Raw genomic sequence first — 113,054 nt, 5'->3', positions numbered from 1 at the left:
GTGCCCCTCGCCACAGCGTCACCATCAGATACCCCAACGGGTAGACCAGCCACAGCAGTGCCTTCTTCAGCGAGGCTTGGAATACCGGCACGAAAAAAATCCAGTACACGATCGCCAGCAGCGGCACCACCGTATGCAGGCTCTCATTGACCAGCGCGCGAAAGCCCGTGGGCGTCCACAAATGGCGCAGCAGCAGGTTGTAGGCGATGCCGACGAAGGCCAGGTACGTGACCACGGCCGAGATCACGGTGGGCTGCCGGAAGAAGCGGCTCATGGGCGATCTCAGCGAGAGCGCCAGCGAGGTAAAGCACAGCGCGCTCATGAGGATGGTGAGGTTGGTCAGGTACATGGTCAGCCGGTCCAGGCCATCCAGGATGCCGCCGCCGCGTGCCAGCAGGCGGTTGATGGTGATGTCGGTCTGTGCCACGAAGGCGAACCAGCTGATCACGGCGATCAGGCCGGCGACCGTGCGGGCGGCGGCCGAGTGGCGGCGCGCCGGGAAGAGATGTGCGCCAAAGGAATCCAGCGATTCCGGCGAGGGGATCCTGTCGTTGCTCATGGTGTGGTCTGTGGGAGGAGAGAGGACTGCTGCCGCCGGACGGGTGGAGCTCCGGCGGCAACCGGCAATGGCTCCATCATAAATCGGGCGGGCATGGTTGTGCTTGCCGCATGACATTCATTTTCAACGCTTACATCAAGACACATCGCCGATGCCCTTTGCGAGGGGCCTGTCGCATTCATGGTTGCGAGAACGCATTGCGGATGCGGCAGGCTCCTTCTTCGGGATGAAGCTGGCTCATCCATGCGGTGAATTGTGCTCATCAATGCGTTCAGTGGGGGACGAATGTGGCCTTGAAAAGTGGGGAAATTGACCGGTTGAATTTCTAAGTTTTTTCGCTGTTGAGGACGATCGAAGTGGTCGCCATAAAAATGGACAGGTTCTCTGCAAGCCATATCCGGAGCGGACTTTGTGGAGGAGAGTGTCGCCTTGTGGCGACGCCTGCTCTCTAACAACTGTTACATTTTTTTTAGTTACAAGGCGCTTCAAAATATAAATAATTTGCCCTGTATTCGCTGTGTATTCACTGCAGAAAAACGGTGCTTCCGGCGATGCATTCACTGTTACAAATTTGCGGTGAACTTTGCAAAAGGCATCCTGCCGAATCGCACAGGTTTCCTCCCGGACAACGCCTGGATGCTTCGCGTTCGGGCAGTCCATTCCCCTCTCATGGACCTCGGGAGGAGCCGCTTCCGTCGACCTTGTCGACGTTCCGACGCGCCGCTCGTGTTGCCGGTCTTTCCGATGATCGTGCAGGGCGGCCTGGCACCGCGCAGGCGGTGCGCGTCATGACGCTGTCGTGCGCACCTTGGCGCAGGCTTATTTTTCGCGCGTAGATTTTTACGCATCAGGCACTACCATTTCAGGAGATCACATGCTTCGCTCGGAATCCCTCTTCGGCAAACGCGAAACCAGTTCGACCAATTCCCCGTTCAGCAGTGCGGGCAACGTCTCTTCTACTACAGGCGGCAATGTGACCAGCGTGAACAAACCTACCCAATATCCTTCTTCCGTCTCCAACACTGCGCCTGCGGCGACCGAGGAGAGCGGCAGCAAGCTGACCGTCGGCCCCAACATCAAGGTCAAGGGCGAGATCGAGGACTGCGACACGCTCGTCGTCGAAGGCAAGGTGCAAGCCACGATCAACTGCCGTGTGGTGCAGATTGCCGAGCGTGGTGCGTTCAAGGGTTCGGCGGAGATCGATCTGGCCGAGATCCGTGGCGAGTTCGATGGTGATCTCACCGTGCGCCAGAAGCTGGTGATCTATTCCAGCGGCAAGGTGACCGGCAAGATTCGTTACGGCAAGCTGGTGATTGAAGAGGGTGGCCAGTTGGCCGGTGATCTGCAGGTGGGCGGCGGTCACGAGCAGAAGGATCTGTTGCAGAAGACCGCATGAGCTCCCCTGCGGGTGGTGCCGAAGTCGCAGTCTCGCGCGCCATCCGGTGAGGAGGCCTCTTGAGGCCGGGCCAGTGGTGTGTCTTGCTGGTCTCGTTTCTTTTTGGAAATAATTTCCGGGGCGAGGCGCGATTTGTTGTCAAATCGTGCCGATCTGCCGTGATTTCTGTCGGAATGACCTCGCTTTGACGCGTCCGGCGCGCGTTTGCGCGTGCCGGATTTGTCCGCATGGCCCGGCCGTGCGACAATAGCGCCTTTCGTCCTTTTGCCCGAAAGCCGGGCCGGTAGCGTCCCTGCGTGGGGCTGCCGACGGGACGCTGGCGCTTCTCGGTTTCATTCCTCAGTTCACTCATGGCTCACCCGGAATACATTCTTACCTTGTCCTGCCTGGACCAGCGCGGCATCGTGCATCGCGTCTCGGGCTTCCTGGCCGATCACGGCTGCAACATCATCGATTCGGCGCAGTTTGGCGATGCGCAGTCCAAGCTGTTCTTCATGCGCGTGCATTTTTCTTCGGAAGATGCGGGTGTGTCGGATGCGGTCTTGCGTGCGGATTTCGGCGTGCTGGGCGATTCGCTGCAGATGAACTGGCAGTTGCATGATGCGGGCAAGAAGCCGCGTGTGATGCTGATGGTGTCCAAGATCGGTCACTGTCTCAACGATCTGCTGTTCCGCTACAAGAGCGGTTTGCTGCCGGTGGAGATTCCGGCGATTGTCTCCAACCATACTGATTTCTATCAGCTGGCTGCGAGCTACAACATTCCTTTCCATCATCTGCCGCTGGCTACCGGCTCTTCCATCGAGACCAAGCGGGCCCAGGAGCAGCGGATCATGGAAATCGTCGATGCCAACCAGATCGATCTGGTGGTGTTGGCGCGTTACATGCAGATCCTCTCGCCTGAGATGTGCGAGGCCTTGCGCGGGCGGGCGATCAATATTCACCACTCTTTCCTGCCTAGCTTCAAGGGCGCCAAGCCTTACTATCAGGCGCATGATCGTGGCGTTAAGTTGATTGGAGCTACTGCGCACTTCGTTACCGGAGATCTGGATGAAGGTCCGATCATCGAGCAAGGCGTCGAACGCGTGGATCACTCCATGGGGCCCGATACCCTCACCGCCATCGGGCGCGATATCGAATGCGTCGTGCTGGCGCGCGCTGTCAAATGGTTTACCGAGCATCGTATCTTGCTCAATGGACATAAGACCGTGATCTTCAACTGATCCGCTGCTTGTCTTTGCCTTGGACGCCGTCCGGCCTTTGGTCGGGCGGCGTTTTTGTTTTTGTTTTTGGTTTTGGTTTTGTTGTCTTGGCTGAGTGCTTTTCTGGTTGTTCGGTTTGGGGCAGTCTGCACGGGATTTCTTCCTGCGCTCTAGCTTAATTCTTATCATTCTCCGGTCGGGAGGACGCGCCGGGAGCGGCCCGGCAGCCGCTCACTTTTCTTGTCTCGCCAAGAAAAGTAAGCAAAAGAAGGCGACCCCAAAGAGCCAGCCCTCCTGCGGAGGGTCCCCGCCGCAGCAGAGCGAAAAGTGGGAAGGATAGAGTCGCTTCGCTCCCACTATCCTTCTGATCCACTTTTCGCTCCGCTGCGGCGGCTGGCTCTATGGGGACGACCCCCCCCACGGGCTCGCCTGCGGCCTCGCCACATCTCCGACTCGCCTTCGGCTTTGGGGTGGCTCGCCTGCGGCATCGATCTTTTGTTCGTTCCCATTCTCGCTCTGGGTTTTGGGTTTTTCCTTTTTTGTTCTTTTGTTTTTCTGGTTTTGGTTTTTGTTTAAATAATTTCCGTCCGTTCGTCCTGAGTAGTCGCGCAGCGACGTATCGAAGGCTAAAGAACGCCAAGGCAAAGCCGAAGGCGAGTCGGCGGAGTTGCGGTCGCCTTCTTTTGCTTACTTTTCTTGGCGAGACAAGAAAAGTGAGCGGCTGCCGGGCCGCCCCCGGCGCGTTCTTCCGACCGGAGAGGGAAAATAATTAAGCTAGAGCGCAGGAAAGATTTCCGTGCAGACTACCCCATACCAAAAAACCAGAAAAGCACTCAGCCAAGACAAAACAAACCAAAAACCAAGAAGGTTCACCCCCCAACCGGATACTGCTCCCGCATCACCCGCTTGTTGAGCTTCCCGACGCTAGTGCGAGCCAATTCAGGAACAAACCGCACCCGATCCGGCACGCCATAACGAGAGATGGTCCCAGCCTCGGCAGCAGCCATTACATGCTGCCGGATATCCTCTTCAGAAACCGCAGCCACATCCTTCTTCAGGACGACCAGCGCAACCGGCCGCTCCCCCCATTTACCGTCCTGCACCCCGATGACGGCCGTCTCAGCCACGGCAGGGTGTCGCGCGATGATGTCTTCGATCTGCAGCGAAGAGACCCACTCGCCCCCGGTCTTGATGACATCCTTGATCCGATCCGTGACCTGCAGATAGCCTTCGGCATCGAGATGCCCGATATCCTGGGTATGCAACCACCCCCCACGCCACAATTCTTCAGAGGCTTCCGCCTGATGCAGATACCCCTGCGTCAGCCAGGGCGCACGCACCACCACTTCGCCTGTGCTCTTGCCATCCCGCGGACAATCATTCATATCGCCATCCACCGTGCGCAAGGCCACCAGCGGCACCGGCCGCCCGGTCTTCACGCGCAGGACGGCTTCACGCTCGCTGCCCAGGTCCTCGGTCGGCACCTGCGCCAGCGTCAATATCGGACAAGTCTCCGACATCCCGTAACCGGTAAAGACATCTATCCCCCGATCCCGCGCCATGCGCGCCAGACTGCCCGTCATCGCCGAACCACCAATGATCATCTTCCACCCTGACAGATCCACTTCCCGCGCCTGCTCGGAGGTCAACACCATCTGCAAAATGGTCGGCACGCAATGCGAGAAGGTCACCTTCTCCTCACGGATCAGCTTGCAGATCGTGTCCGGCACATAGCGCCCCGGATAGACCTGCTTGACCCCCGCCATCGTCGCCACATAAGGCAGCCCCCAGGCATGCACATGGAACATCGGCGTCAACGGCATGTAGACATCATCCCGATGCAAACGCCCCTGATGCGGCGCCAGCGCCAGCCCGGCCGTGGTGCCCAGCGTATGCAGGACCAGTTGCCGATGGCTGAAATACACGCCCTTGGGCAAGCCCGTGGTGCCGGTGGTGTAGAAGGTCGTCGCGCGCGCGTTCTCATCGAAGTCGGGGAAGTCATACCGCGCCGAGGCCTGCGCCAGCAAAGCTTCGTATTCCCCCGCGAAGCCCGGCCCCTGCGGGCAGGGACTGCCATCGTCGGTCAACAGCACGCAGCGCGTGAGGGTGTTCAACTCACCACGGATCTGCTTCAACACCGGCATGAAATCCGAATTCACCAGCAAGACATCAGCCTGCGCATGATTGAGCGTGTAGGCAATCTGCTCCGGCGACAACCGTACATTCACCGTCTGCAACACGCAGCCCATCATCGGCACCGCAAAGAAACACTCCAGATAACGATTGCTGTCCCAGTCCATCACCGCCACCGTATTGCCGGCCTGTACGCCCATTTCCTTGAGCACATTGGCCAGCCGCTGCACGCGCTCGTAAAAACCGGCATAGGTCAGCCGGCGCGCACCGTAAATGATTTCCTGCTCGGGGGCGGTGGCCAGGGCGCTGTGCAGCAACTGCTTGATCAGCAGCGGATAGCCATAGGCCGACGGGGTTTGCTCGATCGTTTGGGGCATGCCGGAGTCTCCTCTGTTGTGCGGCAGCAGGGCCGCCTCTTATGGATGGGATGGATGAAACGAACTCCGATGATACCGCCAAGTCTCCCGCAGGATGGTCGCCGGGACGACGAAATTGTGGATCGTCCCGGCACTCCTTGAGTGGTCAGCGCTTTTCTTCCAGCGAGGTCACGGTCAGCGCACCATCGACCCGGTCAGCGGTGAAGCTGATCTTCTCGCCTTCGCGTGCCCGCGCCAGGATCTCGGGATCGGCCTTGAACACCATCGTCATGCCGCCCATCTGCAGATTGGGAATCTCCGCATGGCGGATGGTGAGCTTGCCCGTGCTGGTGTCGACCCTGCGGATTTCGCCATCCACTTTGGGTGCATCACCCTGTGCGTGTGCCGCCAGCGCGGTAAAACAAAGGGCCGTGGTGAGGAGGAGGGAGCGCAACATGGTCTTTCCTTTCGTGAAGTCGTCAGCGACGCAAGGTCGCTGATCCAAAAACAATGATGTAAAAATATGATGATAGAGGTGCTCAATAAGTTATTTTTTTCAATGATGTCCTTGATGCCCTCCCGGCTTGATGACCTCCAGCGTGGCTGGCGCAGCCGGGCCGGAAGGAGCGGCTCGCCGGGTCTCGGGCATCTCGCCCTGCCATTCCCGCGCCACCGTGCCGGCCGGTGCGCGATACCAGCCCGGATCCCGGTAATCATCCCGGGCCAGGCTGCGCCGGACCTTCACGGTGCTGAACATGCCACCCATCTCGATGGGGCCATACGGTCCGCGTCCGGTCATCATCGGCAGGGTGTTGTCGGGCAGGGGCATCTCCATCTCGCCCATCGATCCCCCCTTGTCACCCATGGCCATGTAGTCGGGAATGAGACGGCTGATCTTGCTGACGACCTTGGACTGGTCCACCCCGATCATGGTCGGCAGGTCATGGCCCATGGCGTTCATGGTGTGATGCGCCTTGTGGCAGTGCAGGGCCCAGTCGCCTTCTTCAGTGGCATCGAACTCGATGGCCCGCATCTGGCCCACCGCAATGTCGGTGGTGACCTCGGGCCAGCGCGCCGTCGGCGGCACCCAGCCGCCATCGGTGCCGGTCACGCTGAACTCGTGGCCGTGCAGGTGCAGCGGGTGATTGGTCATGGTGAGATTGCCCACGCGGATGCGCACGCGGTCGTTCTGCCGCACCACCAGCGGGTCGATGCCGGGGAAGGCCCGGCTGTTCCAGGTCCACAGGTTGAAGTCCAGCATGGTGCTGACCTTGGGCACCGAGGCGCCCGGCGCGATGTCGTAGGCATTCATCAGGAACACGAAATCCCGATCCACCCGCATGACGCCAGGATCCTTGGGATGCGTCACCCAGAACCCCATCATGCCCATGGCCATCTGTACCATCTCGTCGGCATGCGGGTGATACATGAAGGTGCCGGCGCGTTTGGCGGTGAACTCATACACATAGGTCTTGCCAGGCGGGATGGCCGCTTGCGTCAGGCCCGATACGCCATCCATGCCATTGGGCAGGCGCTGTCCGTGCCAGTGCACCGAGGTCGCTTCGGGTAGCTTGTTGGTCACGAAGATGCGCACCTTGTCGCCTTCCACCACCTCGATGGTCGGGCCCGGGCTCTGGCCGTTGTAGCCCCACAGCCTGGCCTTCATGCCGGGCGCGATCTCGCGCTCCACGGCTTCAGCGATCAGGTGAAATTCCTTGATGCCGTTCTTCATGCGCCAGGGCAGGGTCCAGCCATTGAGCGTGACCACCGGCTGGTAAGGGTGGCCAGTGGCGGGTTGCAGCGGGGGCTGCGTGGCGGCGCTGGTTTGCAGCGGGGCTTCAGGCAGACCGGCGGCACCGGCGCGGCTGACGGCACCGGCAGTTACGGCGAGCGCCGCGCCTTGCAGGAAGTGGCGGCGCGCTTTGTCGTTCGGGTTCATGGTTGCTCTCCTGGTTGGGGACGGCCGCCCAGCGCCTGTTGCAGGCTGGCGTCGGCGATCCAGAAATCACGCTGGGCATCGATGGCGGCATTGACCGTGGCCGCCTGTTCGCGCGCATCGGCAAGCAAGGCGAAGACGCTGATGAGCATGCCGTTGTAGCGCAGCAGGTTTTCTTCGGCGATGCGCTGGCGCAGCGGCACCAGTTCATCCTGGTAGCGCCGTGCCAGCACATAGGCATCCTGCCGCTCACGCCAGGCCAGGCGTGCCTGGGCGCGTGCATCGAGAAGAGCCGCAGCCAGCTTGTGCGCACCCTGCAGGTAGATGGCCTCGGCCTTGGCCGTGCGCGCCTCGCCCCAGTCGAAGAGCGGAATCTCCAACGAGATCTCGTAGCCGTTCTCATTGGGCTTGCCGCTCTCGGTGGTGCGCACCGCGCCCAGGTCCAGCACGTTGATGAAGCGGGTGGCGCGGGTCAGTCCCAGCGAAGCTTGCAGGCCCTCCAGTTCGGTGCGGGCGGCCTGGACGTCGAGGCGCTGCTGCAGGGCTTGCTGCTCGATGTCATCGACCGCCTCCAGCTGCTTGGGCAGGGGCGGCAATTGCGCCGGCAGCGCGAAATCCGGTGGCAGCCCCAGCAGGCGGGCCAGCGTTTCCTTGTGCTGCGCCGCTTGCCGGCGCGCCTGCTGCAGGCTGGCCTGCGCCTGGCCATAGAAGAACTGCTCGCGCGCACCATCGAGCTGGCTGATATTGCCCAGCCGCGCCATCTGCGCCGCCAGTTCATGCGCCGCCTCGGCCGCATCGGCCACCTGCTCCTGATACTGCAAGCCCTGCTGCGCGGCCACCGCCTGGTAGTAGGCCTGGCGCGTCTGCGCTGCGAGCGCCAGTACGCGCGCGGCCAGCGACAAGCGCACCTGCTCGAAGCGCCGCTGTTCGATGCGCGCCGCCGCCGGCAGGGTGATGAGGCGCATCAGGCCCAGTGACAGGCTGCGCTCGATCTTGAGATCGTCGCCCGCATGGGTGCGCTTGAAGGAGAAACCGGGATTGGGCAGGCGGCCGGCTTGCACCAGGTCGGCCTCAGCCACGCCCAGTCCGGCGAAATCGGCCTGCAGATCCGGATTGTGGAGGAGGGCGATCTGCACCGCATCGTCGGCACTGGCCAGTCGTGCTGTGCCGCTTGCAGGATCGTGCAGCAAGGCGCGTACGCGCTCGCTGCTGGCCTGGGTCTGTTGCGGGCTGCGGTTCCAGGCCGGGGTGTGGCCCAGGCGCTGCTGGCTGGTCTGCTCGACCTGGCCGAAACCGCCATCCGGCGACAGCTGCGCACAGCCGGCCAGCAAGGCACAGGCGGCCACGGCAGCGGCCCGCCAGGGACGTGAAACTTGGGGAATCATGGAATCCTCGTCTGATGATGATCGTCACGCCACGCGCGCACTGACGTCAGCGCGCACGAGGCTCAGGCGCACGCCAAGGTGCGCAGGGCGTGATCAGGCGAGGGCAGGGGGACGGTCGGGGTTTTCCGGCAGATAGCCGACGAAGCCGGAAGCCGGCAGCGCAATGAATTCGCGCGAGGGAAGATCAGGCGCAGGCGGTGCGCTCAAGGCCAGCGGCAACAGGCCACCGACGGTGCAGGCGGCGCAGAAGCTGCAGGAGGAATGCGTGTGATGTTGCTGATGGGGCGTGTCGGTGGCGTCAGCAGAGGTGAGCTGTGTTGCCGCGCCATGATCGGCGTGATGGCCTTGATGGGCCTGCTGGTCATGATGCTGATGCTGCTCATGCTGCATCTGAGACGCTTGCACTGCGGGCGCATGATGCTGTACCGCCTGCTGCTGCGCAGGCGCGCAGGCCTGCAGCACGGCGGCGAACCCCTGGACGGGAATCGCCAGCGCCAGCAGCCAGAGCAGGAGGAGTTTTGCGCGCAGCATCATGGGCGGCAGTATAGACCGGGGCCGTCCCTGCGATCAACCTGTACGGCCGGCTTCAGGCCGCGGCCTTGCGATCGCGCAAGCCGCGCACCAGGCGCAGGCCGTTGAAGACCACGATCAGGCTGGCCCCCATGTCGGCAAACACCGCCATCCACAGCGAACTCATGCCCACCAGCGCCAGCGCCAGGAACACCGCCTTGATACCCAGCGCAATGCTGATGTTCTGCACCAGGACCGTGTGGGCCTTGCGGCTCAGGCGAATGAAGTCGGGGATCTTGCGCAGGTCGTCATCCATCAGGGCCACATCGGCCGTCTCCAGCGCCGTGTCGGTGCCGGCCGCGCCCATGGCGAAACCGATGTCGGCCCGCGCCAGCGCCGGGGCATCGTTGATGCCGTCGCCGACCATGCCCACACCGTGCACGCCATGGCGCGCACTGAGTGCTTCGATGGCCTTGAGCTTGTCTTCCGGCAACTGGTCCCCGCGCGCATCGGCAATGCCGGTCTGACTGGCAATGGCCTGTGCGGTATGGCTGTTGTCGCCGGTCAGCATGATGACTTCCACGCCCAGCGCGCGCAGCTCGGCCACCGCTTCCTTGCTGCTGGGGCGCACCGTGTCTGCCACCGCCACCAGCAACTGCGGCTGGCCGTCACGGCACAGCACGGTGGTGGTCTTGCCCTGCTTCTCGAAGGCTTGCAGGCGCGCCTCCAGCTCCGGGCTGCACTGGCCCAGCTCGTGCACCAGGCGGTGGTTGCCCAAGTGAAGCAGTTGTCCGCCGATGCGCCCCTGCACGCCGCGTCCGGCCAGGGCGGCAAAGTCGCTCACCTCCAAGGTGACGATGTCTTCCTGAAGCGCAATGGCGCGCGAGACCGGGTGGTCCGAGCGCGATGCCAGCGAGACCGCCAGTTGCAGCAGCACCTGTTGATCCGCCCCGGCCTGCAGCGAGACCACATCGGTCACGGCGGGCTTGCCAAAGGTAATCGTGCCGGTCTTGTCCAGCGCCAGCGCGCGCAATTGGCGGCCTTGCTCCAGATAGACGCCGCCCTTGACCAGGATGCCATGCCGCGCCGCCGAGGCCAGTCCGCTGACGATGGTCACCGGCGTGGAGATCACCAGCGCGCAAGGGCAGGCGATCACCAGCAGGACCAGCGCCTTGTACAGCCACGGCTGGAAGGGCGCACCCATCAGCAGCGGCGGCAGCACGGCCACCAGTACCGCCATCAGCACCACCGCCGGGATGTAGTAGCGCGCGAAGTTGTCCACGAAGCGCTGGGTCGGGGCGCGCTGGCCCTGCGCCTGCTGCACGCTCTTGACGATGCGCGCCAGGGTCGAGTCGCCTTGCACGGCCGTCACGCGCATCTCGAAAGCGCCCTGTTCATTGATGGTGCCGGCAAAGACCGGGTCACCGGGCTGCTTCTGTACCGGTATGCTTTCCCCGGTGATGGGGGCCTGGTTGATGCTGGTGCTGCCTGACAGTACCAGGCCATCCAGCGGTACACGTTCCCCGGGGGCGACCCGTACAGTTTCATCCACTGTCACGGTACGGGCCGGTACAGTTGACCAGACACCGTCCGCGCCACGCCGGGTCGCCATGTCGGGCGTCATGGCCATCAGTCCGGCGATGGCGTTGCGGGCGCGGTCCAGCGACAGGGCTTCGATCATCTCGGCCAGGGTAAACAGCACGATCACCACCGCCGCCTCCGGCCACTGGCCGATGACCGCCGCGCCGATCACGGCCAGCGACATCAGGAAGTTCATGTTCAGCGAGAAGTTGCGCAGCGCAATCCAGCCCTTCTTGAGCGTGCCCAGGCCGCCCAGCAGGATGGCGGCAAGCGCCAGCGCAATCACCGGCAGGGAGCGCTCATCACCGCTGGTCCAGGCCAGCACCTCGGCCCCCAGCGCGGCTACGCCCGCCAGCCCCAGCAGCGCCCAGCGGCGCGCCGGGATGCGGTAGGCGGCGGCCTGGTCGGGGGCATCGCGGCCGGCCTCGGCATCCAGTGAATCGGACTTCACGGCCGGCAGCATGTCCAGCGCCTTCAAGGTCTCCACCAGCGGCGCGATGGAGGGCAGTTGGTGCTGCACCGTCAGCTCGCGCTGGATCAGGTTGAATTCCAGCGTGCCCACGCCCGTCATCTGCGAGAGCCGTTCGCGGATCAGCTTTTCTTCGGTCGGGCAATCCATCTTCTGGATGAAGAAGACGGCTTCCTCGGTCTTGCCCTCCAGGTGCGCTGCGGGGACCGGGGCAGGGGCCGCTTCATTGCTGGCGCAGGCATGGCCGGAACAGCAGCCGTGTGCTTGCTGCGCGTGGGTATGGGCATGACCATGGTCGTGCTCATGCTCATGCGCGTGGTCATGCGAATGGTCGTGATCGTGCTTGTGGGAATGTCCAGCCATCGAGGCCTCCTTGTGCAGCCAACAGGTTTCAGGGGTATATTAAAAACCCTGAAGTAACTACAAGGTCAAGCGAGGATCCCATGGATACGTTGAAGATCGGCGAACTGGCTGCCCAGGCAGATTGCCCGGTAGAAACCATTCGTTATTACGAGAAGGAAGAGTTGCTGCCCGAGCCCACACGATCGCAGTCGAATTACCGGCTCTATGGCGCGCGCCACGTGGAGCGGTTGCAATTCATCCGCCATTGCCGTTCGCTGGACATGACGCTCGATGAGGTGCGCGAACTGCTGCGCCTGCGCGACGCGCCCGAGCAGAATTGCGGCGAAGTCAATGCGCTGCTGGACAAGCACATCGGCCACGTGGCCCAGCGCATCCTGCAGTTGCAGGCCCTGCAGGAGCAATTGCACCAGCTGCGCGCCCAGTGCGAGGTGGAACAGCCGGCACGCGACTGCGGCATCCTGCAAGGACTGGCCAGCCTGCCCGACGACATGAAGCCGGCCAATCTCGGCAGCCATGGGGGTGGCTGCCACTGAAGTCCACGTTCAGGCCGGGCGCGCCAGCCAGGCCAGCACTTCCTCGACGACTTCTTCCGGCTTTTCGCGCTGGGGGAAATGCCCGGCCCCCGGGATGAGCACGCGGCGGTAGGCGGCCCCGAAGTAGGGCTCGCGGTCTTCCGAGGTCGAGGGGTGGTTGGCGCCATCCTCAGTGCCATGCAGCACCAGCGTGGGCACCATGATGCGCGGTGTGTCCTGCAATTTGGCTTCCAGCGCCGCATAGGCGGGATCGCCCTCGGCAAAGCCCCAGCGATGCCGGTAGGAATGCACGCAGATCTCGGCCCAGTCGGGATTGTCGAAGGAGGCGGCGGTATTGGCGAATTCGCTCTCGGCAAATTTCCAGGAAGGTGACCAGGTATTCCACATGAAGCGCGCGAAACCACGGCGGTCCTCGCGCAACTCGGTTTCGCCGCGCGGGGTGGCGAAGAACCAGTGGTACCAGTAATTGCGCGATTGCTGCAGCGACAGCCGCTGCCCCGGCGTATTGGTGCCCCAGCCCACCGAGAGGGCGATGCAATGGGCGATGCGTTCGGGGGTCTGCGAAGCGGCGATGTAAGCGGCCCGTGCACCCCAGTCGTGGCCGATGACGGAGTAGCGCGCCAGGCCCAGGGCATCGGCAAAGGCCATCAGGTCGCTGCCCAGCGCGGCCAGCTGGCCGCTGCGGGGTGTCGATTCCGAGAGGAAACGGGTCGGGCCGTAGCCGCGCAGGTAGGGGCGGATCACGCGGTAGCCGGCCGCCCGCAGCGGACCGAGGAAGGCGTCCCAGGTGCGCACGTCGTCCGGCCAGCCATGCAGCAGGATCACGGCGGGGGCCTCTGGCGGGCCACTGGTTTCAAAGCCGATGCGCAGTGTGTCGGTCTCGATGAACGTCAGGTGATTGCTCTGTGGCATGTCGGACGGCCCCCCCCGTGATTTTGATGTTGTTGGTACTAGCTGGATAACGTAATTTTTAGTGATATATGAAGGGTAATTATCATCTCAAGTCGGGATGCGTGCCGCGAGCCATGCATTTTTCGTGCAGGTGAAGGATTTCACCGATTTTCCAGGATCGCTTCCATCATCCACGCCGTCTGCGCAGCGCTGTCGCCACAGGATGGGTGAGGCGCACCTCCGCTCAAGTGCCGTTGCAGGTTGGCCACGTGGTATTGCTGGATGTGTTCCGGATTGGGGATGGCCAGCTCGATGCGTTCGGTCGGCGTAGTCAGCACCAGCGGCCGTTCCTCGAAGATGGAAAATTCCAGCTTGCCCGCACTGCCCGTAATCTCCACCCGGTCCGCCCGTTCAAAGCTGCCGAAGTGCCAGCTGCCGCTGCCGGTGATGCCACTGTGATAGCGCCAGCTGGCCGCCACCGCATCCCGGGCGCTGTAGATCCCTTGCTGGTTGGCGCTGGCCCCGGCTACCTGCGCCACGTCGCCGAAGAAGTGCGAGAACAGGTTCAAGCCATGGCTGGCAAGATCATCGAAGTAGCCGCCCGGTGCGATGCGGGCATCGGTACGCCAGCGGTAGCGCCCCTGCAGGTCATCCGGATGCGGGGTGCGCGCCAGCTGCCAGTGCACGTGGCGCGGCGTGCCGATGCGGCCCTCCTGCAGCCATTGGCGCAGCTGCTCGAAACGCGGCAGCGAGCGCCGGTAATAGGCCACGAAAAACGGTTGTTGCGCTGTTGCGAAGGCATCGAGCATCTGCAGGCATTCGGCATGGCTGGGGGCCATCGGCTTCTCGACGCAGCAGGGTTTGCCGGCGGCGGCCACCTTCAAGGCATAGTGCAGGTGCGTATCGGGCGGGGTGGCGATGTAGACGGCATCGATGCCGGGATCGCCGATGAGCGCATCGGCATCGTCGAACCAGCGCGGCACGCCGTGGCGCTGCGCGTAGTCGGCGGCCAGGGCGGCGTCGCGGCGCATGACGGCGGCCAGTTCGAAACCGGGCGTGCTGCGATAGGCCGGGCCGCTTTTCTTTTCGGTGACGGCACCGCAGCCGATGATGCCCCAGCGCAGCGCGCTCATGCCTGCGGCTCCCCATGGGCGCAGCAGTCCGGCTGCGCGCCGAGGGCATCGAGGATGGGGCAGTCGGGGCGATGGTCGCCATGGCAGTCCTGCACCAGGCGTTCCAGCGTGCCCTTCATGGTCTGCAGTTCGCGGATGCGCTGCTCCAGTTCGCCGATGTGGGTCTGGGCCAGCTGCTTGACCTTGCGACTGGAGCGCGACTGGTCCAGCCACAGCCCGATCAGGTCGCTCACCTGGGGCATGGAAAACCCCAGTTGCCGCGCCTGGCGGATGAAGCGCAGCAGGTGCACGTCGCGCTCGGCATAGACGCGGTAGCCGGCATCGGTGCGGCCGGCCTTGGGGATCAGGCCCGTTTCTTCATAATGGCGAATCATCTTGGCCGAGACACCCGAGGCAGTAGCGGCTTCTCCGATATTCATGTTCACTTCTCCATTTTTGCGGGGCCATGCGGACGCCAGCGGCGCAGCAGCAGGGCATTGCTGACCACGCTCACGCTGGAAAACGCCATCGCCGCCCCGGCCAGCATGGGGTTGAGCAGGCCCAGCGCGGCCAGCGGAATCCCGACCAGGTTGTAGATGAACGCCCAGAACAGGTTCTGGCGAATCTTGCCGTAAGTGCGGCGCGAGATATCGATGGCGTCTGCCGCCAGGCCGGGATCGCCATGCATCAGCGTGATGCCGGCAGCTTGCATGGCCACGTCGGTGCCGGTGGACATGGCGATGCCCACATCGGCGGCAGCCAGCGCAGGGGCATCGTTGACGCCATCGCCGACCATGGCCACGACATGCGCGCCGTTTTCGCGCAGGGCAGCGACGGCTTCGGCCTTGTCGCCGGGCAGCACTTCGGCGCGCACATCCTGGATGCCCAGTGTGGCGGCCACCTGTTGTGCGGCCCCCCGGTTGTCGCCACTGAGCATGGCGGTGCGGATACCCAGCGCATGCAGGGTGGCGATGGCTTGCTGCGCGCCGGGCTTGATCTCGTCGCCGAAGGCCAGCAGGCCCAGGATGCGCACATGGCCTGCCTCACGCTCGGCCAGCCAGGACAGGGTACGGCCCTGCGCCTGCAACTGGTCGGCACGCGCTTGCAGGGCCGGGGCGCTGGCCTGCAATTGCTGCATCCAGCGGCTGCTGCCCAGGCAGAGTGCGCGGCCATCGACATGGCCTTCGATGCCGAGTCCGGCCACGCTGCGGACCTGGTCGGCTTGCGGGATCGAGATGTCGGTGTGTGCCGCGGCCGCCTCCAGCACGGCCCGCGCCAGCGGGTGTTCGCTGCGGGCTTGCAGGGCGGCGGCCAGGGCCAGCAAGGCATTGTCCTGTTCCTCTTCGGTGGCGTCAGCGGCCTGCAGTTCAGTCAGGCGCGGACGGCCCACGGTGAGCGTGCCGGTCTTGTCGAAAGCGATCACGTCGACCCGATGCGCGATCTCCAGCGCCTGCGCATCCTTGATGAGGATGCCGTGGCGTGCGGCCACCCCGGTGCCGGCCATGATGGCCGTGGGGGTGGCCAGGCCCAGTGCGCAAGGGCAGGCGATCACCATCACCGCCACCGCATTGAGCAGGGCCTGTTGCCAGTCGCCTGCCGCCAGGCCCCAGCCGAGGAAGGTGAGGGCCGACAGCAGCAGCACCGCAGGCACGAAGACCGCGCTGACCTTGTCCACCAGCCGCTGGATCGGCGCCTTGGCCGCCTGCGCCTGTTCCACCATGCGCACGATGCGCGCCAGCATGGTTTCGGCACCGATGGCGGTGGCTTCGAAGACCAGCACGCCTTCCGCATTGATGGCACCGGCGGCCAGATGGTCGCCGGCTTGCCTGGCTTGCGGGCGGCTCTCGCCGGTCAGCAGGGCTTCATCCAGATGGCTGCGGCCCTCCTTGACGATGCCATCGACCGGGACCCGCTCGCCGGGACGCAGCACCACCAGGTCACCCACGCGCACCTGGGCCAGCGGCACGTCGATGTCTTGTCCGTCGCGGCGCACGCGGGCACGGTCGGGACGCAGCGCGTTGAGGGCGGCGATGGCGTCGGCCGTCTGGCGCTTGGCGCGGCCTTCCAGCCATTTGCCCAGCAGCACCAGGGTGATGACCACGGCCGAGCTTTCAAAGTAGAGATGCGGCATGGCCATGGCGTGTTCGCCCATGTCCGGCATGCTCAGCCATTGCCAGACCGATAGGCCGTAAGCCGCGCTGGTGCCCAGCGCGACCAGCAGATCCATGTTGCCGGAACGCGCGCGCAGCGCGCCCCATCCAGCGTGATAGAAACGCCAGCCCAGCCAGAACTGCACGGGCGTGGCCAGCAGCCATTGCCACAGCGGGGGCAGGCTCCAGCTGATGCCCAGCGGGGCCAGCAGCATGGGCAGCAAGAGCGGCAGCGACAGCGCGGCCGAGACGGCCACCGGCCACCAGCTGGGCAGCTGTTTCTTGGTGCTGGCCGGCGCGGCGGTTTCTTCAGGGATGTGCTGGTGCGCCTGATAGCCGGCCTTTTCAATGGCGGCAATCAGGGCAGCCGGGGCCACGGGTAGGGCCGTGGCGATGCTGGCGCGTTCGGTGGCAAGGTTGACGCTGACTTCGGTCACGCCAGGGATTTTCTTGAGCGCCTTTTCCACGCGCATCACGCAGGAGGCACAGCTCATGCCTTCGATATCGAGGCTGATCTCGGCGGCAGCAGGGGAGGAAGAGGGCATGGCAACGACTCCGGAAGGATGGATCAAGGCCTGCATCATCATCCTTCCCATGATGGCAAGGTCAAGCCTGATTGTCGCATGGATGCACAAAGCTGCGCTTGACCTTGCCGTGGTGGGAAGGTTTAAGCTTCCATCATTGACTTCATTTCATGAAAGGAAACGCCATGAGCACCACCTTCACCGTCAACGACATGACCTGCAACCACTGTGCAGGCGTCATCACCAAGGCTGTCAAAGAGGTGGATGCCAATGCCAAGGTCGACATTGCAGTGGCCGACAAGCGCGTGGTCATCGACAGCAGCCTGCCGGCGCAGCAGTTTGCCGAGGCCATCGAGGAAGCGGGCTATACCCCGGTCGCAGCCTGAGCCGCTACTTGCTGAGCAATCGCATCGCGCCCTCCAGCCCATCCATGGTCAGCGGGAACATGCGGTTTTTCATGAGCTGGCGGATCAGTGCGATTGATTGCCGGTATTGCCACAGGCCTTCCGGCTCGGGATTGAGCCAGACGAAATGCGGAAAGGTACTGGTGAAGCGCTGCAGCCACTCTGCACCCGCCTCCGCATTGTTGTATTCCACCGAGCCGCCCGGCTGCACGATTTCGTAAGGACTCATGGTGGCATCGCCCACGAAGATGAGCTTGGTGTCCGGCGTGTACTTGCGCAGGACATCCCAGGTCGGGAAACGCTCGGCGTGGCGGCGGCGGTTGTTCTTCCACAGGTAGTCATACACGCAGTTGTGGAAGTAGAAGAATTCCATGTTCTTGAACTCGGTCCGTGCCGCCGAGAACAATTCTTCGGTGCGGGCGATGTGGTCATCCATCGATCCGCCCACATCGAAGAGCATCAGCACCTTGATCTTGTTCTTGCGCTCGGGCTGCATGCGGATGTCGAGGTAGCCGGCATTGCTGGCGGTGGCGCGGATGGTGTCGTCCAGCGCCAGCTCTTCGTCCAGTCCTTCACGCGCAAAGCGGCGCAGGCGGCGCAGCGCCACCTTGATGTTGCGCGTGCCCAGTTCGCGTTCGCCGTCGTAGTCCTTGTATTCGCGTTCTTCCCACACCTTCACCGCGCTGCGCTGGCCACCCTTGCCGCCGATGCGGATGCCCTCGGGGTTGAAGCCGCCGTGGCCGAAGGGAGAAACCCCGCCGGTACCGATCCACTTGCTGCCGCCTTCGTGGCGTTCCTTTTGTTCTTCCAGCAGTTGCTTGAGGCGATCCATCAGCTTGTCGTAACCGAACTTCTCGATGGCGGCCTTCTGCTCGGGCGTGAGGTCGCGCTGCAATTGCTTGACCAGCCATTCCAGCGGAATCTCCGGCCGCTTCTCGAAGATCGTTTCTATGCCCTTGAAATAGGCCCCGAAGGCGCGGTCGAACTTGTCGAAGTGCGCCTCGTCCTTCACCAGCGTGAGGCGCGAGAGAAAGTAGAACTCATCCAGCGAGGGCGAAATGACCTGCTTGTCCATCGCCTCCAGCAGGGTCAGGAATTCCTTGATCGAGGCCGGCACGCCGGCCTGTTTCACGGTGTAGAAGAAATCGATGAGCATGAATGCAATCCCGCAGCCGCCTCAGCGGCCCAGCTTGAACTGGAGATGGCGGCGCACCGTTGGCCATTCCGATTCGATGATGGAAAACACCACCGTGTCGCGATAGGAGCCATCCGGCATGCGCTGGTGATTGCGCAGGATGCCATCCTGCTTGGCACCCAGCCGCGCGATGGCGGCACGCGACTGCTGGTTCATCCAGTGGGTGCGGAACTCCACGGCGATGCAGTGCATGTCCTCGAAGGCGTGGGTGAGCAGCATCAGCTTGCACTCGGTATTGATGCCGGTGCGCTGGGCACTGGCGGCATACCAGGTGGAGCCGATCTCCACGCGCCGGTTGGCCACATCGGCATTCATGTAGGTGGTCATGCCGCACAGCGCACCGGTGTCATTGCGGCGGATCACGAAGGGCAGCATGCTGCCCTGCTGCTGCAAGTGCAGGCGGCGTTCGATCTCGGCACGCATGTTTTCCGGCTTGGGGATGGCGGTGTACCAGAGCTTCCACAGCTTGCCATCCGACACGGCGGCAATGAGCGCATCGTGGTGCTCGGGATGCAGCGGCTCGATCGTGGCGAACTGGCCCTTCAGGGTGATCGGCGAGAGGAATTGCATGGCGGCTCCGGTGGATGGCGGCAGGTTCAGCGGTTGTTGCGCGACATGAAGACCAGCCGCTCGAACAGGTGCACATCCTGCTCGTTCTTGAGCAGCGCGCCATGCAGGGGCGGGACCACGGCCTTGTTGTCCTGGCTGTGCAGGGCTTCTGGCGGGATGTCCTCGGCCATGAGCAGCTTGAGCCAGTCGATCAGTTCCGAGGTCGAGGGCTTCTTCTTGATGCCCGGTACCTCGCGCACCTGGTAGAAAGCGTCCAGCGCGCGCGCCAGCAGGTCGCGCTTGATGTGCGGGAAGTGCACGTCAACGATCTGCTGCATGGTCTCCTTGTCGGGGAACTTGATGTAGTGGAAGAAGCAGCGGCGCAGGAAGGCGTCCGGCAATTCCTTCTCGTTGTTGGAGGTGATGACCACCAGCGGCCGGTGTTTGGCGCGCACCAGTTCGCGCGTCTCATAGACGTAGAACTCCATGCGGTCGATTTCGCGCAGCAGGTCGTTGGGGAATTCGATGTCGGCCTTGTCGATCTCGTCGATCAGCAGTACCACCGGCTCCTCGGCCGTGAAGGCCTGCCACAGCACGCCCTTGACGATGTAGTTGTGGATGTCCTTGACACGCTCGTCGCCCAGCTGTGAATCGCGCAGGCGCGAAACCGCATCGTATTCGTAGAGGCCCTGCTGGGCCTTGGTGGTGGACTTGATGTGCCACTGCAGCAGCGGGCGGCCCAGGGCCGCGGCCACTTCCTCGGCCAGCATGGTCTTGCCGGTGCCGGGCTCGCCCTTGATCAGCAGCGGACGCTGCAGGGTGAGGGCGGCATTGACCGCCAGCTTGAGGTCGTCGGTGGCAACGTAGTTGTCGCTGCCGGTGAATTTGCCTGGACGGGATGAAGCGGCGGAATGATCTGGCATGGATGCTGTCCTTGTCAGGTTGCTGTGGTTGGATTGCCGGGAAGATGCGGCATTGCAGCAGCCGCGTCGGACATTTCTTCGAGTATAAGGGAAAAGCCGGCCAAATCCGGCGCACCTGCGACGGCTTGAATTCTGCTCAATCGTTCCTATATCAAGGGCTACGCATGCAACAAACTGACAGCGCCCCAGGCGCTCACTGCCCATGAAATTTCTTTTCTTCAAGATGCTGGTGGTGTGGAGACGAATGCGTCACGGCATGCAGGCGCGTTACATGGACCGGCATGATGTCGGCCGGCAGCTGGAAGTCCTGATGCGCCGCATCGACCCGGCGGCCAGCTGGCACGAGCGGGCCAACTGGATGATCGACGTGGCTGAATGGCTGCGCCATCGCCCGGCGGTGTCGCTGCTGGACCGCCAGGCCTGGCACCAGGTGCGTCGCCAGCGGCTGGCCATCATGCTGGACTGGCTGGACCAGCACCGCGACGTGCGGCGCGCGGTCCAGAACGCGCTGCAGAAGACCCTGCGCGAAGCCACCGGCCCCGAACTTTTCTCCACCACCGGCCTGCCGCACGAACCCGGCTTCTTCGGCGAACTGAGCGAACGCCTGGCCCGGCTGATCCTGCCGCGCCACCTTTCGCCCACTGACCTCTCTTCGCTGTTCACGGCCATGTTCCCCGATCCGGACGACGCCGCCTGGCTGCTGGAGCTGGACAATGAACTGCTGCAGCGGCTGTGGAAACTGATGGCCGATGACGGCATCTCCCACATGTACTGGCAGCAGATCGAGGAAGCCATCACCTATCTGACCACCACGGTGGTGGCCGATGGCATCAGCCCGGCCTTCCGCCAGCGGCTGGAACCCAAGATGCCCATGCGCGCCACGCCCTTCCTGGCGCTGCGGCGCGAGATGGAAGCCTGGCTGCGCGCCCAGCCGGGCGACCTCGGCGCCTTGCGCAGCGTGCGCATGCTGGTCGCGGTGTGCCATGCGCAGACCGACCGCATCTACGCGCACCTGGATGAATACGGCGTCTCGGTGAGCCTGGTGTATCGCGTCGAACGCATGCGCGCGCACTTGCAGCGCATCGGGCGGCTCATCGATGTGCGTTCCGGCGTGCCTGGCCCGGTCATCAGCCCGGCCGTGCCCGGCATGGTGGCGCGGCCGGCGGCGCTGGCCGGAGCCGGGCGCATGCAGCTGCTGCTGTGCGACCTGATCTCCGCCCACCATCACCGCGATTCGGTACGCGGCCTGATGCGGCGCAGTTTTGCCCTGCTGGCGCGCAAGATGGTCGAGCGCAATGCCGATCACCGGGAGCAGGCCATCGCCCGCGACGGTGCCGGTTATCGCCGGGTGATGCGGGCCGGTCTGGTCGGCGGTGCGGTCATCGCCGCCACGGCCCTGGTCAAGCAAAGCCTGTCGACGCTGGGCGTGGTGCACTTCGTCGATGGCGCGCTGGCTTCATTGAATTACGCCGCCAGTTTCCTGCTCATTGCCGCGCTGGGCGGTGTGCTGGCCACGCGCCAGCCGGCCGTGACCGCACCGGCCCTGGCCTCGCGCATGGGGGACCTGGATGCGGAGGGCATGCGTGACCTGATCGCCGAATCCGGCCAGCTGCTGCGTTCGCAGTCGGCGGGTATCTTTGGCAATCTGCTGGCGGTGATTCCGGTCACCGCCGCGCTGTGTGCCCTGGGCTGGTTCGCGCTGGGCAGCCAGCCGATGCCGGCCAGCGAGGCGCGCCAGGCCATCGCTGCGCTCTCGCTGGTAGGCCCCACACCCCTGTATGCCGCGCTGACCGGCGTATTGTTGTGGCTGGCCAGTCTCGCGGCCGGGTTTGCCGACAACTGGTTCGCTCTGCGCCGGGTACGGGACGTGGTGTCCAACCATCGCCGCCTGGTGCACGGTCTCGGCGCCATGCGCGCCCAGCGCTGCGCCGCCTGGCTGGAGCGCAACGTGGCCACCATTGCCGGTAGCCTCTCGCTGGCCGTGCTGCTGGGGCTGGCACCGGTGGTGGCGGCCTTCTTCAGCCTGCCGCTGGATATCCGCCATGTGACCTTGGCTGCTGGTACGCTCACCGCCGCAGTCTTCAGCCTCGGCTGGGAAATCCTGATGACGCCCGCCTTCTGGCTGGCTGCCGGCGGTGTGGCTGCGACGGCCCTGTTGTCGGTGGCGGTGGCCTTCGCCTGCGCACTGGCGCTGGCGCTGCGCTCGCGCGACTTGCCGCGCCGCGCCCGCAATATCGCCATGCGGGCGGTGTTGCGCCGTTTCGTCGTCCGGCCCTTGTTCTTCATTCTTCCGCAAAAAACGGATGCGGCAGTGCAGGATGACGCCGGAGAAGACGAGGACGACGACGATGACGGCCAGGGCGGCGCGCGCCAGGACAACCGGCAACCGCGCCTGGCTTCACTTGAGTCTGGGCAAGATATGCACGTCCAGGCTACGCGGCATGTCGCCTAGCGTTGGCATCAGCCAGATGCCATAGCGTTAATATTGCAGCGCATATAATGCGTCGATCGCCCGCCCGGCCTTGCCTGGCGGGCGATTGCGTCTGTGAGGGAGGGTTTGCGGGCAGGGATGACGCTGCCGGTTTTATTGGTTAGAATCGAAAGCGTTTTTTGCGCAAGGCAGGGGGAGTGGAGAGACAAGCTTGAGCCGAAACACCGGTTGAGCCATAGCAGAAGAGCCAAACCTGCAATACCAGGGCAATCGAACAAGCACGATAAAGTTTGCCGCTGGCAGCAAAAGATGCGTTTCGTCGGGTGTCCGCCGCGCCGAGGTTGAGGCCGGACGGATGGGAAGTCCAATCACTTACCCTGCTCACATGAAAAAACACCTCGTGTTTCTTGCCCTGGCTGGCGTGCTCGGCAGCGCGTCCGCGGCCGACATCGTCGGCAATGCCAAGGCCGCTGAAAACAAAGTCTCCATGTGCATTGGTTGCCATGGCATCCCCGGCTACAAAGCCAGCTATCCCGAGGTCTACCAGGTGCCGATGCTGGGCGGGCAGTCCGCCAAGTACATCGAGAACGCGCTGCGCGCCTACCAGAAGGGGGAGCGCAAGCATCCTTCGATGATGGGCGTGGCCGCCAGCCTGTCGGACCAGGACATCGCCGACCTGGCCGCCTACTATTCGCAGCAGAAGTGAGGGGAGCCACGAGATGAAGAAGAACCTGATTGCCCTGTCGCTGCTGGGCGCCGCCGCGCTGCTGGCGCAAGCGGCCAGCGCTGCTGATGTAGCCAATGGCCGTGCGCTGGTGGAGAAGTACAACTGCGCCTCCTGCCACGGCAAGGACTACAACTCGCCCATCGATCCGGGCTACCCGAAGCTGGCCGGCCAGCATGCGGACTACCTCAAGCATGCCCTGACGGCCTACCGCCGGGGCGACACCGCCATGAATGGCCGCAACAACGCCATCATGTCGGGTCAGGCCAAGCCGCTTACGGATCGCGACATCAACGATATCGCGGCTTATCTGCACAGCCTGCCGGGGAGCCTGGTGGTGCGCAAGTAAGCTGCGTCTGTTGGTTGCGTATGAAAGAAAGCCACGCCGCAAGAGAGTTGCGGTGTGGCTTTTTGTTGTGCGCGTGAAGGCTTATCCCTGCGCCCGCCGCTTGATATTCTCGATATAAGCCGCCCCATCCGGCGGCAAGCCATTGCGCTGGGCGTTCCAGATCATCTCGCCCAGGGCTTCCATGATTTCATGATGGGCATCGTGTTCCGAGCCGCGGCGCTGGGCCAGCAGCTGGAAGGCGCCACGGATGCCGGGGGGCTGGTCGATGGAGATCTGTTCCGTGATCGACAGGTGCATCGACAGATGCAGGAAGGGATTGCTCTGGCCGCGTTCGATCGAATAGTCGGCCGCGAGTGCTTCGTCCACGTCGCGCAGGGCATCGTGGTATTCCGGATGCTGCAGGATCCAGTCGCGGGCGATGGCTTCCAGGGGCGTCAGGACCTGGTTGCCCTGGTGCTTGCGGTAGGCTTCGCAGAAAAAGCGGCGGACATCGTGCTGGGACGGCGTGAACATGGCGGTGCATCAATCGGGGATAAAGCGCTATTCTACGCTGGTCTGCCGCCCGCTTCAGGAGGCCGGCCAAGGCCTGCGGCACGAGAGGTCCAGATGAAGTAATATTCTTTCCCTACGACAAGCATCTGAATAATCCATCCAATGCAGTACCCGGCCGCATTGCCTTGGCGCGATGGGGGGAAACGCAAGGCCGGGCAGCGAGAAGGAAGCATGCATGCTTTTTGGCGGAAGCCTGATCCGGCCTGTGCGCCGTCCACGGACATGGACGCGGCCCTTGCTTTGTATCGCGCTGGCCCTGCTGGGCTGCTGCGCGCAGGCCGCGCTGGCGGCTCCTTCGGCGTCGGCCAAGGCGAGCATGGCCAGCGACGAGCAGCCGGCCGACGAATCCATCCTGGCCATCGGCTTTGCCGGCCCCTTGAGCGGCCCCTCCATGGGGGTGGGCCGCAGCATGCGCAACGGCGTGCAACTGGCGCTGGATGAGGCCAACCGGCGCGGTGTGGTCATCGCCGGCAAGCATTACCGGCTCAAGCTGGTATCCCAGGATGACAGGGCGGACCCCGGTACGGCGGAGTATGTAGCGCGCTACCTGGTCGGCCAGCGCGTCATCGGTGTGGTTGGCCACTGGACCAGCGGCACCAGTCTGGCAGCGGCCCCGGTCTACCATGCCGCTGGCGTGATCCAGGTGACGCCCTCGGCGATGAGCCGCAAGCTGACGGCCTTGTCTTATCCGCGCATCTTCCGCACCATTCCCAACAACGAGAGCATCGGCCGCTGGTCTGCGCGTTATGCCGTCGACAAGCTGGGCGTGCGCTCCGTGGTCACCATTGACGACCGCACGCCCTTCGGGCAGGGGCTGGCCGAGCAGTTCGCCCGCGAGGTGGAGGCGCAGGGTGGCAAGGTGCTGGCGCGCTACAACGTCAGCGACAAGACCTCCGACTTCAACGCTCCGCTGATGCAGGCGCGCAGCCTCAAGCCGGACCTGATCTTCTTCGGTGGACTGGACTGGCAGGCCGGCGTGCTGGCCAAGTCCATCCGCCGGTTGAAGCTGGAAGCGCGCCTGATGGCTTCGCCCGGGACCTTGGGTTTGCCCTTCCTGATGCGCGCCGGACCCGATGCCAATGGCACGCTGGTCCTCGAACCCGGGCCGCCGCAGGACAAGATGCCCGGCTGGCGGCAGTTCCGCCAGCGCTACAGCGAAGCTTTCGATTCCGACATCGACCTCTATGCGGTCTTCGCCTATGAAGCGGCGCAGTCCATCCTGCTGGGCCTGCGCCAGGCCGGCAGCACCGATCCGGATGCGGTTGCCCGGGCCATGCACCGGCTGCGCTTCGAGGGCGTGAGCGGACCGGTGGCCTTCAACGAGGAAGGGGATCTGCTCAACCCGACTTTTACCCTGTATGAAGTTCAGGACCAGCGCTGGGTGCCGGTCACCCGTCTGCACGGGCTTCCGCGCTAGGTCCTTCTCAGACGCCCTTGGCCGGAAGTGGCGTTTTCTGCTTGAATTCGCAGAGGTCGGCGATCAGGCAGTTCCAGCATTGCGGCTTGCGCGCGATGCAGGTGTAGCGCCCATGCAGGATCAGCCAGTGATGCGCATCCTGGCGGAATTCCGGGGCCACGAACTTGATGAGCTTGCGCTCGACTTCGTCCACATCCTTGCCCGGTGCAATGCCGGTGCGGTTGGAGACCCGGAAGATGTGCGTATCCACCGCGATGGTGGGATGGCCGAAGGCCGTGTTGAGGACCACGTTGGCGGTCTTGCGGCCGACTCCCGGCAAGGCTTCCAGCGCTTCGCGCGACTCCGGTACCTCGCCGCCGTGTTCCTCGATCAGGATGCGGCAGGTCTCGATGACGTTCTTGGCCTTGGTGCGATACAGCCCGATGGTCTGGATATAGGGCATGAGCTGGTCCACGCCCATGCGGTAGATGGCCTCGGGCGTGTTGGCCACCGGATAGAGCTTGCGCGTGGCCTTGTTCACCGACACATCGGTCGCCTGGGCTGACAGCAGCACGGCGATCAGCAGCTCGAACGGCGTGGTGTATTCCAGTTCGGTAGTGGGCGTGGGGTTGGCCTGGCGCAGGCGCTCGAAGATCTCGCGGCGTTTGGTCGGATTCATGGTTGTGGGCTGTCGGGCTGGGGGCTGGCTTGTTCGGCTTGCAGTTTCTTCAGGCGCGCGCGCTCCATGGCGGCCTGGATGATGGCTTTCTTGCGGGCCAGTTCGGCTTGTTCCTCGGGTGTGCCGGCTGCCGCTGCTTCCACTTCCTTGAGCTTGGCCGCAGCCTTGGCGGCCAGGCGGGCATCGTTTTCTTCTTTCTCGCGCTGCAGGCGCAGGGTGCGCCAGTCATGGCGCGCGCGGGCGGCATCGGCTTGTTCCTGGCGCCAGGCCTGCCAGCCGGTGCGGCCGGGCGTAGCCTCGACCATGCTGATGCAATCGACCGGGCAGGGCGCCACGCACAGGTCGCAGCCGGTGCAGAGCGATTCGATCACCGTATGCATCTGCTTGGCCGCACCGGCAATCGCATCGACCGGGCAGGCCTGGATGCAGAGCGTGCAGCCGATGCAGACGGCTTCATCGATCAGCGCCAGGCGGCGCGGCTGTTCGCTGCCGTTGGCGGGATTGAGCGGGATCACCGGTTTGCCCAGTAGTTGTGCCAGCCGCGCCACGCCTTCCTGGCCACCGGGCGGGCACTGGTTATAGGAAGCAAGCCCCTCGGCCATGGCCTCGGCATAGGGACGGCAGGCCGGGTAGCCACATTTGGTGCATTGGGTTTGCGGCAGCAGGTCTTCGAGGCGGTCGGCCAGGGTGGCAGAGGCGGTGGTGGCGGATGGCGGCACGGCGGTCAGGCAATTCAACGGGACAAGGGCGCTATTATCCGGCCAAACCGCCGTCAAGTCATGCCGCAGCCACAAAGCAAAACGGCACCACCGTGGAGACGGGGTGCCGTTTTGCCTCAACGCGCTGCGTTACGCGTTGGCGCGGATGAATTCGCCGATCTTCGGGCAGACGATTTCGCGCCAGCGGCGGCCCGAGAAGATGCCGTAGTGGCCTGCCTTGGGCACCGTGAAATGCTGCTTGCGTGTCTTCGGGATGCTGCTGCACAGTTCCTGCGCCGCCTGGGTCTGGCCGGAACCGGAGATGTCATCGAGCTCGCCTTCGATGCTGAACAGGGCGACCGACTTGATGTCCTGCGGACGCACCAGCTTGCCTTCGATTTCCCAGGTGCCACGCGCCAGGTTGAAGTCCTGGAACACCACCTTGATGGTCTCCAGGTAGAACTCGGCCGGCATGTCCAGCACGGCGTTGTACTCGTCGTAGAACTTGCGGTGTTCTTCGGCGGAGGCATCGTCGCCGTCGCGCAGGTGCATGTAGAAATCCCAGTGGCTCTGGGCATGGCGGCGCGGGTTCATGGCCACGAAGCCGGCATGCTGCAGGAAACCGGGATAGACCTTGCGGCCGAAGCCGGGGTAATTGGCCGGCACGCTGTAGATCACCGTGTTTTCGAACCAGGAGAAGGGCTTCTCGGTGGCCAGGTCGTTGACGGCGGTGGGCGACTTGCGGGCATCGATGGGGCCGCCCATCATGGTCATGCTCTTGGGCAGCTTGGGGTCGTTGGCGCTGGCCATGAGCGAAATGGCCGCCAGCACCGGCACGGTGGGCTGGCACACGGAAATGACGTGCACGTCCGGGCCCAGGGTGCGGATGAAGTCCTGCACGTAATAAACATAATCGTGCAGGTGGAATTCGCCGGCCTCGACCGGCACCATGCGGGCGTCGGTCCAGTCGGTGATGAAGACGTCATGTTCCTGCAGCAGCGCGCGCACGGTCTCGCGCAGCAGGGTGGAGTGGTGGCCGGACAGGGGCGCCACCACCAGCACCGTCGGCTGCTTCAGGGCGGCGCTCTGGCGGGCCGACAGGTCCTTCTTGAAATGGATCAGGCGACAGAATGGCTTTTCTTCGACCACTTCCTCGGTGATGCCGACCGGCTTGCCGTCCACCGGCACTTCGCCGATGTTGAAGAGGGGCTTTTCGTATTCCTTGGAAAGGCGATACAGCAACTCATAGCCGGCGGCGATGCGTTGCGAGAAAGGGGTGTGGGCGAGCGGGGAAACCGGGTCCGAGAACAGTTTGGCCGAGGTTTCGGCCCATTGCATCATGGGGTTCAGGAACGCGCGATTGAGTTCATGCAGTTGATAAAGCATAGCTGACCTTTATACAAGCACCGGCTGGCTTTCCCGTCCGGATGGATAACCCGGACCAGGTGCGCAGCAAGCATGTGCCACAAACGTTTGGCGACGATCATCGGCTGACAGACTTCATATTATGTCTACTCTGTCAACTTTTTCCTTGTTGCGACGCGGTAGCATAGCACGCTTTGCCTTACGCCCCGCTTGCTGGTCAGACCAGTGGTGCGGGCCCCACAGGTTTCTGCAAAAACCTTCATAAACAAAAAGCCCCCGTACCGGACGGGGGCTCTGCAGGCCGCTTGCAGCGGCACGGGTGGTCAGGCGACGGAAAATCAGTCGAAGACCGGGCTTTCCACGCCCAGGATCTTGTGCAGCTTGGGCGAGGTGGTGGTGTACTGCATGTGGATCTTCTTTTCCGGGAAGATGTAGGGCGCAGCGCCGAAGGCGGCCAGCGCGGCTTCGTGGAAGCCCGACAGGATCAGCTTCTTCTTGCCCGGATAGGTGTTGATGTCGCCCACGGCGAAGATGCCCGGGACGTTGGTCTCGAACTTCTCGGTATCCATCACCTTCAGTTGTTTGCGCTCGATCTCCAGGCCCCACTCGGCGATCGGGCCCAGCTTGGGCGACAGGCCGAAGAACACCAGCAGCATGTCCAGCGGCAGGCGGCGGGTGACGCCGTCGGCACCCGTGACCTTGACTTCGGACAGCTTGCCATCCTTGATCTCGGTGCCGGTGACCTGGCCGATGACCAGCTGCATCTCGTACTGTTCGCACAGTTCCTTCATCTTGGCCACGGACGCGGGCGCGGCGCGGAATTCTTCACGGCGGTGCAGCAGGATCACCGATTCAGCCTTGCCAACGAAGTTCAGGGCCCAGTCCAGGGCGGAGTCGCCGCCGCCGCAGATGACGATGTTCTTGCCTTCGAACAGGGCCGGGTCCTTGACGCGGTAGAACACCTGCGAACCTTCGAACCGCTCGATGCCTTCGACCTTCAGGGTGCGCGGCTGGAAAGAGCCCACGCCGGCCGCGATGAAGATGGTCTTGGTGATGAACTTGGTGCCGGTGGAGGTTTCGACGTCGAAACGGCCATCTTCGCGCTTGTTCACCAGGGTCACTTCCTGGCCCAGGTGGAAGGTCGGCGAGAAGGGCTCGATCTGCTTCAACAGGTTGTCGGTCAGTTCCTGGCCGGTGCACACGGGCACGGCCGGTATGTCATAGATGGGCTTGTCCGGATACAGTTCCACGCACTGGCCGCCGACCACCGGCAGCGAATCGATCACGTGCGCCTTGATTTCCAGCAGGCCGAGTTCGAACACCTGGAACAGGCCGACCGGGCCGGCGCCGATGATGACGGCGTCGGCATCGATGACACCGTTGACTGCCGCAGTCTGGACATTGTTTTCCATGATTTTCTTGATATTCCTGTTTCAGTAGATCAGATCAGTAGAGCGGCTTTTCCCTCTTGCGCTGGGCGCTGGCTGGCGGCGGGGCCGCTGGCGGGGGAGAGGCCAGGTAAATGCGATGCGAAATGCTTGCCGAGAGCGCCACAGGACGGTAAGGCAGCGGGCAGTTCAGCCCGGCCATGAGGCTCTCAGGGGTATTGCTGGCGGCCAAATGCAAACGGCTGCGCATCTGGCGTGGCGATGAAACTGCCGGGCTGGATGCGCAACCGCCATGGCTGGCCGGGACAGGCCCGGCCAGCTTGATTCTTCGCAGGAATCAGCGCTGCAGGTATTGCAGCTTGTCGGTCTTGTCCTTCCATTCCTCGGCTTCCGGCAGCGGTGCCTTGGTCTTGGTGATGGAGGGCCAACTGCGGGACAGATCGGCGTTCAGGGCGATGTATTGCTGCTGGTCGGCCGGCACGTCTTCTTCCGCGTAGATCGCATTGACCGGGCACTCGGCCACGCAGACGGCGCAGTCGATGCACTCGTCCGGGTCAATCGCGAGGAAATTGGGGCCTTCGCGGAAACAATCCACCGGGCAAACATCCACGCAATCCGTATAGCGGCAACGGACGCAGGAATCGGTGACAACGTGGGTCATAACTGTCCTATCTGTAAAATTTCTTCAAACCGATGGCTAACTGCGCCGCAATTGATGGCAATATGGCACGGTTAAAATCATGTTGCGGCTGGTCAACCTGTGGTTGAGGTGCTTGGGCCGGCATCCGGCGTCTTGTGGACGCTGTCGTGAAGGACTCTGGAAGCCTCTCATGATGCTGCTGCGCAACCCGCCGCAAAGCCTTGTATTTTAAGGTAATTCGATTTTTCCCACAAATGAGGCTTATACAGATTACGTATAAGTAAATAAACAAGCTCGCGATAAGCCCAGCCGCCGCCAGGGTCTTGTGGCCTGCGGTTCCAGCCCATGGAGCCAGGTCCGCCGGCATGGCGCCGCTTGTCGCACATCACCAGAAGGAAGTCCCGGCGTGAACGCTGCAGGCCCCCAGTCCTCCCCCCGATTCCGTCTTTCGCTGCTGCCGGCCTTGCTCGGTGCGCTGGCAGTGGCCATGTCCCTTGCGCTGCCCGTGGGCGCTGTCGCCGCCGAGCCGATCCGCATCGGCGAGATCAACAGCCAGGGGCGAGCCTCCACCGCCGGCCAGGCCTATCGCAATGGTTTGTCGCTGGCGCTGGAGCAGATCAACGAGTCCGGCGGCATCCATGGCCGCCCCTTGCAGCTCATCAGCCGCGACGACCAGGGCGATGCCGACCAGGCCGCCCGCAATGCCCGCGAACTGGTCAGCAAGGAGCATGTGGAGGTGCTGACCGGCACCATGCTCTCCGATGTGGCCCTGGCCGTGGCGCGCGAAGCCGCGCGCAGCAAGACCGTGCTGGTGGTGGGCGATGCCCTGTCCGATGCGGTCACGCTGGACAAGGGCAATCGCTACACCTTCCGCGTGCGTCCCTCGACCTACATGCTGGCCGCGATGCTGGCCGAGCAGGCCGCACGCATGCCGGGGCGGCGCTGGGCCATGGTGGCGCCCAACTATGAATATGGCCAGAGCGCCGTAGCCAGTTTCAAGATGCTGTTGAAGCAGGCGCGTCCGGATGTGGAGTTCGTCAGCGACCAGTGGCCGGCCATGGGCAAGATCAAGGCCGACGATGTGGCGCGGGCGATCCGCCAGTCGCGTCCGGACGCCATCTTCAATGCCACCTTTGGCGAGGACCTGCAGAAGTTCGTGCAGGCCGGCAATCGCCAGCAGTTGTTTGCCGGCGTGCGAGTGGTGTCGATGAGCTCGGCCGGTGCGCAGAGCCTCGATCCCAGCCAGAGTGAAGCCATTCGCGACTGGGTGGCCGTAGGTTACCCGTGGGACCAGATCAATACGCCGGAGCACCAGCGCTTCCTGGAAGCCTATCTGAAGAAATTCAGCGAACGTCCGCAACTGTCGGCGGTGCTGGGTTACAGCACCATGATGGCCATTGCCGGCGGCCTGAAGAAGAGCGAAGGCGGGAATGGCGAAGTGCTGCTGGAATCCCTGCGTGGCCTGCACTGGTCCTCGCCGCTGGGTGAGTTGAGCTTCCGCGCGCTGGACCAGCAATCCACGATGGGTGCCTTCATCGGCCTGGTCTCCCAGAAGGACGGGCGCAGCACCATGCGCGAATGGCGCTACCTCGATGGTACGGCCTACCTGCCGCCGCCGACCTATGTGCGTGGACGCCGTCCGGCTTCAGCGGGCAAGTGATCCGGTCTTTCGCCGCCCTCGGCCCTGTCAAAGCCCCCTCATGGCAGGGGGCTTTGCTTTGTGCGATCTCGGTTAAGATAGCGGTCGCGACGCTTCAGGGCGTGGCCAACGCATGACGCGGCGCGCTCCGGGGCAGCCCTCATGCACGTGGACCATCAACATGGCAGCATGCGGCATGTCCGCATCCGGACTTCATGATCATCACATCCTTACTCGACACCGACCTGTACAAATTCACGATGATGCAGGTGGTCCTGCATCACTTCCCCGGCGCGCAGGTCGAATACAAGTTCAAATGCCGCAACGAGCACATCGACCTGACACCCTATGTCGACGAGATCCGTGCCGAGATTGCCGCACTGTGCCGCCTGCGTTTCAAGGAAGATGAACTGAATTACCTGCGCGGCCTGCGTTTCATCAAGAGCGACTTCGTCGACTTCCTCGACCTGTTCCACCTGAACGAAAAATACATCACGGTCCAGCCTGATCCGGCCGGCAATGGCGAGATCGAGATCCAGGTGAAGGGGCCGTGGCTGCACACCATCATGTTCGAAGTGCCGGTGCTGGCCATCGTCAATGAAGTGTATTTCCGCGCGACCCAGCGCTCGCCCGATCTGGAAGAGGGCAGGGCGCGCCTGCGCAAGAAGATGTCGGTCATCACCGATGATGCCGAACTGGCCGGCTGCAAGATCGCCGATTACGGCACCCGCCGCCGCTTCTCGCGCAGCTGGCATGCCGAGGTCATCGACGAGATGAAGCAGCACATGGGGGACCACTTTGCCGGTACCTCCAACGTGATGTACGCCATGCAGCATGACCTGACCCCGCTGGGCACCATGGCGCATGAATACCTGCAGGCCTGCCAGGCACTGGGTCCGCGCCTGCGTGATTCGCAGACGTTCGCCTTCGAGATGTGGGCGCGCGAGTATCGCGGCGACCTGGGCATCACGCTCTCGGACGTTTATGGCATGGATGCCTTCCTGCGCGACTACGACATGTATTTCTGCAAGCTCTTCGACGGTGCGCGCCATGATTCGGGCGATCCGTTTGAATGGGGCGAGCGCCTGATCCAGCATTACCGTGACAACCGTGTCGATCCGTCCAGCAAGGTGCTGGTGTTCTCCGACAGCCTGGACTTCGACAAGGTGCGTGCGCTCTACCTGCGCTTCAAGGATCGCGCCAAGGTGGCCTTCGGCGTGGGTACCAATCTCACCAATGACCTGGGCTACACGCCCCTGCAGGTGGTCATGAAGATGGTCCGCTGCAATGGCCAGCCGGTGGCCAAGCTGTCCGATACGCCTTCCAAGAACATGTGCGATGACCCGGCCTATGTGAATTATCTGCGCCAGGTGTTCCAGATCAAGGCCTGACCGGATTTGCACGATACCTGAAAGTTTTTCCACTCGGGCTTTTTGGGCATGCGGGCCGCATGTCGGCTGCTATAGTGTGACTCCTCGTGACGACCTGCGCCGCAGGTGGTCCCGGGGAGTTTCTCCTTCTGCCTTCCATCAGGACGACATTTGCTGACCCGACATACTTCTTCCGCCATTTTCGCCTTGCTGGTTGTGCTCTTCCCCCTGCCGGGGTGGAGTGCCGAACTCGACGGTGCCGGGCTGTCCCTGGCCTGGGCCTTGCCGTTCGCGGGCGTTCTGCTGTCCATTGCCGTGCTGCCGCTGCTGGCCCCGGCCATGTGGCATCACCATTTCGGCAAGATCGCCGGCGCCTGGGCGCTGGCCTTCCTGCTGCCGTTTGCGGCCCTGCATGGTGCGCATGCGGCCCTGGCCATCAGCGTGCATGCGCTGGTGGCGGAATATCTTCCCTTCATCATCCTGCTGACCGCGCTCTTCACCGTGGCCGGTGGCATCTGCGTACGCGGCAACCTGCATGGCACGCCCGCACTCAATACCGGACTGCTGGCACTGGGCACCTTGCTGGCCAGCGTCATGGGCACGACCGGTGCGGCCATGCTGTTGATCCGCCCGCTCATCCGCGCCAACGATGACCGCAAGCACACGGTCCACGTCGTGGTGTTCTTCATCTTCCTCGTTGCCAATGCGGGCGGCTCACTGACGCCGCTGGGCGATCCGCCGTTGTTCCTGGGCTTCCTCAAGGGCGTGGATTTCTTCTGGACCGCGCGCCATCTGCTGGGTCCGATGGCCTTCCTGTGCGGTGCGTTGCTGCTGATCTTCTATCTGCTGGATCGCCATTTCTATCTCAACCACGAAGAGCGCCGCCCGCTCGATCCCACGCCGGACTCGGCGCTGCGGCTGGAAGGCAAGTTCAATTTCCTGCTGCTGGGCGCAGTGGTCGGTCTGGTACTGATGAGCGGCTTGTGGAAACCGGGCGTGGCGACCGAGGTGCTGGGCACGCCGCTGGAATGGCAGAACCTGCTGCGCGATGGCGCGCTGCTGGGCGTGATCCTGCTGTCGCTGTGGCTCACGCCAACATCTGCCCGCGCTGGCAATGACTTCGGCTGGGGGCCCATGCTGGAAGTGGGCAAGCTTTTTGCCGCCATCTTCCTGACCATCGCCCCGGTGATCGCCATGCTGCGGGCGGGCGAGCAGGGCGCGTTTGCCGCCGTGGTGCACGCCGTGACCGGGCCGGACGGCAAACCGGACGACGTGATGTATTTCTGGATGACAGGCGTGCTGTCTTCCTTCCTCGACAATGCGCCGACCTATCTGGTGTTCTTCAACACTGCCTCCGGCGATGCGCGGGAACTGATGGGGCTGCTGGCCTCGACGCTGGCGGCCATCTCCGCCGGCGCCGTCTTCATGGGGGCCAACAGCTATATAGGCAATGCGCCCAACATGATGGTCAAGGCCATCGCCGAGGAGCGCGGCATCCGCATGCCGAGCTTCTTCGGCTACATGGCGTGGTCGGTGGGCATCCTGGTGCCGCTGTTCATCGTCATGAGCTTCCTGTTCTTCTGAGTGCTAACCCCGCTTTCTTCCGATAACGAAACCGAGACCACGAGACCCGCATGAAACCCAAGATCTTCGTCGCCCGCGCCGTCTTCCCTGAAGTCCTGGCGCGCCTGGAGCAGCATTTCGAGGTCGAATCCAACCAGGATGACCGCATCTACAGCGCCGATGAGCTGCTGGCCAAGGCCAATGGCAAGGATGGCCTCTTCACCACCCCGAGCGAGCCGGTGACGGCCGCGCTCTTCGCCGCCAATCCGCAACTGAAGGCGGTCTGCAACATGGCCGTGGGCTACAACAACATCGATGTTGCTGCCGCTACAAAAGCCGGCGTCATGGCCACCAACACGCCCGACGTGCTCAATGAAACCACCGCCGACTTCGGCTGGGCCCTGATGATGGCGGCTGCGCGCCGCATCACAGAATCCGAGCACTTCCTGCGCGCCGGCAAGTGGAAGAAGTGGAGCTATGACAGCTTCGTCGGCCCCGACATCCATGGAGCCACCCTGGGCATCATCGGCATGGGCCGTATTGGCCAGGCCATCGCCCGCCGTTCGCTGGGCTTCGACATGCAGGTGCTGTACCACAACCGTTCGCGCCTGGCCCCCGAGCTGGAAGCGCGCGCCAACAACGCCCGCTACGTCAGCAAGGAAGATCTGCTGCAACAGGCCGACCACGTCGTGCTGGTATTGCCTTACTCAAAGGACACGCACCACACCATCGCCGCCCCCGAGCTGGCGCTGATGAAGCCGACCGCCACGCTCACCAACATCGCGCGCGGCGGCATCGTCGATGATGCAGCGCTGATCGCCGCCCTGCGTGAAGGCCGTATTGCTGCCGCCGGGGTGGATGTGTTCGAGAATGAACCTTCGTTCAAGCCGGAATTCCTCGGTTTGAGCAACGTCGTGCTGACCCCGCACATCGCCAGCGCCTCCACGCCCACGCGCCTGGCCATGGCCAACTGTGCAGCTGACAACCTGATCGCGGCGCTGTCGGGCGAGCGTCCGCCCAACCTGCTCAATCCGGACGTGGCGGCGCGCTGATTCGCCGCGCCTGCTGAAGCATCAAACAAAACGGGCGCACCTGAGACCAGGTGCGCCCGTTTCTTCATCGGCAGGCGGCAGGCATCCGGGGATGCCGCCGTCATGCCTGCATCAACCCTTCAATTCATTGAAGATGTCGATGTATTCCTGCTGCGCTTCAGCTTGCGGCTTGCCCTTCAGGGCGGCCCAGGCGTCGAACTTGGCGCGGGCCACGAAGTCGGTCATGCCGGGGCGCTCGCCCTGCACGTCGCCGTTGCTGCCCTGCTTGTAGAGGCCATACATCTTCAGCAGGGTCATGTTGTCGGGACGCTCGGGCAGGCTCTTGGATTCTGCCACGGCGGCTTCGAACTGTTCTTGCAGGGTGCTCATGTCTCTCCTCCCTCTGGCTCAGACGGCCAGCAGTTCGACTTCGAAGATCAGGGTGGCATTCGGGGGGATCACGCCGCCCGCGCCACGGGCACCATAGCCCAGGCCTGCCGGGATGATCAGCTTGCGGGTGCCGCCGACCTTCATGCCTTGCACGCCTTCATCCCAGCCCTTGATGACGTGGCCGGCGCCCAGCGGGAAGGCGAACGGGTCATTGCGGTCCTTGCTGGAATCGAACTTGCTGCCGGCGGTGCCGTCCGTGTTCTGCAGCCAGCCGGTGTAGTGCACGGTGACGTGGCTGCCGGCCTTGGCTTCATCGCCAGCGCCAACGTTGATTTCTTCATATTGCAGCCCGGAAGCTGTGGTGATGATGGACATCGGTTTCCTTTCGGTGAGGGGATGGGTTGGCGGCCATGTGGCCAGATTCCTGACCACTGCTGACCCAGTGAAATGCTTCGTGGAAACATTGCGTGTGCCAGGCCGTGCATCAGGCGTCGCAGGTGCGCTGCGACTGGTGTTCAGGCCGCCCCGGTGGCGTCATGCGACCGGATCGGCAGGCAGTGTAAACCAAAAATCTAGAAATTTTTCATATTGCTTCAGTGGGCTGTCAGCGGGATCGTTGCAGCGAGCGTTAAGAGCCGAGGACGTGCTCCAGGGGCTGCTCTGGCACGATAGATCAGGCATTTTTGAGTAAAGTTCTTCATGTTGCGTCGATTCAGCCAACTTTTATCCCTTTCCCTGCGCGCCGCCTTTGTCTCGGCCGTGTTGGCCTGTATGGCCGCCCCGGCCCATGCCAACGTCGTCGTGGTACTCAACTCCGGTGACGCTTCGGTATCGCTGCTGGACGAAACCGGCGAGAAGGAGTTGTCGACCTTCTCGGTGGGCAAGGAGCCGCACCACCTGATGGCCACGCCGGACAACAAGTCCTTGATCGTGGCCAGCGCCACCGGCAACCAGTTGCTCTTCCTCGATCCCAAGACCGGTGCTGTGCAGCGCAAGCTGCGCGACATCATCGATCCCTACCAGATCGGCTTCACGCCCGACCAGAAGTGGTTCGTTGCCACCGGCCTGCGTTTGGACCGGGTCGATGTCTACAGTTACGACGGCCAGGACCTGAAGCTGTCCAAGCGCATCCCGCTGGCCAAGACCCCCAGCCACATCGCCTTCGACAACGCCAGCACCACCGCCTTCATCACCCAGCAGGGCAGCGACCAGATCAGCGCCATCGACCTCGCCACCCAGCAGGTCAAGTGGACCATGCCGGTAGGCAAGCTGCCGGCCGGCATCATCATGACCCCCGACAACAAGTACCTGATGGTCGGCATCATGGGCAGCGACTACGTCGAAGTGATCGACTGGCGCACCCAGAAGATGGTCAAGAAGATCAAGACCGGCATCGGTGCCCACAACTTCCGTGGTCAGGGCGACAAACGCTACGTCTACGTCTCCAACCGCGTGGCCAACACCATCAGCGTGGTCGATATGACCACTTTGGAGAATGTCGGCACCATCAAGGTCCCCGGCGGCCCGGACTGCATGGAAGTGACCGCCGATGGCAAGACCATGTGGGCCACCCTGCGCTGGAGCAAGAAGGTCGCCGTGATCGACCTGGAAACCCGCTCGGTGACCAAGGTGATTCCGGTAGGCCGCTCGCCGCACGGCATCTACCTGTACAACCGCGCGCCGGATCTGTAATGGCGGACGCATCGTGGAGGACCTGCCGATGACGTTGCGTCCTTTGAAACCCTCCCTGCGCGGCCTGTGCCTGTTCGCCATCCTGGCGGCTGGCCAGGCCGTTGCGCAATCGGCGGCGCCGGAAGCACCCGCCTGCAAGGGCAGGATCTACCTCACCTTCGATACCGGCAGCCAGTCCCAGGCCGAACTCATCGAGCAGACCCTGCAGCGCCACCACATCAAGGCTACTTTCTTCCTCGCCAACGAGAAGACCATCCACGGCGACTATTCCCTGGATCCTGCCTGGGCACCGCTGTGGAAGCGGCTGGTGGCCGAGGGGCACGCCTTCGGCACCCATACCTTCGACCACGTCTACGTGGTGCGCGACCTGCCCGAGGGCAAGATCGAGGTACGTCCGCAGTTCGGGGCGCAAGCCGGCAAGAAGCTGCAATGGACGCCGGCCCAGTATTGCGAGGAAATGAAGCGTGTCGATCAACGCTTCCAGCAACTGACCGGCCACAAGCTTGATCCGCTCTGGCGTGCGCCCGGTGGCCGACTGACCCACAACCTGCTCAAGGCCGGCGAAGCCTGCGGCTATGCCCATGTGGCCTGGGCCCCCGCTGGTTTCTCGGGCGATGAACTGCCCAGCGACAAATTCCCCAACGAGATGCTGTTGAAGAAAGCCCTGGACGGGCTCAAGGATGGTGATATCTTCCTGGCCCATATGGGTATCTGGTCGCGCCAGGATCCGTGGGCGCCAGCCGTGCTGGAGCCGCTCATCAGCGGGCTGGAGCAGAAGGGGTTCTGCTTTGCCACGCTGCGCGAGCATCCGTCCTACCGCCACCTGTTTGCCGCCGGGAAGGAACGCTGATCCCGGACACCAGTCCAAACCGGCGCCGGCCCAGGGGAGGGGAGCTGCCGCCGCCACCGTCACACCGAATCAACGCTATCCATGATCCAGACCATTTCCGACCTCTTTGCCACCGTCCAGGGCTGGCTCTTCGAAACACTGGTGCAACCACTGGTGTTCTTCATCGGCATGGGGGAATTCGTCGAAGAAGCTTTCACCGGCACTGAATTCGTCCTGGTAGGCATCTGTGAGCTGGTGATCCTGTTCCTGATCCTGCGCCCGCTGGAGTCTGCCATCCCGGTGCATCCCATCACCGACCCGCGCGCCCGCTGGAACGATTTCATCTACACCGTGCTGCAGCGCCTGGGCATCATCCCCATCATCGCCTTCCTGCTGCTCGATCCGGCGCTTTCGTATCTTTCCGAAGCCCTGCACCTGGAAGGCTGGGGCACCTTCAATCTCGACCAGGTCTGGCCCGGCGTGACCGACCGCGCGCTGGTGAGCTTCCTGCTCTACATGGTGGTGCTGGACCTGTGTGAATACATCTACCACTGGGCCCAGCACAACGTGCGCTGGATGTGGGCGCTGCACAGCCTGCACCACAGCCAGCAGAACATGAACCTGTGGAGCGACGACCGCAACCACATGCTGGACAACCTGGTGCACGACATCATCTTCGGCCTGATTGCCGTCCTGATCGGCGTGGAACCCTCGCAATACATTCTGCTGGTGTCGCTCTCGCGCATGCTGCAAAGCCTGCAGCATGCCAACGTGCGCATCCACTTCGGCCGCCTGGGCGAATACCTGCTGGTGTCGCCGCGCTTTCACCGCACCCATCACGCCATCGGGCTGGGCCATGAAAGCCGGGGCCGCAATTCGCTGGGCGGATACAACTTCGCGGTGCTGTTCCCGATCTGGGATGTGCTCTTCCGCACCGCCCACTTCAGCCAGGGCTTCGCCATGACCGGCGTGCGCGACCAGCTGCCGCCGCCGGCCGGCAAGGGACGCGACTACGGACGCGGCTTCTGGGCGCAGCAATGGCTGGGTTTGAAACGCCTGGTCGAATTCACCCGCAGGAAGCCCCGCTGATGCGCCTGTTCATCGCTTCCTTCGGGCGTGCCCTGCTGGCGCAATTGCATATCCGCATGTTGTGGCTGACAGTGCTGCCCTTCGTCGTGTCGCTGGGCTTGTGGGCGGTTTGCCTGTGGCTGGGGCTGCAACCCATCATCGACTGGCTGCAGGGCTACTTCGTCTCGCACGGCATGTTCGGCGAGATCGGTGGCATGCTGGCCTGGTTCGGCATGGGGGCGCTCAAAACGGTATTGGTACCCTTGCTGGCCATGTGGACCCTGCTGCCGCTGATGATCCTGACGGCGCTGGTGTTCGTCGGCTTGTTCACCATCCCTGCCATCGCCCGTCACATCGGCATGCGCCACTATCCCATGCTGGACAAGCGCCACGGCGGCAGCGTGGCCGGCAGCCTGTGGACCTCGCTGTGGTGCTTCGCCGTCTTCACGGTGCTGTGGCTGGCCACGATCTGGGTATTCCTGATCCCGCCGCTGGCCTTCGTCATTCACTCGCTGCTGTGGGGCTGGCTGACTTATCGCGTGATGGCCTATGACACCCTGGCCGACTACGCCAGCACCGAAGAACGGCGTGCCGTCCTGCACCTGCATCGCTGGCCGCTGCTGGCCGTGGGCACCATCGCCGGTGCGCTCGGTGCGGCACCGACGCTGCTGTGGCTGGGCGGGGTGCTGTCGGTGATCCTGCTGCCGGCGCTGGCGGCGGTGGCGATCTGGCTGTACGTCGTGGTGTTCGTCTTCACCGGCTTGTGGTTCCAGTTCTATTGCCTGGAAGCGCTGCTGCGTTATCGCAGCGGCCAGGCACCCGATGGTCCTGCCGACACCAACGTCATCGACGTGACGCCACGTTGACGCCGGTTTGATGGTCCCTGCCCGAGACGAACCCGGGGCAGGGCAATCCGTCCCCGGCCCGAATCGGGCATAATCGCCGCAGTGTTTCATCAACCTATCGGGCAGACAGACTCATGGCATTCGGACTCATCATCATCGGCGACGAGATCCTCTCGGGCCGCCGCATCGACAAGCATTTCCCCAAGGTCCTGGAGCTGCTCAGCCAGCGTGGACTGCAACTGTCCTGGGCCGAGTACCTCGGCGACGACCCCGAGCGCATCACCGCCACCCTCAAGCGCACTCTTGCCACTGGCGACGTGGTGTTCTGCACCGGCGGCATCGGCGCCACCCCTGACGACCACACCCGCCAGTGCGCGGCCGCTGCACTGGGCGTGCCGCTGGTGCTGCATCCCGAAGCCAAGGATAAGATCCAGGAGCGCATCGCCGACATGGCCCGCGAAGCCGGGACCACGCCCGACTTCAACGCAGCGGACAACCTGCACCGCCTCAAGATGGGCGAATTCCCGCAGGGCGCCTCCATCATCCCCAACCCCTACAACAAGATCCCCGGTTTCTGGCTCAACAACACCAGCGGCACCGGTGCGCATTACTTTGCGCCGGGCTTCCCGGTGATGGCCTGGCCGATGTTCGAATGGGTGCTGGAGACCCATTACGCCGACCAGTTCCACCGCCAGGCCTGGGCCGAGCGCTCCATGCTGGTGTTCGAAGCGATGGAATCGACCCTGACCCCGCTGATGGAAGCCATCGAAGCGCAATTCCCGCTGGTGAAGGTGTTCAGCCTGCCGCACGTGGGCGACGACAAGACCCGCCGCCACATCGACCTGGGCGTCAAGGGTGACCCGGCCCAGGTGGAGCCGGCTTTCGAGAAGATGCAGGACGGTCTGCGCGCGCTGCACGCCGAGTATCAGATCAGCAACTGAGGCCGCTGCCGGCGTTGGCGCAGGTCAAAAAAAATGCCCCGGCCAGACCGGGGCATTCATTTCTGCGGGAGAACCCGGAGATTACTTCTTGGTTGCGCGGGTCACCTTGGCGCCGGCCTGGGAGATCTGGTCCACGGCGTTGGTCACGTTGGCTTCCAGCACTTCAGCGGCTTGCTTGGCGTTCTTGGTGAACTGCTCGTAGCCTGCGCTCAGGTTGCCGATGGTGGACTTCAGGATCGAGATGGCTTGCTCGGAACCGGCCGGTGCATTCTTGGCGGCTTCGTCGATCAGTGCCACGACCTTGCGGTTGACTTCGGCGATCTGGGCTTCGGCAGCCTTCGTCAGTTCAGCCTGGGTGCTGGAGAAGATGCCGCTCAGGTGACGGCCGTAGGCCACCGACTTTTCCAGCGTCGGCTGGGCGTGCGAGCTGGTCAGGGTGAAGAATTCCTGCGGATCCTTGGCCGAGAACAGCTTTTGCGCAGCAGCCTGGGTTTCTTCGAGCGAGGACTTGGCAGCCTTCAGGTTCAGGTCCACCAGTTTTTCCACGCCTTCAAAGGTCTTGCTGGCCAGCTGGTTGAACAGGGCGATTTGCGCTTCAGCGTTGGCTTTGGCAGCGGCGGAAAATTGCTCGGTGTAGGTCGTCATGTTGAAACATCCTTCTCGTTGATGGGTTGATGAACAAAGCAGCGACAGTGATTGCTTACGGACCGATCAGTGTTGACAGGTGGATCCCCGATGTAATTTCTTCTTTGAATATGATGCGATGCACAAGGCGGATTCTAGTTCAATCGTGCATAAAGTCAAACGTTTCAATGCACGGGAATCATAAAAAGCGCTTCAAAATTGATCCAAGTCTAATCAAGGACTTAGCGTTGTTTTAGGAATTTTCTGAAAAGAGATGCCATTCCGGATGAGCTTTTGCGTCGCAGCATCAAAAGCGGTTATCGTTGCGGGTCGCGCAATCGTTTGCGCTGCGCAGCAAAGCGTTTTGTTGCAATGCGGCAATCACATCAACGTAACGGAAAATCAATGTGAAAGCGTACTACAGTGATCACTTCGTTTTACCCCTGCCACCGGGCCACCGCTTCCCGATGGTGAAGTACCGGATGATCCGGGAGGGGGCTGCGGCTGCCGTGCCGGATCTGGACTTTCACGAGGCTCAGCCCGCCAGCGACGGCGAACTGGCGCTGGCCCACCATCCGGACTATATCGCCCGCGCCAGTGCCGGCGAGCTGACTGCCGCCGAACAGCGCGAGATCGGCTTCCCTTGGTCACCGCAGATGGTCGAACGCTCGCGCCGCTCTTCAGGAGCCACCATTGCCGCCTGCCGCGCCGCCTTCAGCGAGGGAATCGCGGTCAACCTGGCCGGCGGTACGCATCACGCCTACGCCGATCATGGTGCAGGTTTTTGCGTCTTCAACGACGCCGCCATCGCGGCCCGGCTGATGCAGGCGGAACGCCGTGCGGCGCGGGTGGCCATCGTCGATCTGGATGTGCATCAGGGCAACGGCACCGCTTCCATCCTGGCGCGTGATGATTCAGTGTTCACCTTGTCGCTGCACGGAGAGAACAATTATCCTTTCGAGAAAGAGCAGAGCGACCTCGACGTGGCCTTGCCAGATGGCGTGGGGGATGCCGATTACCTGCAAGCTCTGCGCGACGCCCTGCACACCCTGCAGCAGCGTTTCGCCCCGCAGTTGCTGATCTATCTGGCCGGGGCCGACCCGCATGAGGGCGACCGCCTGGGCAAGATGAAGCTGACCCTGGGCGGACTGGCGGCCCGCGGCGAGACGGTCTTCGGCCATGCCCGCGAGCATAAAATCCCGGTTGCGGTTACGATGGCGGGCGGTTACGGACGAGATATCGAACAGACCGTCGCCGTACACATACAAACGATAAGACTCGCCAGCCTCCACGCTGCCCGCTGGAGCGCACGATGAGATGACCCGGGCAGCACCCCCGTGCGCCCGCTGATGGAAAAGAAATGATGCAATCCGCCGCCGGTGCCCGCCGGCCTCGCCAGCTCCTGATGAGCCTGGTGCCTTTGTTGTTCGTGCTGATCTGGAGTACCGGCTTCATCGTGGCCAAGTTCGGCCTGCCGTATGCGCCGCCGTTGACGTTCCTGCTGCTGCGCTTCACCGGCGTGCTGGTGGTCCTGCTGCCGCTGGTGCTGTTGTTCCGCGCCCCCTGGCCGCACGGCCGCATCCGCCATGTGGCGGTGGCCGGTGTGCTGCTGCAGGCGGGTTACCTGGCCGGGGTCTGGTGCGCCATCAAGATCGGCATGCCGGCCGGCTTGTCGGCCCTGATCGTCGGGCTGCAACCCATCCTCACTGCCTTCGCCGCCCCCTTGCTGGGCGAGTCGGTGAAGGGCCGGCAGTGGATTGGCCTGGCGCTGGGCCTGTGCGGGGTAGGGCTGGTGGTGGCCAACAAGATTTCACTGATTGGCCTGTCCACTGCCAGCATCGCGCTGTGCGTCTTTGCCTTGCTGTGCATCACGGCCGGTACGCTGTACCAGAAGCGTTATTGCGCCCACTTCGATCTGCGCACCGGCACGGCGATCCAGTTCATGGCTTCCATCGTCGTCGTCTTGCCCTTTGCCGTGGTCGTCGAAGGACTGGACTGGCAGTTGAGCAACGTTCATTGGACACCGCAATTCATCGGCGCACTGCTGTGGTCGGTGCTGGCGCTGTCGATTGGCGCGATCTTCCTGCTGTTTGCGCTGATCCGGCGCAGTGCTGCCACCAGCGTCACCAGTCTGCTGTACCTGACGCCGCCGACCACGGCCGTCATGGCCTGGCTGATGTTTGGTGAAGCGTTCAGCCTCATCGGTGCGCTGGGCATGCTGGTGGGTGTGATCGGCGTGGCCTTCGTGGTGCGCAAGTAATCCATTGCGGTGTGGTGACGTTCTTCAGCCGGGCGTCATCGCGCCCGGCATCAGCGTCACCAGCTTCAGGTCGGGGCGGTTGGCCACGCGGAAATTGACCTGACGGTACAGCAGTTCCCCCAGCTGCGGATGCTGGAAGCGGCGCTCGCCACCTTCACGTTCGATCACATCCTGCAGGTGCCAGGCCCGCTGGAAGAGCGGGCTGGCGGCCGACAATTCCTCCACCAGCCCCAGCAGTTCCGGATCATCCAGCAGGCTGGCGCTATCGGCGCGGAATTCGGCCACCAGCCGCCGCGCCCGTTGTTCCCATTCCACCGTCAATGATTGCGCGGCCGCGCTGCTGAACATGAAGCGCAGCAGGTTGGGCGGTTTTTCCTTGCCATCCAGCCACCCTGCAAAAAGCTTCCTCGCCGCCGGATTCCAGGCCACGGCATTCCAATAGCGGTCCAGCAAATAAGCCGGGGCACGGAACTGGCTGACCACTTCCAGGATTTCCGGCGCCACCACGGTGGCGGCCTGCTGCTCCGGCAACACCGGATCTTTCTTTCCCGCCAATTCAAACAGGTAGGCCCGTTTGGCACGTGGCAGGTGCAGCGCATCGGCGATGCGCGCCAGCGCTTGGGGCGAGACCGAATCCGTGCGCCCCTGTTCGATCCAGGTGTACCAGGTCACGCTGATGCCACACAGTTGCGCCACTTCCTCACGCCGCAGGCCGGGGGTGCGGCGCCGTCCATGGGCCAGATGCGGCAGGCCGGCCTGGGCTGGTGCGGTCTGTTCGCGCTGGGATTTGAGGAAGTCGCCAAGGGCGCGGCGGGCGAGGTCGGGTTCCATGAAGACGGGCAGGGTGGTGGTCGGGGTAATAGTATAAATGCTTCACTTGTAACAGGATAAGAATTCGCTAGACTGGCGTTTCCTTCACAGCACTGCTGTCTTTTCCTTCATATCACCCCGGAGCCCCGCCATGCGCAGCCATCAGCAAGTCGTCACCGAACAGTTCGGCAGTACCGCCGCCGCCTACCTCACCAGCAGCGTCCATGCCCAAGGGTCCGACCTGCAGGAGCTGGCGCAGATCGCTGCCTCCATCCCTGGCGCACGCGTGCTGGACCTGGGCTGCGGCGGCGGCCACGCCAGTTTTGCCGTGGCACCGGTGGTGGAGAAGGTGATTGCCTATGACTTGTCCGAAGAGATGTTGAAGGTGGTGGCCAGCGCCGCAATCGAGCGCGGCCTTGAGAATCTGGCCGTGCGCCAGGGCAGTGCCGACCGGCTGGATTTTCCTGATGCCAGCTTCGACCTGGTCTGCACGCGCTTTTCGGCCCACCATTGGCGTCAGTTGCCGCAGGCCCTGAATGAAGCGTTTCGCGTGCTCAAGCCGGGTGGACGCTTCATCGTCATCGACACTGCCGCGCCGGCGGATGTCTTGGCGGATACCTATGTGCAGGCCATCGAATTGTTGCGCGATACTTCACATGTACGCAATGTCAGCCTGAACTCCTGGCGCAAGCTGCTGCGCGGCGCCGGCTTTGCCATCGCCAGCGACAAGACCTGGAAGCTGCGCCTGGAATTCGATACATGGGTGGCCCGCATGCGCACGCCGCAAGACAACATCACCGCCATTCGCGCCCTGTGGCAGGCTGCGCCCGGCGAGGTGAAGGAGTATTTCGCCCTCGACGCGGCCTGTTCCTTCTCCATCGACGTAGCCATGCTGGATGCGCGCAAGCCTTGACCGGACCAGGCCGGCGCGTTCAATCCCGGCCAATGAAAACGCCCCGTCCCCGCCCTTGAAGGCAGGAGACGGGGCGTCAACGATATGTGACACTGCCTCGTTATCAATTCACTTTGGATTATCGTAAAGCGAACATCTGGGGTCAGTATTGCCGTCTGTTATCGTGATTGTGACCGAAAGCTGACAGCTAGACTGGTAATATGCCGTCTCGTTGGCCTGGGTTTTGCTTGAGAAAATTCGAAAAACATCGAGCAGCCACCCGGCAAATTTGCAGTAAATCCCGAAAAAGTGTGGGGCACCGGATCGGGCGCGGAGATAGAAACGCGTTTAAAAAAATGCGCTAACGTCTTAATTCTCTTGCGAAAAATCTGCATTTTGCTACACTGCCAACGTTTCTCTTGTGTACTTTCAGGGTAAATTGGGGGGAGTTCCACCTATGATCAAATCAGCGCTGGCCATTTTCACATCACTACTGTTCATCCACGCTGGTTTGGCTCCTGCCGCTGCCCAGACGGTCAACAATGCCGCCAAGAAAGCGCCGGCCAAGAAAGTCGTGGCCAAACGCCCGGCCCAGGCCGTCAGCAAGACGGTGGCCAAAGGCTCCCTGAACAACCGCGAAAAACTGGTCCGCAAGGTCAGCGTGGTCAAGGGCAAGCGTCACATCAGCTACCAGCGCGTTTCGGCCGCGCCGTCCATTCCGGTGGTGCCGCCGGTGATGACCGCCGGTGATCTGGCCGGCCTCAATCTCACTCCTGATCCGGTCGGCCTGCGTTCCAACGTGGCGCTGGTGATCGACCAGGCCAGCTCGCAAGTCCTGTTCGAGAAGAATTCTTCAGTTGCGCTCCCCATTGCCTCGGTCACCAAGCTGATGACCGCGCTGGTGGTGGTCGAAGCGCGCCTGAACATGGAAGAAACCCTGACCGTCACCGATGACGACGTCGACCGCGAAAAGCACAGCAGCTCGCGCCTGCGCGTGGGCGCGACCCTGAGCCGCGATGACATGCTGCACATCGCCCTGATGAGCTCCGAAAACCGTGCTGCCTCCGCGCTGGGCCGCAACTACCCGGGCGGCCTGCCGGCCTTCGTGGCGGCCATGAACGCCAAGGCCCGTTCGCTGGGCATGACCGATACCCGCTATGTCGATTCGACCGGCCTGTCCAGCCAGAACGTGGCCAGCGCCCGTGACCTGGCCAAGCTGGTGGTGGCGGCCTACAACTATCCGATCATTCGCCAGTACTCCACTGATCCCAAGTACATGGTCGAGCCCAGCGGCCATGCCATGCAGTACAACAGCTCCAATCGCCTGACCTCCAACAAGGAGTGGGATATCGGCCTGCAGAAGACCGGTTTCATCAACGAAGCCGGCCACTGCCTGGTCATGTATACCCGTATCGAAGGCCGTCCCATCGTGATGGTGTTTCTTGACTCCAAGGGCCGCCTGTCGCATGTGGGCGATGCCGCGCGCATGCGCAAGTGGCTGGTGGAAGACCAGCCCAACCTGACCCGCGTGAAGATGGTGCGGGCGGACGAGGGTTGATTCTTGCTTCACCTGCCGCAAATAAAAAGCGAACCTGAGGGTTCGCTTTTTTTATGCCTTGCGTTGGTTTCCAATGCAGCGGGGTGAGGTTTCAGCCGCGATCCTTGCGATATCCCAGCGCCGATGAAATCTGGCTGGCCGTGCTGACCAGGTCATCCACCCATTCATCCTGCAGGCGGTCGGCCGGGGCCGAGATCGACAGGCCCGCCACCAGCTTGCCGCTGTCGTCGCAGATGCCGGCGGCCATGCAGCGCACGCCCAGTTCCAGTTCCTCGTTGTCGCGCGCATAACCCAGCGCGCGCACCATGGACAGTTCGCGCTCCAGCTTGGTCAGGTCGGTAATGGAGTTCTTGTTGTGTCCGGCCAGCCCGGTGCGGGTGGCATAGGCGCGCACGTTCTTGGGATCGTCCACCGACAGGAACAGTTTGCCGGTCGAGGTCAGGTGCAGCGGCGCGCGGCCGCCGATGGCGCGCACCACCTGCATGCCGGAACGTTCAGAAAAGGAGCGGTCGATATAAACGATTTCATCAGCCTGCCGTACCGACAGGTTGATCGTCTGGTGCGTCTTGCGATGCAGCGCCCGCATGAAGTCCAGCGCCGCTTCCCGCACCGACAGCCGGCTCTTGACGATATTGCCCAGTTCCAGCAGGCGCATGCCCAGACGATAGGTGCCCGGTTCCACGCGGTCAACGAAGCGCTTCACGACCAGGTCGTTGAGGATGCGGTGCGCCGTCGACGGATGCAGGTCGGTCGCCGCCGACAATTCCTTCAGGCTCACCGGGTCGGGATACTCCGCCAGCGCGTCGAGCAGCGACACCATGCGCTCGATGACCTGGATTGAAATCTGTTCTGTCTCGCCTGCAGCTTCTTTTTTCATGGCGCGGCCTGGTGCGTTGCAATATGAAGGTTATACCACAATGTGAAAAGAACAAAAAGTCCGGTCGTGCTTTTCTTGCGTGACGAGAGCTTCACATAGCCCGATGTGAGGGCCGGAAAGCCGCGTCGGGCGGGGAGGGCAGCCTGGTACGATTTCAGCACGCTCGTCTCCTCAACCAAGACTTTGGTTATATAGACAGGGATCCTTATTCCGGCGCCGTGTTCTTTCATATCTGTTTTTCGCATATCGAGAGAAGAAAGTATTCGTTCTTTTTGGTCTGCAGGCTCATTAACCTGTGTGCTCCAAAACAACAGAACATGCGGGAACGGATATGCTGAAGAAGATCATCAAATCGGTCGCCGCCGCCCTGGTGCTGGCGCAAGCCGCCTCGCTGGCGCACGCGGCCGATATTTCGCTGCTCAATGTCTCTTATGACCCGACGCGCGAACTCTACGCCGACTACAACAAGGCCTTCGCCAAGTACTGGAAGGAAAAGTCCGGCGACAACGTCACCATCAAGGCTTCTCACGGCGGCTCCGGCAAGCAGGGCCGTTCGGTGATCGACGGCATCGACGCTGACGTGGTGACCCTGGCCCTGGCCTACGACATCGACGAAATCTCGGAAAAGGCCAAGCTGCTGCCGGCCGACTGGCAAAAGCGCCTGCCGCACAACAGCTCGCCCTATACCTCCACCATCGTGTTCCTGGTGCGCAAGGGCAATCCCAAGGGCATCAAGGACTGGGGTGACCTGATCAAGCCGGGCGTCTCCGTCATCACCCCCAACCCCAAGACCTCGGGCGGCGCCCGCTGGAACTACCTGGCGGCCTGGGCCTATGCCAAGCAGAAGGGCGGTAGCGACGACGCCGCCCGCGACTACATCGCCAAGCTCTTCAAGAACGTGCCGGTGCTCGATTCCGGTGCCCGTGGCGCCACCATCACCTTCGTCGAGCGCGGCATCGGTGACGTGCTGCTGGCCTGGGAAAACGAAGCCCTGATTTCGCTCAAGGAATGGGGCCCGGACAAGTTCGACATCGTCGCGCCCTCGATTTCCATCCTGACCGAGCCGCCGGTGGCCGTGGTGGACAAGGTGGCTGACCGTCGCGGTACCCGCAAGGTGGCCGAGGAATACCTGAAGTACCTGTACTCGGAACAGGGCCAGGAAATCATCGCCAAGAACTACTACCGTCCCATCGATCCCAAGATCGCTGCCAAGTACGCTTCGCAATTCCCCAAGCTGAACCTGGTGACCATCGACAAGGATTTCGGCGGCTGGCAGAAGGCGCAGAAGACGCACTTTGCTGACGGCGGTACTTTCGACCAGCTCTACGCACCCAACAAGAAGTGACCTGAACCTGCAAGAGGGACCGGCCCGGCCGGTTCCATCCACCCCTCAGCACAAGCACACGACATGACTATCCTGTTACTGGCCGGCAGCCCCTCGGCACCCTCCCGTTCCACCCGTCTGCTGCACCACGTCGGCGACAAGCTGGCCCACCTGGACCACCGCTACGCGCGCCTGGATGTGCGCGACCTGCCGGGGCAGGCCATCCTGCGCGCCGACTGGAACGATCCGGACATCAAGGCGGCCCTGGCTACCGTCGAAGAAGCCTCGGCCGTGGTGGTCGCCACCCCGGTCTACAAGGCGGCCTACAGCGGCATCCTGAAGGCTTTCCTGGACCTGCTGCCGCAGTTCGGCCTGACCAACAAGCTGGTGCTGCCCCTGGCCACCGGTGGCAGCCAGTCGCACATGCTGGCCCTGGACTATGCGCTGCGCCCGGTGCTGTCGTCGCTGAACCCCAAGCACGTGCTGCCCAGCATCTACGCCACCGAGGCGCAGGTGACCTGGAGTGAAGAAAACGGCCTGGTGCTGGATGCGCCCATCGAAGCCCGCGTCAATGAAGGCGTGGAGCAGCTCTCGGCCAGCCTGCAAGCGCTGCACAAGATCGCACCTGAAGAATTCCGCGAGATTCCGTTCTCGCAGCTGCAGTACAGCGTGTCGTACTGAGCTGAAGCTGGCCGGCCCTGATCCGGCAGCGCAATCCGACTTGCAAAAAGAACCGGCTGGTAGAGCGGATGGCCCTCTGCACGCCCGCATTCTGGAATCTGGAGAAAACATCGTGTCCGCCAACAAGAACAAGACCATTCATTTCCCGCGTCGCCGCACCCTGCAGCGCCTCTCGGCCATCGCCCTGGGCGCACTGGCTTTCTCTCTGGGCACAGCCCCGGTGCAGGCGCAGGAAACCAAACTGCTGCGCATCGGCTATCAGAAAGCCGCCAATACCCTGGTGCTGCTCAAAGCCCACGGCGCGCTGGAAAAGCGCCTGCAGCCGCTGGGCGTGGAAGTGAAGTGGGCCGAGTTCGCGGCGGGTCCGCAACTGCTGGAAGCGCTCAACGTGGGCTCGGTCGATTTCGGCTACGTCGGTGAAGCGCCGCCGGTCTTTGCGCAAGCGGCCGGTGCCGACTTCGTCTACACCGCCTATGAAATCCCGACCCCGGAGGCCGAAGGCCTGCTGGTGCAAAAGGATTCACCCATCAAGAGCGTGGCCGAACTGAAGGGCAAGAAGATCGCCTTCAACAAGGGTTCGGACGTGCATTGGCTGGTAGTGGCCTTGCTGAAAAAGGCCGGCCTGCAGTACAGCGACATCCAGCCGGTCTACCTGGCCCCGGCTGACGCCCGTGCCGCCTTCGAACGCGGTGCGGTCGATGCCTGGGCGATCTGGGATCCGTTCCAGGCCGCTGCTGAAAAGCAGGTCAGCGCACGTCGCCTGGCCTCGGGCGTGGGCGCGGTCAGTCACCACCAGTTTTTCCTGAGTGCGCGTCCCTTCGCGGCCAAGAATCCGCAGGTCCAGAAGATCCTGCTGGAAGAGATCACCCGTGAAGGCGAATGGGTCCGTACCCACACTGCTGAAGCCGCCGCCCAGCTGGCGCCCATCCAGGGCCTGGATGCCGACATCATCCAGACCGGCCTGAAGCGCTATGCCCACGTCTACAAGCCGGTCGATGCCCAGGTGCTGGCCGAGCAGCAGAAGATCGCCGACGCCTTCTTTGAACTCAAGCTGATCCCCAAGCAGCTCAAGGTCAGCGACGCCGTCCTCAAATAAACAACACTGACATCGACCACCTCTAGTCCAGCAGCTCAGGAGTCAAGCATGAACGTTTTCTGGTTTATCCCTACTCACGGCGACAGCCGCTATCTCGGCACCTCCGAAGGTGCGCGCCCGGTGACCCATGACTACATGAAACAGATTGCCGTGGCGGCCGATACCCTGGGCTACGATGGCGTGCTGCTGCCCACGGGACGTTCCTGCGAAGACGCCTGGGTAGCTGCAGCCAGCCTGATCGATGCGACACAGCGCCTGAAATTCCTGGTGGCAGTGCGCCCCGGCCTGACCGCGCCGACCCTGTCGGCGCGCATGGCCGCGACCTTCGACCGCCTCTCCAATGGCCGTCTGCTCATCAACGTGGTCACCGGTGGCGATCCGGTGGAGCAGGAGAGCGATGGCATCTTCGGCAGCCATGCCGAGCGCTATGAAGTGTCCGACGAATTCCTCAAGATCTGGCGCGACGTGCTGGCCAAGACCCACACCGGCGAAGAAACCAACTTCGAGGGCAAGCACCTCAGCGTCAAAGGCGCCAAGGCGCTCTATCCTCCGGTGCAGGCACCGTATCCGCCGCTGTACTTCGGTGGCTCCTCGGACGAAGCCATCGACCTGGCCGCCGAGCAGGTCGACGTCTACCTGACCTGGGGCGAACCCCCGGCGGCCGTGGCCGAAAAAATCGCCCGCGTACGCGAACGCGCCGCCAAGGCCGGCCGCACGCTGCGCTTCGGCATCCGCCTGCACGTGATCGTGCGCGATACCAATGAAGCCGCCTGGCGCGCCGCCGACGAACTCATCAGCCGCCTGGACGACGAGACCATCGCCAAGGCCCAGGCCAACTTCGCCCGCATGGACTCGGAAGGGCAGCGCCGCATGGCTGCCCTGCACGGCGGCCGCCGCGACAAGCTGGAAGTGAGCCCCAACCTGTGGGCCGGCGTCGGCCTGGTGCGCGGCGGAGCCGGTACCGCGCTGGTGGGCGATGGCCCGACCGTGGCTGCCCGTATCAAGGAGTATGCTGACCTGGGCATCGATACCTTCATCCTCTCCGGCTATCCGCACCTGGAAGAATCCTACCGGTTTGCCGAACTGGTGTTCCCGCTGCTGCCGCGCACCCAGCGCGAAGGCCTGGCCGGTCCTTTCGGCGAGATCGTCGGCAATACCGAACTGCCCAAGCCCGCGCCTGTGCGCGTGTCGGCAAGCTGAGGCCGGCATGACCAGTGCATCCAATCCCGTGCTCGCCAACACTGCACCGCAGGAGCAGGCGCGCCCCAAAGCCGCTGCCAAGGCCGCACGCAAGCCGCGTGGTGCCTGGGTCGGCTGGCTGCTGCCGGTCCTGCTGCTGGTGTGGTGGGAGATCGCCGCGCAGGCCGGCTGGCTGTCCAGCCGCATCCTGCCGGAACCGTTCGCGGTGTTGAAGGCCGCGTGGAACCTGTCCGCCTCCGGCGAGCTGTGGCGCCACCTGGCTGTCTCCAGCGGTCGTGCGGCTTCCGGCTTTGCCGTCGGCGCAGGACTGGGACTGATCCTGGGCCTGCTCTCCGGCAGCCTGCGTTCAGCCGAACTGCTGCTTGATACCACCCTGCAGATGGTGCGCAACATTCCGGCACTGGCCCTGATTCCACTGGTGATCCTGTGGTTCGGCATCGACGAGACGGCCAAGCTGTTCCTGGTCTCGGTGGGCGTGTTCTTCCCGGTCTACCTGAATACCTTCCACGGCATCCGCTCGGTGGACCAGGGCTTGATCGAGATGGCGCGCAGCTATGGCCTCTCCGGCTGGCCGCTGTATCGCGACGTGATCCTGCCGGGCGCCTTGCCCTCCATCCTGGTCGGCCTGCGCTTTGCGCTGGGCCTGGTGTGGGTGCTGCTGATCGTGGCCGAGACCATCTCGGCGCAGGCCGGTATCGGCTACATGACCATGAATGCCCGCGAATTCCTGCAGACCGATGTGGTGCTGGTGGGCATCCTGCTCTACGCCTTGCTGGGCAAGCTGGCCGATACCGCGGCGCGGGCACTGGAACGCTACTTCCTGCGTTGGCACCCCGGCTACCAATGACGAGCCCCATGAATGCATCAGGAAACCATCATGCGCAATGACACCCAGGAACACCAGCAAGTCAGCCGTGCCGCCGGCCGGGGCGTAGGCCTCAGGCTGCGCGCCTTGTCGAAGTCCTTCAGCGGACGCACGGTGCTGCACGACATCGACCTCGACATCGAACCCGGCGAATTCGTCGCCATCGTCGGCCGCAGCGGCTGCGGCAAGAGCACCTTGCTGCGTCTGGTGGCCCAGCTCGATGGCGCCAGCGGCGGCGAGGTCGTCTATGAACACGAAGGCAGCGGCGAGCCCGAGATCCGCATCATGTTCCAGGATGCGCGCCTGCTGCCCTGGAAACGGGTGCAGGCCAACGTCGCGCTGGGCTTGCCCAAGCAGGCCGCGCCGCAGGCACTCAATGCCCTGCACCAGGTCGGCCTGGACCAGCGTGCCGGCGAATGGCCGGCAGTGCTCTCCGGTGGCCAGCGCCAGCGTGTGGCCCTGGCGCGCGCACTGGTCCACGACCCGCAATTGCTGCTGCTGGACGAACCGCTGGGTGCGCTCGATGCGCTCACCCGCATCGAGATGCAAGCCCTGATCGAATCGCTCTGGCGCGAACGCGGTTTCACCGCCTTGCTGGTGACCCACGACGTGCAGGAAGCCATCGCCCTGGCCGACCGCGTGCTGCTGATTGAGGACGGCCACGTGGCACTGGACCAGCGCATCGACCTGGCGCGCCCGCGTTCACGCGGCCAGGCCCAGTTTGCCGCGCTGGAGGAAGCCATCCTGGCGCGCGTGCTGCGGCACCCCGGCAGCGAGGCGGCTACGGAGCCATCTGAAGATTTCTTCACGCCGCGCCGCGTACATCAGGTGCAGTGGGCGGTGTGAGTATGACCGCATGAAGGTTTGGCCCGATTTTCAGTTTTTTCAGTCGTATCCCATTTCAACCCATGCGGCGCGGCAGGTGCCGACGCCGTTTCATCAAGGAGCAGAGCATGACCATTCAAGCAATCAACGTCCGTAACCAGTTCAAGGGCAAGGTCAAGGCCATCATCGAAGGTTCGGTGGTGTCCGAAGTAGATGTGGAAACCCCGGCCGGTATCGTGACCTCGGTCATCACCACCCGCTCCGTGAAGGACCTGGGCCTGACCATCGGCAGCGAAGTGGTGGCACTGGTCAAGGCCACCGAAGTCTCGATCGCCAAGCTGTGATCGTCTGGCCGTCCTGGCCGGTGATGCCGGCCGGGCGGTGTCTTTTTTTCAGGAGCAGGCCCGATGGCATATCAGGCACTGAAGGCTTATCTGGCCCGCCTCGATGCGCAGCATACTGGCGGCACCGCGTCCGCCAAGGTCTGGCTGGATGAGCAGGGGCGCGCCGCCGGGCGTTTTTTCAATACTTCGCTGACCTCGGCCTTCCAGCCGGTGCGCAGCTTCGACGATGGCCACATCGTCGCCTGCGAGGCCTTCGCCCGCAGCCACTCGGCCGTCGACGACGGCCTGCATCTGTGGAAACTGCTGGACCAGGCCGCCAGCGACGACGAGTCGGTGGAACTGGACCGGCTGTGCCGCATGCTGCACGCCATCAACTACTACCGCCAGGTCGGCGAAGACGCGCCCGAACTGCACCTCTCGGTGCATGCGCGCCTGCTGGCCGCCGTCAACAACAATCACGGCGTGGCCTATCGGCGCATCCTGGCCGCGCTGGAACTGCCGCACGAACGCATCGTGCTGCAACTGCCGGTGGTCACGCCCAACCAGCGCTGGCTGCTCAACTACGTGCTGGACAATTACCGCCGCAACGGTTTTCGCCTGGGCGTCTCGGCCAACAGCCCGCTGGAAGCACTGGGACTGCTGGACAAGGTCAAGCCGGATCTCATCAAGGTCGATGCGCGCGAACTGGCCGATCCCGACAGCGTGGCTTTGCTGCTGCTGCAGGCGGCCGAGCAGGGGGTGCGCATCTTCTTCAAGCGGGTCGAAAACAAGGAAGTGTTCGATAAACTGTACTGGTACTGTCAGGCACTGGCCCAGTCCACTTTGGCCCAGGGTTATTTGTGGGATGTGCCGGCCGCACGCCTGCCGGACACCTTGCTTGGCCTGAAGGATGCCGCGTAAGGCATACTGCATGACTTCATCACTCGCTGCGGGGCCTGCATGAGTCTGACATCTCCTTCTTCTTCCACCACACCGGCCCGGCTGGCGGATTTCCGGGTGCTGGTGGCGCCGGGCCTCTCCGACAGCGGCCCGGAACACTGGCAATCGCGCTGGCAGCGGCTCTATCCCGCCTTCGAACGGGTCAAGCAGGATGATTGGGAAACCCCGGACCTGCCGCGCTGGTCGGCCCGCCTGGGCGAAGTGCTGGCGCGTGATGGCCGCCCTACGGTGATCGTGGCGCACAGCTTCGGCTGCCTCACCACCGTGCATCGCACGGCGGCCCTGCAGGCGGCTTCCGAGGGGTCTGCGCATCCCATCGTGGCGGCCTTGCTGGTGGCACCGGCCGATCCGGTCAAGTTCAGCCTGAGCGCAGCGGTGCGCCACAAGCTGCCGTATCCGGCATTGGTCGTGGGCAGCGACAATGATCCCTGGATGAGCGCCGAGCGCGCCCGCCACTGGGCCGAGGCCTGGGGCGCGCAATTCCGCTCGGTGGGCGCGCGCGGGCATATCAACTCCGAATCGGGCCTGGGCGATTGGACCGAAGGGCAGCAGTGGCTGCTGGAGCTGCTCGAACGCATCGCCTGAAGCTTTTTTCTTCACCTCTCCATGAGCGCATAAAGACGGATTCCAGCCTGGCTTTATGCGCTTTTCTTCTAAGGACATGCAAAAAGTTTCGTTCTCTTTATAACTGGTGAGTGCGAATATCGCTCACCTATAGTCGCATTTGTAATAATAAGAGATCGACATGTCCGCATCCCCCGTTTCCCTTGCCGCTCCAGCGGCCGCGCCAGCCCGCTCGGCGGGCAGCGCCAACCGGCGCGTATTGCCCGGTTTCCGGCTGTCGCTGGGCTTCACCATCTTCTACCTGGCGCTGATCGTGCTGATCCCGCTGTCGGCGCTGTTTTTGAAGACCTTCACCCTGACCTGGGGCGGCTTCATCGACGCGGTGACTTCGCCCCGGGTGATGGCGTCCTATCGCCTGAGTTTTGGTGCCTCGCTGATCGGTGCCTTCCTCAACGTGATCTTCGGCGGCATCGTGGCCTGGGTGCTGGTGCGATATCGTTTCCCCGGCAAGCGCATCATTGATGCCCTGGTGGACTTGCCCTTCGCCCTGCCCACGGCGGTGGCCGGCATCGCCCTGACCACGCTGTATTCGCAGAATGGCTGGCTGGGCAAGCTGCTGGCGCCCTTGGGCATCAAGGTTGCCTTTACCCCGCTGGGCGTGCTGGTGGCGCTGACCTTCATCGGCCTGCCTTTTGTCGTGCGTACCGTGCAACCGGTGCTGGAAGAAGCCGAGCGCGAGCTCGAAGAAGCCGCCGCCAGCCTTGGTGCCAGCCGCTGGCAGACCTTTACCAAGGTGATCTTCCCGACCGTATTGCCTGCTTTGCTGACCGGCTTTGCGCTGGCCTTTGCGCGCGCCTCGGGGGAATACGGCTCGGTGGTCTTCATCGCCGGCAACATGCCCATGGTTTCTGAAATCACCCCTTTGTTCATCGTCACCAAGCTGGAGCAGTACGACTATGCCGGTGCGACCGCCATTGCGATGGTCATGCTGCTGGTTTCCTTCATCCTGCTGTTGACCATCAACCTGCTGCAAGCCTGGACCCGCAAGCGCGGCCAGTCGGAAAGGACCTGAGATGAGCGCTGCCCCCATTTCCGCTGCCCCGCAAGCCAACGCGATTGCCCGTGGCGAGCCGCCGCTGACCCCCGGCGCCATCACCGAACCCTGGTGGGTGCGTGTGCTGCTGATCGGCATCGCACTGGCCTTCCTGACCCTGTTCCTGTTCGTGCCGCTGGTGGCGGTGTTCTACGAAGCGCTGCGCAAGGGCTGGGATGTCTACGTGGCGTCCATCACCGAGCCTGACGCCTGGTCTGCCATCAAGCTGACCCTGCTCGCTGCCGCCATCGCCGTGCCGCTGAACCTGGTCTTTGGCGTGGCGGCCGCGTGGGCGATTGCCAAGTTCGAGTTCCGTGGCAAGAACGTGCTGCTGACCCTGATCGACCTGCCGTTCTCGGTCTCGCCGGTGATCTCGGGTTTGATCTACGTGCTGCTGTTCGGCCTGCAAGGTTACTTCGGCCCCTGGCTGCGCGAGCATGACATCAAGATCCTCTTCGCCGTGCCGGGCATCGTGCTGGCCACCATCTTCGTGACCTTCCCGTTCGTGGCGCGCGAACTGATCCCGCTGATGCAGTCGCAGGGCAGCGAGGAAGAAGAGGCCGCGCTGGTGCTGGGTGCTTCCGGCTGGCGTACCTTCTGGCACGTCACGCTGCCCAACATCAAGTGGGGCCTGCTGTATGGCGTGATCCTCTGCAATGCGCGCGCCATGGGCGAGTTCGGTGCCGTCTCGGTGGTCTCCGGCCACATTCGCGGCGAGACCAACACCATCCCGCTGCAGGTCGAGATCCTCTACAACGAATTCAACATCACCGGCGCCTTCGCCGTGGCGTCGCTGCTGGCCTTCCTGGCCGTGGTCACGCTGGCCATCAAGAGCGTCATCGAGTGGCGGCTGCACCAGCAGCAAGCCGCCAGCGAACAAGCTTAAGGAGTCATCATGAGCATCGAAGTCCATCACATCCAGAAGCGTTTCGGCAGCTTCACCGCGCTCAACGACGTGTCCCTCAATTTCCCGGCGGGCGAACTGACGGCCTTGCTGGGTCCCTCCGGCTGCGGCAAGACCACGCTGTTGCGCATCATCGCCGGGCTCGAATCGCCCGATTCGGGCCAGGTGCTGCTCGATGGCGAAGACGCCTCGGCGCGCCACGTGCGCGAACGCCAGGTCGGTTTCGTGTTCCAGCACTATGCGCTGTTCAAGCACATGACCGTCTTCGAGAACATCGCCTTCGGCCTGCGCGTGAAACCGCGCGCCCAGCGTCCTTCGGAAGCGGTCATCCGCGAGAAGGTCAAGCGCCTGCTGGAACTGGTGCAGCTGGACTGGCTGGCCGACCGCTATCCGCCGCAACTCTCCGGCGGCCAGCGCCAGCGTATCGCGCTGGCCCGCGCACTGGCCGTGGAGCCGCGCGTGCTGCTGCTGGACGAACCCTTCGGCGCCCTCGATGCCAAGGTGCGCAAGGAACTGCGCCGCTGGCTGCGCCGCCTGCACGATGAACTGCACGTCACCAGCATCTTCGTTACCCACGACCAGGAAGAAGCCCTGGAAGTGGCCGACCAGGTGGTGCTGATGAACAAGGGACAAGTGGAGCAGATCGGCGCGCCCGAGACGGTGTACAACCATCCGGCTTCGCCCTTCGTCTACGGCTTCCTGGGCAATGTGAACCTGTTCCATGGCCGCTTGCACGAAGGCGTGCTGGACGCCGGCGGTGCGCGTTTCGAGGCCCCCGGCCACGGCGATATCCGCGATGCGGCCGGCGTCGGTTTCGTGCGTCCGCATGACCTGGACGTGGAGCGCTACTCGCCCGGCGCCGAAGGCATCGTGGTGCAACTGCGCCGCTCGCATGCCATCGGTCCGCTGGCGCAACTGGAACTGGAACGCGATGACAATGCCGAGCTGATCGAGGCCGTCATCCCCAATGAACGTTTTGCGCAGCTGGGCTTGAAGAATGGCGAGACCCTGGTCGTGCGTCCGCGCCGGCTGCAGGTCTTTGCGCAGCAGGAAGGAGGGCAGGCACGATGAATTTCCAGCAGCTGCGTTCCATCCGCGAAGCCGCGCGTTGCGGCTTCAACCTGACCGAAGTGGCCAACGTGCTCTTCACCTCGCAACCGGGCGTGAGCCGCCAGATCCGCGAGCTTGAAGAAGAGCTGGGCGTGGAAATCTTCGAGCGCAACGGCAAGCGCCTGACCGGCCTGACCGAGCCCGGCAAGGGCATCCTCGGCATCGTCGAGCGGCTCCTCCTGGAAGCCGAGAACCTGCGCCGCGCCAGCAAGGAATACGCCGGCGAGCAGAGCGGCACGCTCTCCATCGCCACCACCCACACCCAGGCGCGCTACGTGCTGCCGCGCGTGGTGCAGGCCTTCCGCGATGCCTTCCCGCAGGTGCGCATCGCCCTGCAGCAGAGCGCGCCGGAACACATTGCAGAATGGGTCATCTCGGGCAAGGCCGACATCGGCATCGCCACCGAAGGCCTGTCGCAGTTCAAGGAACTGGTGTCCTTCCCCTGTTATACCTGGAGCCACGTGATCGTGGTTCCCAAGGGCCATCCGCTGCTGGGGCTGGAACAGGTGTCGCTGGAAGACCTGGGTACCTGGCCGCTGATCACCTATGACGTCGGCTTTACCGGCCGTGGCCACATCGATGAAGCCTTCCGCCAGGCCGGCATTGAGCCTGATATCGTGCTCACCGCCATGGATTCGGACGTGATCCAGCAATACGTCTCGCTGGGCATGGGCGTGGGCCTGGTGGCCTCGATGGCGGTGGACCAGGGCAAGCACACGGAGATGGTGGCCATCAATGCCTCCCACCTGTTCAAGGCCAACATCGCCCGGCTGGCGGTGCGGCGCGGTGCCTACCTGCGCGGCTATGCCTTCGATTTCATCCAGCAGTTTGCACCGGATCTCAAGCGCGCTGACATCGTCAATGCACTCAATGAGGCCAACGCCCAGGCGTGAAGCAGGCGGGCATCAGCAGCTATCTGAGGTTCTTGCGATAGACGATGAAGCCTGAATCCACGGCCAGGTGGTCATAAAGTTTGCGGGCCGTGGCATTGGTGTGATGGGTGTGCCAGTACACTCGCTCGGCACCGTCCGCTGCGGCGTACCGGTACAGTTCTTCGATCAGTGCACGTCCCACGCCACGGCCGCGTGCGGCTTCGGTGGTGAACAGGTCCTGCAGGTAGCAGGTGGGGCCGATCAGAATGGTATTGCGGTGATAGAGGTAATGCGCCAATCCCAGCAGCCGTCCGCCGGATTCGGCCACCAGCGCATGCACCGGCTCATCGGCTGCATGGATGCGTGACCAGGTGGAACGGGTGATGTCCAGGGGGAGGGCAGTGGCGCCACTGCGGCCGTAGAAGGCATTGTAGTCATCCCACAGGATCTTCCATTGCGGGTAGTCATCCTGGCGGGCAAGTCGGATGTGCAGGGCTTCGGGGTGCAGCGGGTCTGGCATGGCGGCTCCTGGCGTCTGAGGTCGCAGTATAGCCGTACCGGGCCAGTTTCCAGGAGTGTCAGGACAAAGGCCGGACAGTGTTTGCGCACTGTCCGGCCTTTGTCATTGCGGGCAGGATAATTCTGCTTACACCGTGCGGGTCGGTGTCGTGGTGAAGGTGCTGGTATCTGTACTGCTGGGCTGTGCGGAAGTGGACTGGGCCACTTGGGTGGACTGTCCGGCGGCTTTCAGGACGTCATTGAAATTGACGGCCGGCTTCTTCGCAGCCTGCTGGCCGCCTGCCGGTGCGTTGCCGTGATAGACGGCGGAAATGGAATTGGTCGACATGCGTGCACTCCTCAAGTAAGGCTGTCCCCCGGGCCAGCGCCCAGACCGGTATTGCCGAGGCAGTATAGGGGCGCAAGATGGGGCCGCTGCGCCGGTTTACCGAAACTTGCGCATCTTTACCTGTTCGGCGTGGACGTGGCACTGCTTACTTGCGTAACCGCGCGGCGCACTGGTCGCGCAGGCGGGTGTCCTCGGGCGCATCGTCGTCGGCGGACGGTGCGGCAGTGACTGTGGCGGGATGCGCACACTGGCGATAGCGCATCACATAGCGTTCAAATTCGGCGCGCGCCTGGGCCTTGGGCAGACTGGCCAGTTTCAGGATGAAGCTGCGGCTGCCGATCTCGAAGTGCTGGTAATCGATGGGTTGTTTCCACTGGCCGCCCCAGACCAGGAATCCATGTTCATAAAACACGCTGACCACCTCCTCGGCCATGCCCGGCTGCAGGGGCGCGCGCTGCAGGTAGGCCGCGCCCTGCGGCGGCAGGACTTCCTGCTCGGGGCTGCCGGCCTTGCTCACATAAGGATTCTGCAGCGGATTGATGTCGATGGCCGCGCCATAGGCATGCTTGGACCAGCCTCCGCCGCCGGTCATGGGCCGCCCATTGAAGGCCGAACTGTTGTTGGCGGCCATGGAGCGCTGGTCGTCGCCGTCATAGGCTTCCAGCCCTTGCGCCCCGGCCAGCGGGAAGGAGCGCAAGAGCAGCTCACCGAACAGCGCTTCGACCTGCGGAGCCAGCGCGTCGAGCACCACCACGCTGCCCTGGCGGGTGGCCCCGCCGAAATCGGTGTAGTCGAAGCTGACCGTGGCCAGGCGCGTGCAGGGGACCGGATTGCCGGAGGTGATGACCTTGCTGGCCCGCATCTGGGCGCATTGCGCGGGGGAAACCGGCGTGATGTCGGCCTGGGCGGCCAGCGGCAGTGCCATCGCCAGCACGGTCGCGGGAAGGGCCAGCGCGCGGCGCAGGAGGGTCAGGCGGGCGAGGGCGGGGAAGCGGGCGGTGAAGGTCATCATGGGAGGCGATGATACGGGTTTTCAGGGGGAAATGGTTTGTCAGGATTGTCAGATTGCCTGTGATGGCTGACATCAAGATGCGCCGTTTTCTGACAGCGTGGGAACGGCGGAACGGGAATAATCGGTGTCCAGAAGCTGTCGAATTCCCGGCAAGCACGTGCTCTGTGCCTGTCTGTCCGCATTTCGGCAAATCCCCCTCAACAACTTTAGGAGGCAACATATGAAGATTCGCCACACCCTCTTGGCTGCCGCCGTGTTCACTGCTGTGCTGGCTGGTTGCAACAAGCGCGACGAAGCGCCTGCAACGCCTGCCGCCACCCCGCCGGCCGCTTCGGAACCGGCACCGGCAAGCAGCACCCCGACCACGCCGGCACCGGCTGATTCCGGTACGGCTGCGGGCTCGACCGCTACGCCGGCGACCCCGACCCCGACTACGCCTTCGGATTCCTCGGCCACTACGCCGAGCACCCCGGCCGCCTCTGGCGACAGTGGTACGCAAAAGTAAACGCCTCACAACAAGAGCCAACAAGACGGCAAGCGCCGCACCCTCTCCCGCAGTGGGAACAGCACTGCATGCGCCGCGACGGGCAACTGTCGCGGCGTTTTCTTTTGGGGCGCTGGAAAGGTGGATTTTGCGGTAAATGTGAAGAATCTTGCCAAGCACCTGGCCCTTGGGGGCAATTCGCGCGTTGGCTGGAAAAATCTTTCCGAACTTTTTTTTGCGGCTTGCAGTCGTACAGGTGGTTGAACTGTTCCTTCAACCTCCCTCTTGATAGGGAACTTGCCCGCAGTTCATTGGCTGCGGGCTTTTTTTCGTCCCTTCAACGGGCGGACAAGACTGGCTGTCTTCGCCATCTTTTCGCATGTGCCAGCTACTTCCCCCCATGCCCCTTCACCACCGCAATCATTGCCCCGAACGCCGGACCCATATTGGCTTCCAGCGTGGGATACATGCGCGAAATGCTGCCATCCAGGTACAAGGCGTCACTGCATTTGAGCTCATCACGAAGGAAACTGGCGAAATCGTAAAAGCTGATCGGATTGCGCGCGATGGCCAGCGTGACGATGCCCGCCGCATCCAGGCACACCGCATTGCGCACCACCGTATTGGCTGACTCGGGATCGAAGCGCGGATTGATCTTGCCGTCCACGATCATCAGCGGACCCGATTGCGTGGCGTAGCGCGTCACGCCATTCCACAGACCCAGTTCGGCTTCATAGTCGGAGGTCTCGACGATGTAAGCCTGGCGCTCGCTCAACACGAATACCCCATTGGGCTGCAGATAGAAATTGCCATACGCGTTCTTGCGCGTATTGAGGCGGCGCAGCTGGTTGCCGCCTTCCACGTACAGCCCCAGCGGCTGCAATTGCTTGTCGTAGATACCGGCATTGGTGGCGCAGACCATCTCCTGTCCCTGGCTGCGCAGATGCGCATCGAGCCGGCTGAAGTTGCCCAGCGGCGTGCCAGCGGCATCCTTCCAGTACATGCGGATGGTGTCGCTGCGCGGATCAGCGCGGCAGGTGCTGATGAAGACCTGGTGATACTGGTACTGGCGCACCTCGGCCGCCTGTGCCGGCGGGCTGCCCGATCCCAGCAGCAGCGCCGGTACCAGGCCGGTCAATGCGAGCAGGCGCAGCAGTGTGCGGCGGAAACCAGGGGCAGGGAGGGAAGGGGAGCGAAGCATCGAAACCAGGTCTTGTTCTGCGGGAACGCGGAGGGCGAGGCGGTATTGTCGCGGAGGGCGAGGCGGTATTGTAAATGGCGCAAGCCGGGCTTGCCACGGGAAAACGGATTTTGGCCGAAAATCCAGTCCCATCAAGGCTTTGCGGGCGATGCACCGAATTCGCTCATGCTGCAGTGCGGTTCTGCACCGAATGTGGGAAAATGAAGAAAAACGGCATGAAATGTGCGAAAAATCGAAGACCACAGCGCATTAATGATGGGGTTTGACGAAATTTCAAAAAAAATTTGCCCCATATGACGGCAGTGTTACACTCTGCCCCCATGTTGCGGCCAGCCTCCCGTAAAACGGGGTCAGGTATCCACAACCCTACGCGCGCCGGCCTGTTCTCCAGGTAACGGCGCCTCTTGAATCCGTTCCATCCTGGAGGAAACGACAATGAAGTTTGCAAGCCGTCTGACCAAGATCGCCCTGGCCGCCGCCACCTTTGCCGCCTTCGCCGGCGTGGCCCACGCCGAAACCGTCAAGATCGCCATCGCCGGTCCCCTGACCGGTGCCGTGGCCCAGTACGGCGACATGGTCAAGGCCGGTGCCCTCACCGCCATCGAACAGATCAACGCCGCCGGCGGCGCCAACGGCAACAAGTTCGAAGCCGTCATGATGGACGACGCCTGTGAACCCAAGCAGGCCGTCGCCGTGGCCAACAAGATCGTCAGCCAGGGCATCAAGTACGTGATCGGTCACGTCTGCTCCGGCTCCACCATCCCCGCCTCCGACATCTACGAGAACGAAGGCGTGGTCATGATCACCCCGTCGGCCACCGCTCCGCAGCTGACCGAAGCCAAGCCGCACAAGTTCATCTTCCGCACCATCGGCCGCGACGACCAGCAAGGTCCTGCCGCCGCCCGCTATGTGATCGAGAAGCTCAAGCCCAAGAAGGTCGCCGTGCTGCACGACAAGCAGTCCTACGGCCAGGGCGTGGCGTCGTCGGTGAAGTCGGCCCTGGAGGCGGCCAAGGTGCCGGTGGTGGTGTTCGAAGGCATCAACGCCGGTGACAGCGATTACTCGGCCATCGTCACCAAGCTGAAGTCGCAGGGCGTGGACTTCGTCTACTTCGGCGGCTACCACCCGGAAATGGGCCTGATCATGCGCCAGGCGCGTGAGCAGGGCGTCAAGGCCGTCTTCATGGGCCCCGAAGGCGTGGGCAACAAGGACATCACCGCCATCGCTGGCCCTGCCTCCGAAGGCATGCTGGTGACCCTGCCGGCCGACTTCGCCGCCGATCCGGCCAACGCCGCCCTGGTCAAGGCCTTCGCCGCCGCCAAGCGTGACGCCAACGGTCCGTTCCAGATGCCGGCCTACTCGGCCGTGAAGATCATTGCCGATGCCATCACCGGCGCCAAGTCCACCGATCCGGACAAGGTCGCCGCCTACATCCACGGCAACAGCTTCAAGACCCCCATCGGCAACGTCGAATACGACAAGAAGGGTGATCTGAAGGCCTTCAAGTTCGTCGTCTTCACCTGGCACAAGGACGCCACCAAGACCGAAGCCAAGTGATTCGCCCCGAATCGCTGGCGTGACTGTCTGACCTGACGTCAAACCGCGAAATGCCCCATTGCAGTCGGAATGGGGCATTTCCACTTTATGGGTTCCCTCATGAATGAATTGCTCCCTCAACTGACCCAGCAGCTCGTCAACGGGCTGTCGCTGGGTGCGATCTATGCCTTGATCGCCATCGGCTACACCATGGTCTACGGCATCATCGGCATGATCAACTTCGCCCACGGCGAGATCTACATGATCGCCTCCTACGTCGGCCTGGTGACCTTGACCGCCATCGGCGTGCAGTCCGGCTATCCCTTGCCGCTGCTGCTGGGCGGCGCGCTGATCGTCTCGGTGCTGGTGACCGGCCTGTACGGCTGGACCGTCGAACGCGTGGCCTATCGCCCGCTGCGCGGCGGCCCGCGCCTGGTACCGCTGATCTCGGCCATCGGCATGTCCATCTTCCTGCAGAACTACGTGCAGATCGGCCAGGGTGCACGCGACATGTCGGTGCCGGTGCTGATCTCGGGCGCGCTGGAATTCCAGATGGGCAGCGACTTCACGGTCACCGTGCCGTATTCGCGCATGGTCATCGTGGGCGTGACGCTGGTGCTGATGGTGGCCCTGACGCTGTTCATCGCGCGTTCGCGCATGGGCCGCGCCTGCCGCGCCTGCGCTGAAGACATGGGCATGGCCAACCTGCTGGGCATTGATACGAACAAGGTGATTTCCTTCACCTTCGTCCTGGGTGCGATGCTGGCGGCGGTCGGCGGCGTGCTGATTGCCCTGACCATCGGCAAGCTCAATCCCTACATCGGCTTCATCGCCGGCATCAAGGCCTTCACGGCGGCGGTGCTGGGCGGCATCGGCAGCATTCCCGGCGCCATGCTGGGCGGCGTGCTGCTGGGGCTGGCAGAGACCTTCGCGGCCGGCTACCTGCCTTCCGAATACAAGGACGTGGTGTCCTTCGGGCTGCTGGTGCTGATCCTGCTGTTCCGTCCCACGGGCCTGTTGGGCAAGCCCGACATCGAAAAGGTCTGAGCCCGTACGGCTCGACGGACAACGACATATTCAAGGAGGCGTGATGCCTGAGACTTTCAAGAATGCCGTGGCGGCGGCGCTGGTGACCGCCGTACTGACCATCCCGCTGCTAGGCATGCAGCTGCAGCTGGAGGGCTACCGCGTGGTCCTCAACACCCACTGGACCCCGGTGCTGGTGGCGGTGCTGGCCGTGTTCCTGTTCCAGCTGGCCAGGCCTGCGCTCGCGCGCACCAGCGCAGGCATCAAGCTGCCGGCGCTGCCGCGCATGCAGCCGGGCCAGCAGCGCGCAGCCGTGCTGATCCTGCTGATGGCCGCGCTGGTGTGGCCCTTCTTCGGTTCGCGCGGCTACGTGGACGTGATGACCCTGGCGCTGATCTACGTGGTGCTGGGACTGGGCCTGAACATCGTGGTCGGTTTCGCCGGCCTGCTCGACCTGGGGTATGTGGGTTTCTATGCCGTGGGTGCCTACACCTATGCGCTGTGCAACCAGTACTTCGGCCTCTCGTTCTGGGAATGCGTGCCGCTCTCGGCTGCTGCTGCCGCGCTGTTCGGCTTCCTGCTGGGCTTCCCGGTGCTGCGTTTGCGCGGTGACTACCTGGCCATCGTCACGCTGGGCTTTGGCGAAATCATTCGCCTCTTGCTCAACAACATGACCAGCCTCACCGGCGGCCCCGATGGCATCTCCGGCATCCCCAAGCCGACCGTGTTCGGCGTGGTGATGGCGCGCAATCCGCTGACCGAAGACGGCACTACCTTCCACCAGTTGCTGGGCCTGACTTACCAGGGTGGCCACATGGTGATCTTCCTGTACTTCCTGGCCTTGCTGATGGTGCTCTTTACGTATTTCGTCACCAGCCGCCTGCTACGCATGCCCATGGGCCGCGCCTGGGAAGCCCTGCGTGAAGATGAGATCGCCTGCCGCTCGCTGGGCATCAACCCGACCCGCGTGAAGCTTTCGGCCTTCACGCTCGGTGCGGCCTTCGCCGGCCTGGCCGGTTCCTTCTTCGCCGCCCGCCAGGGCTTGGTGACGCCGGAATCCTTCACCTTCATCGAATCTGCCCTGATCCTGGCCATCGTCGTGCTGGGCGGCATGGGCTCGCAGCTGGGCGTGATCCTGGCGGCGATCCTGCTGACCGTGCTGCCGGAACTGGCGCGCAGCTTTGCCGAGTACCGCATGCTGATCTTCGGCCTGGTGATGGTGCTGATGATGATGTGGCGTCCGCAAGGACTGCTTCCTGCCACCCGTCCGCATGTGGAGCTGCCGCAATGAACCCGACCGTGAAAACCATGCTGGAAGTGTCCAACCTGTCGATGCGCTTCGGTGGCCTCTTGGCCGTGGATGGCGTCTCGCTGGCCGTGCAGGAGCGCGAAGTCTTCGCCATCATCGGTCCCAACGGGGCCGGCAAGACCACCGTCTTCAACTGCATCAGCGGCTTCTATCAGCCGACCTCGGGCGAGATCTCGCTCGATGGCGTCTCCATCGCTCGTCAGCCCAGCCACCAGGTGGCGCAGCAGGGGCTGGTGCGCACTTTCCAGAACATCCGTCTCTTCAAGTCCATGACCGTGGTGGAGAACCTGCTGGTGGCGCAACACCAGCAGGTCAATACCAACCTGCTGTCGGGGCTGCTGAAGACCCCGTCCTATCGCAAGTCCGAGCAGGAAGCGTTGCAGCGTGCGGCCTACTGGCTGGACCAGCTCGGCCTGACCGCGCTGGCCAACCGCGAGGCCGGCACGCTCTCGTATGGCCTGCAACGGCGCGTGGAAATCGCCCGCTGCATGATCACCAAGCCGCGCCTGCTGCTGCTGGATGAACCGGCGGCCGGCCTGAACCCGCAGGAGAAGCAGGAGCTGTCGCAACTGATCGACCGCCTGCGCCGCGAACATGGCGTCGCCGTGCTGCTGATCGAACACGACATGAGCCTCATCATGGGCATCTCCGACCGCATCCTGGTCATGGAGCACGGCAAGCCCATCGTCACCGGCACCCCCGAACAGGTGCGCAGCGACGAACGTGTGATCAAGGCCTACCTGGGAGAAGAATGATGCTGCAGTTTGACAAGGTGCATACCCACTACGGTGCCATCGAGGCCCTGCACGGCGTATCGCTGACGGTGGAAAAGGGCGAGATCGTTACCTTGATCGGTGCCAACGGTGCCGGCAAGACCACGCTCCTGATGACGCTGTGCGGCCGTCCGCGTGCTTCCAGTGGCCGCGTACTCTTCGAAGGGCAGGACATCACGCAGCTGCCGACCCACGAGATCATGCGCCGCGGACTGGCGATCTCGCCCGAAGGCCGGCGCGTCTTCCCCAGCCTGACGGTGCTGGAAAACCTCAAAATGGGGGCCTTCTTTGCCAGCAATGAAGAGATCGAGCAGGGCATCGAGTATGTGTTCGGACTGTTCCCGCGTTTGAAGGAACGCGCGGCGCAGCGGGCCGGGACCATGTCCGGCGGCGAGCAGCAGATGCTGGCCATCGGCCGCGCGCTGATGAGCAAGCCGCGCCTGTTGTTGCTGGACGAACCCACGCTGGGCCTGGCCCCGCTGGTGATTGCGCAGATCTTCGAGATCATCCGCACCATCCGCGACAGCGGCGTGACCGTGTTCCTGGTCGAGCAGAACGCCAACAAGGCGCTGGGCGTGGCCGACCGTGGCTACGTGCTGGAAAACGGCCATGTGGTCATGTCCGATACCGGTGCCAACCTGCTGGCCAACAGCGACGTGCGCAAGGCCTATCTCGGCCACGGCTGATACCGGCAGCGACGCCACCCGATCCACGGCCCGGCCATGTACATGGCCGGGCCGTGTCGTTTCCAGTATCCTGAAAACCTGCTGCGCCCTTTGCTGCAGAGCAGCAACAAAGTGCGTAGAATACCGGCCCATCCTGGCCCCGGCGCGACGGCGCGGCACCTTGAGCGTGCTTTGGGGGCCTTTCATTTGGACGACGACATGACACATCCCACACGCCGCCGGGTACTGAAAGTGGCGGGCCTGATGGCAGGTGCCGGCGCTGCCGGCCTGTTCTGGTCCCTGCCGCACCGGGTCACGGCACAAAACAATCCGGCGACCGTGCCGGTCGACGATTTTCTTCAGGTTTCCCGGCAACTGACTGAACGCCAGGATTTGAGTCCCAAGCTGGGCGCGGCTTTGCTGCTGGCCCTGTCCAAAACCGAAAAAGACCTGGCACCTCGCCTGCAATCGCTCAAGGGCCTGCTGCAAGCCCAGCCGGCGCTGCTGCAAGCCGAGCGCCTGGCCTTCCCGGCCGAGCAGGGCGACAGCGAGAAGCTGGCGCGCGTCATCCTCGGCGCCTGGTACGACGGCGTGGTCGGCAAGGGCAAGAACGCCCAGTACGTCACCTACATCAATACGCTCTCCAACGGACTGGTGAGCGGCAAGCTGGTGCCGCCCAGTTTTTCCTATGGTCCCTGCGGCAGCTGGTCGCGCCAGCCCTGATTTGCGAGAGTGACATTCATGAGTAATCCCAATTCCGCCGACGTGGTGGTGATCGGTGCCGGTGTGACCGGCGCCTTGCTGGCCACGCGCCTGGCCAAGACCGGCAAGTCGGTGCTGCTGCTGGAATCCGGCCCGCGCATGGGCCGCGACCAACTGGTTGAACGTTTCCGCAGTTCGGCTTTCAAGTCCGACTTCATGGCGCCGTATCCGTATTCGCCGCTGGCACCGCACCCGCGCTATACCCCGGAGCCCAACGGCTATCTGCAGCAGAAGGGGCCTCATGCCTTCAATGCGCAGTACATCCGCATGTTCGGCGGCACCAGCTGGCACTGGGCGGCGCAGTTGTGGCGCTATGTACCCAACGACTTCCGCCAGCACAGTCTCTATGGCGTCGGCAAGGATTGGCCGATCAGCTATGACGACCTGGAAGACTATTACTACCAGGCCGAGGTCATCGCCGGTGTCGGTGGTTCGCCCGAGAGCGGCTCGCCGCGCAAGCATCCTTTTCCGATGGAGCGGGTGCCGGCCTCGTGGCTGCAGCAACGCGTGACGGCCCGCCTGGCGCCGGAATTCACCGTGCTTGACGACAGCACCGGCCGCAACAGCCGCAACTATGACGGCCGTCCGGCCTGCTGCGGCAACAACAACTGCATGCCGCTGTGTCCCATCGATGCCCAATATCACGGCGGTCTGGCTGCGCAGCAGGCTGAAGACAGCGGCGTGCAGGTCATCACCGAGGCCGTGGTCTATCGCCTGGAACATGACGAAAAAGGTCGCATCGCCGCTGTGCATTATTACGACTGGAACAAGGTCAGCCACCGCATCACCGCGCAGACCTTCGTGCTGGCCGCCAATGCCATCGAGACCCCCAAACTGCTGTTGATGTCAGTGAGCGACAAGTTCCCGCAGGGGATCGCCAACGCCCGCGACAATGTCGGCCGCAACCTGTGCGACCACCCGGCCATCGGCGTGACCTTCGATGTGGATGAAGAAATCTGGCCCGGCCGTGGTCCGGTCAGCCCTTGCTCCATCGGCCAGTTCCGCGATGGCGATTTCCGTGCGGAGCACGCGCCGTTCCGCATCGATATTTCCAATGCCTCGCAGGTGGCCTCGGTGACCAAGGAATTGCTCGCCGAGGGTTACTTCGGCAAGCGCCTGGAAGAGCAGATCCTGTTCCGCGCCGCACGCCGCCTGAGCATCAAGAACGCGCTGGAACAACTGCCGGACCGCAACAACCGCGTGACCCTCGGCGACAAGAAGGATGAACTTGGCCTGCCCGTCCCGGCCCTGTACTGGAACGTGGACGACTACGTCGTCAAGGGCACCGAGAAGACCCGCGCCGCCTACGACGCCATCGCCGCCCGGCTGGGTGCAACCAACATCAAGCACAGCAAGAGCGGGGCGTTCTCCAATCGCCAGCACATCACCGGTACGCTCTCCATGGGCCTGGACCCGGCCACCAGCGTCACCGATGCCTGGGGCCGCGCACACGACCACGAGAACCTGTTCATGGTCGGCACCGGCGTCATGCCCACGGTCGGCACCTGCAACGTCACGCTGACGGCCATGGCACTGGCGCTGCGCACGGCCGACAAGATCATCGAGGAGAGCCGCCATGCGTAAGCCGTTCAAGCGCCTGCTGGCGCTGCTGTCCTTGCTGGGAGTGGTCGCGCTGGCTCATGCGGCCAATGATGCGCAGTTGATCAAGCGCGGCGAGTACCTGGCCATCGCCGGTGACTGCGCCGCCTGCCACAGCGAGAAGGGACGCGCCCCGTTCAGCGGCGGGCATCCGATCAGCAGTCCTCTTGGCACCATCTACAGCACCAACATCACGCCCTCCAAGACCCACGGCATCGGCCAGTACACGCCGGAGCAATTTGCCGCTGCCTTGCGTCGCGGCGTGCGTGCCGATGGCAGCAACCTGTATCCGGCCATGCCCTACACCGCCTATGCGCGGCTGAACGATGAGGACGTGGCGGCGCTGTACGCTTACTTCATGCAGGGCGTGCAGCCGGTGGACCAGGCTGCGCCGGCGACGGCGCTGCCGTTCCCGTTCAACATCCGCATGTCGATGAAGGCGTGGAACTGGCTGTTCCTGGACACCAAGCCCTTTGAGCCCGACCCGGCGCAATCGGCGCAGTGGAATCGCGGAGCCTACCTGGTGCAGGGCCTGGCCCATTGCAGCACCTGCCATACGCCGCGCAATGTGCTCATGGCCGAGCAACTGGAGCGCCGCCTGCAAGGGGCCTCGCTCGGCACCTGGTACGCACCCGACATCAGCCCCGCTGCCTTGCAGGCCAAGCCGGCCTGGACCCGCGCCATGCTGGCCGACTACCTGGCCAGCGGCCACGCCGCCAATGGGGCCACCGCCGGCGGACCGATGCTGGAAGCCATCGAAAAGAGTTTCTCGCGCATGACCCGTGAGGATCTGGATGCAATGGCCACCTATCTGCTGCCGGCCAGTCCGGCCGCGGCGGCTCCGGCGTCCGCGACTGCGCCGACTGCTGCCGTCCCTGCGCTGACCCCGGTGCAGGGCGACGATACGCCCCAGGCGCTGGCCGCCATGAGCGTGGGTGCACGTGTCTATATGAACAATTGCGCCTCCTGCCACAACACCGGCGGCCAGGGCCTCAACGGCCTGCCATCCCTGCAGCAGCATCCGCTGCTGCGCCAGCCCAATGCCGACAACGTGGCCATGGCCATCCTCGAAGGCGTGCTGCCGGAGCACGGACAAGGCATGATCGGCTTTGCCCATACCTTGAACGATGGCGAGATTGCGGCGGTGACCAACTACCTGATGCAGGATCTGGGTGGCAGCAAGGTCAGCATCAGCGTCGAGCGCGTCAAAGCCTTGCGGGCCGGCGGTGAGCCCTCGCCGCTGTTGTGGGTGGCGCGCGGCGGCATGGTGCTGCTGGTGCTGGTCCTGCTGGGCGTGGCGGTCTGGTGGCGTCGTCGCCGCAAGCCCGGCACGGCAGGCTGAAGCCGAAGGATGACCTTCCAACGCTCCTGACATGTCATACCAGATGCCGCCCGGCCCACACCGGGCGGCTCTTTTTTTGTGCTGCGTGGCGGCTTTTGTGTGGCAATGGTCTGCTGCGAGTGACATTCGGGATTGTTTCGGGCTATCCTCGACATTCGATGAGGAAAAGCATGAAAAAGATTTCGCAGCACCTGAAGCAACTGGGCATGGGCAGCCTGCTGCTGGCCAGCGCCTGGATGATTCCCGCTGCGGCACACGCGGACCGGCTCGGCGAGATCCAGGAGCGTGGCTCGCTGATCTGCGCCACGCTGGCCAGCAATGAGCCGCTGGGTTTCCCCGATCCGCAGAGCGGCCAGATCGTCGGTTTCGATGTGGACATGTGCAGTGCCATCGCCGCCAAGCTGGGCGTCAAGATGCGACAGCGGAGCCTGACCGTGGAGGCAAGACTGCCGGCGCTGATCGAGGGCGAGGTTGACCTGGTCTCGGGCGCACTTGGCTATACCCGCGAGCGGGCGCGCCAGATCGATTTCACGGCTTCGCATTACCAGACGCCGATCAAGCTGCTCGTGTACAGCGATTCCGGACTGAATCTGGTCTCCGACCTGGAAGGCAAGCGTATCAGCGCCAATCGCGGTTCCACCCCGGAGCAGGCGGCGCGGCGCGTACTGCGCAAGGCCACCTTGCTGACTTTCCCTGAGACCCCGCAAACCTTCCTGGCGCTGGCCCAGCGGCAGGTCGATGCCATGGCCGTGGCCATGCCCTCGGGGATCCGCTTCGTCAACGAATCGGGCGGACGCTTCCGCTTCGTCGAAGGCGCACTGGCCTGGGAGCCGACGGCGCTGGGTGTCAAGAAGGGCGAGCACCGACTGCTGGACGCCGTCAACAAGGCGCTGGTCGCGCTGGAAAAGGACGGCGAGATCGACGCCATGTGGACCAAGTGGTTCGGTCCCAAGACCAAGTTCAATATTCCCCGCGACAAGAAGCTCACGCCCATTGCCAGCCTGCGCTAGCAGGCTTGGTTCAAATCAGTTCCAGTTCCGGTTCCCGCGCGTGGTACGGCGGACGTCCCGGCATTGCCGCGGCCTGGTGCTGCCTTTATCCGTCGCCGGCAACCGCTTGCGCGGCAGCCTCATCGAAGATATCGGCCGTGGGTGAACAATAGACTTGGGGGGAGGCCCCCAGCCTGGCTGACAAATCCTGCGCCAACTGCAGCAGAGTGGCCCGCATGGCCTCGCTGGCGGCCGGGTCGAAGCGCAGGCTCAGGCCAAAAATGGTCAGCGCACCCACCAATGCGTTGCCGGCGCCGAACACCGGAGCCGACATCGACGAAGACAGCGGATTGTTGATCCCGACCGAAATGCTGACATAGCGGCCGCCCGAGCGCGCCGCATTCCCCGGCACGGAAAAGAAACGCAACACCTGCGCGCTGGAGGTCTGGTCCATGGCAAAGAGGCTGCCGGCTTTGACTGTGGCCTTCACCGAGGCCGGTGTTTCGGCCGCATACAGGCAAAGCCGTTGCTCTTGCTGGCGGATATAGAAGGCAGTGCTTTCGCCGGTCGCCCGGACCAGCTTCTCCAGCGTGGGCATGATGAAGTCGGCATAGTCGAACCGGGCTTCGAAGGCCTTGCCCAACTGATAGGCGCGCGGCCCCAACTGATATGAGTTGTCTGCCCGTTGCACGACATATCCCGCTTTGATGAACGACATCATGTAGCGGTGGATCACGCTCTTGAACAGCCCCGTACGCGCTTCCAGCTCGGTGAGCCCAAACGGCTCGGGCGCATCAATGAAGGCGCTCAGGATTGCCAGGCTACGTTCGGCCCCCAGTACGGTGCGGTCGGGCACTGCATCCTTGTTCTCGGGCTCATTCTTTTTTTTCATAAATCCATTTTGCGTTTCTCGATGGGGCGAGGTTATCACACCTTTTTCGATTGGCGCGGCGCACCAAAAGGTGCCGGCGCCCCCCTTTTCTGCACCGGCGGCGGGAGCCCGCATGCCCCTTTTCAGGTTTTTTGCACCGCCGCGGAACACGCGCTAAGTTCATGAAAAATAAGGAGAAATCACGCTTGTTTAAAAATCATAATGCAATTATGATTTGTTGAACCGAGCTTCGTTGTTCAACCAGGGAAAGGGAATGAAAATGAATGTGGGGCGCTTTCACAAGAGCTGTATGGCAATCGCGGCTGCGGCCGTTTCGCTGATGTTCGCCACGGCGGCGCATGCTGACCGGTTGTCTGATATCAAGGCGCGCGGCACCTTGGTATGCGCCACCTTGACCAGTAGTGAGCCGCTGGGCTTTCCCGATCCGGCCACCCGCCAGGTGGTGGGCTTCGATGTCGATATGTGCGCGGCAGTGGCCAAGGAGTTGGGGGTCAAGCTGGAACACAAGGGCGTCTCGGTGGAGGCACGCATCCCCGAGCTGACGCTGGGACGGGTGGACCTGGTGGTCGCTGCGCTGGGATATACCAAGGAGCGGGCACAGCAGATCGATTTCACTGCGGCGCATTACCAGACGCCGATCAAGCTGATCGTCCACAGCAACGGCGGTTTCAGCAAGATCGAGGATCTGGCGGACAAGCGCATCAGCGCCAACAAGGGGTCCACGCCGGAACTGTATGCGCGCCGCACACTGCCCAAGGCCACCATCCTGACCTTCCAGGACACGCCGGCAGCCTTCCTGGCGCTGGCTCAGAACAAGGTGCAAGCGCTGGCGCTGTCGCAGCCCTCGGGTATCCGCTTCGTCAATGAATCGGAAGGGAAGTACAAGTTCCTCGACGGAGCGCTGGCCTGGGAGCCCACGGCCATGGGCGTCAAGAAGGATGAGCCGGCCTTGCTGGCGGCGGTCAACGACGCCCTCGAGAAGCTGGAGAAGAGTGGCCAGACCGATGCCCTGTGGAACAAGTGGTTCGGCCCCTCTACCAAATTCAACATCCCGCGCGAGAAAAAGCTCACGCCCATCTCCGCCTTCCAGTAAGCCTATCGTTCCAGCCGCAATGATCCCGCGCACCGCTTGTCCCGGTGCGTGCGGGAGCGGCTTGCCCTTTGCCTGGCGATATTCACGCGCCAGGCAGTCCTAGCAAGAAAGCGATGACATGCTCAATCTCGATTTCGCTGCGGTATTGCAGGGCCAGTATCTGGACTGGCTCATCGGTGGCGCCCTCACCACGCTGTGGCTGTTCGCTGCAGCCTGGGTCTGTGCCTTCCTCCTGGCGGTAGGACTGGTGGCATTGCGTACCCTGGCCTTGCCACCACTGGAGTGGGCCATTGCCGCCTACGTCAACTATCACCGCAACGTGCCTGGGCTGGTGCAGATCTTCGTCTGGTACTTCGGTATTCCCGAGCTGCTGCCGGCGAGCATCACCGGTTTTGTCAATGACCACAATGGCGAATTCATCTTTGCCTTGATCGCGCTGTCCCTCAACAGTGCGGCCTACATGTCGGAGGATCTGCGCAGCGGTATGCGCTCGGTGGCGGAAACCCAGATGGAAGCAGCCCGCGCGCTGGGGCTGTCTTATCTGCAGTCGATGCGCGACGTGCTGCTGCCGCAGGCCATCCGCATCTCGGTGCCGCCGCTGGTGAACCAGTCGCTGTCGCTGTTCAAGTCCACCAGCCTCGCCATGGCCATCGGTGTGGCCGAGATGACCTACGCCAGCCGCCAGATCGAAAACGAAACCTACCGCACCTTCGAGACCTTCATCCTGGCATCGGCCTTCTACCTGCTCATGTCGTGGTCGATCATGGCACTGGGAGCCTGGTACAACCAACGGCATCTGGCCGTGAAGGGGCGCTGACATGTTCGACATGCTCGATATCCTCCGTACCTATGGCCTGCAACTGCTGATCGGGGAATTTCCGCACGGTCCCCTGGGTGGTCTCGCATTGACCCTGATCTTGGCGGTGACGGGGCTGGTCTGCGCGTTTCCCCTGGCGGTGCTCTTCGGTATCGCCCGTACCAGCCGCATCGGCTGGGTGGCCTGGCCGGCCGCCGGCATCGTGCATACCTTGCGCGGCCTGCCGGTACTCATGCTGATCTTCTGGGCTTACTTCATCGTGCCGCTGTTGACCGGCAAGCCGATCTCCGGCACCACCACGGTGATCTGCGCGCTGGTGGCCTACGAGACGGCTTTCCTGGGCGAGGTCATCAAGGCCGGCATCCTGGCCATCCCGCAAGGGCAGGTCGAGGCGGCGCGTTCGCTCGGTATGGGCTACTTCACCACGCTGCGCGAGGTGGTGCTGCCGCAGGCCCTGTTCAACATGATCCCGAGCATTCTCAATCAGTTGATTTCGCTGATCAAGAATACCTCGCTGGCCTACATCATCAGCGTCAATGAACTCACCTATGCAGCCTACCAGGTCAACGCACAGCTGCTGACCAAGCCCTTCCAGGTGTACTTCCTCCTGGCCATGACCTACTTCGCCCTGTGTTACCTGCTCAGTTCGATGGTGGGACTGGCCGAGCGCCGCATCAAACAAAAACGTCAATTCAGGAGTCTCTGATGATCCGATTCAATCATGTGAACAAGTGGTACGGCCACTATCACGCCCTGCGCGACATCAACGAGGAAATCAAGCGCGGCGAAGTGGTCATCGTCTGTGGCCCGTCGGGCTCGGGCAAGTCGACGCTGATTCGCACCATCAACCGCCTCGAGCCCATCGACGATGGACAGATCTATGTGGATGGCCAGGACGTGCGTGGCAATGGCGTCGACATCAACAAGCTGCGTAGCCGCATCGGTTTCGTGTTCCAGTCCTTCAACCTGTTTCCGCACATGAGCGTGGAGCGCAACGTGATGCTGGCCACCATGCGTGTGCTCAAGCTGTCGGAGAAAGCCGCTCGCGAAACGGCCATGAGCCTGCTGGACAAGGTAGGCCTGGCCGCCAAGGCGCAATCCTATCCGGGCCAGCTCTCGGGTGGCCAGCAGCAGCGTGTGGCGATCGCCCGCGCCCTGGCCATGAAGCCGCCGGTGATGCTCTTCGATGAACCGACCTCGGCGCTGGACCCTGAGATGGTGGGCGAGGTCTTGCAGGTCATGAAGCAGCTTGCTGCCGAGGGCATGACCATGGTCTGCGTCACGCATGAGATGGGGTTTGCCCGCGAGGTAGCCGACCGGTTGCTGTTCATGGCCGATGGCCAGGTGCTGGAGCGTGCCACCCCGCAAGACTTCTTCGAGCGCCCGCAACATGAGCGCGCCCGCAAGTTCGTGGCCGATATCCGCCACGCCTGACACCACGATTTCACCGCATTTCCACCACGAGACCCCTATGGCATTCATTTCCGATTCACTGTCGCGCATCAAGGCTTCGGCCACCATCGCCATTACCCAGAAGGCGCGCGAGCTGGCCGCCCAAGGCCGCAACGTGATCGCCCTGAGTTCGGGGCAGCCCGACTTCGATACCCCCGAGAACATCAAAGAAGCCGCGTACGCTGCCATCGCCCGCGGCGAAACCCGCTATACCGCCGTGGCGGGCATCACCGAGTTGCGCCAGGCCGTGGTGGCCAAGTTCAAGCGCGAGAACCAGCTCGATTACAGCGTGGCCCAGACCATCGTCTCCAACGGCGGCAAGCAGGTCATCGCCAACGCCCTGATGGCTACCGTCAACGCCGGCGATGAAGTGATCGTGCCGGCGCCTTACTGGGTTTCCTATCCCGAACTGGTGGCCTTGTGCGGCGGGCGTGTCGTGTACGCACAGACTACGCGGGCAGCCGGTTACAAGCTGCGTCCGGAAGCCCTCGAGGCCGCCATTACTCCGCGTACCAAATGGCTGATGTTCAATTCCCCCTGCAATCCCAGCGGTGCGGCCTATACCCGCGCCGAGCTGGAGGCGCTGGCCGAGGTGCTCAAGCGCCATCCGCATGTATGGATCCTCTCGGACGATATCTATGAACACCTGACCTATGGCGACTTCGAGTTCACCACGCCGGCCCAGATCGCACCCGAACTGTACGAACGCACGCTGACCATGAACGGCGTCTCCAAGGCCTACGCCATGACGGGTTGGCGCATCGGCTATGCCGCCGGTCCGCTGCCGTTGATCAAGGCCATGGAAAAGATCCAGGGCCAGCTCACCTCCGGCGCCAGTTCCGTATCGCAATGGGCGGCGCTGGAAGCCTTGAACGGCCCGCAGGATTACATCCATGAAAGCCGCAAGGTATTCCAGGCGCGGCGCGATCTGGTGGTGTCGATGTTGAACCAGGCCGAGGGGCTGGATTGCCCGGTGCCGGAAGGGGCGTTTTATGTCTTCCCGTCGTGCGAGCGGCTGATCGGCAAGCGCACCGAGGATGGCCAGACCATCGCTAGCGACGAGGATTTCGTCTCGCTGCTGCTGCAGGCCGAAGGCGTGGCGCTGGTGCATGGCAGTGCCTTCGGGCAGGGACCGAACTTCCGGCTGTCCTATGCCGATTCGACCGAGCGGCTGCGCCAGGCATGCCTGCGCATCCAGAATTTCTGCGCGAGTCTGCGTTAAGCCCTTCCATCAACCAGGAGAACATCATGTCTGCAGGATTCCGTATTCTCGAGCGCACGCGCAAGGTCAACGAGCAGGACGTGAAGAATTTTGCCGCCATCCCGGTGGCCAACATCAGTGACTCGATGGCGCGCATGAGCGCGGCCGGCGCGCGGCTGCGCCCGCTGCATCGCGGCGGCAAGCTGGCGGGACCGGCCCTGACGGTGAAGTCGCGCCCGGGTGACAACCTGATGGTGCACAAGGCACTGGACCTGGCAGAACCGGGCGATATCGTGGTGGTCGATGCGGGTGGCGACCTGTCCAATGCCATCATTGGCGAGCTGATGGTGGCGCACGCGATACAGCGCGGCCTGGGGGGCATCGTCATCCATGGCGCGGTGCGCGACGTGGATGCGATCCAGTCGGGCAGCTTCCCGGTGTTTGCTGCCGGCGTGACGCATCGCGGTCCCTACAAGGATGGACCGGGCGAGATCAACGTCGCCATCGCCATCGACGGCATGGTCATCGCGCCGGGCGACCTGGTGGTGGGCGACAGTGATGGCCTGCTGTGCGTGGCCTACGAGGATGTGGCGGCCGTCTATGCCGCCGCCAAGGCAAAGAATGACGCCGAAGCTGCCCAAATGGCCGCCATCCGGGCCGGCAGCACTGACCGTGGATGGATAGATGCCGCCCTCCTGCGCCTGGGTTGCGAAGGGGGCGATCAGGCGCGCATTCGCCATGGCTGACGCCGCTGCTTCGCCGCATCTGCAGGTCCGTCCGGCATGGCTGGCGCTGACGCGGGAAGCGGTGCTGGAACCGGAGTTGCCCATCGTGGATGCCCATCACCACCTGTGGGACCGCGCCGGGAGCCGCTACCTGTTCGATGAATGGATGGCCGACCTCAACAGCGGTCATCGCATCACCGATACGGTCTTCGTGCAATGTCGGTCGATGTACCGGCAGGGCGGGCCGCAGGCCATGAAGCCGGTGGGCGAGGTGGAATTCGCCAATGGCGTGGCCGCGCAGTCGGCCAGCGGCCAGTATGGGGCGGTGCGGGCTTGCTCGGCCATCGTCGGCTTTGCCGACCTGATGCTGGACGCAGAGCTGCCAGCCGTACTGGACGCATTGCTGCAAGCGGGCAATGGCCGCCTGCGCGGTATCCGCAACACCACCGCCTGGCATCCTGACGCGGCCATCCGCAGCAATCCCCAGCCACCGCCGCCTGGTCTGCTGGCGCAGGAGGCGTTTCGTGCCGGGGCGCGCCTGCTGGCCCGCTACGATCTGTCGCTGGATGTCTGGGCCTATCACACCCAGCTTGATGAAGTGCTTGCGCTCGCGCGCGCTTGTCCGCACACACGCATTGTGCTCAATCACTGCGGCGGTCCGCTCGGTGCAGGACCCTATGTCGGCCGGCGCGAGGCGGTACGGCGTGAGTGGGCGCAAGGCATGCAGGCCATCGCGGCCTTGCCCAATGTCTGGCTCAAGCTGGGCGGTCTGGGCATGCGGGTGGGAGGCTGGGATTTCCAGCGGCAGGCGGCACCGCCCGACTCGCTACAGTTGGCGAAGGCCTGGCGGCCCTACATCGAGACCTGCATCGACCTGTTCGGCCCGCAACGCTGCATGTTCGAGAGCAATTTCCCGGTGGACAAGGGCATGTTCGGTTATGTCAGCCTGTGGAATGCCTTCAAGCGCCTGAGCTCGGACTTGTCCGCAACTGAGCGCACGGCGCTCTTCAGTGGCACGGCCCGGGAAGTTTATCGCTTGCAGGCGGCAGGGCAGTGATAGCATATCGCCCTCATTCGGGCGCCACCTTCGTCCATGGTCATTCCCAAGCTTTGAGGGCAGATAGTGCAAGTATCCCCCATCAGCGCCGTCCCGCATGACGCCGACGGCCTGCCAGCCAGGCAACGCCTGCTGGCCATCGCCACCGTCGTGCTGGGCCTGAGCATCGCGGTGCTCGACGGCTCCATCGCCAATCTGGCGTTGCCGGTCATGGCCACCGACCTGAAAGCCAGCGATGCCGATGCCATCTGGGTCATCAACAGCTACCAGATCGCCATGGCGGTGTGCCTGCTGCCGCTGGCCTCCCTGGGCGAAGTGATCGGCTATCGGCGCGTCTACCTGGGCGGCTTGTTTCTGTTCACCCTGGCCTCGCTGGCGTGTGCAGCCAGCGGCGACATGCTGCAGCTGAGCCTGGCGCGCGTGCTGCAGGGGCTGGGGGCGGCCGGCATCCTGTCGGTCAATACCGCGCTGATCCGCTTCATCTATCCGGCCCGGCAGCTGGGCCGGGCCATCGGCTACAACGCGCTGGTGGCCGGGACCGGCAATGCGCTGGGGCCCACCGTGGCCGGGGTCATCCTGCATCTGGGCTCATGGCACTGGCTGTTCCTCATCAACATCCCGCTCGGACTGGCGGCGCTGGCCGTGGGCAGCCGCGCCTTGCCGTTCAATCCCTTGTCGGCCCGCCGTTTCGATCGCCAGTCGGCGCTGCTGTGCATGGCCTTCATCGGCTTGCTGCTCTACACCATCGATGCCATCGGCCACCTGCAGGGCGGCTGGGTGGTGGCGGGCTGCGCGCTGCTGACCGCCATCAGCCTGGCATTGCTGCTCAAGCTGCAGTCGCCGAGCGCGCCCATGCTGCCGCTGGACCTGCTGCGCATCCCCTTGTTTGCCTTGTCGATCGGGACGTCGTTCTGCTCCTTTGCAGCGCAGATGGCGGTCTTCGTGATGTTGCCCTTCATGCTGCAGAATCATCTGGGTATGGGCGCCGCGCGTGCGGGCATGCTGCTGACGGCCTGGCCGGTGGCCGTTGCGCTGACCGGCGTGGTGGCCGGCAAGCTGTCGGACCGCGTCGCTGCGGGTTTGCTGGGGGGGATCGGGCTGGCCGTGATGTGCCTGGGATTGCTGGCCTTGCTGACGGTGGACCGCAGCACGCCCGATGGCCTGATGCTGTCCATGTTTGCGGTGTGCGGTATCGGCTTCGGACTGTTCCAGTCGCCCAACAACCGCACCATGATCAGTGCCGCGCCGCGTGAACGGACCGGCGGAGCCAGCGGCATGCTGGGCACGGCACGCCTGACCGGGCAGACCGTGGGGGCGTCGGTGGTGGCGATGCTGATGGGGTTCTCGGGCTCGCCGTATGCGCTGGTCCTGTGCTTTGCCGCCGCCCTGGCGGGCGCGGCCAGTGTGGTCAGCCTGTCGCGGCTGCGTTATTGAGCGGGAGGACGGAGCAGGGCGTCGAGACCGGGCTTGCCGGGCTTACAGCGCCGGTGCCACCGTCTCGCCATGCGCATGCTGGTGCGCCGCATGAGCCGCCACGGAGAGCGCCATGCTGAGATAGTTTTCGCTGCGGCGGCGCTGCTGCGCCTGCTGCTGTTCCAGCGCAAACAATTGCTGGTAGAGATTGCGGATCTGCTGCTGCAGCAACTGGCGCTGCTGCTTGCCATCCCGGTTGCCCGGGAAACGCGCCAGGGACTGCGCCTGCTGCTGCAGGAGCAGAATGCGGTGGCTCAATTGCGCCACCAGCTCGGCGGGGTCATGGTCCAGCGTGTCTGCCACTGCGACTTCAGCGTGGGCAGGTTGTTCTTGTTCATACGCGACGTTCATGCGAACTCCAGCCCACAGGGGCGCAAGGATTGCAAGGGGACTGCGATAGTGCCTTCGCTTTGTTTTACGGCAGCCACGCGGACATCTTGAGCCACGGAAAGTAAAAAAAGTAAAAGGCGCAGCCCCGAAAAGGGTGCTGCGCCTTTGACAGACGGGCTGCTCAGGGCGGCCCGCAGTGGCTTCGGTCAGGGGATCAGATCACGCCACGGCGCATCTGGTCCAGCTCGATGGATTCGAACAGGGCCTTGAAATTGCCCTCGCCGAAGCCGTCATTGCCCTTGCGCTGGATGATTTCATAGAACACCGGCCCGATCAGGTTCTGCGTGAAGATCTGCAGCAGCAGGCCCTGGCCATCGGTGGGCGCGCCGTCGATCAGGATCTTCAGTTCACGCAAGGCAGCCAGGTCTTCGCCATGGCCGGGGATGCGGCGTTCCACCAGGTCATAGTAGGTGGCGATGGTGTCCTGCAGCGGCACGCCACGGGCATAGAGCGCGCGCACGGTCTGGTAGATGTCGTCGGTGCCCAGGGCGATGTGCTGGATGCCTTCGCCGTTGTACTGCTTGATGAATTCCTCGATCTGCGACTTGTCGTCGGCACTCTCGTTGATGGGAATGCGGATCTTGCCGCAGGGGCTGGTCATGGCGCGCGAACGCAGGCCGGTGACCTTGCCCTCGATGTCGAAATACTTGATCTCGCGGAAATTGAACAGGCGCGTATAGAACGACGACCAGGTATCCATCGCGCCGCGCATGACGTTGTGGGTCAGGTGGTCGATGTAGGTCAGGCCCACGCCCTTGGGATTGCGCTCCACGTTCGGGAAGAACTGGAAGTCGACGTCATAGATGGAGCCATTGTCGCCATAGCGGTCCACCAGATAGAGCAGCGAGCCGCCGATGCCGCGAATGGCAGGAATGTTCAGTTCCATCGGGCCCAGCTTGGCTTCCACGCCTTCGGCACCGAGTTCGAGTGCACGTTTGTACACATGGGCCGCATCCTTGACGCGGAAGGCCATGGCGTTCACCGAAGCCCCGTGCACCTGGGCGAAGGCGGCGGCATTGCTGCCGGGTTCGCCGTTGAGGATGAAGTTGATCTGGCCCTGGCGATACAGGGTGACATTCTTGGAGCGGTGGCGCGCCACGGCGGTGAAGCCCATCAGCTCCAGCACGGCGGCAATGCCGGCCGGGTCGGCGGCGGTGTACTCGACGAACTCGAAGCCGTCGGTGCCCATGGGATTGTCGAACAGGTCGCCGCTGGCGCGGGCAGGGGAATTGGCGGCTGCGGTGGCGAACTGGGTGTCTGCGTGGCCCATCTGGTGTCTCCTCGTGTGGGGAGGGCCGGCAAGCGCGGCCCATGCGAGGAGTTTATTGCGTCAAGACTGCAATTTGTGATTGTTTTTTGCGCGATATATTAGATAATATGCACAAATAATTCTTAAATATGAACTTTGGAGAGACAAATGAGCATCATCAACGTGGACCGCTACGACCTGGCCTTGCTGACCGAACTGCAGCGAGATGGCCATATTACCAATAGCGCCCTCGGTCTGAAAGTCCACCTGTCCACTTCGCAGATCAGCCGCCGCGTGCAGCGGCTGGAAGAAGCCCATGTCATCGAACGCTACACCGCCGTGCTGGACCCGGCCGTGGTCGGTCTGGGCGTGACCGCGTTCACCACCGTGACTCTGGACCGCCAGGGCGAAACCCGAGGCGAACTCTTCGAGAAGGCCGTGGAAACGATGCCGGAGGTGACCGAATGTTTCTCCGTCACGGGCGAGGGCGATTATATCCTGCGCATCGTGGCCCCCGACCTGGCGGCCTTCTCTGAATTCATGATGACGCGCTTGCTGCGCCTGCCGGGCGTGACCAACGTCAAGTCCAACATCACCCTCAAAAAGGTCAAGCAGTCCCACGAACTGCCGCTGGAACACGTGATGCAGCCGGTGAAGTCGCGCCAGCGCATCCGCTTCTCGCAGTGAGGCTTCAAAAAGCATGATGCCCTTATTCAATGATTGGATGCCTCAATGATTGAATAATCGAATGATGCTTTTTATCAGGCTTTTCTCCGCCTCTAATCCGGCTCAGGAATTCAAAAGCAATCGCCGGAGTGCTGCCCCGTCAGCGCAGGCCTAGAATCAGTGGCATCCGATTCCGGGAGCGCTCCATGCTGACCATGACTTCTTCTCCTCCGCCGACTAGCTCCGCTGCCTCCGCCGCCGACGTCAACGGACTCGATCCCGACACCTGCTGGCAAGCCGTGCAGCAGCGCGATGCATCTTTCGATGGCCGGTTCTGGTATGCGGTGCGCACCACCGGCGTGTACTGCAAGCCCTCCTGCGGGGCACGCACACCCTTGCGCAAGAACGTGGCCTTCCACGCCAGCTGCGCTGCGGCCGAAGCAGCGGGCTTTCGTCCATGCCAGCGCTGCAAGCCGGACCAGCCGCCCTTGCACGAGCGCCAGGCACAGGCCATCGCGCAAGTCTGCCGCCTGATCGCGCAGGCCGAGGAACAGCCGGATACGGCCACGCTGGCGCAGGCCGCGGGCTTGAGCCGTCATCATTTTCATCGGGTCTTCAAGCAGCACACCGGCCTCACTCCCAAGGCCTATGCCGATGCCCATCGCGCCGGCCGCCTGCGCGCGCAACTCGGCGGCAGTGCCAGCGTGACCGATACGTTCTATGACGTCGGCTTCCATTCCAGTGGCCGCTTCTATGCTCAGAGCAAGGCGCAACTGGGCATGCAGCCGGCGACCTATCGTCGTGGCGGCCGTGGCGAGAAGATCCGCTTCGCCGTTGCGCAATGCTGGCTGGGGGCCTTGCTGGTGGCGGCCACGGAGCAGGGCATCTGCGCGCTCACCTTGGGCAGCGAGCCGGAGGAGTTGCTGCGGCAACTGCAGGATCGTTTCCCCCATGCCGATCTCGCCCCCGGCGATGCCGCCTTCGAGCAGACGCTGGCGCAAGTACTGACCGCGCTGGACGATCCGCAACAGGGTGCCGCCTTGCCACTGGACGTGCGCGGTACCGCCTTCCAGCAGCGTGTGTGGCAAGCACTGCGCGCAGTGCCGCCCGGGGTCACCTTGACCTATGCCGAACTGGCTGCGCGCATCGGCCAGCCTGCGGCGGTGCGGGCGGTCGCCAATGCCTGTGCGCGCAACGAGATCGCCGTGCTCATTCCCTGCCATCGCATCGTCCGGCTCGATGGCGCACCCTCCGGCTATCGCTGGGGCATCGCGCGCAAGAGCGCCTTGCTGGCGCGCGAAGCCGAGGGCAGGGAAGACGCCGCCAGCCCGAAAGACCAGCGCGCCTGAAGCCTTTGCCCTGCGCAGCTACAATAGGCCTTCCTTCATCGCTGGAGTTGCGCATGCATGTTCTTGGCAAGGCTGGTCTCGCATTCGCGGGCGCGGTACTGATCCTGGGTGGTGTGGTCGCCTGTTCGCCGCTGTCGGCCATCAATGCCGTCACGCCCGCTTCTTCCTACGTCAAGACCGAAGGGGTGGCCTACGCCAACACTGATAACCCGCGTCAAAAGCTGGACATCTATCGTCCTGCCAACGCGCCGGCCACCGCCTCCGGTCCGGGCTTGCCGGTAGTGGTGTTCTTCTATGGCGGCAGCTGGAACGAGGGCAGCCGCAAGGATTACGCCTTCGTCGGCGAGGCCCTGAGTTCACGCGGTTTCATTGCCGTACTGCCTGATTACCGCGTCTATCCCGAAGTGCGTTATCCCGATTTCGTGAAGGACAGCGCCCAGGCCGTGGCCTGGACCTTGCGCTCGGTGCGCGAGCTGGGTGGCGATCCGCAGCGCGTCTTTGTCATGGGACATAGCGCCGGTGCCTACAACGCAGCCATGGTGGCGCTCGATGCGCGCTGGCTGCGCGCAGCCGGGGCCTCGCCGGCACAGCTGCGCGGCTGGATCGGCCTGGCCGGACCCTATGACTTCCTGCCCATCGAAAACGAGGATGTGAAACCGGTCTTCTTCGCGCCCGATTCGCCACCGGATTCGCAGCCGGTGCGGCACGTGGAGGCCGGTGCGCCGCCCGCGTTGCTGATCGCCTCGCACAAGGACAAGCTGGTGGGCGCCGAACGCAATACCGGTGGCCTGGCCAAACTGCTGCGTGCACAGCAGGTGCCGGTGGTGGAGCGCTACTTCGACAACACCTCGCACGCTTCGCTGGTGGGCAGCCTCTCTCGGCCGCTGCGTTTCATCGCGCCGACTCTCGAAGAAGTGAGCCAATTCATTGAAAATCCGCCACCGCGTCCGGAGCCTTCCAAGTGAGCGGTGACCTCTTCGCTGGCCTGGCGCGTGATCCTTCGGTGGAGACCATCACCGAAGGTGCGCTGCTGCTGCGCGCCTTTGTCGGCGAAGAGGAAGCCGCAGCCTTGATGGCGGCCATCGACAAGGTTCTGGCCGCCTCACCCCTGCGCCACATGCAGACCCCGGGCGGTTTCCGCATGTCGGTGGCGATGAGCAATTGCGGCCAGTTTGGATGGGTGACGGATCGTCGCGGCTATCGTTACCAGTCGCTCGATCCATTGGCCGAGCGCGACTGGCCAGCCATGCCTGAGGCCTTTGCGGGATTGGCCGCGCGCGCCTCAGCGGCGGCGGGGTTTGCAGGATTCGATCCTGACGCTTGCCTCATCAATCGCTACGAACCCGGTGCGCGCATGTCGCTGCATCAGGACAAGAATGAACTGGACATGGACCAGCCCATTGTCTCGGTCTCGCTCGGTCTGCCCGCGACCTTCCTGTTCGGTGGCATGGCGCGCGCCGACAAGCCGCAGCGCATGCGGCTGGAGAGTGGCGATGTGGTGGTGTGGGGTGGCCCGGCGCGGCTGGCCTTCCATGGTGTCGATCCCTTGCGCGACGGCGAGCACCCGCTGACCGGGCGCTGCCGCTACAACCTGACTTTCCGCCGCGCGCGCTGAGCGCTGCCGGTTCAGGCGCGTGCCGTTGGCCGCGCCGCTTTTCTGCGCGGCACCGAAGCGGTGGCGGTGCGCGCGGCAGGTTTGCGACGTGGCTTGCGGGCCGGTTGTTGTTCCGCCTCTTGCAGACGCTGTTGCAGCAAGGCCAGTACAGCGGCTTCCTCCGGTGACAGATCCTGCAACTCTTCCACCAGTTCGGCCTGCACCCGTTCTTCCAGCCGCTCCGCAAAACTGCCGTCCAGGTAACTTTCGATGACGGCAGGATGCACGTAACACTTGCGGCAGATGGAAGGCGTATTGCCCAGGCGGCGCGCCACGTTCTCGATGGCGCGCACCACGTTCTGCTTGGCCTGCGCCTGCGAGTCCACCCGCTCGAAGGCCTGCAGCGCCAGCGTGGCCAGCACCGTGCCGGCCCAGGTGCGGAAATCCTTGGCACTGAAATCCTCGCCCGCCGCTTCACGCAGATAGGCATTCACGTCACCCGAATCGATGCAGTGGCGCTCGCCCTCGTCATCCACGTACTGGAACAGTTCCTGCCCCGGCAACTCGCGCATCTTGCGGATGATGCGGGCCACGTAGGGATCGTGCAGCTTGATGTCATGCTGCACGCCGCTCTTGCCGCGGAAGCGGAACAGCACATCGCTGCCATCCACGCGCACGTGGCGATGGCGCAGCGTAGTCAGGCCGAAGGATTGATTCTGTTTGGCGTATTCGTCATTGCCCACGCGCATGAAGGTGGTCTGCAGCAGATGCACGACAGCGGCCAAGACTTTCTGCCGATGCAGGCCGGGACGTTTCAGGTCTTGCTCCACCACGCGGCGGATGGTCGGCAGCGCACGCGCAAAACTGATCATGCGCAGGTACTTGGCATCATCGCGCACCGAGCGCCAGCGTGCGTGATAGCGATACTGCTTGCGCCCGCGCGCATCGCGTCCGGTGGCCTGGATGTGGCCGTTGGCGTGCGGGCTGATCCAGACGTCTTCCCAGGCGGGCGGGATGGCCAGAGACTTGAGGCGCGCCACCACATCGTCATCACGAATGAGCTCGCCGTGCGCATCGTGATACGCGAAGCCCTTGCCACGCCGGCTGCGGCGTATGCCAGGCATGCCGTCGTTGACGTAGCGCAGCTGGTTGGCGCGGGCGATGTCGATGGCCTCGTCCTGATGGCGGGCATCGGCGGGCGGCGGGGCCGAAGGCGACGGCGATGATGATGATGAAGATTGTTCGGACGCTGCGGCGATACGATCCATGATGGTCTCCTCGGACGCTGTCCGCCGGGAGATCCGGCGGCCGTCCATGCGGGCCATTATTGAGCAATCGCCGTGACGCGGCAGTCAGCCATCGGCCGGGGATGGTGTGGGATTTTTCCGGCAGGCAGCTCGACTCAGAACGCCCATTGCAGGTTGAAGCCGCCCGTCACGGCCGCCGTCTGGAAGCCTTGTGGCTTGGCCAGGGGCGTGGCCACGAACATGTCATAGCTCAGCTTGCCGAGGTTGCCGCGCAAGCCCAGCGCCGCCCCCGTGAGTCGCTGGCCGGTGAGGAATTGCGCCGAGGGCCCTGCGACCGCGCCGGTATCGATACCGGCAAACACTTCCTGTCCGCTCTCGCCCAGGCCCAGCGCCAGTTCATTGCGCAGGAACCAGCCACGCTCGGCCTGCAGCGTCAGTTCGCCGTCGAAACCGCGCACCGTATAACGGCCGCCGATGGAGAACTGATCCTGCGGCGGCAGACTGCCCCGGTTCCACTGCGCGCGCAGCGTGCTGCTGTAGCGCAGGCGCGCACCGGCCAGCTGGAACGGCGCATTGAGGGAGGCATCCAGCAGCCACAGACCATAGCGCGTGCCGATCTGCGGCAGGTCGAAGGGCGAGCTGGGTTCGGCCCCTTGCGTATCGAGTGAACGGCGATAGGCCAGCGTGGCATCGGCAATTGCATCGCCCAGAAACTGCCGGTGATTCAATCCCGCTTCCCACGCCGTGGTGCGGCGTTGCTGGGCGCCGACTTCGAGTTCGTCAATCGCGTTGTAAGCCTTGCGCAGCAAGGCTTTGCCGAAGGCCGTGGTCTTGCCGGCCGCATCGCGATGGAGCAGGCGAGACAGTTTGAATTCGGTGGTTTCGGAACGCCCGCTGTAGACGAAATTCTCGAAGGGCCCCGCGACCGTCTGGTGATAGCGGTTGCCCGACATCGTCACGGCCGCCATCCAGTTGCCCAGCGGGAGCGAGTAATGCAGCGTGTAGGCATGGCTGCCGTGGTCGCCGTAGTGATTCAGGCTGCGGCTGACGCTGACGTAGAAGAGGTCATTGAGGGTCCACCAATTGTCATAGGACAAGGTCAGCCCGGCCAGGTATTTGCCGGTGGCCTTCGCACCGCCATCGTCCAGCGATGCCGTGAGACGGAAGGGGAAAGCCTGCTGGTACTGGATCACCAGATCGCTGTCGCCCGCCTCGGCCCCCTTGTCCTCGGAGGGCGTGATCTTGATGTCGGCCTGCACGGTCGGCAGGCGCTTGAAATTTTCCAGGCCCTGTTCGATATCGCGCAGGTTGAGGATGTCGCCCGGGCTGATGGGCAGGGCATTGAAGGCGGTCCCGCGCGCATCGGCGTCGGGCGCAAAGCGGATGTGGCGCACGCGCCCCGGCACCACGCTCAGCACCAGCCGTCCCGTCGACAGATCTTGCGGACGCGCCAGCACGCGCGTGGTGGTGTAGCCGCGCGCGACGATGGCGCTCTCGACCCGGGCCAGGACCAGGTTCACCCCTTGCGAGCCCAGGCAGCGGCCCACCGCGCCACGTTCGCCGGTGACGCTGTCGAGTGCAAAACGAAAACGCTCGGCCTGTTCACCCTCCAGCGCAATCGCCGTGATCCTGCGGCAGGGTTGCTCCTGCTCGGGGAAATCCTGCGCCATCGCGCTGGCGGCGGGCGTACCCAGATTCACGTCAGGACGCTGCTCCTGTTGCTGGCGCAGGGCGCGTTCGCGCTCGCGCTGCAACTGCTCCTGGTTGACGGCGGTTTGCCCGTGGGCAAGGGAAATGACCAGATTCAAACCAAGGATGAGTACAAATCGGGGAGAGGGCGAACGGAAGATGGAAGACATCGGAAACATGGTGAGTCGTCCCAAAGCCACACTGGGCAAGGGATTCAAAAGAAATGGGAGGGCTGGCAAAACAAGTGTTGGTTTTTGCCTACAGGAAAGCTTCTCGTGTACTGAAAAATCACCTTTCCTCGTTAACCTAAATTAACATCCCGACCCTGGCAAGCAAAATATTGCTAACCGGAAACGGAAAACAACGAATCGGGGTTCGTTGTCGTGGCCGGTCATAACGACAACAGCACCCGGGGTTTTCATGAATCGTCAGCGTTACAAGCTGGTTTTCAACCGGCATCGTGGCCAGTTGATGGCCGTTGCAGAAATCGCCTCCAGCATCCAGCATCACGGCCGCACATCGGCCAACGGTGCGGCGATGCCGGACCTGTTACCGTCCGCTTTGCGCTTTTCGCTGCTGGCGGTAGCGCTGGCCCTGGCCATGAACACGGTGGCTCATGCGCAGATCCTGGGCGACCGCAACGCCCCGCGCAACCAGCAGCCGACCGTGCTGGCCACGCCCAATGGCGTGCCGGTGGTCAACATCCAGACCCCGGGTGCAGCGGGGGTGTCGCTCAACAGCTACCGGCAATTCGATGTCGGCCCCAATGGCGCCATCCTCAACAATGCGCAGGGCACCACGGCCACCCAGCTGGGCGGCTATGTGGCGGGCAATCCATGGCTGGCCACGGGCGCAGCGCGCGTGATCGTGAACCAGGTCAACTCGGCCAACCCCAGCTATCTGCGCGGCTACCTGGAAGTGGCGGGGGCGCGGGCGCAGGTGGTGGTGGCCAATCCGGCGGGCATCACCTGTTCCGGCTGCGGCTTCATCAATGCCAATCGCGCCACGCTCACCACGGGCGTACCCCAGATCGTCAACGGCAATCTGGACAGCTATCGCGTGTCCAGCGGTGCGGTGCGCATCGAGGGCAACGGCATGGATGCCAGCCGCACCGATTACGCCGAGATCATCGCGCGCGCCGTGCAGGTCAATGCCGGCATCTGGGCCCCCGAACTCAAGGTCAGCGCGGGCCTCAACACCGTCAGCGCGGATCACGCCAGCGTGGTTCCCGGTGTGGCCGCCACCGACGCCGCACCGGCGGTGGCCATCGACGTGGCGCAGCTGGGCGGCATGTATGCCGGCCACATCTATCTGACCTCCACCGAGCATGGTGTGGGCGTGCGCAACGCGGGCAACATCGGCGCGTCGGTAGGCCAGGCGGTGGTGACCGCCGATGGCCGGCTGGAGAACAGCGGCAGTCTCACTGCTACCGGCCTGCTGGCGGTGCAGACCACAGGCGGCATCAGCAATGCGGGCGAACTGGGCAGCAAGAGCGCGGCCAGCCTCAACACCACCGCGCTGGACAACAGCGGCAGCATCGCCAGTGCCGGTGCGCTGACGGTGCAGGCCAGCGGCGCGCTGCAGAACACCGGCAGCGTCGGCGGCGAGGGCAATGTGCAGATCGCCGCCGCCAGCATCGACAACCGCAACAGCATCGGCAGCAGCACCACCCTGGCCGTGCAGTCCGCCGGTTCCCTCAGCAACAGCGGCACGCTGCAGGCCAATGCCGATGCCAGCGTCAACGCTGCCAGCGTGGACAACAGCGGCACCGTGCGTGCGGCGCAGGGTGCGCTGAACGTCAGCAGCAGCGCCCGCACCGGCAACAGCGGACGCATGGAAGCCGCGCAGGCCGTGAACCTGCAGGTCGGCAGCCTCGCCAACAGCGGCGGCGTCAATGCCGGTGAGCGCTTGCGCATCGAGGCGGCACAGAGCATCAGCAACGACGGCACCCTGGCCGCCAATGGGCCCGTGGCCGTGCAAGCCGCCAGCCTGGCCAACCGGGGAACGCTGGCCTCCAGTGCCGATGCGGTCAACGTGACGACCAGCGGGACCCTGGCCAACCAGGGCCAGGTGAATGCCGCACAAGCACTCACGCTGACAGCGGCAGGCATCGACAACCACAGCGGCAAGCTCAGCGCCAACGACATCCGCATCGACAGCCAGAACCAGTCCCTCGACAATCGCCAGGGCAACATCGCCGCGCAGCGTGACGTCCGCATTGCCAGCGGCACGCTCGACAACGGCAGCGGCAACATCGTCGCGCAGGGCAAGCTCGACATCCGCAGCGGCGACCTCGGCAATGACGGCGGCCTGCTGCAAGCGGGCGATGCATTGAGCCTGGATGCTGGCAGCAACACCGTGCGCAACGCCAATTCCGGCAGCGCGCGCGGCATCGTGGCGCAAGGTCCGCTGAGCGTGACGGCAGGGGCGCTGGTCAATCGGGGCAATGTCTCTTCCAACGGCGACATCAACCTCAAGACCACCGGCCTGGACAACGATGCCGGCGTGATCGGTGCCAATGGCAAGCTGACGGTGGAGGGCAGTGCCGTGAGCAATCGCGGCGGCTCACTGCAGGCCAGACAGGGCGTGGATCTGCAGGTGGGCAGCGGCAACGTGGACAACAGCGCGGGCCTGATGCGCTCGGATGGCACCGTCAACGTGCAGGCCGGGACCGTCCGCAACGACAGCACCCAGGGCCAGAACCAGGGCATCGAAGGCGCCACCGTCAGCGTCAGCGCGGCCGACATCAGCAACCGCCAGGGCGCGATGCGCGGTGACGCCATCACGCTCACCGCCGGCACCCGCATCGACAACAACGCCGGCCTGATCTCCGCCACCAACAGCGCCAGCCTCACGGATGCCAACCCGGCCAGCCGTGCGCTGGTCATCGACAACAGCAACGGCACCGTCATCGCCGGACAGCAGACCAGCGTTTTGGCCTATTCCTTCACCGGGAGCGGCAGGTTCCTGAGCCAGAAGGACCTGCGCATCGACCTGGTGGCGTCGATTCTTCATACCGGCCAGATAGGGGCGAGCGGTGACATCGACCTGCGTACCGCAGGCACCTTTAGCAATGCCGGTGCGGTCGGTGCGGGCGGCACGCTCATGCTCACTGCCGCCACCATCGACAACCAGGCCAGCGGCTCGCTGGTGGGCAATACCCTGAAGCTCAAGGCCACCGACGTTCACACCTTCATCAACCGTGGCCTGATCGATGGCGTCAATACCGTCATCGAGAGCAGCACCGTCAACAACCTCGGCACCGGCCGCATCTATGGCGACAACATCGCCATCGGTGCAGACGTGTTGAACAACCAGGCCGAGACCGTCAACGGCGTGACCAGCGCACCGGTCATTGCGGCCCGCAACCGCCTCGACATCGGCGCGGGCGTGGTCAACAACAGCGAGCACGGGCTGATCTATTCGGTCGGCGACATGGCCATCGGCGGCGCGCTGGATGCGAACAAGAAGGCCACCGGCAGCGCCCGCGAGATCAACAACAGCAGTGCCACCATCAATGCCGATGGCAACCTGAGCGTTGCGGCGGGAACCATCAACAACACCAATGCGCATCTGGAGACGACGGACCAGACGGGACCGGGCAATCGCATTGTCAGCTTCCGGGTCAACGGCTCGTCGCAGTTGCTGGACTCCAAGTCGGCATGGCTCTACAACCGGGGCTCCGGCGAGATCCTGGATGCGTCCAACTGGCGCGCCATGGGCGATGAAGACAACTATCGCCTGTTGCTGCCCTCGGCTGCCTATCCAGCCGAGCGCTATGGTCCGCCGTTTGATTATTCGCGCGGCGCGCGGGGTGACAGTGCGGTGGCCATCGCCTATACGCCGGCCTACAGCCAGGGTGCGATGGGGGATGCTGATGCGGTCTACTATCCGGCCATCATCAACTACAAACCGGGTGATCGCATCTGGTCGGTGATGGGAGTGACGCCGCCCGCTGAAGATCCGGGCCCCGGACCTGGTTCGGAGCCGCGTCCTGGCGAAGCCTGCTACGAATCCTGCGTCTCGGTGCCGGTCCCGGCAGGAGTCTACGACGCGTGGAAAGCCGCCTATGACGTCTGGAAGCCCAAGTACGACGCCTACATCGCCGCGTTGCTGGCGCTCAATGACAAGATCACCGCCTTCAACAACAACGTCAACAGCCGCTCCTACCGCGAATGGACCATCTACGACGGTACCGAACAGATCACGCGCACGGTCGTCACCAAGAGCGATCCGGGCATGATCACGTCCGGCGGCAACATGAGCCTGGCCGCTGGTACCGTCAACAACTACGCCAGCCAGTTCATCGCGGGCGGCACGCTGGCCGGTGACAGTGTCAACGGCACCAACCTCAACAACACCGGCCCGCTGGGCCGCCAGCGCGTGGTCTCGACGGGCTCGGCCAGCTACACCTACGTCAAGAGCCACACCTTCAGTGCAGATGATCGGCGCTACGACGATGCACCGTATCAGTCGCAGGACATCGTCACCAACTTCCAGCTGGACATCACGCCGACCAGCGGCGCCGGACCGAACCGTCAGAGTTCGGTGCGCGCGGTGGCCTCGTCGGTATCGGGAGCCTCGGGCGCGAGTGCAGGCGCGGCCAGCATTCGCATCGCCAACCTCGACCTGACCCTGCCCAACAATGCGCTCTTCCGCATCAACGCGGGCCCGGCGCAACGCTTCCTGGTGCAGACCGATCCGCAGTTCGTGGGCACGCGCAGCTGGCTGTCGTCGGATTTCATGTTGAATCAACTTGGTTTGACGGCCAGCGTGCGGCAGTTGGGGGATGGGTTCTATGAACAGCAACTGATCCAGCGCCAGGTGCAGCAGATCACCGGCCAACGGTATCTGGCCGGATACAGCAGCAATGAAGCGCAATACCAGGCCTTGATGAACGCGGGCGTGCAGGTGGCGCAATCACAGCGCTATACGCTGGGCGTGGCGCTGACCGATGCGCAGATTGCGGAACTGAAGACGGACATCGTCTGGCTGGTCAAGCAGACCGTGACGCTGGCTGATGGCAGCACGCAGGAAGTGCTGGTGCCGCAGGTGTACATCCATGCCTCCAATGTGCAGGTGACCGGACAAGGCACGCTGATCGCGGGCAATGACGTGGCCTTCCAGGCTGCGCAGGATATCGTCAACAGTGGCGGCACGATTGCGGGGCGCCAGAGTGTTTCGCTGGCGGGCAACAATGTGCAGAACCTGGGCGGGCGCATCAGCGGCAGTGACGTGACGGTGGCGGCGGCGCAGGACATCAACAACCTGGGCGGCGCCATCGACGGCAGCAACAGCGTCACGCTGGCTGCCGGACGCGACATCAACGTCAACAGCACCAGCGTCAGCACCGCCAATGCGGTGACCAGCGGCACCAACATCAACCAGGTTGCCAGTGTCAGCGGCAAGGACATCACCCTGGTCGCAGGCCGTGACGTCACGGCCAATGCAGCCGTGGTCGCCGCAACGGGCGACGTGAATCTGGCCGCAGGCCGCAACGTCAGCTTGGGGACGGTCAACGAGAACTTCCGGCAGCAGATCAGCTGGGCCAATGACAGCGGTGCCTCCAACTGGGTCGGCACGTTGACCGGCCCGAATCTGGTGGACCAGTCCAACGGTGCGCACGGCATCAGCGAAAGCGGCGTGAACCGCGCCACGCTCACCGGCAGCAAAGATGTGACCACGCAAGTCAGCGGCAACAACATCAGCATCCGCGCCGGTCAGGACGTGGTGACCAAGGGCACGCAGATCGTGGCTGAGGGCGCGCTCAGTGCAACGGCCGGGCGTGATGTGCGCATCGAGACGGCCAACGAATCCGGCAGTGCAAGAGATGAACACCAGCACAGCTCTGGCGGCCTGCTCACGGCCACGTCGGTCAAGACGGATGATTCCAGCAGCTACAGCCGGAACGTGGGCAGCACTTTCTCGGGCAACACCGTGGCGGTGCGTGCGGGCAATGATGTGAATATCACCGGCAGCGATGTGGTGTCCACGCAGGGCACGGCGCTGGCGGCGGGCAATAACGTGAACATCGTGGCCGCAACGGACAGCAGCACGCAGCGCAACTTCCGGCAGGAGACCAAGAGCGGCGTGATGGGGGCGGGCTTTGGGGTGACGGTGGGTAGCCGGGTGCAGAGCCAGGATGTGGATGGGCAGAGCAAGACGGCGGCTGCTTCGACGGTGGGCAGCGTAGAGGGCAACGTCAGTATCGTCGCGGGCAATCGCTATACGCAGGTGGGTAGCGATGTGGTGGCGCCGAAGGGGGATATTGATATCGCCGCGAAGTCGGTGGAGATTCGGGCGGCGGAGCAGGCTAGCCGCACGGTCACCGAAGACAAGTACAAGCAAAGCGGTGTCACCTTGTCGGTCACCAGCCCGGTGATTTCAGCGATGCAGTCGGTCGATCAGATGTCTGATGCGGCGAGCAAGACCAAGAGCGGCCGCGCCAAGGCACTGGCTGCAGCGACGGCGGGCATGTCGGTCTACAGCGCTGTGGGAGATATGCAGAAAGCGTCGGCAGAAGGCAGTGGCAACATCGGCATCAGCGTGATGCTGGGCAGCAGCCAGAACAGCAGCCGTACCGAACAGAACACGGTGACACAACGCGGCTCGACGGTGGCCTCCGGCGGCAACATGAGCATCCGCGCCACCGGCGGTGGCACTGACAGCAATATCACCATTGCGGGCAGCGACATCAATGCCAAGGGAAATCTGGCGCTGAAGGCGGACAATGACATCAACCTGATTGCGTCGCAGAACACGGATGAACAGCATGGCGATCGTTCGTCGTCGTCCTGGGGAGTAGGTTTTACGGCGCAGTTTGGTTCGCAGACCAAGTTCGGCTTTACCGCCAATGCGGCGGGTAGCCGGGGCAATAGCGATGGCAAGGATGTCTCCAACGTCATGACGCAGGTGCGTGCGGGTGGGCAGGTCAATATCGATTCCGGACGGGATACGAATCTGATTGGCGCGACTGTTTCTGGCGACAAGGTCGTGGCCGATGTGGGACGCGACCTGAATATCGCCAGCGTGCAGGACACCAGTACCTTCAAGAGCCGGGATCAAAGCATTGGCGGCAGTGCGACCATCGGCTATGGATCGGGTGCCAGCGTCAATGCCAGCCGCAGTCGTGTGGATGCGGACTACGCGAGCGTGGGCCAGCAGGCGGGGATCATGGCGGGTGATGGTGGATTCCAGATCAACGTCAAGGGCAATACGGACCTCAAGGGTGCGCAGATTGCCAGCACCGACAAGGCGGTGGAAGAGGGCAAGAACAGCCTGACAACCGGAACCCTCACCAGCAGCGATATCCAGAACCGGAGTCAATATTCGGCAGAGAGCCAGAGTGTTAGTGCGGGCACATCCGGAGGAAAACCGGGTGGTGGTGCCGGGATCGGCAATGCATCTGGTAGCGAGACTAGCGTGACACGCAGTGGTGTGTCAGGTGGTGCTGTGAAGATTGCGGACGCACAGGCGCAGCAGGCGAAGACCGGACAAAGCCCGGATCAGGTCGTGGCTTCGCTGGATGCGTCGGTCCGTACCGGTAAGGACAGCAGCAATAGCCTGGCGAAGAACTGGAATGGCAATGAGCTGCGTGAGGATGTGGAGGCGCAGGCGAAGATTACGCAGGCGTTTGGGCAGCAGGCTTCCAAGCTGATCGGGGACTATGCGGAAGAGCAGACAAAGAAGGCGGCTGCTTTGCGCACGCAGGCGGACGCTGCAACTGATCCAGCCGTCGCCAAGGAGCTCAATGATCAGGCCGCTGCAATCGAACGTAACTGGGGGCCTGACGGGACTGCACGCGTGTTGGCTCATACGGTTGTGGGTGGCTTGACGGGTGGACTTGCTGGTGCTGCCGGTGCGGCGGCAGGGACGTTGACAGCGCCCACTGTTGCAGAGGCTCTGAAGACAGCGGGAGTAGATGCTGACTTGGCCAAGGTCTTGACAGGGTTGTCGAGTACCTTGGTGGGGACTGCTGTTGGTGGGACGGCGGGTGGTGCTGCGGCTTATAACGAGGTTATAAATAATTTCCTCAAGCATGCTGACGCTGCCGCTTTTAAGAAGGAAATTGAGGCTTGTAGCAAAAAGAAAGATGGTTGCAGCGACGGAGACGTCACCGCAATTTTTAAAAAGTACAAGGAGATATCTGACCAGAATATCGCCGCAGTGCAAAGTTGCATCATTGCAGGGGATGTGGCGTGCGTCCAAAAAAATCTGGACGAAGTGGCTAGTGTCAACGAAGTAAAGGTACTGCCGTTCGGCTATACAAAACTTGAAGATACGCTGATCGGACGGCAAGTGAATGTGATCAGTTATGGTTCCGTGATGGGCAATGCGTCTCTTATGGGGACTGATGTTGAACAAGCCAAGGAGGTTGCGATCTTCAGGAATAATAACTGTGGAGGACTGAGTGCGGCCGCTTGTGATGGACTAGTGACGCAGGCGATAAACTACCGTCTTCTGCGGATGGCGACGTTGTCTGCTGTTGCGGCCGCTACTCCGGCCTTGGTAGGCGAGGCAAGGAAGCTAGTCGTTCCGAAGGAGAAGTCGCCGACCGTAGTACCTGATCGTGATCGATATACTGCTGATCAGGATTTGCCGAATGTATATCCCAAGCAGGAAGTAACAACAAAAGATTTAGTTGTGTCCTTCTCCACAAAACAACTAGACAGAAAATTTAAACATGCTGCAGACTTTGGATTGTCAACAACCAAGAAAAATCCTGAAACGCTAAACCAATATCAGAGTGCCCTTGAATCACATTTGAATGATCCCACCACTTACCAACATGGGACATATCAGTATGTGCCAGATTCCATTGTTCACTTTAATCCAACAACCAACAATGTCGTTGTGTTGAGTAAAACCGGAGAATTTGTCACTGGATGGAAATTGTCTCCAAGTACACCACAATTCGAGAATTATTTAAAAAACGGAATATTACGATGAGCGAAAAACTCTTGGCATCGGCAAAGACGTATTTAAACAATGAGTCTAATTCTGAGCGCTTTGTGAGTGATTTTATTGAGCAGTGGAAGAGGGAACGTGATAGTGGTGAGTCTCGATTAGATAGCCCTAAAGTGAGTGAAGTACTTTCTAGTATTTTTTGTTTGACTGATTTATTTAATCCGGATGACGATCGGGAAAGTTATGAATTGGATGAAGATAAATTAAGAAATGAAATCAGAAAACTAATGGAGCAGGCTGATTTTCTTTAATTTATCGATCCTAAAGTCGGAACAGCGGCTCTCTGACATTGATGCCGCATAAGGTACGCCAGATCCCGGCCAGCGGTATCTGGCCGGATAAAGCAGCAATGAAGCGCAATCCAGGCCTTGATGAACGCGGGCGTGCAGGTGGCGCAATCGCAGCGCTATACGCTGGGCGTGGCGCTGACCGATGCGCAGATTGCGGAACTGAAGACGGACATCGTCTGGCTGGTCAAGCAGACCGTGACGCTGGCCGATGGCAGCACGCAGGAAGTGCTGGTGCCGCAGGTGTACATCCATGCCTCCAATGTGCAGGTGACCGGGCAGGGCACGCTGATCGCGGGCAATGATGTGGCCTTCCAGGCGGCGCAGGATATCGTCAACAGCGGCGGCACGATTGAGGGGCGGCAGAGCGTTTCGCTGGCGGGCAACAATGTGCAGAACCTGGGCGGGCGCATCAGCGGCAGTGACGTGACGGTGGGGGCGGCGCAGGACATCAACAACCTGGGCGGCGCCATCGACGGCAGCAACAGCGTCACGCTGGCTGCCGGACGCGACATCAACGTCAACAGCACCAGCGTGAGCACCGCCAATGCGGTAACCAGCGGCACCAACATCAACCAGGTTGCCAGTGTCAGCGGCAAGGACATCACCTTGGCCGCAGGCCGTGACGTCACGGCCAATGCAGCCGTAGTCGCCGGAACGGGCGACGTGAATCTGGCCGCAGGCCGCAACGTCAGCCTGGGAACGGTCAACGAGAACTTCCGGCAGCAGATCAGCTGGGCCAATGACAGCGGCGCTTCCAACTGGGTCGGCACGTTGACAGGCCCGAATCTGGTGGACCAGTCCAACGGTGCGCACGGTATCAGCGAGAGCGGCGTGAACCGCGCCACGCTGACCGGCAGCAAGGATGTGAGCACGCAAGTCAGCGGCAACAACATCAGCATCCGCGCCGGTCAGGACTTGGTGACCAAAGGCACGCAGATCGTGGCCGAGGGCGCGCTCAGTGCAACGGCCGGGCGTGATGTGCGCATCGAGACGGCCAACGAATCCGGCAGTGCAAGAGATGAGCACCAGCACAGCTCGGGTGGCCTGACCTGAGACGAATTTTGTAGCCACCGGCTAAGTGAGTTCTTTATGCTAACGCCAAGGAGAACTCAATGAAGAAGCGAGTTACGGACGAACAGATCATCAGCATCTTGCGAGAAGCAGAGAGCAAGGAGATTGCGACGGTAGATCTGTGCAAGCGCCACAACATTACTGAGCAGACCTTTTACCGCTGGAGAAACAAGTTTGGCGGTATGGATGTCTCGGATGCCCGGCGGCTCAGAGAGCTTGAATCCGAGAATGACAAGCTCAAACGCATGGTGGCGGAGCAGCTGCTGGTGATTGATGGCTTGAAGGAGTTAAGCCGAAAAAAATGATGACCTCCGCGGGCCGGCGCGAAGCGCTGGAAGTCCTTACTCGTCGGGGGCTGTCGCAACGCAAGGCATGTCGCTATCTGGAGCTGAGCCGGCGGGTAGCAGGTTATCAGTTGCTACAACCTGAAAAGGATCGAAGCCTGACGCAGCAGCTGATCGCGGCATCGCAAGAGGTCCCTCGATTCGGCTATCGACGTATGTCTGCCTGGCTGGCCTTGGGCGAGTCCCGAGTGCGACGGCTCTGGAACGCGCTCAAACTGGGCATTCCACGAAAGCGGCCTCGCAGGCGTCGATGCGGCAACGACATTCGGCTACCTGGAGCAACCAAGCCTAATTCAGTCTGGAGCTACGACTTTGTTCATGACCAGATGGTGGATGGACGCTCATTGAAGATGCTGTGCGTGATCGATGAATACACCCGGGAATGCCTGGCCATCGAAGTTGCTGCCAGTTTGCGCTCCCAGGATGTCATCCTGACGCTCTCCCGATTGATGCGGTTACATGGAAAGCCGGCCTACGTTCGGTCGGACAACGGCGCCGAGTTCACAGCGGCCAAGGTCATGCGCTGGCTGCGGGATGCCTCCGTTGGTCCCGCCTTCATTGCGCCAGGCAGTCCATGGCAGAACGGATTCGTGGAAAGCTTCAATGGCAAGCTGCGTGACGAACTGCTTAACCGGGAGTGGTTCCGCAGTCGGGCAGAGGCAAAAGTGCTGATTGAAAGATGGCGTCAGTTCTACAACGAGCGCAGGCCGCATAGCGCACATCAGTACCAACCTCCAGCTACGGTCCGTCGAGCCTGGCTGGAATCGAATATGATCGACAACCGACTCACTGCCTGACTGGCTACAAATTACCGACGCAGGTCAGGCCTGCTCACGGCCACGTCGGTCAAGACGGATGATTCCAGCAGCTACAGCCGAAACGTGGGCAGCACTTTCTCGGGCAACACCGTGGCGGTACGTGCGGGCAATGATGTGAACATCACCGGCAGCGATGTGGTATCCACACAGGGCACGGCGCTGGCAGCGGGCAATAACGTGAACATCGTGGCCGCAACGGACAGCAGCACACAGCGCAACTTCCGGCAGGAGACCAAGAGCGGCTTGATGGGGGCGGGCTTTTGGGTTGGGCCAACTGACCCTACTGCTGTTGCTAAAAATGCTACGAACATGCCGAATATTTCGATCGGAAGTCAGGCCAAAGTCGTAGCAAATAACCCATATATCCCGAAAACAGCGGGAGGCACCTTTTCAATGATGGATTATCTGCCTGAAGCAGCCCGTATCACCCAGCGTGGAGGCGAAATAGTTGTCAATGGAAATATCGCGAATAAATATTTTTCGAATATGCCGACTCAGGCAGAACTGGATGCAATGGGCTTAACCATCAAATACAAAGAACCGATTCTGCCAGAATATAGGGAATGAAATTTTTCACGACTGAGGGACGGCCAATCCAGATAAAAACGATGCGAACAATTGTTTTCGTGAAGAAGGGAGTCTAGAAATGAAAGTGATCGAAAACTGCTGGGATGCCATTGGCGCTGCTGAGTGTGAATATGGAGCCCACCTTTTTGATGGTTCGGTAGCAAAGATCTATGTTAGTCATGGATTGGATGTTGGTTTGGAGATGAGCCAATTATTTATGCGAAAAAATGATGAGGGATATGCGGGGCATTGTTTGCTTGTATTTAATGGAATTAAGAGTTTTGATTTTGTTGTAAATCAATATGAAATGCAGGGAGGGGACCCAATGTGGCACGACCCAATTACTACTCGTTACAGTGGGGATATCCAAGATGGCGTAAGCACATACCATCTTGCTGGGGGACTATATGGATTTGAAGCTTACGTTTCTATTGAAATAGAAGCGAGAAGTTTTGAGCTTCATATTTTGGAAAAAGATGATCCCGTGCATAAGTTCTGTTGATATCGTTTCAAATACGGTGGCCACCGCCAATGCGGTCACCAGCGGCGCCAACATCAACCAGGTTGCTAGTGCCAACGGCATTTATGGAAGCAAAGGTAATGACCCAGCGAAACCTGCTCACCTCAAGCAGCTAAAGCAAACGCCTCAGCTGGTGTCTTCATGCCCAGCGCCTGATGCGGCCGGCGGTGGTTATAGAAGCCAATCCAGTCACCAATGATGAGACTGGCGTGCTGCAATGTTTCGAAGCGATGTCGATGAGCGCACTGCTCCTTCAGGGTTCTGATGACGCGTTCGACCATGCCATTCTGCTGCGGGCAATGCGGCGTGATGAACTCCTGCTGCAGCCCGTAACTACGGACCAACGCTGTGTAACTACGGCTGGTGAACACTAGCCCATTGTCGGACCTCGGCAAGAACGGCGCCGTCACGCGCCCCACAAGATGTTCGGACCAGTAGCTACTGAAATCGGTGAAAGTGTCAAAGCGTCTGATTGGGCAAGTTCTCTAAAGAGCGGAGACGGAAAATGAAACTGGCAAAGATTATTTTCAATAACGGAAATTTTTCCCTCCTACTAAGGAGCATTTTTATATTGTTAGGAGGAGGGATGGTGTTCACCGGTTTGAGATATAGCGATTCTATAATTTTGATATCGATAGGCTTAGTTTTTTTGGCATTAGGAGGTTACTCAAGTCGAGCTAAGACATTAGGTTTAAAGCCATTCGATAGCTCGTACAAAAGAGCGAAGCAGAGCTACTTGGGCGACAAGGATCAATCTCCAGATCTATAAGGTATAGGCAGAGTTGTCTGGTTGGTCAAGCAGACCGTGACGCTGGCCGATGGCAGCACGCAGGAAGTGCTGGTGCCGCAGGTCTATATCCATGCCTCCAATGTGCAGGTGACCGGACAAGGCACGCTGATTGTGGGCAATGACGTGGCCTTTCAGGCGGCGCAGGATATCGTCAACAGTGGCGGCACGATTGCGGGGCGCCAGAGCGTTTCTCTGGCGGGCAACAATGTGCAAAACCTGGGCGGGCGCATCAGCGGCAGTGACGTGACGGTGGCGGCTGCGCAGGACATCAACAACCTGGGCGGCGCCATCGACGGCAGCAACAGCGTCACGCTGGCTGCCGGACGCGACATCAACGTCAACAGCACCAGCGTCAGCACCGCCAATGCGGTGACCAGCGGCACCAACATCAGCCTGGTTGCCAGTGTCAGCGGCAAGGACATCACCCTGGCCGCAGGCCGCAACGTCAGCCTGGGGACGGTCAACGAGAACTTCCGGCAGCAGACCAGTTGGGCCAATGACAGCAGTCGTACTGATAATTTAATGCCGGCCTACAAGGCCGTAATGGAGGCGTTAGATAACGGGACCTTAGTGAAGGGCGTTATTGGCGTGGACAGGAATACTGGTAACGTAATGATGATCAGGGTGAAATAACGACATGAAGCAAGATGCTCAATTGAAGCGACTGGAACATATCGAAAGCCATCTGCGTATTGGTGAAGACCTGCAACGTTTGATCTTCAACATTGAGAACGATCTGGGCGATCCGATAGCCTGTATGCTCGGATTGTCCAGCCAGGCGTTGGCTACGGCGATTCTTGCGTGGTTTAAAGAACGGGACTTAAGTCTGACAAAGAAGTATCTCTCGATTGCTGCCGAAATAGACAAAAAGCGATATTCAAGAGAGGTGAATAAGCTTGGGGCCGGCGGCAAAGTGCTTGCGCTACTCAAGCCTCTGATATCGGACAACAAACTGCTCATTGATTGGTTTGCTGGATTTGATGAGGCTTATGATCTCAAGAGAATCGAAAATACAAAAACTCGTGATTTCTGGGCATATCAAAGTATCGTTGCCTTGCGCGGAGATTGGGCGAGGTTAAAAGAGCGGTCAGAGCGAGTTTTAGAAAATCCACCAGCATCCTCAGAAAAAAAGTATTTGGTCGATCATCACTTTCATCTGGCGCTGTCGAAGGGCGATAAAAGACGAATGGAGGAAGCACTTAAGGTCATTCTATCGCCCAAGGTAGTTAATGGACGCACTATTGATGAGAGCGGATTTACCGAGGATTTGATTTTCACTCCGGCTGTAATTTACGCAAAAATTGCTTGGATGCACGGCTATGAAATCAGCGTTGATTCTCATCTGGTGCCGCGGGAATGGCTTTCTATCGCTCCGCTCGATACATATGAAAAAGGATATGATCTCCTGAGCAAGGATTAAATACATCCTTTGTTAAATGCTGTTGTTGGCTGCTTGTGGTTACACGATAGCGTCAATTCAATGTTCTTTCGTATCAACGAGGGCCCGGCGCAGCGCTTCCTGGTGCAGACCGATCCGCAGTTCGTGGGCACGCGCAGCTGGCCAACGGTATCTGGGCGGATACAGCAGCAATGAAGCGCAATACCAGGCCTTGATGAACGCGGGCGTGCGGGTGGCGCAATCGCAGCGCTATACGCTGGGCGTGGCGCTGACCGATGCGCAGATTGCGGAACTGAAGACGGACATTGTCTGGCTGGTCAAGCAGACCGTGACGCTGGCCGATGGCAGCACGCAGGAAGTGCTGGTGCCGCAGGTGTACATCCATGCCGCCAATGTGCAGGTGACCGGGCAGGGCACGCTGATCGCGGGCAATGATGTGGCCTTCCAGGCGGTTCAGGAATCATGGATTGGCTACCTGAAGCAGCAAACTCATTGAAGCCTGGTGGTACGCTTACAATAAACTCGACCCCTATGAACAAATTTGGTAAGTTGCCAAGTGCGGATGTACTTGAATCACTCGGATTAAAGGTGATCCAGCCCGCAGGGCCGTTATTGCCCGAGTTTCAAGGGAAGGTATTCCGTTATACCGACGGCGGCGCTATTCCACCTGGGAAAGTTAAGTCGACCGTCTTGCAGAAAACTGGAGAGAATTGATGCGACGCGTTGTCGGGCATTTTGAAGATCTTCACTTCACTGAAAGTAATCTCGGCGCTCCTGTATTTGAGGGACGAACAATGAAGAGTTATGCGACAGGACTGATTCCAATAAAGGGCTATCCAATAGATACCGAAGTCTCTCGTTTGCTGTCTGGTAACATGATTTTTAAGTATGTTACAAAGTCAATCCGAAGTGTGACGGAATACATTGGTGATCCTAAGCATCCACAAGGCTTCCAAGAGGAGCGCATAGTAATTGATATTGACGAAAGACCTGATTTGCAGCGCGGAACGACGTTCATTTTCGAAGGAATTTTGCAAAATCCTTTAGCTTGGGTTGAATGGGAGGTTGTTGCTACTGAGTTTGAGTTTCACATAGATTGAGTCAGGCTAGTACGACAGCGACGCACAACCAGATTTCGCCAGTTCAGACATAAGTGAAGTCGGACGTCCACGTCTTATTCGGCTCAGTTGCTGCAAATTGCCCAAATCTGAATCACTTTGCCGCGTGGACTGACGTATGCACAGCCAGCGGCGTGCTCGACAACAGCATTGGCAACCTCGCCGCGTCGGGCAAGCTCTTCCTCCGCAACGGCGATCTCGGCAGACCTGCCTAATCGATCGCAACGAACGCGGATTGGCCAGCTAGATTAGGCCCCGCCTAGATTGCTCCTTTCATGCCAACGAAGACGGGAATGACCTTTGTCTAGACGGCTAGAGTAATAGCGATACGAAGATGCGCGATTAGAGGGAAGGAAATATTTTTGACAGTATCAGTGACAGTATTTGGAAATTTTTGAAACGATAAATCGCCAGCCGATGGTGATTTGCGAAGAGGATTAGGCTTCCCCCCTCCGCCACAATGAAAAACCCGCTGATACGTCAGCGGGTTTTTTATGCCCGGAATTCTCGACGCCCCTGGAAAGAGCGTCGATATTAGTATTGATGTCAAATATGACGTGTCTTCAATAAGGCTGAATGAATTTACGGTACGGGCAAAGATTGATGCAAAGTCTGTGCCATTTAGATTTCAACAATAAGGTATTGCAATGAAATTTGAGAGCTTAGAGGAAGCGTACAGGGCACTTGCCATATATTTGCAGGCCTTTGTCGGATCACGAGCTTGGGATATGGCCAGGTGCAAGATGGCTATATTTCAAAATATGGCGAGAGGTGATCAGTGCTTTGAATACAAAGGGGAAGTTCATGAAAGTGGTGGCTTCGAAGCTGATGACGACGCAATTTGGAATGGATTGGATGCATCAATTTATATTCGTGATGTAATGCTTGAAAATACTGGTCATCGTATCTGGGGGCTTACTTTTACGTTGTTCTCGGATGGAAAATTTGACATCGAATTCGACTATTCGAAACCGTCCGACTATGAGGAAAGTGATGAGACTATCAGTGGTGAAGAGATTAATCAGTCACTGCAAGAATTGAGACCCGACAGCGATAAAAACTGATAATGCAAGGCTGAAAGCGCGTCTTAAAAATCTTTGATCTAAGGCGGCGCAGAAGGCATTGCCACGGCGGGCGCGGCCAGCATCGGCATAGCCAACCTCGACCTGACGCTGCCCAACAATGCGCTCTTCCGCATCAACGCGGGTCCAGCGCAGCGCTTCCTGGTGCAGACCGATCCGCAGTTCGTGGGCACGCGCAGCTGGCCAACGGTATCTGGCCGGCTACAGCAGCAATGAGGCGCAATACCAGGCCTTGATGAACGCGGGCGTGCAGGTGTCGCAATCGCAGCGCTACACGCTGGGCGTGGCGCTGACCGATGCGCAGATTGCGGAACTGAAGACGGACATCGTCTGGCTGGTCAAGCAGACCGTGACGCTGGCCGATGGCAGCACGCAGGAAGTGCTGGTGCCGCAGGTGTACATCCATGCCTCCAATGTGCAGGTGACCGGGCAGGGCACGCTGATCGCGGGCAATGATGTGGCCTTCCAGGCGGCGCAGGATATCGTCAACAGTGTCGGCACGATTGCGGGGCGGCAGAGTGTTTCGCTGGCGGGCAACAATGCCCACTGACTAATACAATAAGATCACGGCAAGGGCTAAGGATGCCACGCGGCCGGGGTACAACGGCATTTCGATGCTTCGTGAATACGGAACACGGATCGGCCTCATAAATGGCTCAACCACGGGAGGAATGACAATTGATGTTCAGCCCGCTCCGGGACGCGGGAAGACATACAAAGAAACTAAGGAAGTTAATATGTCCGAAAGAGAATATTGGATAAGGGTCATAAGTGATTTCTACCTAATCGGAGAAGAAGATTTATTCTTTTTGAATGATTTAATAGGGTTGGTTTCGTACGACGAGAACGATAATTTCCTCGATAAATCTTCTGAAAGGCGAATTGATCATGCTATTTTTTTGGCTAATTACTTACTAAGTACATGTGATTTTGAGGCAGGTGTGACTGTTTCTTCTGGCGCAAAAGGAGTTGATTACGTTAAATTCGATGGAGATATAAACATATATTTCGACCTCATTCGAAAGGATGTTCGCGCGAATGGTTTGGATGATTTTGAAACTGGAGTTCGATATTGGATTTCCAAGATAAAGGGGAGAAGAATGAATTCTATTCCCCCGGTTTCAATACGTGATTTATTTGAAAATTAGCGCTTCTTCAGATCACCATTTTCCATAGAAAATTGATTTATATTCGATATTTTCAATAAGTTTTTAGGTGGTAATTTTGAGGAATGTTAAATTTTAAAATTCTCTTTGTAAGTAATTCCAATTTCTCGACCTGTACTCGAAGATGTAAAGAATTGAGCGGTATGAATTCGAGATATAAACGGTAAATCCTACTAGTCGAATGAAAATTCTATTTTTGTAATCCCTGGTTTTGCGCAAAAAAATAGCTCAACTATTTTGAATGAGGATCAGGCCGGCCGACGACCGCCGCTACGACGATGCGCCGTATCAGTCGCAGGACATCGTCACCAACCTGCAGATGGACATTACGCCGACCAGTGGCGCAGGACCTAGTCGACAGATTTCGCTACGCGTAGTTGGACTGGCAGAATCCCGCGTAAACATGGATGCACCAGTGTAGTAGTGCCAACGTCTGCAATCCCAAACACTCTGTTCGTTTATTTTGGAAATCCAGTTCCATGATTAAGGATCTTGTGCACGGTAATTTCGCATCCGCTGGCGGCCGCCCAGGACATCAACAACATCGGCGGAACCATTGATGCGCGCAATACGCTGGTGGCGAGTGCGGGTCGTGACATCAACAGCGCTTCAACCAGTGAGAGTGAGGTAAGGATGGTTTTATTAGAGGATGCATACTCCCAGATTGCTAACGGAATTCTTTGGTTTGTACAAGAAGACGAATGGTCATGCGCAAAAGCCAGTGTTTCTATATGGCATAGCTCTACACAAGTGAGTTACACGAGAATAGCAGGAGAGAAAAAAATAACTGATGATCGATTTCCACCATTGAATATCGCATTGGACTCAAGTGATGCGTTTCTTTTTTTGCGTGATAGGTTGGTTGAAATGACTGGGCAGCGGATATGGGGAATGGAATTCACACTGTTTACGGATGGCACGTTCGAGATTGAATACGACTACGCCGTGCCTATCGGCTATGAGGAAACTGATGAATCAATTAGTGGGATAGAGATTAATCAGTCACTGCAAGAAATGAGGGCCGACAGCGATAAAAAATGATATTGGAAAGCTGTAAGCAAATCTAAAGATTTTTGAGTTAAGACGGTACGGAAAGTAGATAGGCAAGGGGGCGCGCTGGCATCCACATTGCCAATCTCGACCTGACGCTTTCCAACAATGCGCTCTTCCGCATCATTGCGGGTCCGGCGCAGCGCTTCCTGGTGCAGACCGATCCGCAGTTCGTCGGCACGCGCAGCTTAGGGTCTGCGATGGACCTTCCGGGGGGGCATTGTGCGTTTGATCGCTATTTTGATATTTGGCGTTATGGAATTCGTATTCTGATTTTCAAAGATGGGAGCGTAAATATTGAACTGCCTGATCGGTGAATATTTGACGGTGATGTTCTATCCAAGATGTAAGCAAGGTGAAATTGCGAAGGCAACGATTCGTAAAACAGGTAGCTTAATTTTCGTTTGCCAGGAATGTGAGGCTGCCTGGTTTTTCGCTAGTGAAATCAGTGAGGCAGAGTTCACTGACTTTGGAAATCACATGGAAGGAATTGGTTTGGAACCGCGATGGACCGAGTTGGATGTGACAACGATATAAGCAAGAAAAGGCTGCTGGTTAAGGTGAACCGGTTGGGCTGGGCCATTGCAGTTCTTTGATTTGAAGATGAAATCGGGGTTGGAAAAAATTGAACTCTCTGTCAAATGCCATCATTTCGTGGAACGCACCGATTGTTCCTTCTTGTTCTTTAGCAGGGATCCCGATCGGCCTGCATGTGGAAGAATTTAGGAAATCGCTTTGCTTCTATTTAGTGGATCGCGAAGAAAATCTATATCAATTTGATTCCGCGCCTCTACTTCAGCTGAAGCACTCAGCTAAATTAAATGATGACGAAACTTTTCTATTCAATGTTCATGATAGAGGCATGACAAATTGGAGCCTGTATTTCGATACTCCTCATCATGCTGGAGCTAATCCAAGAGCGTTGGCAATAATTATCCGAGAAAATAGGATCCATGCAATTAAGGTCTGGCACTTCGAAAGGTTAAAAAAAGATCAGAAGCCGAAGCATATTTATCGAGGAAAGCTAATTGAAAATATTGGTTTAGGTGACCTTGTGAAGGATCTATTGCCTTACACGAGGTTGCAATACGATGAAGCGGAAGAATGTTTCTACACGGATGAAAAGTACGGTGGGCTGGAAGTCGCCGGATACGGTGATCTGGAGGACCATCCAGATCAAGAGATAATGGAGCTAACCGTTATTTCCAAGTCCGCATATATGGAGGATATCGGAGCCAATTTAAATAGCATTCAATCCTCTGGTATTTAGGTGGGGTGAATGCTCAAACGAATACCAAAGAAATGACGTGACATCACGAATTTGTTCGTCGAATGATCTTTCCCAATGCATTGTGAGCGGCGCTTTTGTGTCAGCAGATCAAGTGGTCTTTCTTTTGGAAACACAATTGGTGAAGCTACCTCAAGAGCTACACCTGGAGCGACGAGTACCGCCGGTCAGGTTCAGCAGGAGTGAGTTGAAATGCAAAGTAAATTGATCGAGGCCGTAGGTGCTCTGATAAACGCATCAGCAGGTGAGCGGATTAGATTGCCGGCACCTGATGACGAATTGATTGATAGCTATGAGTCGCAAATGGAAATTACCTTTGGTGACGAATATCGTTATTTTTTAAAGAACGCGAGTACCATTTATTTTGGAAATATTGAGCCGTTAGTTCTTTCCCGAGATATCAATAGCAGGGGAGACTTGCTGCAAGCGATTAAGGTTGCGAGGCGATTGGGCGTTCCTTTCAAATGGCTGCCCGTATGCGAGGATAACGGTGATTATTACTGTTTGGATCAAACGGGCAACATCAGATTCTGGAGCGGAGATGGAGTGAGTTCGGAGAGCTGGCCAACGCTTGCGGATTGGATAATCGATGTGTGGATTGGTGGAAACTGAACTTGGTATAGAGACGATGTATTTTCAGTCGACTCATCGGTCTTGTACAAAATTGAGGAGGGGAGAGACTAAGGTCAATCCTCAATAAAAATGTGCTATGGATATATTCGAAAACGTAAACACTAAAATTGGTCCGACATGGATCGTTAAGGAATTTTTTAATTCACTCCAATCTCAAGAAAGGTTCTTGTGGGCGTTACGCCTGATAGTTGATAGAAGAGGGTGCGCAGTCAACTACGATTATTGCTTCTTCTCAGATTTAAATGATCCAGATCCCGAGTACCATTTTTCAGGTGTAAAAATTGGTATAGGCGACGACGAAATACAGCTAACAGATGAGGAGTTCGCTGAATTTCTCGGGCGAGCCTGCGAAAGATATATGCAACTGCATCCGGAAGAGAAAGACGAAGTGACTTCTATTCTTCGAGGTTGAGCGGGAAGCAAATTGCAACCCAGCCGCGCTTGCATCTTACGGGGTGCCTGAAACAGCGCTAAGCAGGACGTCGCGCTGGCCGACGGCGGCATGGAGGAGGTGCTGGTGCCTGTGCAGACCGCCCCAAGTTCTACCGCAGCAATTCAAAAATGGACTGAATAAGTACCTTAGAGCTAGTAAATGAAAAGCAATTTGGCAATGACCAAGCTGTTGGATGATGTAACCGTAACATCACTCAAGCCAGCACTGCGTTCAATTGTGGATCGCGGATTTGATGTCAGAGAGGGGTGCTATTTTTTAGCGGCGCTTCTGCCGACAGCCACGAATGTCACGAAGTCCAGTTTTCAGGATTGCACGGGCTACGAGTGTTTTGTGAACTCGCTCCATATTGAAGACTATGACGACAACAACCTTCTTTCTCAGGCCATGTTGAATTGCACTGAAAACTGACCCACTTATCCAGGAAATTTGCACCCTAAGTTGACCCATGTTTAGACCACAATC

110 protein-coding genes (1 of these 110 running past the window's edge) are annotated in these 113,054 nt (G+C 61.8%); 75 read left to right on the top strand and 35 right to left on the bottom strand.

Features of this window, described 5'->3' with window-relative positions:
• Positions 1-559, bottom strand: the 5' portion of a protein-coding gene (locus MKD49_RS16235; protein ID WP_121038768.1) for a Pr6Pr family membrane protein. 158 nt of this gene lie to the left of the window's left edge; the window shows 559 of its 717 coding nt (coding positions 1-559); the start codon lies at positions 557-559; its stop codon lies beyond the left edge, outside the window.
• A gap of 874 nt (positions 560-1,433) precedes the next feature.
• On the opposite strand from MKD49_RS16235, the gene MKD49_RS16230 reads away from it, so the two are divergent.
• Together MKD49_RS16230 and purU are read left to right on the top strand one after the other, a co-directional pair.
• On the top strand, positions 1,434-1,955 hold the full coding sequence (locus MKD49_RS16230; protein ID WP_039787631.1) for a polymer-forming cytoskeletal protein: 522 nt from the start codon (positions 1,434-1,436) through the stop codon (positions 1,953-1,955).
• A 350-nt stretch (positions 1,956-2,305) separates the two neighbouring features.
• A complete protein-coding gene (purU, locus tag MKD49_RS16225) occupies positions 2,306-3,175 on the top strand; it encodes a formyltetrahydrofolate deformylase (protein WP_134221901.1) in 870 nt (289 codons plus the stop codon).
• 848 nt (positions 3,176-4,023) lie between these two features.
• Here purU and MKD49_RS16220 read toward each other — a convergent pair.
• The 6 genes from MKD49_RS16220 to MKD49_RS16195 all read right to left on the bottom strand — a co-directional run bounded on the left by MKD49_RS16220 (position 4,024) and on the right by MKD49_RS16195 (position 11,887).
• Positions 4,024-5,664, bottom strand: coding sequence for a fatty acid--CoA ligase (locus MKD49_RS16220; RefSeq protein WP_252696826.1), 1,641 nt, complete (start codon positions 5,662-5,664; stop codon positions 4,024-4,026).
• A 145-nt stretch (positions 5,665-5,809) separates the two neighbouring features.
• Positions 5,810-6,100, bottom strand: coding sequence for a copper-binding protein (locus MKD49_RS16215; protein WP_121038777.1), 291 nt, complete (start codon positions 6,098-6,100; stop codon positions 5,810-5,812).
• A gap of 99 nt (positions 6,101-6,199) precedes the next feature.
• Positions 6,200-7,582 (bottom strand): multicopper oxidase family protein, encoded by a 1,383-nt coding sequence (locus MKD49_RS16210; RefSeq protein WP_252696825.1) that lies wholly within the window; start codon positions 7,580-7,582, stop codon positions 6,200-6,202.
• On the bottom strand, positions 7,579-8,964 hold the full coding sequence (locus tag MKD49_RS16205; RefSeq protein ID WP_252696824.1) for a TolC family protein: 1,386 nt from the start codon (positions 8,962-8,964) through the stop codon (positions 7,579-7,581). The genes MKD49_RS16210 and MKD49_RS16205 overlap by 4 nt, the downstream gene beginning before the upstream one ends.
• A 93-nt stretch (positions 8,965-9,057) precedes the next feature.
• The gene (locus tag MKD49_RS16200; RefSeq protein ID WP_252696823.1) at positions 9,058-9,498 is read right to left on the bottom strand and encodes a hypothetical protein; all 441 of its coding nucleotides are present in this window, start codon (positions 9,496-9,498) and stop codon (positions 9,058-9,060) included.
• A gap of 52 nt (positions 9,499-9,550) precedes the next feature.
• Entirely contained in the window at positions 9,551-11,887 is a 2,337-nt protein-coding gene (locus tag MKD49_RS16195; protein ID WP_252696822.1) for a heavy metal translocating P-type ATPase, read from the bottom strand.
• An 80-nt stretch (positions 11,888-11,967) separates the two neighbouring features.
• Here MKD49_RS16195 and cadR point away from each other — a divergent pair, with 80 nt between their 5' ends.
• Positions 11,968-12,420 (top strand): Cd(II)/Pb(II)-responsive transcriptional regulator, encoded by a 453-nt coding sequence (cadR, locus tag MKD49_RS16190; RefSeq protein WP_121038792.1) that lies wholly within the window; start codon positions 11,968-11,970, stop codon positions 12,418-12,420.
• A 9-nt stretch (positions 12,421-12,429) separates the two neighbouring features.
• Here cadR and MKD49_RS16185 read toward each other — a convergent pair whose 3' ends face one another.
• The 4 genes from MKD49_RS16185 to MKD49_RS16170 form a co-directional block, all read right to left on the bottom strand.
• Positions 12,430-13,332: an alpha/beta fold hydrolase gene (locus tag MKD49_RS16185; protein ID WP_121038795.1), complete on the bottom strand. Its 903-nt coding sequence runs from the start codon at positions 13,330-13,332 to the stop codon at positions 12,430-12,432.
• 140 nt (positions 13,333-13,472) lie between these two features.
• Positions 13,473-14,444, bottom strand: coding sequence for a Gfo/Idh/MocA family protein (locus MKD49_RS16180; protein ID WP_252696821.1), 972 nt, complete (start codon positions 14,442-14,444; stop codon positions 13,473-13,475).
• Entirely contained in the window at positions 14,441-14,863 is a 423-nt protein-coding gene (gene cueR / locus MKD49_RS16175; protein WP_252696820.1) for a Cu(I)-responsive transcriptional regulator, read from the bottom strand. Before cueR ends, MKD49_RS16180 begins: the two co-directional genes overlap by 4 nt.
• A 2-nt stretch (positions 14,864-14,865) precedes the next feature.
• A complete protein-coding gene (locus tag MKD49_RS16170) occupies positions 14,866-17,118 on the bottom strand; it encodes a cation-translocating P-type ATPase (protein ID WP_252696819.1) in 2,253 nt (750 codons plus the stop codon).
• A 164-nt stretch (positions 17,119-17,282) separates the two neighbouring features.
• Here MKD49_RS16170 and MKD49_RS16165 point away from each other — a divergent pair, with 164 nt between their 5' ends.
• The gene (locus MKD49_RS16165; protein ID WP_034335405.1) at positions 17,283-17,483 is read left to right on the top strand and encodes a heavy-metal-associated domain-containing protein; all 201 of its coding nucleotides are present in this window, start codon (positions 17,283-17,285) and stop codon (positions 17,481-17,483) included.
• Positions 17,484-17,487: 4 nt separating this feature from the next.
• Here the strand turns inward: MKD49_RS16165 and MKD49_RS16160 are convergent, their stop codons facing one another.
• Genes MKD49_RS16160 through MKD49_RS16150 form a run of 3 tightly spaced genes read right to left on the bottom strand, consistent with a single transcriptional unit; the run spans position 17,488 to position 20,168 of the window.
• Positions 17,488-18,657, bottom strand: a complete 1,170-nt coding sequence (locus MKD49_RS16160) for a VWA domain-containing protein (protein WP_252696818.1) — start codon at positions 18,655-18,657, stop codon at positions 17,488-17,490.
• A 21-nt stretch (positions 18,658-18,678) separates the two neighbouring features.
• Positions 18,679-19,266, bottom strand: a complete 588-nt coding sequence (locus tag MKD49_RS16155; RefSeq protein WP_039787606.1) for a GNAT family N-acetyltransferase — start codon at positions 19,264-19,266, stop codon at positions 18,679-18,681.
• Between the two features lie 26 nt (positions 19,267-19,292).
• Positions 19,293-20,168, bottom strand: coding sequence for a MoxR family ATPase (locus MKD49_RS16150; protein ID WP_252696817.1), 876 nt, complete (start codon positions 20,166-20,168; stop codon positions 19,293-19,295).
• Positions 20,169-20,370: 202 nt separating this feature from the next.
• On the opposite strand from MKD49_RS16150, the gene MKD49_RS16145 reads away from it, so the two are divergent.
• The 3 genes from MKD49_RS16145 (at position 20,371) to MKD49_RS16135 (ending at position 23,672) form a co-directional block, all read left to right on the top strand.
• Positions 20,371-22,620 (top strand): site-specific recombinase, encoded by a 2,250-nt coding sequence (locus MKD49_RS16145; protein ID WP_252696816.1) that lies wholly within the window; start codon positions 20,371-20,373, stop codon positions 22,618-22,620.
• Positions 22,621-22,984: 364 nt separating this feature from the next.
• Complete coding sequence (locus tag MKD49_RS16140) at positions 22,985-23,305, top strand: cytochrome c (RefSeq protein WP_039787601.1); 321 nt, start codon at positions 22,985-22,987, stop codon at positions 23,303-23,305.
• Positions 23,306-23,318: 13 nt separating this feature from the next.
• Entirely contained in the window at positions 23,319-23,672 is a 354-nt protein-coding gene (locus MKD49_RS16135; RefSeq protein ID WP_209581230.1) for a cytochrome c, read from the top strand.
• A gap of 81 nt (positions 23,673-23,753) precedes the next feature.
• Here the strand turns inward: MKD49_RS16135 and MKD49_RS16130 are convergent, their stop codons facing one another.
• Positions 23,754-24,185, bottom strand: coding sequence for a DUF1841 family protein (locus MKD49_RS16130; RefSeq protein ID WP_088754068.1), 432 nt, complete (start codon positions 24,183-24,185; stop codon positions 23,754-23,756).
• 274 nt (positions 24,186-24,459) lie between these two features.
• Between MKD49_RS16130 and MKD49_RS16125 the strand changes: the two genes are divergently transcribed.
• On the top strand, positions 24,460-25,641 hold the full coding sequence (locus MKD49_RS16125; RefSeq protein ID WP_252696815.1) for a branched-chain amino acid ABC transporter substrate-binding protein: 1,182 nt from the start codon (positions 24,460-24,462) through the stop codon (positions 25,639-25,641).
• 7 nt (positions 25,642-25,648) lie between these two features.
• Here the strand turns inward: MKD49_RS16125 and nth are convergent, their stop codons facing one another.
• The 5 genes from nth to fdxA form a co-directional block, all read right to left on the bottom strand.
• Positions 25,649-26,299 carry an endonuclease III gene (nth, locus tag MKD49_RS16120; protein ID WP_039787592.1) on the bottom strand — a complete coding sequence of 217 codons (651 nt, stop codon included), beginning with the start codon at positions 26,297-26,299 and terminating at the stop codon, positions 25,649-25,651.
• Positions 26,296-27,018: an electron transport complex subunit RsxB gene (gene rsxB, locus MKD49_RS16115; RefSeq protein ID WP_252696814.1), complete on the bottom strand. Its 723-nt coding sequence runs from the start codon at positions 27,016-27,018 to the stop codon at positions 26,296-26,298. Before rsxB ends, nth begins: the two co-directional genes overlap by 4 nt.
• 129 nt (positions 27,019-27,147) lie before the next feature.
• The gene (locus MKD49_RS16110; protein ID WP_252696813.1) at positions 27,148-28,383 is read right to left on the bottom strand and encodes a polyhydroxyalkanoate depolymerase; all 1,236 of its coding nucleotides are present in this window, start codon (positions 28,381-28,383) and stop codon (positions 27,148-27,150) included.
• A 317-nt stretch (positions 28,384-28,700) separates the two neighbouring features.
• Entirely contained in the window at positions 28,701-29,774 is a 1,074-nt protein-coding gene (locus MKD49_RS16105; protein ID WP_252696812.1) for an NAD(P)/FAD-dependent oxidoreductase, read from the bottom strand.
• A 313-nt stretch (positions 29,775-30,087) separates the two neighbouring features.
• Positions 30,088-30,411, bottom strand: a complete 324-nt coding sequence (fdxA, locus tag MKD49_RS16100) for a ferredoxin FdxA (protein ID WP_039787587.1) — start codon at positions 30,409-30,411, stop codon at positions 30,088-30,090.
• Positions 30,412-30,877: 466 nt separating this feature from the next.
• On the opposite strand from fdxA, the gene MKD49_RS16095 reads away from it, so the two are divergent.
• The 4 genes from MKD49_RS16095 (at position 30,878) to MKD49_RS16080 (ending at position 36,014) form a co-directional block, all read left to right on the top strand.
• Positions 30,878-32,050, top strand: a complete 1,173-nt coding sequence (locus MKD49_RS16095; protein ID WP_256497698.1) for an ABC transporter substrate-binding protein — start codon at positions 30,878-30,880, stop codon at positions 32,048-32,050.
• Between the two features lie 194 nt (positions 32,051-32,244).
• A complete protein-coding gene (pncB, locus tag MKD49_RS16090) occupies positions 32,245-33,420 on the top strand; it encodes a nicotinate phosphoribosyltransferase (RefSeq protein ID WP_034340811.1) in 1,176 nt (391 codons plus the stop codon).
• 150 nt (positions 33,421-33,570) lie between these two features.
• Entirely contained in the window at positions 33,571-34,983 is a 1,413-nt protein-coding gene (locus MKD49_RS16085; protein ID WP_371925479.1) for a sodium:proton antiporter, read from the top strand.
• Between the two features lie 50 nt (positions 34,984-35,033).
• The gene (locus MKD49_RS16080; protein WP_252696810.1) at positions 35,034-36,014 is read left to right on the top strand and encodes a D-glycerate dehydrogenase; all 981 of its coding nucleotides are present in this window, start codon (positions 35,034-35,036) and stop codon (positions 36,012-36,014) included.
• Between the two features lie 111 nt (positions 36,015-36,125).
• On the opposite strand, the gene MKD49_RS16075 is transcribed toward MKD49_RS16080, so the two are convergent.
• Positions 36,126-36,383: an acyl-CoA-binding protein gene (locus tag MKD49_RS16075; protein ID WP_034340818.1), complete on the bottom strand. Its 258-nt coding sequence runs from the start codon at positions 36,381-36,383 to the stop codon at positions 36,126-36,128.
• An 18-nt stretch (positions 36,384-36,401) separates the two neighbouring features.
• On the bottom strand, positions 36,402-36,758 hold the full coding sequence (locus MKD49_RS16070) for an FKBP-type peptidyl-prolyl cis-trans isomerase (protein WP_039787583.1): 357 nt from the start codon (positions 36,756-36,758) through the stop codon (positions 36,402-36,404).
• A gap of 324 nt (positions 36,759-37,082) precedes the next feature.
• Here MKD49_RS16070 and MKD49_RS16065 point away from each other — a divergent pair, with 324 nt between their 5' ends.
• From MKD49_RS16065 to MKD49_RS16045, 5 genes are all read left to right on the top strand, one after another.
• Positions 37,083-38,075 carry a beta-propeller fold lactonase family protein gene (locus MKD49_RS16065; RefSeq protein WP_252696809.1) on the top strand — a complete coding sequence of 331 codons (993 nt, stop codon included), beginning with the start codon at positions 37,083-37,085 and terminating at the stop codon, positions 38,073-38,075.
• A 28-nt stretch (positions 38,076-38,103) separates the two neighbouring features.
• Positions 38,104-38,925 (top strand): polysaccharide deacetylase family protein, encoded by an 822-nt coding sequence (locus tag MKD49_RS16060; RefSeq protein WP_252696808.1) that lies wholly within the window; start codon positions 38,104-38,106, stop codon positions 38,923-38,925.
• Positions 38,926-39,006: 81 nt separating this feature from the next.
• On the top strand, positions 39,007-39,993 hold the full coding sequence (locus tag MKD49_RS16055) for a sterol desaturase family protein (protein WP_252696807.1): 987 nt from the start codon (positions 39,007-39,009) through the stop codon (positions 39,991-39,993).
• Positions 39,993-40,838, top strand: a complete 846-nt coding sequence (locus MKD49_RS16050) for an EI24 domain-containing protein (protein WP_121038840.1) — start codon at positions 39,993-39,995, stop codon at positions 40,836-40,838. The genes MKD49_RS16055 and MKD49_RS16050 overlap by 1 nt, the downstream gene beginning before the upstream one ends.
• Before the next feature lie 113 nt (positions 40,839-40,951).
• On the top strand, positions 40,952-41,758 hold the full coding sequence (locus tag MKD49_RS16045; RefSeq protein WP_252696806.1) for a molybdopterin-binding protein: 807 nt from the start codon (positions 40,952-40,954) through the stop codon (positions 41,756-41,758).
• Positions 41,759-41,839: 81 nt separating this feature from the next.
• Here the strand turns inward: MKD49_RS16045 and MKD49_RS16040 are convergent, their stop codons facing one another.
• Positions 41,840-42,403: a phasin family protein gene (locus MKD49_RS16040; RefSeq protein WP_145603080.1), complete on the bottom strand. Its 564-nt coding sequence runs from the start codon at positions 42,401-42,403 to the stop codon at positions 41,840-41,842.
• A 386-nt stretch (positions 42,404-42,789) separates the two neighbouring features.
• On the opposite strand from MKD49_RS16040, the gene MKD49_RS16035 reads away from it, so the two are divergent.
• Both MKD49_RS16035 and MKD49_RS16030 read left to right on the top strand, forming a co-directional pair.
• On the top strand, positions 42,790-43,698 hold the full coding sequence (locus MKD49_RS16035) for a histone deacetylase (RefSeq protein ID WP_371925478.1): 909 nt from the start codon (positions 42,790-42,792) through the stop codon (positions 43,696-43,698).
• A gap of 44 nt (positions 43,699-43,742) precedes the next feature.
• On the top strand, positions 43,743-44,642 hold the full coding sequence (locus tag MKD49_RS16030) for a DMT family transporter (protein WP_134221928.1): 900 nt from the start codon (positions 43,743-43,745) through the stop codon (positions 44,640-44,642).
• A gap of 24 nt (positions 44,643-44,666) precedes the next feature.
• Here MKD49_RS16030 and MKD49_RS16025 read toward each other — a convergent pair whose 3' ends face one another.
• Entirely contained in the window at positions 44,667-45,473 is an 807-nt protein-coding gene (locus MKD49_RS16025) for a helix-turn-helix transcriptional regulator (RefSeq protein WP_252696805.1), read from the bottom strand.
• A gap of 130 nt (positions 45,474-45,603) precedes the next feature.
• Between MKD49_RS16025 and MKD49_RS16020 the strand changes: the two genes are divergently transcribed.
• Positions 45,604-46,365, top strand: a complete 762-nt coding sequence (locus tag MKD49_RS16020; protein ID WP_252696804.1) for a class I SAM-dependent methyltransferase — start codon at positions 45,604-45,606, stop codon at positions 46,363-46,365.
• A 436-nt stretch (positions 46,366-46,801) separates the two neighbouring features.
• On the top strand, positions 46,802-47,902 hold the full coding sequence (gene pbpG, locus MKD49_RS16015) for a D-alanyl-D-alanine endopeptidase (protein WP_121038858.1): 1,101 nt from the start codon (positions 46,802-46,804) through the stop codon (positions 47,900-47,902).
• 91 nt (positions 47,903-47,993) lie between these two features.
• Here pbpG and MKD49_RS16010 read toward each other — a convergent pair whose 3' ends face one another.
• Complete coding sequence (locus MKD49_RS16010; protein ID WP_034329682.1) at positions 47,994-48,779, bottom strand: IclR family transcriptional regulator; 786 nt, start codon at positions 48,777-48,779, stop codon at positions 47,994-47,996.
• A 331-nt stretch (positions 48,780-49,110) separates the two neighbouring features.
• Here MKD49_RS16010 and MKD49_RS16005 point away from each other — a divergent pair, with 331 nt between their 5' ends.
• From MKD49_RS16005 to MKD49_RS15945, 13 genes are all read left to right on the top strand, one after another.
• On the top strand, positions 49,111-50,124 hold the full coding sequence (locus MKD49_RS16005; RefSeq protein WP_039790387.1) for a sulfate ABC transporter substrate-binding protein: 1,014 nt from the start codon (positions 49,111-49,113) through the stop codon (positions 50,122-50,124).
• 63 nt (positions 50,125-50,187) lie between these two features.
• Positions 50,188-50,784 carry an NADPH-dependent FMN reductase gene (gene ssuE, locus MKD49_RS16000; protein ID WP_252696803.1) on the top strand — a complete coding sequence of 199 codons (597 nt, stop codon included), beginning with the start codon at positions 50,188-50,190 and terminating at the stop codon, positions 50,782-50,784.
• 112 nt (positions 50,785-50,896) lie between these two features.
• Positions 50,897-51,880 carry an aliphatic sulfonate ABC transporter substrate-binding protein gene (locus MKD49_RS15995; protein ID WP_252696802.1) on the top strand — a complete coding sequence of 328 codons (984 nt, stop codon included), beginning with the start codon at positions 50,897-50,899 and terminating at the stop codon, positions 51,878-51,880.
• A 48-nt stretch (positions 51,881-51,928) separates the two neighbouring features.
• The gene (ssuD, locus tag MKD49_RS15990; protein ID WP_252696801.1) at positions 51,929-53,080 is read left to right on the top strand and encodes an FMNH2-dependent alkanesulfonate monooxygenase; all 1,152 of its coding nucleotides are present in this window, start codon (positions 51,929-51,931) and stop codon (positions 53,078-53,080) included.
• A gap of 7 nt (positions 53,081-53,087) precedes the next feature.
• The gene (ssuC, locus tag MKD49_RS15985; RefSeq protein ID WP_252696800.1) at positions 53,088-53,927 is read left to right on the top strand and encodes an aliphatic sulfonate ABC transporter permease SsuC; all 840 of its coding nucleotides are present in this window, start codon (positions 53,088-53,090) and stop codon (positions 53,925-53,927) included.
• A 30-nt stretch (positions 53,928-53,957) separates the two neighbouring features.
• Complete coding sequence (locus tag MKD49_RS15980) at positions 53,958-54,791, top strand: ATP-binding cassette domain-containing protein (protein ID WP_252696799.1); 834 nt, start codon at positions 53,958-53,960, stop codon at positions 54,789-54,791.
• Positions 54,792-54,898: 107 nt separating this feature from the next.
• Complete coding sequence (locus MKD49_RS15975; protein WP_006464491.1) at positions 54,899-55,114, top strand: molybdopterin-binding protein; 216 nt, start codon at positions 54,899-54,901, stop codon at positions 55,112-55,114.
• 63 nt (positions 55,115-55,177) lie between these two features.
• On the top strand, positions 55,178-56,014 hold the full coding sequence (locus MKD49_RS15970) for an EAL domain-containing protein (RefSeq protein WP_252696798.1): 837 nt from the start codon (positions 55,178-55,180) through the stop codon (positions 56,012-56,014).
• A 39-nt stretch (positions 56,015-56,053) separates the two neighbouring features.
• Positions 56,054-56,638: an alpha/beta hydrolase gene (locus MKD49_RS15965; protein WP_039790379.1), complete on the top strand. Its 585-nt coding sequence runs from the start codon at positions 56,054-56,056 to the stop codon at positions 56,636-56,638.
• A gap of 160 nt (positions 56,639-56,798) precedes the next feature.
• Positions 56,799-57,689 carry a sulfate ABC transporter permease subunit CysT gene (cysT, locus tag MKD49_RS15960; RefSeq protein ID WP_204725235.1) on the top strand — a complete coding sequence of 297 codons (891 nt, stop codon included), beginning with the start codon at positions 56,799-56,801 and terminating at the stop codon, positions 57,687-57,689.
• Position 57,690: 1 nt separating this feature from the next.
• Positions 57,691-58,596, top strand: a complete 906-nt coding sequence (gene cysW, locus MKD49_RS15955; protein ID WP_252696797.1) for a sulfate ABC transporter permease subunit CysW — start codon at positions 57,691-57,693, stop codon at positions 58,594-58,596.
• Positions 58,597-58,605: 9 nt separating this feature from the next.
• A complete protein-coding gene (locus MKD49_RS15950) occupies positions 58,606-59,685 on the top strand; it encodes a sulfate/molybdate ABC transporter ATP-binding protein (RefSeq protein WP_252696796.1) in 1,080 nt (359 codons plus the stop codon).
• A complete protein-coding gene (locus MKD49_RS15945) occupies positions 59,682-60,617 on the top strand; it encodes a CysB family HTH-type transcriptional regulator (protein WP_121038898.1) in 936 nt (311 codons plus the stop codon). The genes MKD49_RS15950 and MKD49_RS15945 overlap by 4 nt, the downstream gene beginning before the upstream one ends.
• A gap of 19 nt (positions 60,618-60,636) precedes the next feature.
• Here the strand turns inward: MKD49_RS15945 and MKD49_RS15940 are convergent, their stop codons facing one another.
• From MKD49_RS15940 to MKD49_RS15930, 3 genes are all read right to left on the bottom strand, one after another.
• A complete protein-coding gene (locus MKD49_RS15940) occupies positions 60,637-61,116 on the bottom strand; it encodes a GNAT family N-acetyltransferase (protein WP_121038901.1) in 480 nt (159 codons plus the stop codon).
• 126 nt (positions 61,117-61,242) lie between these two features.
• On the bottom strand, positions 61,243-61,443 hold the full coding sequence (locus MKD49_RS15935) for a hypothetical protein (protein WP_083859771.1): 201 nt from the start codon (positions 61,441-61,443) through the stop codon (positions 61,243-61,245).
• A 145-nt stretch (positions 61,444-61,588) separates the two neighbouring features.
• Positions 61,589-62,455, bottom strand: coding sequence for a M15 family metallopeptidase (locus MKD49_RS15930; protein WP_252696795.1), 867 nt, complete (start codon positions 62,453-62,455; stop codon positions 61,589-61,591).
• A 220-nt stretch (positions 62,456-62,675) separates the two neighbouring features.
• Between MKD49_RS15930 and MKD49_RS15925 the strand changes: the two genes are divergently transcribed.
• Complete coding sequence (locus MKD49_RS15925; RefSeq protein ID WP_034338034.1) at positions 62,676-62,960, top strand: hypothetical protein; 285 nt, start codon at positions 62,676-62,678, stop codon at positions 62,958-62,960.
• Positions 62,961-63,327: 367 nt separating this feature from the next.
• Here MKD49_RS15925 and MKD49_RS15920 read toward each other — a convergent pair whose 3' ends face one another.
• Positions 63,328-64,140, bottom strand: coding sequence for a phosphodiester glycosidase family protein (locus tag MKD49_RS15920; protein ID WP_039790369.1), 813 nt, complete (start codon positions 64,138-64,140; stop codon positions 63,328-63,330).
• 435 nt (positions 64,141-64,575) lie between these two features.
• Here MKD49_RS15920 and MKD49_RS15915 point away from each other — a divergent pair, with 435 nt between their 5' ends.
• The 9 genes from MKD49_RS15915 (at position 64,576) to MKD49_RS15875 (ending at position 74,162) form a co-directional block, all read left to right on the top strand.
• Positions 64,576-65,697, top strand: coding sequence for a branched-chain amino acid ABC transporter substrate-binding protein (locus MKD49_RS15915; RefSeq protein ID WP_039790367.1), 1,122 nt, complete (start codon positions 64,576-64,578; stop codon positions 65,695-65,697).
• 99 nt (positions 65,698-65,796) lie between these two features.
• Entirely contained in the window at positions 65,797-66,723 is a 927-nt protein-coding gene (livH, locus tag MKD49_RS15910; protein ID WP_034350126.1) for a high-affinity branched-chain amino acid ABC transporter permease LivH, read from the top strand.
• A 43-nt stretch (positions 66,724-66,766) separates the two neighbouring features.
• Positions 66,767-67,993, top strand: coding sequence for a high-affinity branched-chain amino acid ABC transporter permease LivM (locus tag MKD49_RS15905; RefSeq protein WP_039790365.1), 1,227 nt, complete (start codon positions 66,767-66,769; stop codon positions 67,991-67,993).
• Positions 67,990-68,766, top strand: coding sequence for a high-affinity branched-chain amino acid ABC transporter ATP-binding protein LivG (gene livG / locus MKD49_RS15900; protein ID WP_121038910.1), 777 nt, complete (start codon positions 67,990-67,992; stop codon positions 68,764-68,766). The genes MKD49_RS15905 and livG overlap by 4 nt, the downstream gene beginning before the upstream one ends.
• Positions 68,766-69,470 (top strand): ABC transporter ATP-binding protein, encoded by a 705-nt coding sequence (locus MKD49_RS15895; protein WP_034338301.1) that lies wholly within the window; start codon positions 68,766-68,768, stop codon positions 69,468-69,470. Before livG ends, MKD49_RS15895 begins: the two co-directional genes overlap by 1 nt.
• 198 nt (positions 69,471-69,668) lie before the next feature.
• Positions 69,669-70,172, top strand: coding sequence for a sugar dehydrogenase complex small subunit (locus MKD49_RS15890; RefSeq protein WP_121040314.1), 504 nt, complete (start codon positions 69,669-69,671; stop codon positions 70,170-70,172).
• A gap of 18 nt (positions 70,173-70,190) precedes the next feature.
• Positions 70,191-71,795 carry a GMC family oxidoreductase gene (locus MKD49_RS15885; RefSeq protein ID WP_252696794.1) on the top strand — a complete coding sequence of 535 codons (1,605 nt, stop codon included), beginning with the start codon at positions 70,191-70,193 and terminating at the stop codon, positions 71,793-71,795.
• Entirely contained in the window at positions 71,788-73,152 is a 1,365-nt protein-coding gene (locus MKD49_RS15880; protein ID WP_252696793.1) for a cytochrome c, read from the top strand. The genes MKD49_RS15885 and MKD49_RS15880 overlap by 8 nt, the downstream gene beginning before the upstream one ends.
• A gap of 170 nt (positions 73,153-73,322) precedes the next feature.
• Positions 73,323-74,162: an ABC transporter substrate-binding protein gene (locus MKD49_RS15875; RefSeq protein WP_134134981.1), complete on the top strand. Its 840-nt coding sequence runs from the start codon at positions 73,323-73,325 to the stop codon at positions 74,160-74,162.
• Positions 74,163-74,247: 85 nt separating this feature from the next.
• Here MKD49_RS15875 and MKD49_RS15870 read toward each other — a convergent pair whose 3' ends face one another.
• Positions 74,248-75,147 (bottom strand): IclR family transcriptional regulator, encoded by a 900-nt coding sequence (locus tag MKD49_RS15870; RefSeq protein WP_252696792.1) that lies wholly within the window; start codon positions 75,145-75,147, stop codon positions 74,248-74,250.
• Positions 75,148-75,322: 175 nt separating this feature from the next.
• Between MKD49_RS15870 and MKD49_RS15865 the strand changes: the two genes are divergently transcribed.
• From MKD49_RS15865 to MKD49_RS15830, 8 genes are all read left to right on the top strand, one after another.
• A complete protein-coding gene (locus MKD49_RS15865; protein ID WP_121038922.1) occupies positions 75,323-76,126 on the top strand; it encodes an ABC transporter substrate-binding protein in 804 nt (267 codons plus the stop codon).
• A 118-nt stretch (positions 76,127-76,244) separates the two neighbouring features.
• Entirely contained in the window at positions 76,245-76,943 is a 699-nt protein-coding gene (locus MKD49_RS15860) for an amino acid ABC transporter permease (protein WP_121038925.1), read from the top strand.
• Positions 76,944-76,953: 10 nt separating this feature from the next.
• Positions 76,954-77,649 (top strand): amino acid ABC transporter permease, encoded by a 696-nt coding sequence (locus MKD49_RS15855; RefSeq protein ID WP_204725621.1) that lies wholly within the window; start codon positions 76,954-76,956, stop codon positions 77,647-77,649.
• A complete protein-coding gene (locus MKD49_RS15850; protein ID WP_121038928.1) occupies positions 77,649-78,377 on the top strand; it encodes an amino acid ABC transporter ATP-binding protein in 729 nt (242 codons plus the stop codon). Before MKD49_RS15855 ends, MKD49_RS15850 begins: the two co-directional genes overlap by 1 nt.
• A gap of 37 nt (positions 78,378-78,414) precedes the next feature.
• Entirely contained in the window at positions 78,415-79,617 is a 1,203-nt protein-coding gene (locus MKD49_RS15845) for a pyridoxal phosphate-dependent aminotransferase (protein WP_252696791.1), read from the top strand.
• 26 nt (positions 79,618-79,643) lie between these two features.
• Positions 79,644-80,342: an RraA family protein gene (locus tag MKD49_RS15840; RefSeq protein ID WP_252696790.1), complete on the top strand. Its 699-nt coding sequence runs from the start codon at positions 79,644-79,646 to the stop codon at positions 80,340-80,342.
• Positions 80,335-81,378 (top strand): amidohydrolase, encoded by a 1,044-nt coding sequence (locus MKD49_RS15835; protein WP_252696789.1) that lies wholly within the window; start codon positions 80,335-80,337, stop codon positions 81,376-81,378. The genes MKD49_RS15840 and MKD49_RS15835 overlap by 8 nt, the downstream gene beginning before the upstream one ends.
• Positions 81,379-81,444: 66 nt before the next feature.
• On the top strand, positions 81,445-82,812 hold the full coding sequence (locus MKD49_RS15830; protein ID WP_252696788.1) for an MFS transporter: 1,368 nt from the start codon (positions 81,445-81,447) through the stop codon (positions 82,810-82,812).
• 42 nt (positions 82,813-82,854) lie between these two features.
• On the opposite strand, the gene MKD49_RS15825 is transcribed toward MKD49_RS15830, so the two are convergent.
• Positions 82,855-83,202 (bottom strand): FlxA-like family protein, encoded by a 348-nt coding sequence (locus tag MKD49_RS15825; RefSeq protein ID WP_039790353.1) that lies wholly within the window; start codon positions 83,200-83,202, stop codon positions 82,855-82,857.
• 193 nt (positions 83,203-83,395) lie between these two features.
• Positions 83,396-84,511, bottom strand: a complete 1,116-nt coding sequence (gene hppD, locus MKD49_RS15820; protein WP_204725249.1) for a 4-hydroxyphenylpyruvate dioxygenase — start codon at positions 84,509-84,511, stop codon at positions 83,396-83,398.
• 147 nt (positions 84,512-84,658) lie between these two features.
• Here hppD and MKD49_RS15815 point away from each other — a divergent pair, with 147 nt between their 5' ends.
• The 4 genes from MKD49_RS15815 (at position 84,659) to alkB (ending at position 88,120) form a co-directional block, all read left to right on the top strand.
• The gene (locus MKD49_RS15815; protein WP_039785713.1) at positions 84,659-85,177 is read left to right on the top strand and encodes an Lrp/AsnC family transcriptional regulator; all 519 of its coding nucleotides are present in this window, start codon (positions 84,659-84,661) and stop codon (positions 85,175-85,177) included.
• A gap of 185 nt (positions 85,178-85,362) precedes the next feature.
• Complete coding sequence (gene ada / locus MKD49_RS15810) at positions 85,363-86,505, top strand: bifunctional DNA-binding transcriptional regulator/O6-methylguanine-DNA methyltransferase Ada (RefSeq protein ID WP_252696787.1); 1,143 nt, start codon at positions 85,363-85,365, stop codon at positions 86,503-86,505.
• 53 nt (positions 86,506-86,558) lie between these two features.
• Complete coding sequence (locus tag MKD49_RS15805) at positions 86,559-87,470, top strand: alpha/beta hydrolase (RefSeq protein WP_204725251.1); 912 nt, start codon at positions 86,559-86,561, stop codon at positions 87,468-87,470.
• Complete coding sequence (gene alkB, locus MKD49_RS15800) at positions 87,467-88,120, top strand: DNA oxidative demethylase AlkB (protein WP_252696786.1); 654 nt, start codon at positions 87,467-87,469, stop codon at positions 88,118-88,120. Before MKD49_RS15805 ends, alkB begins: the two co-directional genes overlap by 4 nt.
• Positions 88,121-88,131: 11 nt before the next feature.
• Here the strand turns inward: alkB and MKD49_RS15795 are convergent, their stop codons facing one another.
• Complete coding sequence (locus MKD49_RS15795; protein ID WP_121038955.1) at positions 88,132-89,367, bottom strand: DNA topoisomerase IB; 1,236 nt, start codon at positions 89,365-89,367, stop codon at positions 88,132-88,134.
• Between the two features lie 134 nt (positions 89,368-89,501).
• Positions 89,502-91,214 carry a ShlB/FhaC/HecB family hemolysin secretion/activation protein gene (locus MKD49_RS15790; protein WP_252696785.1) on the bottom strand — a complete coding sequence of 571 codons (1,713 nt, stop codon included), beginning with the start codon at positions 91,212-91,214 and terminating at the stop codon, positions 89,502-89,504.
• A gap of 241 nt (positions 91,215-91,455) precedes the next feature.
• Between MKD49_RS15790 and MKD49_RS15785 the strand changes: the two genes are divergently transcribed.
• The 6 genes from MKD49_RS15785 to MKD49_RS15760 all read left to right on the top strand — a co-directional run bounded on the left by MKD49_RS15785 (position 91,456) and on the right by MKD49_RS15760 (position 103,594).
• Entirely contained in the window at positions 91,456-99,984 is an 8,529-nt protein-coding gene (locus MKD49_RS15785; protein ID WP_252696784.1) for a hemagglutinin repeat-containing protein, read from the top strand.
• Positions 99,981-100,253: a colicin immunity domain-containing protein gene (locus tag MKD49_RS15780; protein WP_252696783.1), complete on the top strand. Its 273-nt coding sequence runs from the start codon at positions 99,981-99,983 to the stop codon at positions 100,251-100,253. Before MKD49_RS15785 ends, MKD49_RS15780 begins: the two co-directional genes overlap by 4 nt.
• 120 nt (positions 100,254-100,373) lie before the next feature.
• Positions 100,374-101,345, top strand: coding sequence for a hemagglutinin repeat-containing protein (locus tag MKD49_RS15775; RefSeq protein WP_252696782.1), 972 nt, complete (start codon positions 100,374-100,376; stop codon positions 101,343-101,345).
• A gap of 59 nt (positions 101,346-101,404) precedes the next feature.
• A protein-coding gene (locus tag MKD49_RS15770) for an IS3 family transposase (protein WP_252696781.1) occupies positions 101,405-102,504 on the top strand; the annotation gives its coding sequence in 2 pieces (ribosomal slippage) (positions 101,405-101,657 and positions 101,657-102,504; 1,101 coding nt in all).
• Positions 102,505-103,092: a hemagglutinin repeat-containing protein gene (locus MKD49_RS15765; protein ID WP_371925487.1), complete on the top strand. Its 588-nt coding sequence runs from the start codon at positions 102,505-102,507 to the stop codon at positions 103,090-103,092.
• 79 nt (positions 103,093-103,171) lie between these two features.
• Positions 103,172-103,594 (top strand): hypothetical protein, encoded by a 423-nt coding sequence (locus tag MKD49_RS15760; protein WP_252696779.1) that lies wholly within the window; start codon positions 103,172-103,174, stop codon positions 103,592-103,594.
• Positions 103,595-103,716: 122 nt separating this feature from the next.
• On the opposite strand, the gene MKD49_RS15755 is transcribed toward MKD49_RS15760, so the two are convergent.
• Entirely contained in the window at positions 103,717-103,983 is a 267-nt protein-coding gene (locus MKD49_RS15755) for a transposase (RefSeq protein ID WP_371925477.1), read from the bottom strand.
• Positions 103,984-104,402: 419 nt separating this feature from the next.
• On the opposite strand from MKD49_RS15755, the gene MKD49_RS15750 reads away from it, so the two are divergent.
• The 13 genes from MKD49_RS15750 (at position 104,403) to MKD49_RS15690 (ending at position 113,000) form a co-directional block, all read left to right on the top strand.
• Positions 104,403-105,035, top strand: coding sequence for a hemagglutinin repeat-containing protein (locus MKD49_RS15750; protein ID WP_252696777.1), 633 nt, complete (start codon positions 104,403-104,405; stop codon positions 105,033-105,035).
• A gap of 4 nt (positions 105,036-105,039) precedes the next feature.
• Complete coding sequence (locus tag MKD49_RS15745; RefSeq protein WP_252696776.1) at positions 105,040-105,822, top strand: Imm49 family immunity protein; 783 nt, start codon at positions 105,040-105,042, stop codon at positions 105,820-105,822.
• A gap of 193 nt (positions 105,823-106,015) precedes the next feature.
• Entirely contained in the window at positions 106,016-106,297 is a 282-nt protein-coding gene (locus tag MKD49_RS15740) for a hypothetical protein (protein WP_252696775.1), read from the top strand.
• 217 nt (positions 106,298-106,514) lie between these two features.
• Positions 106,515-106,901, top strand: coding sequence for a hypothetical protein (locus MKD49_RS15735; protein ID WP_252696774.1), 387 nt, complete (start codon positions 106,515-106,517; stop codon positions 106,899-106,901).
• Positions 106,902-107,566: 665 nt separating this feature from the next.
• A complete protein-coding gene (locus MKD49_RS15730) occupies positions 107,567-107,983 on the top strand; it encodes a hypothetical protein (protein ID WP_252696773.1) in 417 nt (138 codons plus the stop codon).
• 253 nt (positions 107,984-108,236) lie between these two features.
• Positions 108,237-108,551, top strand: a complete 315-nt coding sequence (locus MKD49_RS15725; RefSeq protein ID WP_252696772.1) for a hypothetical protein — start codon at positions 108,237-108,239, stop codon at positions 108,549-108,551.
• Between the two features lie 64 nt (positions 108,552-108,615).
• Positions 108,616-109,149: a hypothetical protein gene (locus tag MKD49_RS15720; protein ID WP_252696771.1), complete on the top strand. Its 534-nt coding sequence runs from the start codon at positions 108,616-108,618 to the stop codon at positions 109,147-109,149.
• Positions 109,150-109,659: 510 nt separating this feature from the next.
• A complete protein-coding gene (locus tag MKD49_RS15715) occupies positions 109,660-110,208 on the top strand; it encodes a hypothetical protein (RefSeq protein WP_252696770.1) in 549 nt (182 codons plus the stop codon).
• A gap of 306 nt (positions 110,209-110,514) precedes the next feature.
• Complete coding sequence (locus tag MKD49_RS15710) at positions 110,515-110,754, top strand: hypothetical protein (RefSeq protein ID WP_252696769.1); 240 nt, start codon at positions 110,515-110,517, stop codon at positions 110,752-110,754.
• Between the two features lie 88 nt (positions 110,755-110,842).
• Positions 110,843-111,487, top strand: coding sequence for a hypothetical protein (locus tag MKD49_RS15705; protein WP_252696768.1), 645 nt, complete (start codon positions 110,843-110,845; stop codon positions 111,485-111,487).
• Positions 111,488-111,697: 210 nt separating this feature from the next.
• Positions 111,698-112,117, top strand: coding sequence for an SMI1/KNR4 family protein (locus MKD49_RS15700; protein WP_121038970.1), 420 nt, complete (start codon positions 111,698-111,700; stop codon positions 112,115-112,117).
• Positions 112,118-112,214: 97 nt separating this feature from the next.
• Positions 112,215-112,550: a ribonuclease toxin immunity protein CdiI gene (cdiI, locus tag MKD49_RS15695; RefSeq protein WP_252696767.1), complete on the top strand. Its 336-nt coding sequence runs from the start codon at positions 112,215-112,217 to the stop codon at positions 112,548-112,550.
• A 198-nt stretch (positions 112,551-112,748) separates the two neighbouring features.
• Positions 112,749-113,000 (top strand): hypothetical protein, encoded by a 252-nt coding sequence (locus tag MKD49_RS15690; RefSeq protein ID WP_252696766.1) that lies wholly within the window; start codon positions 112,749-112,751, stop codon positions 112,998-113,000.
• Positions 113,001-113,054: the final 54 nt, after the last annotated feature.

It is taken from the genome of Herbaspirillum sp. WGmk3 (assembly GCF_023952535.1).
In the GTDB taxonomy this organism is placed as follows: Bacteria; Pseudomonadota; Gammaproteobacteria; order Burkholderiales; family Burkholderiaceae_D; genus Herbaspirillum; species Herbaspirillum huttiense.
The sequence above is the reverse complement of the archived record's forward strand: the minus strand, read 5'-3'. Positions and strand labels throughout refer to the sequence as shown.

Bases quoted from the DNA above. Each gene is read 5' to 3' on its own strand.
- MKD49_RS16230 (WP_039787631.1), top strand. From the start codon at position 1,434: ATGCTTCGCTCGGAATCCCTCTTCGGCAAACGCGAAACCAGTTCGACC.
- purU (WP_134221901.1), top strand. From the start codon at position 2,306: ATGGCTCACCCGGAATACATTCTTACCTTGTCCTGCCTGGACCAGCGC.
- MKD49_RS16220 (WP_252696826.1), bottom strand. From the start codon at position 5,664: ATGCCCCAAACGATCGAGCAAACCCCGTCGGCCTATGGCTATCCGCTG.
- MKD49_RS16215 (WP_121038777.1), bottom strand. From the start codon at position 6,100: ATGTTGCGCTCCCTCCTCCTCACCACGGCCCTTTGTTTTACCGCGCTG.
- MKD49_RS16210 (WP_252696825.1), bottom strand. From the start codon at position 7,582: ATGAACCCGAACGACAAAGCGCGCCGCCACTTCCTGCAAGGCGCGGCG.
- MKD49_RS16205 (WP_252696824.1), bottom strand. From the start codon at position 8,964: ATGATTCCCCAAGTTTCACGTCCCTGGCGGGCCGCTGCCGTGGCCGCC.
- MKD49_RS16200 (WP_252696823.1), bottom strand. From the start codon at position 9,498: ATGATGCTGCGCGCAAAACTCCTCCTGCTCTGGCTGCTGGCGCTGGCG.
- MKD49_RS16195 (WP_252696822.1), bottom strand. From the start codon at position 11,887: ATGGCTGGACATTCCCACAAGCACGATCACGACCATTCGCATGACCAC.
- cadR (WP_121038792.1), top strand. From the start codon at position 11,968: ATGGATACGTTGAAGATCGGCGAACTGGCTGCCCAGGCAGATTGCCCG.
- MKD49_RS16185 (WP_121038795.1), bottom strand. From the start codon at position 13,332: ATGCCACAGAGCAATCACCTGACGTTCATCGAGACCGACACACTGCGC.
- MKD49_RS16180 (WP_252696821.1), bottom strand. From the start codon at position 14,444: ATGAGCGCGCTGCGCTGGGGCATCATCGGCTGCGGTGCCGTCACCGAA.
- cueR (WP_252696820.1), bottom strand. From the start codon at position 14,863: ATGAATATCGGAGAAGCCGCTACTGCCTCGGGTGTCTCGGCCAAGATG.
- MKD49_RS16170 (WP_252696819.1), bottom strand. From the start codon at position 17,118: ATGCCCTCTTCCTCCCCTGCTGCCGCCGAGATCAGCCTCGATATCGAA.
- MKD49_RS16165 (WP_034335405.1), top strand. From the start codon at position 17,283: ATGAGCACCACCTTCACCGTCAACGACATGACCTGCAACCACTGTGCA.
- MKD49_RS16160 (WP_252696818.1), bottom strand. From the start codon at position 18,657: ATGCTCATCGATTTCTTCTACACCGTGAAACAGGCCGGCGTGCCGGCC.
- MKD49_RS16155 (WP_039787606.1), bottom strand. From the start codon at position 19,266: ATGCAATTCCTCTCGCCGATCACCCTGAAGGGCCAGTTCGCCACGATC.
- MKD49_RS16150 (WP_252696817.1), bottom strand. From the start codon at position 20,168: ATGCCAGATCATTCCGCCGCTTCATCCCGTCCAGGCAAATTCACCGGC.
- MKD49_RS16145 (WP_252696816.1), top strand. From the start codon at position 20,371: ATGAAATTTCTTTTCTTCAAGATGCTGGTGGTGTGGAGACGAATGCGT.
- MKD49_RS16140 (WP_039787601.1), top strand. From the start codon at position 22,985: ATGAAAAAACACCTCGTGTTTCTTGCCCTGGCTGGCGTGCTCGGCAGC.
- MKD49_RS16135 (WP_209581230.1), top strand. From the start codon at position 23,319: ATGAAGAAGAACCTGATTGCCCTGTCGCTGCTGGGCGCCGCCGCGCTG.
- MKD49_RS16130 (WP_088754068.1), bottom strand. From the start codon at position 24,185: ATGTTCACGCCGTCCCAGCACGATGTCCGCCGCTTTTTCTGCGAAGCC.
- nth (WP_039787592.1), bottom strand. From the start codon at position 26,299: ATGAATCCGACCAAACGCCGCGAGATCTTCGAGCGCCTGCGCCAGGCC.
- MKD49_RS16110 (WP_252696813.1), bottom strand. From the start codon at position 28,383: ATGCTTTATCAACTGCATGAACTCAATCGCGCGTTCCTGAACCCCATG.
- MKD49_RS16105 (WP_252696812.1), bottom strand. From the start codon at position 29,774: ATGGAAAACAATGTCCAGACTGCGGCAGTCAACGGTGTCATCGATGCC.
- fdxA (WP_039787587.1), bottom strand. From the start codon at position 30,411: ATGACCCACGTTGTCACCGATTCCTGCGTCCGTTGCCGCTATACGGAT.
- MKD49_RS16095 (WP_256497698.1), top strand. From the start codon at position 30,878: ATGTCCCTTGCGCTGCCCGTGGGCGCTGTCGCCGCCGAGCCGATCCGC.
- pncB (WP_034340811.1), top strand. From the start codon at position 32,245: ATGATCATCACATCCTTACTCGACACCGACCTGTACAAATTCACGATG.
- MKD49_RS16080 (WP_252696810.1), top strand. From the start codon at position 35,034: ATGAAACCCAAGATCTTCGTCGCCCGCGCCGTCTTCCCTGAAGTCCTG.
- MKD49_RS16075 (WP_034340818.1), bottom strand. From the start codon at position 36,383: ATGAGCACCCTGCAAGAACAGTTCGAAGCCGCCGTGGCAGAATCCAAG.
- MKD49_RS16070 (WP_039787583.1), bottom strand. From the start codon at position 36,758: ATGTCCATCATCACCACAGCTTCCGGGCTGCAATATGAAGAAATCAAC.
- MKD49_RS16065 (WP_252696809.1), top strand. From the start codon at position 37,083: ATGTTGCGTCGATTCAGCCAACTTTTATCCCTTTCCCTGCGCGCCGCC.
- MKD49_RS16060 (WP_252696808.1), top strand. From the start codon at position 38,104: ATGACGTTGCGTCCTTTGAAACCCTCCCTGCGCGGCCTGTGCCTGTTC.
- MKD49_RS16055 (WP_252696807.1), top strand. From the start codon at position 39,007: ATGATCCAGACCATTTCCGACCTCTTTGCCACCGTCCAGGGCTGGCTC.
- MKD49_RS16050 (WP_121038840.1), top strand. From the start codon at position 39,993: ATGCGCCTGTTCATCGCTTCCTTCGGGCGTGCCCTGCTGGCGCAATTG.
- MKD49_RS16045 (WP_252696806.1), top strand. From the start codon at position 40,952: ATGGCATTCGGACTCATCATCATCGGCGACGAGATCCTCTCGGGCCGC.
- MKD49_RS16040 (WP_145603080.1), bottom strand. From the start codon at position 42,403: ATGACGACCTACACCGAGCAATTTTCCGCCGCTGCCAAAGCCAACGCT.
- MKD49_RS16030 (WP_134221928.1), top strand. From the start codon at position 43,743: ATGATGCAATCCGCCGCCGGTGCCCGCCGGCCTCGCCAGCTCCTGATG.
- MKD49_RS16025 (WP_252696805.1), bottom strand. From the start codon at position 45,473: ATGGAACCCGACCTCGCCCGCCGCGCCCTTGGCGACTTCCTCAAATCC.
- MKD49_RS16020 (WP_252696804.1), top strand. From the start codon at position 45,604: ATGCGCAGCCATCAGCAAGTCGTCACCGAACAGTTCGGCAGTACCGCC.
- pbpG (WP_121038858.1), top strand. From the start codon at position 46,802: ATGATCAAATCAGCGCTGGCCATTTTCACATCACTACTGTTCATCCAC.
- MKD49_RS16010 (WP_034329682.1), bottom strand. From the start codon at position 48,779: ATGAAAAAAGAAGCTGCAGGCGAGACAGAACAGATTTCAATCCAGGTC.
- MKD49_RS16005 (WP_039790387.1), top strand. From the start codon at position 49,111: ATGCTGAAGAAGATCATCAAATCGGTCGCCGCCGCCCTGGTGCTGGCG.
- ssuE (WP_252696803.1), top strand. From the start codon at position 50,188: ATGACTATCCTGTTACTGGCCGGCAGCCCCTCGGCACCCTCCCGTTCC.
- ssuD (WP_252696801.1), top strand. From the start codon at position 51,929: ATGAACGTTTTCTGGTTTATCCCTACTCACGGCGACAGCCGCTATCTC.
- ssuC (WP_252696800.1), top strand. From the start codon at position 53,088: ATGACCAGTGCATCCAATCCCGTGCTCGCCAACACTGCACCGCAGGAG.
- MKD49_RS15980 (WP_252696799.1), top strand. From the start codon at position 53,958: ATGCGCAATGACACCCAGGAACACCAGCAAGTCAGCCGTGCCGCCGGC.
- MKD49_RS15975 (WP_006464491.1), top strand. From the start codon at position 54,899: ATGACCATTCAAGCAATCAACGTCCGTAACCAGTTCAAGGGCAAGGTC.
- MKD49_RS15970 (WP_252696798.1), top strand. From the start codon at position 55,178: ATGGCATATCAGGCACTGAAGGCTTATCTGGCCCGCCTCGATGCGCAG.
- MKD49_RS15965 (WP_039790379.1), top strand. From the start codon at position 56,054: ATGAGTCTGACATCTCCTTCTTCTTCCACCACACCGGCCCGGCTGGCG.
- cysT (WP_204725235.1), top strand. From the start codon at position 56,799: ATGTCCGCATCCCCCGTTTCCCTTGCCGCTCCAGCGGCCGCGCCAGCC.
- cysW (WP_252696797.1), top strand. From the start codon at position 57,691: ATGAGCGCTGCCCCCATTTCCGCTGCCCCGCAAGCCAACGCGATTGCC.
- MKD49_RS15950 (WP_252696796.1), top strand. From the start codon at position 58,606: ATGAGCATCGAAGTCCATCACATCCAGAAGCGTTTCGGCAGCTTCACC.
- MKD49_RS15945 (WP_121038898.1), top strand. From the start codon at position 59,682: ATGAATTTCCAGCAGCTGCGTTCCATCCGCGAAGCCGCGCGTTGCGGC.
- MKD49_RS15940 (WP_121038901.1), bottom strand. From the start codon at position 61,116: ATGCCAGACCCGCTGCACCCCGAAGCCCTGCACATCCGACTTGCCCGC.
- MKD49_RS15935 (WP_083859771.1), bottom strand. From the start codon at position 61,443: ATGTCGACCAATTCCATTTCCGCCGTCTATCACGGCAACGCACCGGCA.
- MKD49_RS15930 (WP_252696795.1), bottom strand. From the start codon at position 62,455: ATGATGACCTTCACCGCCCGCTTCCCCGCCCTCGCCCGCCTGACCCTC.
- MKD49_RS15925 (WP_034338034.1), top strand. From the start codon at position 62,676: ATGAAGATTCGCCACACCCTCTTGGCTGCCGCCGTGTTCACTGCTGTG.
- MKD49_RS15920 (WP_039790369.1), bottom strand. From the start codon at position 64,140: ATGCTTCGCTCCCCTTCCCTCCCTGCCCCTGGTTTCCGCCGCACACTG.
- MKD49_RS15915 (WP_039790367.1), top strand. From the start codon at position 64,576: ATGAAGTTTGCAAGCCGTCTGACCAAGATCGCCCTGGCCGCCGCCACC.
- livH (WP_034350126.1), top strand. From the start codon at position 65,797: ATGAATGAATTGCTCCCTCAACTGACCCAGCAGCTCGTCAACGGGCTG.
- MKD49_RS15905 (WP_039790365.1), top strand. From the start codon at position 66,767: ATGCCTGAGACTTTCAAGAATGCCGTGGCGGCGGCGCTGGTGACCGCC.
- livG (WP_121038910.1), top strand. From the start codon at position 67,990: ATGAACCCGACCGTGAAAACCATGCTGGAAGTGTCCAACCTGTCGATG.
- MKD49_RS15895 (WP_034338301.1), top strand. From the start codon at position 68,766: ATGCTGCAGTTTGACAAGGTGCATACCCACTACGGTGCCATCGAGGCC.
- MKD49_RS15890 (WP_121040314.1), top strand. From the start codon at position 69,669: ATGACACATCCCACACGCCGCCGGGTACTGAAAGTGGCGGGCCTGATG.
- MKD49_RS15885 (WP_252696794.1), top strand. From the start codon at position 70,191: ATGAGTAATCCCAATTCCGCCGACGTGGTGGTGATCGGTGCCGGTGTG.
- MKD49_RS15880 (WP_252696793.1), top strand. From the start codon at position 71,788: ATGCGTAAGCCGTTCAAGCGCCTGCTGGCGCTGCTGTCCTTGCTGGGA.
- MKD49_RS15875 (WP_134134981.1), top strand. From the start codon at position 73,323: ATGAAAAAGATTTCGCAGCACCTGAAGCAACTGGGCATGGGCAGCCTG.
- MKD49_RS15870 (WP_252696792.1), bottom strand. From the start codon at position 75,147: ATGCGGGCTCCCGCCGCCGGTGCAGAAAAGGGGGGCGCCGGCACCTTT.
- MKD49_RS15865 (WP_121038922.1), top strand. From the start codon at position 75,323: ATGGCAATCGCGGCTGCGGCCGTTTCGCTGATGTTCGCCACGGCGGCG.
- MKD49_RS15860 (WP_121038925.1), top strand. From the start codon at position 76,245: ATGCTCAATCTCGATTTCGCTGCGGTATTGCAGGGCCAGTATCTGGAC.
- MKD49_RS15855 (WP_204725621.1), top strand. From the start codon at position 76,954: ATGCTCGATATCCTCCGTACCTATGGCCTGCAACTGCTGATCGGGGAA.
- MKD49_RS15850 (WP_121038928.1), top strand. From the start codon at position 77,649: ATGATCCGATTCAATCATGTGAACAAGTGGTACGGCCACTATCACGCC.
- MKD49_RS15845 (WP_252696791.1), top strand. From the start codon at position 78,415: ATGGCATTCATTTCCGATTCACTGTCGCGCATCAAGGCTTCGGCCACC.
- MKD49_RS15840 (WP_252696790.1), top strand. From the start codon at position 79,644: ATGTCTGCAGGATTCCGTATTCTCGAGCGCACGCGCAAGGTCAACGAG.
- MKD49_RS15835 (WP_252696789.1), top strand. From the start codon at position 80,335: ATGGCTGACGCCGCTGCTTCGCCGCATCTGCAGGTCCGTCCGGCATGG.
- MKD49_RS15825 (WP_039790353.1), bottom strand. From the start codon at position 83,202: ATGAACGTCGCGTATGAACAAGAACAACCTGCCCACGCTGAAGTCGCA.
- hppD (WP_204725249.1), bottom strand. From the start codon at position 84,511: ATGGGCCACGCAGACACCCAGTTCGCCACCGCAGCCGCCAATTCCCCT.
- MKD49_RS15815 (WP_039785713.1), top strand. From the start codon at position 84,659: ATGAGCATCATCAACGTGGACCGCTACGACCTGGCCTTGCTGACCGAA.
- ada (WP_252696787.1), top strand. From the start codon at position 85,363: ATGCTGACCATGACTTCTTCTCCTCCGCCGACTAGCTCCGCTGCCTCC.
- MKD49_RS15805 (WP_204725251.1), top strand. From the start codon at position 86,559: ATGCATGTTCTTGGCAAGGCTGGTCTCGCATTCGCGGGCGCGGTACTG.
- MKD49_RS15795 (WP_121038955.1), bottom strand. From the start codon at position 89,367: ATGGATCGTATCGCCGCAGCGTCCGAACAATCTTCATCATCATCATCG.
- MKD49_RS15790 (WP_252696785.1), bottom strand. From the start codon at position 91,214: ATGTTTCCGATGTCTTCCATCTTCCGTTCGCCCTCTCCCCGATTTGTA.
- MKD49_RS15785 (WP_252696784.1), top strand. From the start codon at position 91,456: ATGAATCGTCAGCGTTACAAGCTGGTTTTCAACCGGCATCGTGGCCAG.
- MKD49_RS15780 (WP_252696783.1), top strand. From the start codon at position 99,981: ATGAGCGAAAAACTCTTGGCATCGGCAAAGACGTATTTAAACAATGAG.
- MKD49_RS15775 (WP_252696782.1), top strand. From the start codon at position 100,374: ATGAACGCGGGCGTGCAGGTGGCGCAATCGCAGCGCTATACGCTGGGC.
- MKD49_RS15760 (WP_252696779.1), top strand. From the start codon at position 103,172: ATGAAAGTGATCGAAAACTGCTGGGATGCCATTGGCGCTGCTGAGTGT.
- MKD49_RS15745 (WP_252696776.1), top strand. From the start codon at position 105,040: ATGAAGCAAGATGCTCAATTGAAGCGACTGGAACATATCGAAAGCCAT.
- MKD49_RS15740 (WP_252696775.1), top strand. From the start codon at position 106,016: ATGAACGCGGGCGTGCGGGTGGCGCAATCGCAGCGCTATACGCTGGGC.
- MKD49_RS15735 (WP_252696774.1), top strand. From the start codon at position 106,515: ATGCGACGCGTTGTCGGGCATTTTGAAGATCTTCACTTCACTGAAAGT.
- MKD49_RS15730 (WP_252696773.1), top strand. From the start codon at position 107,567: ATGAAATTTGAGAGCTTAGAGGAAGCGTACAGGGCACTTGCCATATAT.
- MKD49_RS15725 (WP_252696772.1), top strand. From the start codon at position 108,237: ATGAACGCGGGCGTGCAGGTGTCGCAATCGCAGCGCTACACGCTGGGC.
- MKD49_RS15720 (WP_252696771.1), top strand. From the start codon at position 108,616: ATGCTTCGTGAATACGGAACACGGATCGGCCTCATAAATGGCTCAACC.
- MKD49_RS15700 (WP_121038970.1), top strand. From the start codon at position 111,698: ATGCAAAGTAAATTGATCGAGGCCGTAGGTGCTCTGATAAACGCATCA.
- cdiI (WP_252696767.1), top strand. From the start codon at position 112,215: ATGGATATATTCGAAAACGTAAACACTAAAATTGGTCCGACATGGATC.
- MKD49_RS15690 (WP_252696766.1), top strand. From the start codon at position 112,749: ATGACCAAGCTGTTGGATGATGTAACCGTAACATCACTCAAGCCAGCA.